Below are 91499 nucleotides of genomic sequence, written 5' to 3'. Positions count from 1 at the left end.
CCGCCACTGGCGGTTGAACTCGTGGGATTCGAACTCGATGTCCATCGCTCCCACAGTCTTGGCGACACGTTGGGCAAGTGACTCGGGGATGAGTTCCAGTCGCGGCAGGTTTACCGGCAACTCGGCGATGGTGACCTGGAAAACGTAGTGGGTGCTCTCGCCGCCCCGGCCATTCTCAACCTCGTAGTGGTGAGTGAACGTGGCGCACTCGAGTCCGCTCAACGTTCCACGCAGCACGTCGGTCTGGTGCGGTTTGATGCCCACCCCGAACGGCGTGCTGGTGAACCTGGAGTTGTAGTCGACACTCCGCGCGCCGTACTCCCAGCCGTGCAAGGCGGCGAACTCCGCGTACTCGCTGCGATGACGCTGGGCGCGGACGTAGTCCACCACCCAGAACACCACGGCGATGGCGCCCAGCACGAACAGCCAAAGGGGTGTGAAGCCGATGCGAAAGAGGAAGAAGCCGGCCACAAAGACGCCGGCGGCAAAGAAGGCCGCGGCGTTACGGAGACTCAGCGACTGGCGCATGCGCTCACCCTAGCGGCGCGAGGTCGTGCTGGGAAGAGTGATCTCCTGCCCCTGCGCGCTTGAAGGTCACGAGCGCCTAGGCGAGGCCCAGGTCTTCGAGGCCGTAGAGGTAGATGTACGGTAACCCGGCCTCCTCAATGCGCTCTCGCGAGCCGGTGTTGCGATCCACGATCACCGCAACCGCGACTACATCCGCGCCAGCCTCGCGTAGCGCGTCGACCGCCGTCAACACTGAACCGCCAGTGGTGGACGTGTCCTCGACCGCGACTACCTTGCGGCCCGCGACGTCGGGGCCCTCGATGCGACGCTGGAGACCGTGCGCCTTATTCTCCTTGCGCACCACGAACGAGTCCAGCTCGAGTCCACGCGAGGCGGCCGCGTGCATCAGCGCGGTGGCGACGGGGTCGGCACCCAGCGTCAGACCTCCCACGGCGTCCACGTCGGCGGGGCCAAAGCCCTCCTCCTCGAGGCGGTCCAGCAACAAGTGACCCACGAGCGGCGACGCACGGTGGTGCAGCGTGATGCGGCGCAGGTCCACGTAGTAGTCGGCTTCCTTACCGGAGGCGAGTGTGATGCGACCGTGCACGACGGCGAGGTCCTTGATGAGGTCGCGAAGCTCCTCGCGAGGGGTTGCTGAAGTCATGGCCCCAGCCTAGCGGCGCGCTAGGGCCCCACTGCCAACGGCATCGGCCGATGCCGTGGCGGGTTTAGAGGTTGCCGCCGCCACGGCGCGTGAGCGATTTGGGCACCAGGCGCAGCAGGCCCGCAGCCGCGAGATAGCGCGCGCTGGGCGTGACCACCACCTGCTTGCGACGCACGCCCGCGAGCGCCGCGGTCACCACCACGTCCGGCGTCAGCCAGGCGACGTCGGGGTAGTCGGTCTTCATGTGCGCGAGCGACTCGGCGTCGTGGAATTCGGTCCGGACCAGCCCGGGCACCACAACGGTCGCACTCACGCCGGTTCCCTTGAGCTGACCGGCGAGCGCCTCCGTGAAGTCCAGGATCCACCGCTTGTGTGCGGCATAGGTCGAGTTGGCCAGGTGTGCGGCGATCGAGGAAATGTTGACGATCGCCCCGTGCCCACGCGCCGACATCGCCTGCGCGGCGGCGTGCGAGAGCTGCAGCGTCGCGGTGACCATCACGTCGAGCACGGCGCGCTCGTCCTCCCAAGTGCTCGCGAGGAAGCCCTCGCCCAGCCCAAAGCCTGCGTTGTTCACCACCATGCTGACGGGGTGCGCATCGTCCAGGATGCGGGCCTCGACCACACCACGGCCGACCTCCGTGGACAGGTCCGCCACGAGCACCTCGGCTCCCACGCCCGTCGCGGATCGAATCACGTCCGCGAGCTCGCTGAGCCGGTCGCCCGAGCGCGCCACGAGCACCACGTCGTGACCAGCCGTCGCCAACTGCCACACGAATTCCTCGCCCAATCCGGCCGATGCGCCGGTCACCAATGCTGTTGCCATAGTTCGAGGCTACGGGACGCAACGGCGGCGCTGCGCTCCGGTAGCGTGGAGTCATGCGCCTCGCCACTTGGAATGTGAACTCGATCCGTGCCCGTCAGGAAAGGGTGATCGGCTGGCTCGAGCGCTCGCAGACCGACGTACTCGCCATGCAGGAGATCAAGTGCAAGCCGGAGCAGTTCCCGCTGCAGGCCTTCACCGACGCCGGCTACGAGGTCGCCATCCACGGCCTCAACCAGTGGAACGGCGTCGCGATCGCGTCCCGCGTGGGGCTGGAGGACGTACAGGACCACTTTCCGCAGCAACCCGGCTTCGGCAAACCCGACCAGGACGTGGTGGTCGAGGCCCGGGCCCTGGGCGCGACGTGTGGCGGCGTGCGCGTGTGGAGCCTTTACGTTCCCAACGGGCGCGGCCTAGCCGACCCTCACTATGCGTACAAGCTGGGCTTCCTAGAGGAGCTGCGTGCAGCATCGGCGACCTGGGCAGATGCGCCCACCGCCTTGGTTGGTGACTTCAACGTCGCGCCGCGCACCGAGGACATCTGGTCGGAGGCGGACAGCGACGCAGAGACTCACATCACGGCCGAGGCGCGCGAAGCCTTCCACGCGTTCGAGGGCGCCGGCTACGAGGAGCTATCACGACGCTTCAAGCCAGAGCCGAACACGTACACCTTCTGGGACTACAAGCAGCTGCGATTCCCCAAGGGCGAGGGAATGCGCATCGACTTCATGTACGCGTCGCAAGCCCTCGCCGCGCGTGCCGTCGATGTGCAGATCAACCGCAATGAACGCAAGGGCAAGGGCGCCTCCGACCACGTGCCCGTGGTGCTGGACATCGACGAGGCCGGCCCCGCACTATGAGTGAGGACGGTTCACCCACTCCGGGCGAAGCGGGCTTCGACTTCGCTCCGCCGCCACCACCCGGCGGCGGAGTCGGACCCTCCTCAACCGCCCCGACCGCGGCATCGGCCGGACGGTACACCTCAACCCTCGCGCCTACGGCACCTCACGCCGCGAGCAAGAAGACCCGCCGGCCGCGAAAGGCGAGGCGGGGAACCAATGGGCGTTGGGTGTTCGCGACAATGATCGCCGCTATCGCCCTCATCTTGGGCGGGATCGGCTGGGCCGGCATCCTGACCTATCGCTCCTCAGGAGTCAAGCCCGCAGCGCAGGGCGACACCGGCACACTCCACACCGGCCAGGTGATCACTGGGATGTGCATCAAGGAAGCGCCCAGTCCCACTGCCGCCCCCGGACCGGTCCAGGTGGTGAGTTGCGCGGATCCGCATCACGCCGAGGCCCTCGTCAGCTACACGTTTACGGCGACCGAGTGGCCCGGTACGCCCGCGGCACGCCAGGAGGTCATGACGTTCTGCGCCGCACAGGTCGACCCATCCCATGGCTATGTCGCGACCTCGCCTGGTGCTCCGGCCTACGAATGGCTGGCCTGGGTGCCGTCAGAGGACACGTGGCAGCTCGGCGACCGCACCGGGGTGTGCGTCATCACAACCGAGCGCCCCGTGGCTGGTTCCTACGGATCAGGCACCGCCCAGGACGCCACGGCCGATGCAGTGGTGAGCTAGTAGCGCGCCTGCGTGTCAGACGGCGGTGGGTGGATTAACGTGACGACCCCGCATCGACAGCGACGACCCCCGCGCAGCGATTGCGGCGGTGACCACTGGGTCGCCGGACTCCGCGAGCCAGTCGAGCACCGTCGCTGGAGTTGCTGGGTTGCCTGCGACCGCCGCCCGCAGCCCAGGGTAACCATAGGCAAGATCAGCGAGCACCGTCGCGTCTGTATGCGGGTTATGCGCTCGCGCTCGCGCCGCGGCGTCGTCGGCAGGGTGCTGGGTCCCACGCCCCGCTGACTGTGGAAGAATCTTGGCCACTCGACGCGGTATCGAGGTCACGGGATGGTCGACGCGGGGCTCACCCACCTCGATCGCCACCAACTCCGCCGCCTCGGCGGCGTCTTCCTCACGACTCAAGGCGTCACGCACCAGGATGACGATCTCGACCGCAGGAATAACGGGGAGTAGCCATAGCACCGGCGGGTACCAAGCGTCGTCGACGGTCGCGAGCAACACTCCCGCCGTCACACACACGGCAGCCGCCGCGGAGAACATTACGTAGGACATACGCGACAGCGAAACCGTGGGGGAGCGCCCCAACAGCAGGACGACGATGAACAACGCACCCGTGCCCATCAGCAGGTACTCCTCAGCTGACCAATGCACCTAACGCCCTCCCTTCATGCCGGCCTGGGCGACAGTGCGCAATGCCTCTTCTCGCGGCCGCTGCGTCGCCAGTTCCCAGAGTGGCACTCGATTGCCCCGCCGTAAAGCCCCCCAAAAGGGGGGCAGGGAGCACGTTTGTCCCCCGCTCCGACTACGCTATCCACCAGGGAGGTCACCACATGAGCATGGCAACGCCGACTATTGCGCTGGTCGAGGACCACGCGCTGATCGCGCTCGGATTCCGAGACCTGGTCAACGCCACCGATGACCTGCGCCTGGTGGGCATGGTCGAGACGGTCGCGGAGCTCGACGGTCTTGGCGAAAACGTCGACCTGGTGGTCTTGGACCTGCGCCTTGCCGACGGGTCACTCCCCGAGGACAACGTACGCGCCGTTCACTCCCGTGGTGCACACGTGCTGATCTACACCGGCGCTGAAGACCGGCGACTGATCCAGTCCGCCGCGCGGTCAGGCGCACTAGGGTTGATACGCAAATCCACCGACGCGGAGACTCTGCTTGACGCCATCCGCACGGCTGCTCGTGGACGCGAGGTCTTTGGAGTGGACTGGGCTGCAGCCATTGACTCCGATGCGCAACTGCCGGACGCGAGGCTCAGCGCTCGTGAGCAAGAGATTCTGTCGCTGTACGCCTCTGGCGAGACGGCAACCTCCGTGGCGACAATCACCAAGCTTTCCCGCGACACTGTCGCGGACTACGTCAGCCGGATTCGCAAGAAGTACGCGGAAGTCGGGCGACCAGCCACCACCCGCGTAGATCTCTACAAGCGTGCGCTTGAGGACGGCCTGCTCGAAGGTCCAGCGTGACAACCCAGGTAGCCCCGGACCAAGGGGAGCCCGCCGCCTCGGCAGCCTCAGCATCGGCCGGCATTCCTGTGGTGACCCACGACGCCCGCGACCGCATGCAACGCATGCTGTTCCTCGCGACGGGAATCGGGGCGATCGTTTTTGGCGCCCTGCTCGCGACCGGCGGTGGCGGGATCCTCGCCCAGATGAGCCAGTTGCGTCCCGCGTACGCATGGGGGGCGGTGGCAGTGGTGATCCTGTTGCCGGCGACCTTTGTGGTGCTGCCCTTCGTGATTTCCCTGCGCGCGATGTATGCGCTCGCTGCCACCGCGTCGGTCGGGTTCGTGGTGGCGGAGTTGCTGTGGGTGCCATCGATGACGGTGGACGTCCTGGCGAATGATGCGTCGCCGTGGCTCCAGGGGGTGACCGCGCTAGCCGCGACCATCACCGCGGTGCGTTGGCAAGGGCGTTGGGTATGGGCGTACGCGATCGCCACGGGGCCCATCGTTGCGGTCAATCAGATTCTGTCCCGGGCCGACTCCACTCTCGACGCCATCCTCGACGGGCTCGGCGGGATGGTCTTCTCGCTGATTCTCATGGGGGTCGCCACCGCTGTGGTGCACGCTGCGGAGCGCCAAGACCAGGTCGCCGCGAGAGCACGCGCGCAGGCATCGCTCGAGGCCTCGCGACGTACTCGCGACCGGGAGCAGACGCGCATCAACGCCATCGTGCACGACGACGTCATGTCGGTGCTACTGACCGCAGGACGCAAGGGCGCAGCCCCAGGGCTCGCGGAGCAGGCGCAACGCGCGCTGGCCGCCATCGCCGCGATCACCCAAGATGGCACCGGACGCACCACCTACAGTCCAGAGGAGTTCACCGCTGCACTGCGCGCCACCGTGACGGGCATCATTGCCGACGTTGACTTCTCCTACCGCTTGCAAACCACGGAATCGGCTCCGGCCAGCGTGGTCGCGGCGATGACCGAGGCCCTCGCCGAGGCGATCCGCAACAGTGCCCAGTACGCGGGCCACGGGGACGAGGCCGTGAGTCGCGAGGTACACATCGATGTCACGGAAACAGGAGCCGCCGTGCGAATCCGTGACTCTGGCCGCGGGTTCGCACCCAAGTCGGTAGGCCCGCGCAGGCTTGGTATCCGAGTAAGCATCATCGAGCGCATGAGGTCCATATCCGGCGGCGATGCTGCCGTCACGTCGAGACCCGGTGCGGGCACCACCGTCGACCTCTCCTGGAGGCGACCATGACCGAGAGAACCCTGCGCCATGACGGCTCCTCCAAGCCGGCGGATCTGGTCTCCACACCCACGGACGTCAGTGACCTGCTCTCGCTTAAGTCCGCGCCGGCACGCTTTATTCTCTACCTCTTCATCCTCTCCAACGTGGTGTTCACCCTCGCGACCCTGGACCGCATGCAGTCGGCCTGGCCGTCGTTTGTGGGGCTTGTGCTCATCAGTGCTGGCGCGCTGATCGTCACCCGCCCACACGCGGACCCCCTGCCCTGGCTGGACACCGTCGCGATTGTTGCCATCGTGTGTGTCACCGCGCTGGTCATGAACTGGCACTTCCCCCAGGCCGATGGCCTCGGCCGAGAGTCGTGGAACTTGGGCGCCGCAACCTGGCTGCTGTTCTTCCTGGCGTTGCGCAGGCGCGCGCGCATAGCGTGGCTCGGCATCGCGCTCCTCACGGCGATCACCATATGGTGGGCCGTCAGCGTTGGCCACAGCCCGCTGTTTGGGTTGACACTCATGCAGAACCACTGGGGGATCCTGCTCGTGGCCACCCTGTTCGCGTCGAGCCTGCGGCGCACTGCGCGCATCATCAACACGCTGACCAACCGTTCGGTAGATGCCGCCGCGGCGGCGGCCGCTGCGGACGCCAGCCTGGAAATTCGCCGACAGCGGGTGTCCGAGTTGGCCGCGCTCGCGGTGCCGCACCTGGAGCGAATTGCAATTGGCGCCCCCCTGACAGACGAGGACCGACGAGTGTTCCAGACTGTCGAGGCGGAGCTGCGCGACAGCGTCCGCGGCCGCTCGCTCACCCTACCCACCATCGCGGATGCAGCTCGTGACGCGCGATCACGGGGCGTGACGGTGAACCTGCTCGACGACCGCGGCGCGCCGCTGCCATCCGGCGACGCGATGCGGCGGCTAGGCAGAGTCGTGGTGAATGAACTTGAGCGCGCGCAGCACGGCACGGTGACCGCCCGCATGCTCCCCGAGGGTCGTGACACCGCCGTCACGGTGGTGTCCGGCGAGGGCGAGGATCGTCAGCGCGTCTCACTGGACGACGCCGGCGAGCGCATCGTCGGGTAACGCAAAAGGCGGGCGCTCCCCGAAGGGAACACCCGCCTTGGCGACGGCGAACCGTCTGGCGTGGAGCCTCGCTTAATTAAGCGAGGGCCTTTGCCTTGAGCTTGTCGAACTCGGCCTGGTTGATCGTGCCCGCGTCGAGGAGGTCCTGCGCTGCCTTGATGTCGGCCGCGGGGCCCGAGGCCTCGTTGACCAGCGAGCGGGTGTACTCGACCTGAGCGTTGTGCATTGCCTGCGCGTCCTTGACGTTGCGCTCTGCCATGCCCTTGCCGCGAGCGATCAGGTAGATCAGTGCGCCGATCAGCGGGAAGACGATGATCAGGAAGGTCCAGCCGGTCTTGCCCCAGCCGGAGAGGTCGTGGTCGCGGAAGATATCCATCAGGATACGAACCACGAGCATGATGACCGAGATGAAGATAAAGATCCAGAGCGTGAAGAGCAACACGTTCAGGAAGTCACCGAGAAAATCCATTACTACCCCTTTAGAAAAGTAAACAGACCGCCGCTTTTGACGGACCTACAAGTACCCTACCCGCACGTGCGCGCCTTTTCCTAGACTAGGAACAGGGCGCGGGCTAGTTGTTCGGGTTGTACTCAATACCCCAGGTCAACTCCCAGGTCTCACCCGGCGCCACGAGATGCAGATCCTCTCCGGAGGCGAGCGCGTTCGGCGCCGCCGTTGTGGGCTCAAGGGCGACCGCCCAGGTGGTCCCACCATCGGCCGGAAACTCATCCGTGTTGAAAACCTGCGCCTGGGTGAAGTTGCTGTCGCCCCAGACCGTGACGGAGCGCCCGTCCGGTGCGGTGGCAGTCAACGCGCGCGTGCCGTCGGGGCGCGGCGTAATGTCCGCGTACGCCGTATCCAGGTCAAAGTCCCCCACACGCTGGCCGGCGCGTAGGTCAAAGCGAGTGCCCTCGACGGCCTCGGTTCCCGTGGGGTTCAGACGCTCGTCCACCACGACGCGGGTGGCGGCATCGAGCGTCACCACCAGGTCCTCGGTCGGTACGTCGCCGATGCGGGGGAAGGGGTGCGAACCCACGGCCACTGGGGCAGGAGTCGCGGAGGCGTTCGTGATGCGGTGCGTGATCGCCACACCCGCCTCAGTCAGGACATACTCGGTGACGACGCTGAGCTCCCAGGGGTAGCCGTCGCTGGCCGCAATCGTGGTGTGAAGTAGCACCGACTCGGGGCTAGAGGCCATCACCTCGTGCGGCAAGGTCAGCAAGAAGCCGTGAATGGCATTGTTGCGGTCCGCCTCGTTAATGGGCAGCTGGAGAGCAGTACCCTCGTGCGACCATGCTCCGTCTCGCACCCGGTTGGGCCACGGGATCAGAATCTGCCCCGCGCAAAAGGCGACCTCGGCATCGGCCGGAAATCCTTGGATGATGTCGATGTCGCCCACCCGCAACACGCGCAGGCCGGCGCCGATGCTGGTGACAGTTGCGGTGACGGTCGAGTCCCCGACCTGGCGCTCGAGGTGGATCTGGTCGCCCGTGGGGCTAGCTGCGTTGGTCATGGGGATAACTGAACCACATCTGTCGCCTCTACCCCTATGCGACGCGTACGGGCACCGACGCGAAGCGTTCCAAGATGGTGTGCGCGTCGGCGCCTTCGCCATCAACCTCCCAGACAATCTCGGGCTCACCGTCGAACTCCCACGCCGGCCACGACTCGAGCAGGGTCTGCAGGAACGCCTTGGTCTCGTGCTCGGCAATATTCATCCCCATGCAGGAATGCTTGCCGAATCCGAACCCCAGGTGGGGCGTGCGCTTGCGGTGCAGATCCAGCGTCTCCGGGTCGGGAAACACCGAGTCGTCGTAGTTCGCGGAAACGTAGCTCATCAGCACATACTTCGATGCGTCCCGTTGGGCGTCCGGAACCTGGCGGTCCTCGGGTAGCACGCGCTCCATCTTGGACAGTGGCGACAGGTAGCGCACCATCTCCGCGAAGGCGCTGTTGAAGGCATCGGGCTCTCGCGTGAGGTAGTCGCGGTCCTCGGCGTTGCGCATCAGGTGCCACGCCATGCCGGTCACGACCTTGATGACCGTGTCGCGACCGCCCGCCAGCAGCACATTGGCGATGCCCTTCATCTCGTCACGGGTCAGGCGCTCGCCGTCGATCTCGAGCGCGACGATCTGGTCCCACACGTCGCGGTCCTCGGGTGCGACGTCCCCCTTGGCCTCCGCTGCGTCGAACACGCGCGCGAGGTAGTCGTCGAGCATCTTGCCGGAGCGCTGGCTGGGCTTGTCGAAGTCACGGTCACGCTGGGCGCGGATCGACTCCTCGGAGACCTCGCCCTTCGCGTAGGCCTCCGCGGTCCACACGTCGGGTCCCCACGACAGCCACTCCTCGTAATCCTGCGGGCGCTCGTAGACGATGGTGAGGCAGCCAATCACGTACGGCAGGGCGAGTTCCGTGGTCAGTTCGCCACCTCCGCGTGCCGTGATCCCATCAATAAGCTCACGTGCCAGCGCCTTGAAGCGCGGCGCCTTGGGTGCAATGGCGTCGCCCATGAAGAGCGGTTGGAGAGCCTGACGGTACTTCGTGTGTCGCGGCGGGTCCGCCTCCAGAGGCAATTGACGGTAGCTGCGCACGTCACGATCGCCCAGCAGGTCGCTCGAGTAGGTCTCGGTGTCTTTAAGCGCGGCACGCACGTTGGCGTGACCCCGGACCTCGCGTCGCCCCTGGTAAGTCTGGTGTGCCACGGCGCACTCCTCAATAAAATCGGTAATCGTCTAAATTCTTCGAGAAGATTACCATGGACGCATCCCTGAGTGGCGGCGACTACTCTCGTGGGACCAACACGACGCTCAGCGGATCCGCCAGGACCGGCTCGAACGCAAGCTGAGCCGCCCCCACCAGCACCGCGCTGGCGGTGTCCACCGACGTCCGCACCTCAAGGCCCGTGCCGATGCCGGGCAGGACCGAGGCCGCGAGCGCGGAATCGAATACCTCGGGCAGGCGCTGATAGAGCGAACCCGCGAATCCCCCCAGCACCAGGGCCTGCGGGTCGAAGACATTCGCCAGGCTTCCGAGCGCTCCCGCGAGCGCTTCGAGCTGGCGGGTGGCAATCGCGGTGAATTCTGGGCCCTGTGCGACGGAGATCCGCGCGTCCAACTCCAGATCGTCACCCGACGTCCCACCAAGTACATCCACGATCTCGTCACGACGCACGTGAGCCTCGAGCGTTCCCGTGAGCCCGCCAAAGTCAGCGACCGCATCGGCCGTCAACCGCACGTGCCCGATCTCGCCGGCCAGCCCATTCCTGCCGAGCAGCGGGCGGCCGCCGGAGAAGACGCCTCCGCCAATTCCGCCTGCGCCGGCGAAGACGTAGATGAAGTCACTACAGTCGCGTGCGACCCCGCGCAGATGCTCGGTGGCGGTCACCACACGGGCGTTATTGTCGATTGCGACGGGCATGCCGAGTCTGCCGTGAAGCATCTCGGCGAACGCCACGTCGTGCCAGCCAAGCCGGGGGGCATTCAGCACGAGCCCTGCCTCGCGTGCCACCTGTCCGGGGATGGCGGCGCCCGCGCCGACCACGGTTGCCCCAGTCGGCAACTCGTCACGCAACGCAGCCCACGCGCCGGCGGCAGCATCGGCTGCCTGTTCGGGCGTCATCGAACCCTGGGTGGGGATGCGCACGCTCCGGAGAAGCACGCCCCCAAGGGTGACCAGGCCCACGGTCAGCGCGTCGCTCTCGGGGTTGACGGCAAGTGAGACGATGCGGTCCGATGCACGCACCACCCGGCTGGGGCGGCCGGCGCCGGCCTCACGCGGAGAGTCGGCCTCCGTTACCAGGCCCAGCTCGGCAAGTTGCTGAGAGAGTTCCAGGACGGTGGTGCGCGATAGCCCGAGCGCGTTGGTGAGTTCCGAGCGCGACATCGCACCGGAGCGCTGCACGCGGGTCAGCATCACCGCCAGGTTGCGGCGGCGCATCTCCACCTTGCTGTGGCCTTTCGCCTCGCCCATGAGCCCCCCTTGTCGATGGACTCATCGTGCCATCTCGCCAATTTAGACACTTACCGACTATTTTATGTAATACTGGCCGCATCGCCAGCCACCTATCCCCGGAGGTCCCCCGTGATCAACGTCAAAGTCGACATGTCTCAGTGCCAGCACTACGGCCAGTGCGTCCTCGAGGCGCCCCACGTGTTCGAGCTCAACGCCAAGGATCGCCTCGAGTACGTCGCGCAGGTCGCGGACGACGATCGCGAGGCCATCGAGGACGCGATCGACATCTGCCCCATGCAGGCAATCTCGATGGCGCGCTAACATCATGACCACACTTCCCGTGATCGTCGTGGGCGCCTCGCTGGGCGGCCTACGTACCGCCGAGTCCCTGCGCCGCTCCGGCTACGACGGCCCCATTACCGTCATAGGCGACGAGTCACACCTGCCCTATCAGCGGCCACCCCTGTCCAAGGCCGCCCTTCATGGCGCGGATGACGCCCTTGAGAATCTCACCTTCGCCCACCGGCCCGCCATCTCGGACGTCACCTGGGTCACCGGGACTCGCGTCGTCAGTGCCGATCTCGGGGCCAACATCGTGACCGACGACCGAGGCGAGGTTCGCACGTTCAGCGCGCTCGTGGTGGCGACGGGCGTCCGTCCACGTCGTCTTCACGTGCCCGGCGGCGCCACCGAAGGCCGCTACGCGCTACGGACAATCGACGATGCCCGATCTTTGCGGGACGTACTGACCCCCGGCACACGGGTCGTGATCGCCGGGGCCGGGTTCATCGGCTGCGAAGTTGCCGCCACCGCCATCGGACTCGGGTGCGACGTCCACGTCGTAGGAACGACCGCCGTGCCCATGGAGGCCGCGCTGGGCCACGACCTGGGCGCCGCCATGCAAGTCCGCCACGAGGACCACGGCGTGGCATTCTCCATGGGCACGCGCATCACCGCAGCGCTGGGCCACCCCTACCTGGCTCACGTCGACCTCGCCGACGGGCGCACCCTTGCGTGCGACGTGCTGGTCGAGGCCGTCGGCTCCTCCCCCAACGTCGAATGGATTTCCAGCAATGACGTCGACGCCACCCGTGGGCTTCGCACGGACTCCGCCATGCGCGTGGTGCGTGCCGACGGCTCGCCTCACGACAACGTTTTTGCGGTGGGCGACGTCGCAAGCTACCCGCATCCGCACCACGGCATCGAGTCGGCATCGGTCGAGCACTGGAACATTCCCACGGAGACGGCGAAGCGCGCGGCCTCCGTCATGGCGCCGATGCTCGCCGGCGACCCCTCCCATCTCGATGTCGCCGCGACTCCCTTTGCGCCGCTGCCATCGTTCTGGACCGACCAATACGACGTCCACCTGCTCGCGTACGGCATGACGCGCCTCGCCGACCGCTCCACGCTGCTCGCCGGGGATCTCGCCGGCGAGTGCCTCGTGGGTTACTACCGCGACCACCGACTGGTGGGCGTATGCGGAATAGGGATGACCGGTCAGATGCTGACCTACCGCAAGGAACTCATGGCGCAGCCCCTCGCCGCGGGGACCGCCGCATGATCACGTGGGAATGGACCGACCTCTGGCCCGACAGCGCCGGAAGCGACGAGTGGGCCCACTCGGGCATCGAGGTACTTCCCGATGGCCGCGCTGTTTTCTGCGCCCCGGAAGGCGGACGGCTGATCGTCGCCGATGTCGAGGCCGGCACTGCCCGGTCGGTCGCCGTGGCGCTCCAGGAGGTTCACGGGATATCCCGGTGGCCCGGTTCGGAGACGATGCTGTGGCTAGCCGATCCTGGCGCTAAGGCTCGTCCGGGGCTGGGATACGACGAGAGTATCCACCCGGGGCGTGCCGTGCTCATTGACCTCGGCTCGCGCGACTATGACACGGCGAGCATCGTCGCGGAACTGTCCCAGCCCGAGTTGCCCGACTATGAGGACGCTCGTTGGCGCCCAACCTCGGTGGTGGAGGATGACTCGGGGGCAGTCTGGGTAGCTGACGGCTATGGAGAGTCGCTGGTGCATCGCTTTGATCCGGATGGCACGCTCACCCTGACCCTGAGGGGCGCTGAAGGCGTCCTCTTCGATTGCCCGCACGGCCTCGTGGTGGATCGCCGGCGGGATTCGCCGGAGATCCTGGTGGCGGACCGCGGCAACCGTCGCATCGTCGCCTTCGGGATCGACGGCAGCGTCTCGCGGGTCATTGCATCTGACATTCTCACTAGCCCGTCGTGCCTCGCCCAGCGCGGGACCACCGTGGTGGTCACCGACCTGCATGGTGGGCTGCTGGAGGTCGGGCCGGATGACGGGGTCTCGCGCCTCACCGATCCACCCGCGCCCACGACTCGTAGCGCGCCCTGGCCAAATGTCTTGGTCCACGGCGCTCTAGTACGGCCGACTCTCACGCCAGGCGTGCTCAATTCACCTCACGGCGTGGCCGTCGACGCGACCGGAGACATCTTCCTGACCGAGTGGCTCATCGGCGGCGCGCAATGGCGGCTACGGGAGCGCCCCTAAGAGTGCTTCTAGCGGCCGAGCTACCAGGTCCGGACAGTTGCGCGCATCGCATCGACGTACCGGTGAATCTCCGCGGCATCGGCGGTGGAGCGCATGACGACGTTGAGCCCCAGGAGGTACGCCGTAACAAGGTCAGTACGAGCTTCGGCCACCCCCGTCCCGTCGACCTCTCCGGACTGGAGGATCAGCAGGTGGATCTGCCCTCGCATCTGCTCGCGATAGTCCGCGGAGAAGTCGTAGCCAGGGAGTACGCCGCGGAGCTCGTTGGACGCCATCACCATGAGGCAACCGTCTCGACCACGCTCGGACACAGCATCGGCCTCAAACAAGTCGAGGAAGTTCTGGATCCCGGCGACTCCGGGTCCCGAGAGTTCGATCATCTGAGCAAACATCGCGATCCTCTCCGCGAGGTAGCGACGCAGGACTAAGGCGAACAACTCCTCCTTAGAGCCGAACGTTCGGTAGAGACTCGGCTTATGCACACCGCTCGCGTCGACGATGTCCGCCATGGAGGTCTGCCCGTAGCCCTGTCGCCAGAACAATGCCGTCAACTCGGCGAGCACGGCGTCCTCATCGAATAGCCGGGGGCGGCCGACGGTAGCCGACGTGTTGGTGTTCATCGATCCATATTACGACGCCTAGGTCCTATTTGAAACCCCTCGGTAGCAAAGTGCAATTTATTAATGTACCGTTTGGTACATAAGGCACGATCAAGGGCGCCAAGGCCTGGCAGCCCGCAATCGAAAAGGAGCACCCATGACTGACTTCCCAATACACGACCTGGACAGCGCCCCGGAGGCGAGCAAGGAACTACTCGCCGGCTCCAAGAAGAAGAACGGTCGCATCCCCGGCCTCCACGGCACCATGGCGGAAGCCCCTGGGCTTCTCGAGGGTTACCTTCACCTTCACCAACTCGTCCTTGACTCGAGCTTCGACAAGGACGAGGTGACGGTGCTTTGGCAGTCCGTCAACGTGGAGCACGAGTGCCACTACTGCGTGCCCGCACACACGGGTATCGCCAAGAGCATGCAGGTAGACGACCAGATCACCAACGCCTTGCGCGACGGCACCCCCTTACCTACCGCCCACCTCGAGGCGCTGCGTACCTTTACCCTCGCGGTGGTGCGCAACCGCGGGAACGTCGACGATGACGCGGTACAGACCTTCCTGGACGCCGGCTACACCAAGCGCCAGGTGCTCGAAGTGGTTCTTGGCGTGTCTCAGAAGGTGATGTCGAACTACACCAACCACTTGGCTAAGACCCCGGTCGACCCGCCCTTCGAGAAGTTCGCCTGGGACGGGATCCTTCCGACCGAGTAATCATGCGCGTCGCGTGGCGGCACGCCCCTCCCGTCAACGCACAGTGGCGGCTGCGGTAGATCCCCTGAGGGAGTCTCCAGCAGCCGCCACTGTCTGCGTGAACTACGGGGTGATGATGTTGAACGCGGGGTCGCCCTTGGTCAGCACGGCGAGCAGCTGCGGCAACACACCCGTGTCGCCGGTGAGCTCGACGCCCTCACTCGTGGTGTCGCCACCCGCAAGCGTGAGCAGGCGTGACTTGGTCAACGTCAGCGTGAGCTGAGCATCGTCGCGAGCCGGGCGCTCGATGTAGACCAGCACACCATTGCGCAGCGTCACCCGGTAGTTGGTCTCCAGGTCCGTCAGCGTGACGTCCATAGCCAGATCTAGGTCCCACGCTTTGGGGCCGTCAATACTGAGCGACAGCGAGTCGAACAGTTGCGCCGGGGTGAGTTGCGCCATGATCGTGGGCGAGTTGGTGGTGGTCGGCGTACCAAAGTTCTCGCCACGAAGCTCGGTGGCACCAGATAAGAAGAAGTTGCGCCACGTGCCGTTCTCCGCGCCGTAGCCCAACTGCTCGAGCGTGTCCGCGTAGAGGTCGCGCACTGACTGGTCATTCTCGTCCACAAAGATCGCGTGGTCGAGCAGGGTCGCAGCCCAACGGAAGTCGCCCTCGTCGAACGCCACCTGTGCGAGTTCGACAACACGGCCGATGCCGCCCATGGCGTCCACATACCGCGTCGCCTCAGCGGCCGGCGGGTGCGGCCACAGTCGTGCAGGGTTGCCGTCGAACCAGCCCATATAGCGCTGGTAAATGGCCTTGACGTTGTGGCTGACAGACCCGTAGTAGCCGCGGGCGTTCCATGCGTTCTCCAGCACTGGAGGCAGCGTGATCTCCTCCGCGATCTCAGCACCGGTCATGCCCTGGTTGAGCATGCGCAGCGTCTGGTCGTGCAAGTACGCGTAGAGGTCGCGCTGCGTCGACAGGAACTCGCGGATGTTGTCCGCACCCCACGTGGGCCAGTGGTGCGACGCGAAGGCCACGTCGGCCTTGCCGTCGAAGACCTCGATGGCCTCGGTGAGGTACTGGGACCATACGTGGGGGTCACGCACCACGGCGCCACGCAGCGTCAGCAGATTGTGCAGGGTGTGGGTGGCGTTCTCGGCCATGCACAGCGCGCGCAGGCTGGGGAAGTAGAAGTGCATCTCCGCCGGAGCCTCGGTGCCGGGCGCCATCTGGAACTCGATCTCGAGGCCGTCGAAGGTGTGGGTTTCGCCGGTAGTGGTGATGATGAGTGTCGGCTCGAGGATTCCGGCCTCGCCCTGCGAGGTGGACTGACCAAGACCGGCGCCCACCTGGCCACGCTCGCCACGAGCGAGCGCAGCGCCATACATGTAGCCCGCGCGACGACCCATGGCGACACCAGCGAAGACGTTCTCTTCGATTGAGTGCTCGAGGAAGCCCTCGGGGGCGACGATCTGCACGTCGCCGGCCTCGACCGCTTCGCGTGAGGTGATGCCAAAGATGCCACCAAAGTGGTCGATGTGGCTGTGGGTGTGAATGACGGCGACCAGTGGACGGTCGCCTCGGTGCTCCTTGTAGAGGTCGAACGCGGCAGAGGCCGTCTCCGCCGAGATCAGCGGATCGATCACGACCACGCCGGAGTTCGTCTCTACGAAGGTGATGTTCGATAGGTCAAACCCGCGAACCTGATACAGCCCCTCAGTGACCTCGTACAGGCCGTGCTTGGCGACCAGGCTGGACTGGCGCCACAGGCTGGGGTTCACAGACTCGGGGGCGTCGCCCTCAAGGAAGTCGTAGCTCTCGGCGTCCCACACCACGTTGCCGTCGGCATCCTTGATGATGTTGGGCTCGTGAGTGCCGAGGAAGCCTCGGTCCGCGGCATCGAAGTCGGCCGTGTCATCGAATGGCAGGGTCGCAAGGATTTTCGCGTGCGCCTGCTTGATCGCCTCGGTTGGTGCTTTGGGCTCAGCCATTGAGAACGTCTCCCTAAAGTTCGACGGTCCTGATGCGCGTCCGGCGGATGCACCTGATCAGGTCCCGGACTTCCGAGCATAGGGGGGCACAGGGGGCGTCACAACCCCTCGCCAACCCTGCCGCCCTCGCTCTTTGCGGATAGTGTCGAAACTTCACCCCCACTGAGGAGACTGTCATGGCGACAGATGAAATTCCCACTGGTTACAACACCCCTGTGCCGTCGAAGATTCTCACGCTCACGCGACCAATCCGCCCGCGATGGGGTTACACACCGCCGATGGCCAACTGTTCAACACCGTGTCGGGCAAAAGAAAATCCCGCCGGCCCAGTGGGCCGGCGGGATTCTTCTTGTCTGGTGCGCCCGGAGGGATTCGAACCCCCAACCTTCTGATCCGTAGTCAGATGCTCTATCCGTTGAGCTACGGGCGCGCCGGCCCAAAGGCCGAGTCACGAGTATACAGCCTTGCACACTCATGTTTTGCACTCGCGAACCCGAGGGTTCACAGTGGCGGAGACGGTGGGATTTGAACCCACGGACGGATTGCTCCGTCACATCCTTAGCAGGGATGCGCACTAGGCCGGACTATGCGACGTCTCCTAGCGAGATCACAGACTACCTGCCCATGGGCTCAGTTACCAAAGCGCGCATCCTCATCAGCCCTAGTTGAGTCTGTGGGCGGCGCTCGGCGAGCGAGACTCCGGGCCGACCCCGCGGCCCCTGCGCTTACATCTCGGCTCATTTGGCGGCTGATTTGCGCGCGGGTGTAAGCGCAAGGCGCATTACGCACGACACGGGCGACCGGAGCGGGCGGCTTGCCTCAAGTGAAAATGGCGGAGAGTGCGGGATTCGAACCCGCGGAGGCGGGTTACGCCTCAACAGTTTTCAAGACTGTCACCTTCGGCCGCTCGGTCAACTCTCCTAGCGTGCGCCGAAAGAACGGCACCGTGTGATTATGCCAGGCATACGCGAGTCTAGATAATCCGGGTAGTCCCAGCGGCCGTCTCATCGCGCGCCGTGCTCGTCGCGCGCCTAGCCTCGCGCGGTTCCGTTGTGCCAGCCGGGGTACAGCCCGGGCGTGATGATCTTCAATTCGTAGAGCTCCGCAACGCGGGCCAGGTCGCCGTCGTACGTGGCGATGGTGTCGATCGCACTGTGAGCCACGGCGGCACCAAGATGCAGCGCTGCGAAGGGCTTGAGTACCACGGAGGCGTGCGTGGAGACGGAGACGTTCTCGTCAGAGAACCGGATCACCGGCATCTTGGCGCGCACCTGCTCGACCACGTCGAATGCCTTGGATTTGGTCTCGCGTGGAAAGAGTTCGGCCGCCTGGCGTAACTCGGTCAGTCCCAGTTGCGTGGTGGCCAGCGCGTTGATGCGCGGCACCGCCCACTCGTTCCATTCGTCGAAGTACCGCACCCCGGGGAGGAAGCGGATCAGCGCAGTGCCATCGACATAAATCACACGTCACACACTATCCCGGTACGCGACGACGGGCGGCACGCCCTGAGGTGCGCCGCCCGCCATCAGTACAGATGTACTAGTCGTTCTTCAGTCGCTTCATGGCGAGTTGGACGACCGCGATCAGCGCCTGCTTGGTAGCGGCCTTCTCGCGCGCATCCGTGTACATAATGGGGGTCTCGGGCGACAGCCCGAGTGCCTCACGCACGTCCTCGAGCTGGTGACGAGCCACACCGTCAAAGCAGTTAACGCAGACGACGAAGGGAATGCCCTTGCCCTCAAAGTAGTCAACGGCGGGGAAGCACTGGTCGAGGCGTTCGGTGTCGACCAGCACGGCCGCGCCGATGGCGCCACGTACCAGGTCATCCCACATGAACAAGAAGCGGTCCTGGCCGGGCGTGCCGAACAGGTAAAGCCAAAGCGAACCAGGCAGAGCGATGCGACCAAAGTCCATCGCCACCGTCGTGGTGGTCTTGCGGTCAGTGACCCCACCGGCGTCGTCGACGCCCACCGAGTGCTCCGTCATGGCGGCTTCGGTGTTGAGGGGATCAATGTCAGAGATCGAGCCGATGAAGGTGGTCTTGCCCACGGCAAAACCACCAGCGATCACGATTTTGACAACGGTAGGGGCTGCAACGGGGGCGCTAACGGGCGCCGTCGGTGCGTCAGAGGGCTGCGATGCCATCGAGGACACTCTCCAAGAGACTCAGGGAAAGACCGCCGGACTCGTCGTGCGTCGTTGCATCGCTCGCCGTTCCGCCGGTATGAATTTTCAGATGATTTTGATCGGCAAGATCCGTGACGAGCACCCGGACCACACCCAGCGGAAGCCGGGTGTGAGCCGAAAGTTCAGCCACGGATTGGTACTGTCCTGCAGCAAGCTGCAGGATCTTCTTCTTTTCAGGGGTAAGCCCCCGCAAAGTCTGATAATCGGACAGCGCTTCGACGAGCGCCTCCATGGGAAGGCCAGTGCTCGCAGCACTCACGCGCCCGCCGGTGACGGCGTACGGGCGCACTGTGTAAGCCTCTTCGTCACCGTGTTCCGATGTCGCCATTGAATCGGTCATATCTACCTAGGCGCGCGTGGCGCCATCCGTGGGCAGGTTCTGACGCATCTCCGTGATGAGCTGAGGGGTGAGCGCGTTCTCCGTGCGCGACACCAGCAGCGTCATCTCGTAGCCCACGAGTCCCACATCACAGGTGGAGTCGGCGGCCACTGCCAGAACAGAGCCGTTGGACACACTCATGAGGAATAGGAACAGTTCGTCCATCTCAATGATTGACTGGCGAACTTCACCCGCCTGCAGTTGGCGTGCGGCGCCACGAGTCAGCGAAGCCATGCCGGATACAACGGCCGCAAGCGTGTCACCGCCGGTGCGATCGAGGTTCTTCGACATCGCCATGAGCAGGCCGTCAGCACTGACGACCAGGGTGTGGCGAGTGCCGGGCACGGTTTGGACAAAATTGTCCAGAAGCCATCCGAAGTTAGTGGCTTCAGTACTGAGCGCGGTCACTGCTCCTCCTTGAGGTTGCTGCTCCGGGTCCGGAGCGGTTGATCACTGATGTGGGTCATACTCTCATTCCTTCACGTCGCTAGTCGCCTGAGACCGCTCAAATTCGGCCGCATCAGAACGAGCACGCTCGGTGCCGGAATAGAAACTACTAAAACGTGAACGTACGGCATCGGCGTCGCGTTCGCGAGGCGCGACCACCACTTCTTCCTCGATGGGCGTGACCTGCACGGGAGGAGCGTCGGCCGAGCGTCGCTTCTGCAAACCTGCACGAGTCTTCTCCACCTTGGGTCGCTCGGCGGACAGCGAGCTGAACTCGCTGAACACGCTCGACAGGTCGGAACCGCCGTCGTGGTCGGAGTCAAGGTCCACCTTGGGGCTGTAGGACGTCTGAACGTCGGGCTCCGCGGCCTGCAGCGCGCTGGCTCCGGCTGCCTCCCAGCCCATGGGGCTCGCGAGTTCGTCGGGCGAGAACTGCGTCTGCTGTGGAGCATCCTCCGTGCGTGGCGAAAAGAAGCTTGCCACAGTTGGCGCGGGTGCCGGCGGAGCGGGCTCGGCCGGCTGGGCCGACTCGGATGACGGCGTCGGCTCTGCAGTCTGCTGCGGAGCGGGACTGGACTGCGTGTGCCACGGCGACTCGTCCTTTGCGGGCGCATCGTGCAGTGACACCGCCGGGGCGAACTGGCCCCAGGCGGGCTGAGCGTCGGGCTGAGCCACGGGCTCCGCTGCCGGCTCTTCCTGGCGACCTTGCGCGGGTTCGGGTGTCTCAATCGGAGAGAATCCGGTGGTTGGCGAGGCCGCAGGGGCTGGCGGGGTCGGCTGGGAAGGCGGCGTGATCGGCGCGAAAACGGGGGCCGCTGCGGGCGCCCTATTAACGGCCGGTGCCGGGGCGGGCTCCGGTGCATCGGTCGCCTTCTTGCCGCGGCCAAACAGTCGCGAGAAGAAGTTTGGCTTGTCGTCGTCCTCACCCGGATGCATGAGGTCATCCATGCTCGGGGTCGCGGTAAGCGCAGCCAGCGCAGCCGGGTCCATCTCGTGCGACGGCACCGCGGGCTGGGGCGTCTCCACTGGTGCTGCGTCAGCCACGGGGGCGTAAGGCACTGGGGTGTAAGGCGCGGGATCGTTGCCCTCTGAGAGCGGCGCTCCCGTGGGGGCGGGCGGTGCGGCGGCTGGCGCGCTCGGTGCGGGCTCAGAGAAGGTCGGTCCGGTTTCAAGTGACACCTGCTCGACACCGTAGGACGGCACGGGACGCTGGGGCATCTCACCGAATGCGGGGGAACTCTCGTGCTCAGGCACGTCCTCTGCCACGGGTGCGGCCTCGCTGGGCTCTTCGGCCACAGGCGTGACGTCCGCATACGGCGCCTCATCCTGTGTGGCTGCTGCTGCGGGTGGGGCACCCCACCGGCTTGCCGCGTGGAAGTCAGCGTCTCCGACCGCATGGTCGTCATCTTCCAACTGCGGAATAGCCCACACCTGGGGCTCGTCCGGAGTCTCCTGCGGCGCGACAGGCGCGTCGCCTTCCTCGGGTACGCGTGCGATGTCGTGAGCGTCGGAAGACTCGTTCTGCGTGTCACTGCCTCCCGCAATGCCCGCTGCCCCCAGGCCAGCTGCGCCTGCGGCGAACGCGCTGCCCGCGTCGTGCTGCGAGTCGAACTTAGGCATCGCGAACGTGGGCCGGTCGTCGGCCTCTGGCTTCTCGTCCTCGAGCTGGGGGATCTCCCAGCTGGGCTCCGCCGGGCTTTCAGGCTCTGCGCTGGTGGCCGCGGAAGCGACGGGAACCTCGGGCGCTACTGGCGCCTCTTCGACGGGTACTTCGAGCGCTTCCGGTGCGTCTGCAACGGGGGGCTCGGTGAACGCCCCGCGGCGTGCTGCCTGACCCATGGACTCTGCCTCGGGATCGACGGCGGCGGGCATCTCTTGCTCGGTGGCCTTGCGCGAACGGAAGCCTCGGAACATCGAGGCCCGCTCTTCTGCCGTTTGGGGCGCAATCTCGTCCGCAGAGACGCTCGGTGTAAAGCCTGCGGGAGCCTCCGCGTCGAGCGCACTGAGTTGGTCGGGTGTTGCACGTACGGGCAAGCCGATGATCTTGGCGCGCTCTTCATCGCTGGCCGCTTCCGCTCCAGCGCTAGTACGACGGCGGCGAGCAGGCAGCCCGGATGCGGTCAGGCCACCGGCGAGTGCGGCAGCGTCAACCGCGGTTGCCTCGGGCGCTACTGCCGCGTCGGCGGCGATCAAGTCGTCGACGGTGGGCTCGGAACTCTGATCAGCGGCGGGCTCCTCAGCCACGGCATCGTCCGTGCGACCCACAAGGCTCGCACCGGTTGCCACCGTTGCCGGCTGGTACGCGGGAGCACCGGGCCGCTTGGTTGCGTCGGGCTCTGAAGTTGTGTCCATGACCTCGTCGGCGGCGTTGTGGCCGACAAGGGCAGACGGCGCATTCATGGCCGGGTCCACCGCGTTCGTGGACACGTGGGCGACCGGCTCTTGCGAGCGCGTGTCGAACAGGGTGGGCGGCATGGTGACCGTCGCGACCGTACCTTCGCCTTCCTTGGAAGCGATGGACACGCGAGCTCCCACGCGGCGCGCAATACGACCAACTACGAAGAGTCCCAGTCGCTGCGCACCGAGGATTTCCGATGCGGCAGTTGAGGCGACACGGTTGTTGGCCTCGCGGAGCTCGTCCACGGTCATGCCGATTCCCGAGTCCTGGACCTCAACCATGAAGTTGCCATCGCGCTCGAATGTGCGGACCACCACGGGCGTGCCAGGGTCGGAGAAGACGGTGGCGTTCTCGAGTAGCTCCGCGAACAGGTGTGCAGCGGTAAGTGCGGAGTGGCCAACCATGGCGGGGTCGGCATCAAGCTCGAGCTGAACACGCTCGTAGAGCTCGATCTCGGACGATGCGGTGCGGATCACGTCGGCGAGCGGCATCGGGCGACGGAGACGGCGACCCGTGTCAATACCTGCGAGCACGAGCAGCGATTCAGAGTTACGGCGCATTCGCGTTGCAAGGTGGTCCAGCGCGAACAGTCGCGTCAGCGTGTCCGGGTCGTCCTCCGTGCGCTCCATCTCATCGATGGAGGACAGCTGACGGTTCAGGAGCACCTGGTCGCGGCGGGCGACGTTAACGAACATCTCAGAGATGGAACCACGCAGTGCGGCCTGCTCACCTGCGATGGCGAGCGTCGCCGCGTTAACGCCGTTGAACGCCTCGGCCAGACGGCCGATCTCGTCAGACGACTCCACGGGGATCTGCACCTCGGAAACGTCCACCGTCTCACCCGGTAGCGCGACGCGCTCCACCATGCGAGGCAGCTCCTGGCGGACGGCGGTTGCCGTCGTGGTCAGGCGGCGTAGCGGACCGATGATTCGGCGAGCAATCAAGAGTGCGATGAAGATGGTCGCTGCCACCACGAGCACGGCGCCAACGATGGTCAGAATCGTCTGGAGCACGGTGGACTGCAGAGCGTCCGCTGAGTTGGCCTGGGCGTCCTCCCACAGTGTGTCGCGAATCGGCTCCTGGACATCTAGCTCCTGGGAGACCTGCAGTGGCCAATCGTTGCCGCGCTCAGTGATTAGCGAGGCGGGAAGACCGGAAGCGATGTTGGTTCGAATTGACTCGAAGGACGAGGTATCACCATTGCTGGAGTCCGCAGAGGCGCCGAACGGCGGCACCTGCATGTCCGAATCGATGGGGTCGACGGTTGCCTGCGCGTTATCCAACGCGATGTCGGACAACGACACCAATGAGCGCTGGAACGTCGAGTCACCGGGGAGGAACTCACCTGCACGAAGCAGGTGGTCCGTGTAGACCTCTTCCGATCGGACTCGTTCAACGAGTACGTCCATGGCGTTGTAGGCACGGAGCTGGGCAGCAAGTTCGCGGTCTGAGACAACACTCGAGACGTCGGACGAGAGCTTGACAACGGGCTGGATGGTGTCGCCAAAATAACTGTTCAACACGGAAACGGAGATGCTTCGGTTGACGACCTGCGTGCGCACGTTGGGCAGCTGGGCGAGCTGCTCGCTCGCATCCGCGACTGTCAGCTCAACTGACTCGTTCTCCGAGCGGCTATCAATCTGCGCAGTCGAAGCGTCGTAGGCGTTCTCTGACGCGTCGGTGTCGGGAATGGCCGCGATGAGGAGTTCCTGGAGCACGGCGGGCTCAGTCAGGTACGTCTGCGTCGCTGCGCTTTCCGCGCCAATTGCGATTGAAAGGCTGGAAATGGGGCTCTTAACGCCGGCGGATGCGGGGGTCGCGTCACCGATGAGGTCGATCTGCGTGGTGATAGCGGTGTAGTTATCCACCGTCTCCTGCACTTCTTCCTCGCTCGGGAAGGTGGGCCATTCGCCAATCTCATTGTTGACGATATCTACAGAGCGCTCGTCCACCAAGAACACAGTGGGCTGCGTGAGGCCGATCGCCTTATCGATCTGAGAAAGGGCTGCTTCGCCCTCGGGAGTGGGGTTCTCTGCGACCTCGGCCTGCAAGGCTGCCACGGCGGCATCCGTTGCCTGCTCCGCATCGCTACGCTTGTTTGCCCCCACGGATACTGCGTCAACGTAGTTGACGGAGAGGTTGCGCTCGGTCTGAAGATCAGCTTCAAAGGAACGTGCGTCTCCGAGCACTTCAAGCAACTGCTCGACGTTGCGCGCGTTGTTAAGACTCTGGGTCGCGTTCAAGGTCACCACGCCGACGGCGAGCAACAGCACGAGAATAGGCACTGCTACTACGGCGAGGATCTTTCCTCGAATACTCAGCCTCTGGAGCATGGACCTCTCCCTTTTTGACGTCCGTGAGTTACGGTCGCCGCTTGCATTGCACGCAACGTTGGTTCCGATCCTCACTGTTATCGGCCACTAGGCGTCAAACATAAGCACCATCACTCGCTGTGGTTAGTGAGACGCTTGAGTTACGAGACTATGACGCGAGGAATGTGGGTGATTTTCGGTGAAGGTGGCAAGTTTGCCCCAGTTTGGGGCTCCTGAGGTATTCGCCCTGGTTAATATGCCTGTGCCGGTGGCGGGGGCGCACGAAGTTGTGATAAATGTCACTGCCGCAGGGATCAACCGGGCGGACGTTTTACAACGTCAAGGCCACTACCCTCCCCCGGCCGATGCGCCGGATTGGCCCGGCCTCGAGGTCTCGGGGCACGTGGCGTCGGTAGGCGCGGAGGTCACTCGGTGGTCTCCTGGCGACCCTGTCTGCGCACTGCTGGCTGGTGGCGGCTACGCGGAGGCTGTCGCCGTCGATCAGGACCTGGTCTTGCCCGCGCCACACGGGGTGGATCTCGTTGACGCCAGCGGCCTAGTCGAGTCGGCATGCACCGTGTGGTCAAACCTTGAGGCGGCGTCTGCACGTTCAGGCGAGACCCTGCTCGTGCACGGCGGAGCGGGCGGAATTGGAACCATGGCTATCCAGTGGGCGCGAGCCATCGGCATGCGGGTCATCGCCACTGCCGGCGGACCAGAGCGTTCGCAGTCATGTCTCGACATGGGTGCGCATTACGCGATCGACTACCGCTCACAAGATTTTGTCGCAGAAGTCAACGCTGTGGGTGGGGCGGACGTGATCCTCGACGTCGTTGGCGCGGCGTATCTCGAGCGAAATCTCGCGACGCTTCGCCCTGACGGCCGCCTCGTGATCATTGGCATGCAGAAGGGATCGGTGGGCGAGATCAATCTTGGCACCATGCTGGCCAAACGCCTCAGCCTGATCTCAACCAGTTTGCGTTCGCGTCCGCACGCCCAGAAGGCCGCAATAGTGCGTGGCGTGGCGCGCGAACTCTGGCCACGGATCCCAGCTGAGGTGCGCCCCGTCACCCACGCACGTTTCGCCCTCGAGGACGTGGTTGATGCCCACCGGGCAATGGACGAAGGCGGCGTGTTAGGGAAGCTGCTACTGCTCCCCTAGCGCCTACGCCCCGCCGTCCTCAGTGTCCCGCTGAGGTTCCTACTTGAGATTTCCTGCGGCTAGAGATGCGGCGATGGACGGGGTGGGTGGCAAACGGGGATACAGCGTTGCCTGCAGCGCGTGATAGACGTCGACCTTGCCCTCCCACACCGTGCACGCCCGTTGGTTCTGCGAATCGAGTTCGTGCCACCAAGAACCTCCCACCGCGTCGATGTGATTCTCACCCACAAAATCCCACCACCTCCGGTAATGATCCGCACAGTCCTCCGCGCGGGTACGCTGCCACAACGCTGCGGCGGCGGCAATCGCCTCGGCGCTCACCCAATGCATCCGCTCACGGACCACGGGCACGCCCTCAAAGTCAACCGTGTAGGTGAAGCCAGGCACTCCATCAGCAGCCCACCCCTGAGCGACTGCTGCGTCGAACAGAGCCTTCGAATCTGCCGCCATCCACTCGGGTGCGGCAAAGCCGCTCTGCTGTAGCGAGGCCGCCAACTGCATCGTGAGGCGTGACCACTCGAACCAGTGACCTATTGTCGCGCCGAATGGGCGGAAGGGGTGCGACGGGTTGTCCTTGTTGTAGTCAAGAATTGGCTCCCAGTCGGCAGTGAAATGCTCCGGCAGCCGCCAGTCATGATCGCGCGCCAGCGTGTGTACGGCACGCTCAGTGATGCGCAGCGCACGCTGGAGGAGGTCGCTTCCGGTAGTGGCGTCAGAGGCGGCGAGGTAAGCCTCGACGGTATGCATGTTGGAGTTCATGCCGCGGTAGTCCTCCTGAACGGTCCAATCGGAACTGAAGGACTCACGGCCCATACCTGCATCCTCGTCCCAGAAGTGCTCGTCATGGACGTTGAGTGCGTCGAGGAGCAATGCATTGGCGCCATCACGCCCAGCAGCCTTTGCGCTCGAAGCGGCGAGGATTACGAAGGCGTGACCGTAAGCCTCCTTGTCGCTGTTGGTAGGACCATCCGCATCCACCGCCGCGTACCACCCGCCGTGCTCATCGTCGTGGAGGCGGCCGCGCAGCGCATCCAAGCCGTGATCCACGAGTGCCGCGGCGCCGGGGCGTCCCATTAGCGCTGCGATCGCAAACACATGGGTCATGCGGCACGTGATCCACAGCTCCACGTCGCGCGTCTCGTCAAGCGTGCCGTCCGTACGCAGGAAACCAAAGCCTCCATCGGGATGCTTCGAAGCTTCCGCAAAGTCAATCAGGCGGTCAGACTCCGCCTCAAGCCAGCGGTGATGGGCGGGTGTAGTGAGCCAGTTCATGACCCAACCTTAGCCACACGGGCACCTTTGGACCGCCTGAAACTTCTGGGCACGAGAATCGTGCATTTAGGGACCGCTACAAGGCAAGAGACTGGTCTGGGGCGACCTGAGGGGCGGCCGGGCGCTTCACGATCAGCAGGACGAGAAGCGGAATGAGCAGGCCGATCCCCACCAGCGATAGTCCGCTGTATCCCACCCAGGCAAGCACGGCACCCGAGCCCGCACCTGCGGTCGCTCCAGCCAGACCCATGACCAGGTCCGAGGTGCCCTGCACGTCTGTGTGACTCACGCGACGGTCAGCCTCGTGCGCGCCCGTGGACAGCAGCGTTGAGCCGGCAATCATGCAGGCCGACCACCCCAGTCCGATCACCAACAGACCACCGGTAATCCACTGCTGCGCCGCGCCATGATCCATGCGGCCATCCGCGAAGCCAGCCATCATGGTCGCAAGTGCGCCCACACAAAGTAGAGCGGCGCCGAGCGAGATCACGCGAATGGCACCCCAGCGGTCCACCGCTACACCGAACAGTGGACTGAACGCGTACATACCAGCGACGTGAATGCTGATGACCAGGCCGATGAACGTGAAACTCGAACCGTGTCCGTGCAGATGGACGGCGCTCATCGCCATGATTCCCACCATGACGGCGTGACCGGTGCCCAACGAGACCAACCCAATCAGGCCATCACGGCGCGAGACCACGGCAGCCAGCGTGATGCGGATCGAGGCCGGTTCGCGGTTGCCACCCACCGGCTGCGAACCGCGCAGGCCGAACCCGAGGATCGCGACCGACACCAGGAGCGCCGCGACCGTGAGCACCCAGGGGCCCGCAAGGTCAGGGATGGTCAGCCTGTGAGCGACAGTCGCGCCCAACTCGATGAGATTGGGCCCCAGCACTGCGCCCGCCGTTGATGCCCACACCACAATGGACAGGCTGCGCCCACGATGGCGGGTGGGCACGTTGTCGGTCGCGGCGTAGCGCGCCTGGAGTCCTGCTGCGCTCCCGCCGCCCACGAGCAGGGCCCCGAGCAGCAAAATGGGGAACATGTTCTGGGCCGCGGCAAGGATGATGGTCGCGGAACCAACGGCTGCGATCACCAGTCCGGTGATCAGCGCATTACGCCGCCCCGAGCGCGAGGCAAACCGCGCCAACGGAACGGCGAGAATTGCTGCGCCGAGCACCATGGCGGTCGTCGGCAGGCCGCTGAGCGACGTGCGCCCGGTGATGTCCTCGGCAAGCAGGCTTCCCACCGCCAGGCCGGAGGCAACACCGACGGAGGTGAACAGTTGCGACGTGCCTAGGACCGAGGTGCGGCGCCGGCGGGTGTGGTCATCGATGTGCGACTCGGGGGAAACCCCCACCTCCGTCACAACACCGCGAGGCGCTTGGGGTCGATCATGGGCAGCAACACGTCGAGCACACCGTCGTCCTCGACGCTCGGCACGACGCGGTCCGCGGTCTCTCGCACGCGCTCGATCGCGTTGCCCATCGCGGCGGAGCGTCCCGCCCACTTCAGCATGTCGATGTCGTTGTTGCCATCACCCACCGCGACCGTGTGATCCGGGTAGACACCCAGCTGGCGGCGCAGCGCCTCGAGCGCCGACGCCTTACTCACCCCGGGGGGCGTGAGGTCGAGCCAGGCGCTGTATCCCACCGCGTAAGTGACGTCGTTGAGCCCCAGTCGCTGCACAAGTGCGTCGAAGTGGCTGACATCGCCACCGGGCGCCCGGATGACGACGCGAGTGCACTCCTCCTCGTAAAGCTCCTCGAAACTGTCCACCACGCGCTGGCGACCCACAAGCTCGCCCATGGGAAATTCCTGGCTGACTCGGAAGCCAACGCCCAGGTCCTCCACGGCAAAGAAAGCATCCGGCATCTCCTGGCGTATGAGCTCGAGCGCCGCGCGGGGGTTGAAGGTGACCTTCTCAACGATGTCGTAGCCGCCGGGCGTTCCAGGATTCAGGCGGATCGTGATGGCGCCGTTTGAGCAGACTGCCCAGCCGCGCCGAATGCCCAGTCTCTCCGCCACCGGCAGGGTCGCAATGATGTTGCGACCAGTCGCGAGGATCACGTGGTTGCGGCACATGCGAACCTTCTCCACCGCGTCGACTACTGCGGGCGAGATGTCGCCGCCCCAGTGCATGAGCGTGCCGTCAATGTCCAGTCCCAGCAGCTGCCAGGAGTTCTCGTCGAGCGGTGGATTCATGGCAAGTTCAGCGTCGGTCATGCCTCGACTTTACGACGCGGCCCTGACGCGCGGAAACACCACCACGTGACGCTTGGGTAAACACGCCTTAGGTCGAGCACGACTCACGAGCCGAACCTAGCGCCTCGAGCACAGCGTCTAGCACGGTCGCCACGCCGTCCTCGGCTATCGACCCGGTGACCACGTCCGCCTGAGCCTTCACGGCATCGTCCGCCTGGCCCATGGCCACCGAAGTGCCCGCCCACTCGAACATCGGGAAGTCGTTGACTCCGTCCCCCACTGCCACGGTGTTGACCGCTGGCACGCTGTACTTGAGCCGCAACGACTCGAGCGCGTACGCCTTGGTGACGCCGGGTGCGGCCACGTCCATCCAACCGACACCCAGTTCCGTGTAGGCGTGGGGCTGGATGTCCAGGTGCTCAACGGCGGATTGGAGATGCTTTCCCCGCGCCGATGCGCAGCTCACCATGAGCGCGGAGGCGTCGGCGGCATCGGCGTCCGTCAGCGGCCGATGGCTTCCGGACACTGAGCCCTCGGCGAACGGCGCACCGATCGCGTAGCCCACGCCAATGTCTTCCACGCCGTAGCAAATGTCGGGGTGCGCGGCGAGCAGAGCCGCGATCGTCGCACGGGCGTCGAATGACTCGCGCGCCACCACCTCGAAGTCCTGACCATCGGGTGATGTGCGTATGGTGACGGCCCCATTGGAGCAGACCATGTCCACCTCGCCCCAGCGCTCTTGGCGCGCGAGCTGCATCGCGGAGGTGACTTGGCGACCGGTGGCGAACACGACGTGTAGTCCGGCTGCGCGGGCACGCTCGAGCGCCGCGGCTACCACCGGGCTAACGGTGCCAGGCATCCGCAACTCTGCCGACGCGCACGTGTCGTCGATGTCGAGCGCGACCATGACCGGCCGCGAAGGATCGAGCGCTAAGGCAACTCCGAACGAGGTGCTAGTCACTTGACCGGGTCGAGCACCTCGAGGCCGCCAAGGTAGGGGCGAAGCACGGGCGGCACATAGACCGAGCCGTCCGCCCGCTGGTGGTTCTCCAGCAGCGCGACAATCCAGCGCGTGGTTCCGATCGTGCCGTTCACAGTGGCAACAGCCTCGGTTCCGTGCTCACCGCGTTCGCGGATTGCCAAACGACGCGCCTGGTAAGTAGTGCAGTTCGAGGTCGAGGTGACCTCCATCCAGCGCTCCTGGCTGGGTAGCCACGCCTCGCAGTCAAACTTGCGCGCCGCGCTCTGGCCCAGGTCACCCGCGGCCGTGTCAATCACGCGGTACGGAAGTTCGAGAGCCTGCAACATGGCCTCCTCGATGGCGAGGAAGCGCGCGTGCTCCGCCGCGGCATCGGCCGCCGTCACGTAGCTGAACATCTCGATCTTCTGGAACTGGTGCACGCGGATGATGCCGCGCGTGTCCCGTCCCGTGGACCCGGCCTCGCGGCGGTAGCAGGTGCTCCAGCCGGCGTAGCGTAGCGGCCCGTCCTCGAGGTCGAGGATCTCGTCCGAGTGGTAGCCCGCGAGCGCAACCTCGGACGTGCCCACCAGGTAGAGGTCGTCCTTTTCGAGGTAGTAGATCTCGTCGGCGTGGTTGCCCAGGAATCCTGTGCCGGCCATGGTCTCGGGGCGTACCAGCGTGGGCGTGATCATGGGGCTGAAGCCCGCGTCCTGAGCCGCCGCCATGGCAGCGTTGAGAATAGCGAGCTCGAGGCGCGCACCAATCCCGGTCAGGAAGTAGAATCGCGACCCGGAAACCTTGGCGCCGCGCTCCATGTCAATGGCCTTGAGACCCTCGCCAATGGCGAGGTGGTCCTGTACCTCGATGCCGTCCGCAGCAAAGTCACGTGGAGTACCCTCGTGACGCAACACGGTGAAGTTCTCCTCGCCACCGCTCGGCACGCCGTCCTCGGGAAGGTTGCCCAGCGACCTGGCGAGTTCGACCGCGCGGGCCGCCGCGGAATCGGCCGATGCCTGAAGTTCTTTAACCTCGCCGGCGAGCGCCTTCGCCTTCGCGAGCACGGCTTGCTTCTCTTCGCCCTTGGCCTGAGCCACGGCCTTGCCCAGTGACTTCTGCTCGGCGCGCTTAGCCTCGAAGGAGGCGAGCGAGGCGCGGTGCTCGGCGTCAGCGGCGAGCACCTGGTCCACCACCGCGGGGTCCTCCCCGCGAGAGACCTGGCTGGCACGCACGGTATCGGGGTCATTGCGGAGCAGTTTCAGGTCGATCATGCAGGTAAGTCTAACGTCGGGGCAATAGGCTGTAGGAATGCTTGCAATAGTCCTCAGTTCAGTTGCGCTGTTTGTGGGACTCTTGGCGCTGGTGATCGGAGTGACGACAACCCGCCATATTGGCCGGCGCGACCCCGTCGCGGTACCCAACATCTGGCGCAAACTGCTTCGCATCAAGTCGCGTCGTGGACACGAACTCGGGCGCGTGGGCGCTGCCTCTGGGCGCCGCGAGCGCATCGCCTTCATCGCAAACCCCACCAAGGACGGCATCTCCGAACTGCGCGAACTGTCGATGCGTGCGTGCTCGATCCGCTATATGCCGGAACCCTTGTGGTACTTCACCACGGTGGAGGATCCCGGCGAGGGTCAGGCGCGTGAGGCAATTGAGTCCGGCGCCGATGTCGTGGTCGCCGTGGGCGGAGACGGCACCGTGCGAGCTGTCGCGGCAGCCGTGGCGGGGACCGACACGGCGATGGGCATCCTGCCCATGGGTACTGGCAATCTGTTCGCGCGCAACCTTGAGCTCCCCCTTGGAGACTCCCCCGCGCTCCTGCGCGCAATTCTTGATGGCGAGGAGACAGCGATCGATGTGGTGTGGCTGCACGTGGAACGCGCCCACCGCGGTCACACTGACCGCGATAAGCACATCTGCCTGGTGATCGCCGGCGCCGGATTTGACGCGGAGATGGTCGCCGGCGCGGACGACAAGATGAAGCGCAAGTTGGGTTGGTTCGCGTACTTCCTTGCCGCCATCCGTCATGTAGGCGAGAAGCGCATGGAGGCCTCAGTTTCCGTCGACGGCTCCCCCGCCGTCACAAGTCACATGCGCACCGTGTTGGTCGCGAACGTGGGTAGCCTCCCCGGTGGCATCCGCCTCATCCCGGACGCGTCAGTTACCGACGGTACGCTCGACGTCGCAACCCTCGACGCCCGTGCTGGCGTGGTGGGCTGGACGGACCTGTTTGGCACCGTCATGGCGCAAGGTGCCGGCCTCAAGCAGCCCGACGCGATGAAGGCTTGGCGCACGTCGCGCATTGACCACGTGCGCGGCAAGTCAGTAGAGATTCAGATGAAGCATCCTCAGAAGATTCAGGTGGATGGGGAGACACTTGGCCGCGCCACCGGCATTCACGCGGAGGTAGCGCGAGGCGCCCTCAAGATGCGCGTGCCCATGGGCGACAAGGTGTCGGACGGTGCCGGCGACGCCGTCTTGGCGGACACCGAAGACGTCAATGCCGCGGCCATTGCCAGCGCCGATGCCGTGCTCGCCACAGATCCCGGCGTGCCGCTGCCGGCGGTGCCCGCGCCGGAAGAGGCTGCTACTTCAGCCGCAAAGGACGACTAGCAACATTTGAGTGAGCGCGGGGCCTAGTCGGCCGACCGTAGGCCCCGCACCCAGTCGCGGGCGGACTCAAAGTCGGCATTCGACGTGCCCGGAACTATGGGCGTCTGCGGCGAGTTGACGGCGGGGTACGACCCCAGGAACACCACGTGCGGACACGTGCGCTTGAGGCCGATCAGCACCTCCGCCATGCGCGCCTCAGCCACGTGACCGAGCGCATCAATCGAGAACGAGTACTCACCTGGGCGGTCGCCTATGGGTCGCGATTCGATGCGAGAAAGGTTCACGCCACGGGCGGCAAACTGCTCAAGCATCTCAAGCAATGCCCCCGCGCGTTCCGTCGGCAGATGCACCACGAGCGTGGTCTTGTCCGCTCCAGTGGGCTCGGGTACCGCCCCAGGCCGGCCCACCCGCACAAAGCGAGTCGCGGCGTGCGGATTGTCAGCGACGTGTTCCGCGAGCAACTCGAGGCCAAAAAGTTCGGCAGAGCCGGGAGGAGCGAGTGCGGCCTCGAAGCCCACGTCCTCGAGCGAGAGGGCGGGGTCCGCGAGGAGCGTCGGCCCCGCGGCATTGGACGACGCGGCGACGAGGCTCACGTCTGGCAGCTCGGCATGCGCCCATCTACGGCACTGAGCCCACGCGTGTGAGTGGCAGCCGATTCGCGTGATGTCGCTCAGGCCGGTCCCTTGGCGTGCAACCAACTCGAACTCGACGGGCAGCACCACCTCACCGAGGATCACCAGCGACGATCCGGCCGCGAGGGTGTCCAGCGTTGCAGTCACGCCGCCCTCTACCGTGTTCTCAATCGCGACCACCGCAAAGTCGGCGCTGCCGTCTCGCACCGAGCCGAGCGCCGTGAGCACGTCCACGCACGGCACATCCTCGACCGGGCTGTCGCCAACGATCCGGCGAAGCGCGAGTTCGGTGAAGGTCCCCGCGGGGCCCAGGTACGCGTATCGGGGCAGAGCGGTCACTTGGAGTCCTTTGAGGCAGCGGGCGGCTTCTTCGTTGCGGCAGCCTTGGTCCCGCCCACTGGCGTGGAAGTCGCGCGCTTCTTCTTGGGGGCGACCCTCTTTGGTGCGGGCTTGCCGGCCGATGCGGGGGCGGCAGGCTCGGCTGGCATCGCGTTCAAGGCGGGATCGTTCGACTCAGCGGGCTCCTTGGCTTCCGCGGAGCGGGTCGGTATCTCGGTGGAGCCACCGAAGGGCAGCGCGTTGACGACGGCCCCGGTAGTGGTCGACACCATCGCGCGCGCACGTCGCGCGCCGATCGCCATCTGCACGTCGCGCAGTCGTTTGAGGCGTTGGGTGGGGGTTCGCTTTGCCTTGCGAATGGGCTTGTGCCGGATCTCGCACTCCACCTCGGAAACCAGGAGCCCTGCGTGCAGGACGTCCAACGTCATCCCGACTTCGAGACCGTCGCCACGAGCCAGCGGCAAGGCGGCCTCGAGTGCCTCACGGGTCATACAGCGGATGCGGCTCAGCGGCTGACGCGGTACCCAGTGTGAGGCCCGTTCGATCGCCTTACGTGCGGCGGCCGAGGAAACCCCTGCTGCCGTGTTCCCCCCCACGGTCAATCCAATCGCGAGGTCCGCGACGGACTCGGTGACCGCTGGAACCAGCTGCGCGGCCCCAATCGCGTAGTTCCCGAGCGCGCCGTCCAACAGCAAGATGGCACGGGGTGGGGCACCGGGCTCGTCGCGCATGGCGATGACTGATGCCCCCGTCTGCGCCGCCTCGGCACGTCCGCGATGATGCGAGTGGCGCACCACCACGGCACCGGCCTTGCGTGCGAGGTCCTGGGTGTTATCTGTCGAGCCATCGTCTACGACGAGGACTAGGTCGACTCCGGGAATTGCCCGGGCGGCGCGGACCGTGGCCGCGATGCGTCGGGCCTGGTCATGGGCAATAATCAATGCCGCGACAAGAGTCTCAGGCGGTGCGGTGGCGGACTTGGCCTGAGCATTCGTGTTCCTGCGGCGGCGCTTAGCCGCAGCGCTCGGAGCCGCGCCGTCGACGGCACCAAGGGGAGCATCGGGCTCGACGGATTCTTCCACGTGCTCAGCCTAGCGAGCGCCGATGCCAGGTCAACTCCGATTTTGCCTCTTCCTTGCACTTTCGTGACCTTTTTTCAGGCGCGGTGTAACCAAAGTGCCCGTGCCATTGCCGCAGTGGGCGCTGAGGTGGAAGAGTAGAGCCATGCACCCACGCGCCGGAACAGTTGCCCTCCCCGAAGATCTCATCGATACCGACGACCTGATCGGTCAGTACTACGACTTGGTTCCCGATCCCCGCATCGCGACCCAGCGCGTGGTCTTCGGCACCTCCGGACACCGAGGTAGCGCGTTCGACACCGCCTTCAACGAGGCGCACATTGTCGCCACCACCGCGGCGATTGTGGAGTACCGGCGCGGTCAAGGAATCGACGGACCGCTGTACATCGGCAAGGACACCCATGCGCTGTCCGGTCCCGCCCAGGAAACCGCGCTTGAGGTGCTCGCTGCTGCCGGTGTGCGCGTGCGCATCGACAGCCGCGGCGGCTTTACGCCTACGCCCGCGGTTTCCCTCGCGATCCTGGTGGCGAACGGCTCGGTCGACGAGGCGGGCCTGCGCACGTCCGGAAAGGGTCTAGCCGACGGAATCGTCGTGACGCCCTCGCACAACCCGCCGCGCGACGGCGGCTTCAAGTACAACCCCCCTCACGGCGGCCCTGCGGACACGGATGCAACCCAGTGGATCGCCAACCGCGCGAACGAGATCCTTGCGGGAGAATGGCGCCAGGTTCCGCGCATGCAATACGCGAAGGCGCGGGCTGCGGACACGACCGAGGGCTTCGACTTCCTCAAGCTCTATCTCGACCACCTACCGTCGGTGATCGACCTCGACGCCATCCGCAATGCGGACGTTCGCATTGGAGCGGATCCCTTAGGCGGCGCGGCCGTGGATTATTGGGGAGCCATCGGCGAGGAGCACAAGCTCAACCTCACCGTGGTGAACCCCACGGTAGACCCCCGCTGGGCGTTCATGACCCTCGACTGGGACGGCAAGATCCGCATGGATTGCTCCTCGCCCTACGCGATGGCCTCGCTGCGCGAGAAGATGGCGACAGGCGACGCCCCGTACGACATCGCTACCGGGAACGACGCGGACAGCGACCGCCACGGCATCGTTACCCGCGACGGCGGCCTCATGAACCCGAACCACTTCCTGGCCGCATCCATCGCCTACCTGTACGGCGGCGCTCGGCCCCAGTGGCCCGCCGGAGCCAAGATCGGCAAGACCCTGGTGTCCTCGAGCCTGATCGACCGGGTGGGCCGCAGCATCGGCCGCACCGTGGTTGAGGTACCTGTGGGCTTCAAGTGGTTCGTGCCCGGCCTGCTGTCCGGCGAAGTCGCTTTTGGCGGCGAGGAGTCCGCCGGCGCCAGCTTCCTGCGTCGCGACGGCCGCGTGTGGACCACTGACAAGGATGGCCTGATCCTGGCGCTGCTGGCCTCCGAGATCACCGCGACCACCGGCTCGTCCCCGTCGACCCTGCACCGCTCACTCACCAACGAGCTGGGCGAGAGTTGGTACGCACGCGTGGACGCCCCGGCTACTCCCGCTCAAAAGGACACGCTCAAGAAGTTGTCGCCGGCACAGGTGGGTGCCACCACCCTGGCCGGGCACCGCATCGAGGACAAACTCACCAGCGCGCCGGGCAACGGAGCCGCGATCGGTGGGCTCAAGGTGACGACCAAGGACTCGTGGTTCGCCGCGCGCCCCTCCGGCACCGAGGACGTCTACAAGATCTACGCCGAGAGTTTTGTGAGCGAGTCTCACCTCGCCGAGGTTCAGGCCGAGGCCAAAGACGTCGTCAGCGAGGCGCTCGAGGGCTAACTGCCCCAAATCTCCATCGCTTGCTGCTCGGTGAGGGTCGCGTCCGCCTGGACGTGACCCTCACCTACGCAGTCACTGGTCGCGATGCTCCGGCGTGCGCTTGCGGCGGACCACCAGTAGCACACCGCCGATGAGTACGAGTGCACCGCCCAGCCACGCAAAGCCCCAGTTGTCGAAGCCGGTCCCCGCCAGGTCGCCGCCTCCGTTGTCCGGCCCGGGAGTCGGCGGTAGGTCAAACTGGTTGACCGCTGTCACCGTGACTGTGGCATCGGCATCAATCTGCACCATCGCGCCCTCGTCCGCGTCACCGCCGCCAGGTTGGAATGTGGTCTGATCCGCACCGGCAGCATCCGTCTCCGTGACGGTGCACTCGGAGCCCGCAACGATGCCATCGATCGTCGTCGACAGCGGCTGGTCGCCCCCCAGAGTGATGTCCGCCGTGTAGGTGGTGGCGTCCGCAAGCACATCGCGCTCCAACACACACTCAATGTGGAAACTGAAGGGGCCATCGCCCAACGACTCCGCACCGTCACCGGTCACCTGCTTGATGATCTCAAGCGATCCCGCAGCGTAGGCGTTGACGAACTCCACTGTGTTGGTGACGTCTGGGTCATCGGGTGTCAGAACCACAGCAGCCGTCGCGCCCTCCGTCGTGTCTGGACCGACGTCCGCCGTTGTCACTGTGGTCGTGGTACCGACCGCGCCGCCGTTGGAAAGTTCCGTCACCGTGCAGTCGGACGTCGCGGGCAGTCCTTCAAAGAGCACAGTCTCGCCGGGCGAGAGCGCCACATCCATGGGACGTAGTTGACTGTAGCCCTCGGCGTAGACAGTCTTCTTGTGCAGCGTCCCGTCCCCGTACACGCACTGCACGCGAACCGGGAACGGCCCCAGATTCGGCGAGGACCCATCTGCCAACTGCACGTTGTCCGCGACCGTCTTGGTTACCTCTAAAGAGGCGAGTTGCTCGAAGTAGTTCGTGGCCGTCACCGTCACCACGGCATCCGCGCCAATGATCACGTGTGCCTCGGTGGGATCCCCTTGCGAGTTCGTGAACTCGACATAGTCCGCGCCCCCCACATCGGTCTCAGTGATGGCGCAGAGCGAACCGGCGACGATTCCGTCAATTGTCTGCGTCCACGGTTCTTCGGTGAGCGTTATGTCGCCCGAATACGTCGATCGAACCGGCAACGGCGTCAACAGGCTGCACTCGATGTGGAAGGTGAACGGACCCGCACCAAGGTCCTCAACGCCGGGACCGTCCCTGAGCTTCCGTAGCGTGAGTGAGCCCACGTCAAAGCTGTTTTCAAAGATGAAGTGGTTGGTCGTCCCGCCCAGAGGACCGTTCTCGGTCAAGGTGACCGATGCCACGGTGGCGTCGGTCGTGACGGTTTCATTGGCGTTAGTTGCGGTCGTCGTCGTGCTGTCCGCTCCCTTGGTGTCGGTCTCTGTCGCCGTGCAGGTACTCCCGCTCGGTAGACCCTCAAGGGTCCAAACTTCCTGGTTGGCGAGTTCCTTACGCATGGGGCTTGAGGTGTAACCCGTCGCCAGGACTTCCTTCACATACGGAGTGTTCTCACGGTAGATGCACTCCACCTCAACGGGGAACGTACCAAGGTCGGGAACGTTGCCGTCTGCGTCCTGCGCCGCCGGGTCCACGATTTTCTTCACGTCAAGAGAGACGAGGTCTTCGAAGTAGTTCAGCGCGTTGATGGTGATATTGGGATCCGGGTCGCCGATCGTCACCTCTACCTCAGTCTGCGCGTCGACACCATTGAGATACCAGGTGTCCGCTCCCCCGGCGTCAATTTCGGAGACCGTGCAAACGGAGCCAGTGACGATTCCGCTGATGCTGGTCGACAGCGGGTCACTGCCGCCTACACTCACCGTGCCGTCGTATGTGACGATGTCGGTAAGGGGGAAGGGTCGGTCGTACACGCAGTGTACAGAGAAGACGAACGGGCCGGCACCAAACTTCGTGGCTCCAGGGCCGGCAATAGTCTTGTCAATGGTAAGAGTGCCGAGCGCGTACTGATTGATGATCTCGACCGTATTAGTGGTGCCTGGGTCGTCGGGCGTCAGCGATATCGGCGTGGTTTGGCCGTCCTGTGTCGAGGAACCGTCTGCGGTGGTGGCAACCACCGTGGTGCTGTCTGCCCCTTGAGCCGTAATCTCAGTCACCGTACAGTCAGCGCCTGCGGGAAGGTTCTCTAGCGAGAGGACGTCGCTATCGCGTAGCAAGGCAGTCATAGGAACCGATGCACTGTAGCCGTCCGCGAAGACGGCCTCGCCGAGGTACTGGCATTGAACGAACACCAAGAATGGCCCCGCGTCCGCCGGGTCGGTCCAAGACGCGCCTCCGTCGCCGACCACGCTCTTAGACACGTCCAAAGACGCGTACTCGTAGTCATTGTCGAGTGTGACTTCACCGACAGGATCGGTGTCCCTGCCCACGATCGCCGTCTGGCTGGTGGAGCTCCACTGCCCGTTGTCGCCCTCTTCGATCTCGCACTCGGCGCCCCAAGGCAAATCGTTCACCGTCACTGGGGTGTTTGCCGTCAGCGTGTAATCCTCGCGGTAGACCTCGTCGCCCGCCGACGTGCATACCAACTGAACGTCGAATGTGGTCGGTGCGTACTGACCTGCGGCATCCCCGCTCACAGTCTTCTCAATGCTGATGGGTCCCGTGGCCAGGGCGACACCTACCTTGTTGCCCTCGGTGGGAAGTAGTTCGGTGTCTCCCTGAGCGACGCCCCCAGTTGCCACGCTGTTCCACGCAATTGTGTCGGGACCATCTGTGGGAGAAATAGCCGGCGCCACCGTACGAATATCGACCGTGACATACTCACCAGGCTCGAGAGGCGTCGACTGCGCGAACGTCACTTCAAGTTTGAGTCCGGTCAGCCCCACCAGGTCGGAACTCAGCTCTAGCTCAGTCCAGGAACCCGCCGGGCACGAGGAACTCAACGGAGTCAGGTCATCGGTGCACGGCTGCGCGTCGGTCGTTCCGTAGAGGGCGTACGTGCCCCCAGGACCCGCAACAGTCGGCAACTCATTCAGTAGCTCGGGAGTCCATGCGGAACCACGCTGGACGGGGTTGATCGCTCCGGTATCGCCCGGCGTCGGGAGTGTGTCTACCGCGACCAACTGCGTAATGTTGACGGTGCCCGTGTTCTCAAGGGCGAGGCGCCAGGTATCCGTGCCGCCAGGCTTAGTGATCGGCACACACGGCGGAGCGTAGAAGCCGTCAGGTCCTGGTACGCACGTGTAGTCGGCAACCGTCGACATTACGCCAAGTTCATCGTCATCAGACTTCACGAGCTTGCCGGAGCGGATTGCCGTGCCCGGGCTCAAGTTAATTGTCGTGTCATTGCTGCAGGAGTCCGCGGGAGGGTCCTGGGTTGCACCGCTGCACTCATCGAAAGGGCGGTCGCCTTCGACGGTTGCGGTGTTAGTGATGTCTCGGTCTGCTGGGAAGCCCGGTCGAACGATGAGGTTCATCGTGATCGTGTACGCCTGCCCTGGAGCCAACGCCGTATCCCCAGCAAACGAGAACTCGATCGTGGGCGGCATGTCATCGATGGCCTCGACCACCGTCACATCGGCGGGGTCGGTGGGTAGCGGTGCTCCCTCAGCAGGATCCGGGTCGGTGCCGGTCAAGGTGTAGCCGTAGGGGCTGACGCCGAGCGCAATGTCGTTGGGGTTGATCAGCAGGATCGAGCCATCGGCGTCGTACGGCAATGTGTCGGTGAAGACCGGGTTATAGATGGGAGTGGGGCCATCATTAGTGAACGTCATCGAATATGGGATGACGGAGCCGGGGCTCTGGGCTCCAGAGGGCGACTTTTCTACGGTGACCGATGTAGGAGAGTGCGCGTACAACACGGAGGCATCAACGGGATCTGAGTCCGCAGTGAGGGGAGTTCCTCCCACCTCCAGGAAAGAGGTAACCGTGCCGTCGATCGTGTTGACCGACACACCCGCATCTGCCTCATCCGGGGCGGCAAGATTCCCAGGCAAGTCAGTGGGCGGCTCGTCGCCCGTCAGCATGACATCCCGACGCTTCACAATTATCGGAATCGACTGATGGGGCTCCTCCGAGTTCTCCCATTGGGCTCCGTCGTCACGCGTATACGTGAGAACCAAACCCTGAACATCGGCGGCTTCTACTCCAGTCGGTAGTGCTGGGGCGGTATCAGCCACTCCAGGAATGGTGTCTTGGTTGGTGACAGTCAGAGCTCCCCCAAGGTCGCCCACAAAGGTGCCGTCCACGACCGCATCAACTTTGATGCGATCAATCGGCTGAGCAAAGTCAAAACTGGGATCGAAGCCCACGAACTCGTAAACATTCCAGAACGTTGGGTCTACGTCACGTATCTCCATCTGCGTGGCGCGAGCACCCTCGACGGGGAACCCGGTGAGCGTCATGACGAATTCGTCATTCGTGGGCTCGGTCTGCACGAATCCTGTGGGGTCCGGGGTGTCACTCGCGATGGGGGCAAAGCCCTTTTCGACCGTCATCCCGATCACAAATTCTGTGAGCCTCACAGCCGCGGACGCAGTATCGAAGGGAAGATCTGCCTGGCTCATCCCGTCATCATCAAGGTTCGCGCCTGCGAGGTTTGTCTCAATGTGGTCGATGTCATCATCGTCTACCGGCTCCGTCGTGCCACGCACCTCGGTACGCAGCTGCAGGTCAAAGACCACGGTGCCGGTACTGGCCGGCTCAATACGCCCGTCATACGTCACCTCGACGCCGATCGCATTGGCTAGATCCGACTTGGTCCACGCCAAGGCCGTGGCGATATCGCCCGTCAGTGGGATGGTGCCGCTTCGGAACACGGTCACTAGGGTCGTCGCGTCACCCACGCCGTCCACCGGTATGTCCAGGTCGGCAGAGTCGGGGGGCGTGATAGAAACAAAACCCGTGAGATTGAAATAGTCAAAAGGCGAACCGTTGGCGTCTGCACCCGTGCTGGTTTCGTCGAAGAAGGCTGCGGGATCCGCGATACGCATCGTGTCGGCGTACGCCAATGAGTCGTTCGTGGCCTCGAGCGTCACTCGGGTGCTGGGGTAGTCCTCCTCGTCCGTTCCGGTCGGCGGGATTCCCACGGGACCGCCCTGCCACGTCTTTGTTGCGGAGACATCGAACGGCACGTAGGTGATGACGATGTCGTCGAACTCGTACTGGCTAATGTCGTCACGGTCGGTGAAATCCGCGGTGGCATTCACCGTGTTGCGTACATCACCCGTTTCGTCGACCACGTTATAAACCTCGTCGGCGGTGACCGCGGTGGTGGGGTCTGAGCGCCGATAGTCACGAATCTGGAACGTGAGGTCTACCGGGCGGGTGTTGTCGATTGACCGTGCCACCCCAGAGCCGACGGGGGGTGAGAGCGGATCGGTATCGTCGACGCGGTTCGGACTCTCGATAAAGACAAGCCTGACCGCGAGAGTCGAGTCCTGCTCAGCCGCTGTGAGGGCGATCTCGGGCAGTTGCCCAGCGCACGCTGCCGGGGTCGTGCCACACGGACTATTCGAGGCCTCGACCCACGAAGTGCCGTTGAACAGTTGCACCGACTGAACCGCGTCATACGCGATGTACTGATCCGTGGCGGGGGTGATGGCGTTGACTCTCACCAGGTCAAACGCGTCATAGACGGAATCGGTGGTGTCTGAAGTCGGATTGGGGATGTCGGTAAGGGTGACCGAGTCCGCGTTGGAGTAGCCGCCGGTTGACCACAGAATGCGCGCGGTTGCCTCGTCGCGCGTTCGCGCACCAATGGTCTGGTCCTGCCACTGTTTGTCGACGATGTCTCCCACGCCGGGGCCGTCGGGATCGTCGGGGTCTACCACCAGTACCGAGTCACAGGCCTCGGCTCCGGGTGAGACTGCGGCACCGAGTGCGGACACGCTCGCACCGGAGCAATTCTCGATGGTTGCGGGGAACGCCACATTGGCAGTGGGATCAAAGTCCATGACGATGTTCGGCTGCACCGTGTCCCCGGGCTGGAAGCCGTTGGGCGCGGGGTTCGTAAAGACAAACTGCAGGCCACCGATGTCCTCAGGTGCGGGCGGAGCCTCGCCGGCGATGTCGTAGGACCAGGTCGTGGCGCCGTCAATGGGCCCGGCGAGCGGAACCCAGGCGTCGCCGTCCCAATAGTTCACCTGCAGGCTCGAGTCGGCCGGCACTACGGTGTCGCTAATCTCGGTGGGGTTGAACGCATCCCAGAAGTCACTTTGCTGAGGGGTGTCGTCAGTGTCACTTTGGGGCAGCGGGTCTTGGACCACGATGGTGTTCGCGTTCGATGTGGAGTAGGGCGACACAGGATTGTTGGGATCGCTGGGGAGCGGGGCAGGCCCCGAGGGCAGCTGTAGCACCACCCACTCGCCCGAGTAGCCCAGAATGGTGTTTGGGGTGATGGTCTTGTCCGTCACCGGGTCCACATGCGGAAGATATGCAAGGAAGCTGTCGGAAGCATCGTCCGTGCCTGTCGCGCCCGATGGCGCCGTGGCCGTACCGGTCACGGTATTGACTATCTCAGTCACCGCCGCCGGGTCGTCGGGGTCCGTACCCAGCGTGGGGACCACCGTGGCCTCTGCGCCGGGATCAATATCACCCGTGAAGTCGACGCTGAAGCGCACCACGGTGCCCGTGCCCGTTGGGTCGGGTGGCAGGTCTCCCTCGGCGAAGGAGTCCGTCTCGTCAGTGCCGTCAGCGTAGTAATAGGTAATGCTTGCGCCCGTGGCGCCGGCGGGCCACACCGGGGCAGAGGCAAACCCTTCGAAGGTCATCGCATCGGAAAACCCCGGGTCATACACACTCGCGCCGGACGCGACTGCGGGCTCCACCACTGATAGGTCCGTCACGGAATCGGTCCAGGTGTTCTGCGCCGTAATCGTGGCATCGGAGGTGCCGCCGTGCGCGACGTACTGCGGATCAAAAGTTTTGGTCGCGTCGACATCGGGCACGTTGCCGAGGATCGTGTACGTCGCGTCACCTGTATCTGACGCCATCATGCCGTCGCGCGAGACGTCGGACTGCACTGTGTTCGGCACCGTGATGTCGCCGTCGATGGTTCCCTGGTCGCGCTGCGTGACGTCGATGCTGACGATTGCCTCGCCGTCAGGGTCCGGACTAATTGTCCCAGTCGAGCTGGTAAAGGTGACGCGCACTCCGCGGACGTCATCGGGGTCTACCCCACCCGGAATCACCGCCGCGGGGCCGGGCGTGCCATTCACCCACCCTCCAGCGGTGTAGACGTCGACCTGCACCGTGTCTGCGCCAGCGGGAAACTGACTAATGGTAAGGGAGTCAAACGCCAAAGTATCGAAGGGATTCGGGGTGGCAGTCGGGTCCGCCGGCTCAGTCACGACCAACGAGTCGACGCCCGCATCGGAGGTGTTCAGCGCCGAGATGTCGATTGTGGTGGGCTCGCCCGCCGACGCGATCCCTGACTCTGGGCGGAAGGCCTTGGTGACGTCAGTATCCAGTGTGAGCGGCACGGTGGGGACCACTGTCGCGGTATCCGACGCAGGCGGGGTATTCGGATTGTCCGCGCTGAAGGTCGCGGTGTTCTCGATGTCCTGCGCGTCATCTTCGTAGCTGAGGTTGTCCGCAATCACATTGATAGTGACGGTTGCAGTCGAGCCGCCAATCATGCCTATTCCATCCACCGGATCCAAGAACGCACTGGTGAAGACCACGCTTACGTCGTTACCTGCCGGCTCGTAGAGGTAGTCGGAGTAATTGGTGACGAGCACGCTCGTGACCGAAAACTGGGCGGGCACCACATCGCTGACGGTGGCGTTGACACAACCGGATGGGGTAATCGATCCCGAATAGATGCAGCTGACCTGGATGGTGTACGAGAACGCGTCGCCTGGCTCGACAGTGTCCACCGACGCCGACTTGGTAATGAGCAGGCCTGCCTGCTCCTCCGCGGCGGCCGGTCCGGCGACTATGGCCAACCCGGTCATCGTCAACGCGGCGATAGCCGCTGCGCTCACCCATCGTCGAAACTTCGTCAACCGTGACCACGACCGCATCGACCGAACTCCCTTAGATTCTCGGCACCATTCTCGATGCCTGCTCGGATTTTACGCTATCTCGGGCAGGCCTAAAAGGAGTCGCAATCTGCCACACTGTTGGAATGAATCAGACTCTCCGTGTCCTCGTTCTCTCCGTCGTGAGCGTCGCCGCGCTCTCCGGGTGCATGCGCATGGAGATGAGCCTCGAACTCAGCGATCACGACACCGCGAGCGGCAGTTACGTGATGGCCATCAAGGAGGGCGCTGGCGAGCAGCTCGGCGCCACCAGTGACCAGGAGGCGGCGGACCAACTCTTTGGCGACTTGGGGGAGGGCATAGAAGGAGCCTCCGTCACCGAGTACAACGAGGACGGCTACATCGGCACCAAGGCGACCTTCGAAGACCAGAGCTTCGCGGCCCTGAACCTCGATTCCGATGACATGCGCATCAGCCGCGAAGGTGACGAATACGTGGTCGCTGGGACGTACGGCTCGAACGAGTCCGCGGACCTCGGCGAGCTTCCAGACGATGCTGTGGCCACCCTGGCCATCACGTTCCCCGGCAAGGTGGTGGAGACAAACGGCACCGTCGAGGGAAACACCGTGACGTGGGACCTGAAGCAGGACTCCGATGACCTCTACGCACGCGGCGCGGCTAGCCCCGACTCGGGCGTTCCGATCTGGCTGTGGCTCGCCATCGGGTTTGTCGCCCTGGTAGTCATCGCAGGTGTCGTCGTGCTCATTCTTGGATCACGCCGATCTCCCGGGTCCGCCGCATCTGCCCCGACGGCTGCACCGCTACCCCAGGGTCAGTCATTCCACCCGGAGGATCGCAGGCTCGATTAAGCCGGCCACCAGCATCGTCGGTTTGCGAGTGAGGCATACCCTCAACCCGCCGTATCCCAGCGTGTGTTCCGTCAGAATCCGCCGTCACCGTGTCACCCTTGGCGCGTGAAGATGCCCCTGCGCCTCGCGCTGGTCGCCGTCATAGGTGCGGCCACGCTAAGCGGCTGCATGCGCTTCACCGCCGATCTGCGACTAGAGCCGGACAACACCGTGGACGGCACCTACGTGGTGGCCGTGGAGAACGGTACGGGTAACGCCCTGGGAATCAGCGACGCTGAGGCGGCGCAGAACATGTACGACGATTCTGGCCTGGCCTCGCAATTGGCTCACTCGATGCAGCGCGTCTACAGGGACGACGGCTTTACCGGTGTGCAGGTCGAGTTTCGCGGTGAGAACCTGGCGAGATTCGCACCCACGGACGACCGTTTTGGGGTGATCCGTGAGGGTGACGAGTTCGTGGTGAGTGGCCCGTCCTCAGAGGTGTCCGAGGATGACGCCGAGTCCCTCAAGGGCGCCGACTTGCGTGTCTCGATCGAGTTCCCTGGGCCGGTGACCGAGTCGAACGGCACCGTGGAAGGCAACACAGTCACGTGGAACCTCGTGGGTGGGCCCGACGTTCTCACCGCCCGTGGCTCCGCGGTCCGCTCAAGTTCTCCCCTCGGTGCGATCCTCATGACCGTTCTGGTGCTGGGGTCCGCCGGCGCCGTGCTGCGGTCGCGGTTCCTCGCCACGAACGGGCCACACCGCAAGCAACCCGCCCGCCCCCGCCCCACAAGTGCAAGTCCTCAGCGCCCACCAAGTACGCCGGGCAAACAACGCAGGCCAGCTGCGGCGTCGGCTCCCCACCAGCCCCGTCCCGCTCCACCGCGCAAGTGAACGCGCCGCAACCCTGAGAGAACGGCCCATATGGGACAGTGGGGGCATGAAGACTTCGTTCCGGATCGCCGCGATCGCCACCTTGGTGGCGGCCGCGCTCACCGGATGTGTCCGGGTCCAGATCGACCTCACGCTCACGCCTGAGGACACGGTGGACGGCACCATGGTGCTCGCGCTTCAAGAGGGCATCGGCGAACTGCTAGACACGACCGATGCCGAGGCCGCGGAACAGCTCTTTGGCGAGACCACGGCCAGCTTTGACGGTGCCGTGGTGAACAAGTACGAGCAGGATGGCTATGTGGGCCAAAAGGTGAGTTTTGACGGGCAGCCAATAGGAAACTTCGCGCTCGACGCGGGTGACTTCACGATCTCGCGCGACGGCGAGAACTACGTCGTCAACGGGCCGGTTGACCCCAATATCGCGGCGGGCGGTGCCGACATCCCCGACTCCGCGCAGATGTGGCTCAGCGTGACGTTCCCCGGCGAGGTGACCGAGCACAACGGTTCCCGCGAGGGCCACACCGTGACGTGGGACCTCACCAATGCACCTGCAGAACTCCATGCGGTGGGCGGCGCGGAAGCGACGACGGACACCCCCAGTTGGCTCTTCACCGCGATCGGCATCGCACTGCTGCTCGGGGTCGCGATCGTATTGTTCTTCGCCATGCGCAACCGTGGGGCCGCAACCGCGCCCACCCGTGTCACGGTCTCGCAGCCCAAGCCCGTCGGGCCGCAGCCTTCAATCTCCACGCCTCCTGAGGAATCGAAAATTAAATGACGAGCACCCCAGCCAAGTTCCTCGCGATTGGTGTCCTCGCGGTCGTCACGCTCGCCGGGTGCGTGCGCATCGACTCCGACACCAGCATCGGATCGGACGACACGTTCTCGCAGCACGTGGTTGTCGCGTTTACCGACTCCGTTGCCACCCAAGTGAGTCAGCAGGCCGGCATCAATGTCCGCGAGCTCACCGGCAGCCTCGGAGATAGCGCGGAGCTCAAGGACCTCCAGGCAAGGTACCCGGATCAGGTGACTCTAGAAGACTACGAGGACGAGGACCTGCGCGGGGTCGAACTCACCATGACCGACCTGCCGCTCAGCGAGTTCAATGAGGCGGCCTCTCAGGTCACGGCAGGCTTTGGCGCGACCGCGAGCATCTCTCACGAGGGCGACTCCTTTGTGGTGCTGATGGCGGGGCCCGATCCGGCCGATGCTGAGGCGTCGCCTTCTCCTGGAGCTGGCGATGGCCCCTTGGGCGGCGTCGACCTCGGCTCCTTAGGACTCAGCGGTGGGAACATCGCCGCGCTGGGAAGCGCGATCGACTTCGAGGTCAGCTACACCTTTCCCGGGCTGGTGCGCGAGGCTAGTGCGGGCGACATTGACGGCAACACTGTCACCCTCGGCGCCGCAGACGTGCTCTCCGGTCGCGACATTCGCCTCGTGGGTGGTGACTCCACTCAGATTGACTGGTGGCCTTTCATTAAGTGGGCGCTGATCCTCACCGCGTTCACCTCGGTGATTGGCGGCGCTGCCCTCCTGGTTCGCCAAGACAAGCGGCGTCAGCGCTCCACTTCGCTTCCTCCGCCAGTCATGGGCGCCTCAGGTGACCGACCTCACGCCGAGGGCGACCCCACACCACGGTCCCCGCAGCAATAAAGGTGAGAGCATAAGTAGGTGCTGTCAACCTACTCCGAAATCCTGAAGATTCCAGGCGCGAAGGCCTTCGCCCTTGCGGGCCTACTCGCACGGCTGCCGATCTCGATGTTCAACATTTCGGTCATTCTGATGGTGCAAATTCAGTACGACAGCTACGAGATGGCCGGGCGCGTGGCCGCAATCGGCGTCCTGGTCTGGGCACTGCAGACCATCCCTACCGCACGACTTACGGACCGCTTTGGCCAGGCGGCCGTGATGTGGCCGCTGACTATCCTGCACGTCACCGGTGCCATCCTCGCGATCTGGACCGCGATGACTCACGGCCCCGAGTGGGCGTTGTGGATCGCGGTGGTGCTCGCCTCCCTTTCCGGCCCGCTCGGCTCGCTGACCCGTGCACGCTGGTCGCACATTCTGGAGTCCGATGACGACATTCACACGGCCTTCGCGCTCGAGGGCGTCCTGGACGAGATCCTGTTTATTGGTGGCCCAGCTGTGGCGACTATTCTCGCGACAGCGATCTACCCGCCGCTTGGCATCATCATCTCCGCCACTGCAATGGTGATCGGCATCGCCATTCTGCTGCCGCAACGTAGCACCCAGCCCCCTACGCGCAAGGAGACAGGCGGCGTGGGCCTGGGGTGGCGCGTCCCGCCGGCGATCATCGCTGTCACGCTGATCGCACTTGGCATCGGCACCATGTTTGGTTCCTTCGACATCTCTACGGTGGCGTTCTCCGACGAGCAGGGCCACAAGGCCTGGGCGGGGGTGCTGCTCGGCATCGTCTCCGCCGGATCGTTCGTGGGCGGCCTGTTCTACGGCTCCCGCCGATGGAAGACTCCGCTATGGAAGCGCACCGTGATTGGTGCACTCTTCCTCGGGCTCGGCTTCACCGCCATCAGCCTCTCGCCCAACCTGGTGGTCTTCGCCATCATCGGCTTCCTCGCGGGCGCGACAATCGCCCCCTCCCTCACCAATGCGGACACCGTGGTGCAACGCGTCGTCAAGCGCGACCAAATCACGGAGGGCATGGCCTGGGTGCGGATCGGAATGGGCGCCGGTGTCGCGCTCGGCGCGTGGATTGCCGGGGTATTGATTGAGCGAGGGGGAGCTCACGCGGGGCTCTACACCTCGGCGGGCGCGGGTCTCGCGGCGTTCGGCATCGCCGTCCTGACCATCCCCATGTTGCGCAACGGCACTGAGCGTCTCGACAACGATCCCAAGGCGGAGGACGCCCCCGCGCCCAACGAGGTGCACGAGCTCGACGAGTACGTCGAGCAGCCTCCCTTGGGCCCCAAGCTGTAGATAATCCCGTCAGCACCTCCCCGCCCAGACGAACGTCCCGGATCCGGGCGCGGCCGCGTCCCTCAGCAATACCGTAGCCGGGTTCGGATATCGGGCACCGGCACCAAAGAAGTCACGCCGCTAGCCTAGGCTCGGCTACATGGATCAGTACCGCGTCAACGCGCTTGTCACAGTGTTTGCCACCGGCGCACTCATCCCCCTCGCGATGCTGCCGATCCTCGCGCGCGTGGTGCGACGCTACGGACGCCTGCGCGGATGGCCCATGATTTCCGCACTGGGACTGCTGGGTTCGGCGGTCGCGCTGGGTGCCTTCACGGTGTTCCCGATGCCACGGCCGAGTTCCGTCGAGTGCCCCTCGCCCAACCTGCGCGACTACTGGCAGACGGACCTGTTCGCCTCGATCAAGCCCATCGCCAGCCAGGCGGCGGTGATCGGCTGGGAGGCCACCAGCACCTCCGCAATATTCCTCCAAGTCGCGTTCAACGTGCTGCTCTTTGTCCCGTTCGCCTTTTTCCTGCATCAGGTCACCCGGTGGAACGGGTTCGGCGTCATCTTCGCCGCGTTCCTGGCCTCGGGGCTCATCGAGGCGACTCAGGGCACGGGGTTCTGGGGAATCTACCCCTGCCCGTACCGCCTGCTCGACGTCGACGATGTCGTGGCCAACACCATCGGCGGCGTGGTGGGCGTGGTCATCTCATATATCGCCATCAGCATCCTGCCGTTCACCACGCCTAGGAAGGTCCCGGACCTGGCCCCGCCGTCACTGGGACGACGAACCCTGGCCGGGTTCATCGACCTCGCGCTGATCGCGGTGCTCGCAGTGGCCGCGCAGGGCGTCCAGGCTTTCTTCGTCGCACTGAACGACGGGCGCGAGGCGGCGGAGGACCTGCTCGCCTCCGGCAAGATCCCCCTCGTCATTGTGCTGGTCGCGGCGCTCGCGATCGCGTGGTTGTTCCCGGCACTGCGCCGCGACAGGGCCACACCAGGCCAGGTCACCGTCAACATCGCGCCCGCGCGACTCAACTCACCCCGACGCCATGCCGCGCTGTGGCAGGTCACCGTGAGATTTGCGGTGCGATGGCTGCCGATGGCGCTCCTGCCGTTTATCTACGTCTTCGTAGTGCCCATGATCGAGTTCGCGTGCGCGGTGGTGCGACGCGACAACCGGACCGTGTCCGAGCTAGCCTCGGTCACCCTCACCCGCACCCGGCCCGCAATCCGGGCGGACCAGCACATGGCCGCGTCCGAAACCCAGGTGCTGCCTCGCATCGAGTAACGGGCATGTGGGGGCCATGACATGAGCGAGCACGAGGTTGAGCTGACTGGCGGCAACGTCAACGGTGCAGTGGTGCGCGTGGGCGATACCGTGCGCCGCGCGGCCAGCCCGCAGAGCGCCACCGTACAGCGACTGTTGACTCACGTCCGCGAGCGCGGCGTGACCTGGGTGCCCGAGCCACTCGGATTCGACGGCCGGGGCCGCGAGGTGCTGGGCTTCATCGAGGGCGAGGTTGCCGGCGGCGAGGCCGACTTCCGGGGCGATGCCGCGGTCCTCACCTCCGTCGCGCGGGCCCTGCGGCAATGGCACGATGCCACAGCCAGCTTTCCGCGCAGGGCCACCGATGTATGGATCGAGCACGATCCCGTACCCGCCGCCACGTTCATGGCTGCGTATGGAGAGGTCCCGCTGACCTCCGTCCTACACGTGACTGGTGCACGGCTCGAATCCATGGCCCGCTGGTGCACACACCAGGACTCACCTGACCACCAGGCATGGGGACACATGTACACAGCGCACGCTCGCTGGATGGGTACCATCGCGACCCCCAATGCCCCATAGGCTGGCGGCATGACTGCTCGCATCGCTCTCGTGACCACCGTCGACCTGCCCGTTCCCGATGCCGACGAGACCATGCTGCTTCCCCACCTTCCCGAGGCGGAACTGGTGTGCTGGGACGACCCGGAGGTGGACTGGGCCGCGTATGACGCCGTCATCCTGCGCTCGACATGGAATTATCACGACAACCTAGACGCGTTCCTGCTGTGGGCAGAGCGCGTCTCTCGAGTTTCCACGTTGCACAACCCGCTCCAGACCATCCAGTGGAACACGGATAAGCGCTACCTTGCGGACCTCGCGGCACGCGGATTCCCGGTAGTCCCCACGACCTTCGTAGACCCGGGCCAGGCGATTCCCGATGACGTGGTGGTGCCCCTCGACGGCCACCTAGTGGTCAAGCCGTCTGTGGGGGCCGGTTCCAACGGGGCCAAGCTCTTTGACGGGGACGAGGCCGCGGCCCGCGCACACATTGACGCGCTTCATGCCAGCGGCAAGACGGCCATGATCCAGCCGTACCTCGCCCAGATCGACGAGGTGGGCGAGACGGCATTGATGTACGTGGGTGGTGAGTTCTCTCACGCCGCGCGCAAGGCGGCAATCCTGTCGCGAGACATGTCGTGGGAGACCGGAATCTATGCCGACGAGAAGGTGGTGGGTACGCACGCCTCAACCGCCGAACGCGAACTCGGGGACGCCATCGTCGCGTCGCTGCCAGCGCTCGCCTACACGCGAGTCGACCTGTTGCCAACCCCGGACGGCCCGGTAGTGCTCGAACTCGAGCTGACCGAGCCCAGCTTGTTCTTGGGGCTGAGCGAGGGTGCTCCGGAGCGCGCCGCCGCGGCCTTCCGCGCGTTGCTTTCCTAGTCGATCAGGCGGAAGTCCACCCGCGTCTGGTGGATCAGGTGGCCGTCCATGATCTCCTTGCGCTGCACCGCGGAGCGCGTCCACCCCTGGCGCTGGAAGAACGTGAAGGCGGGCTCGTTGCCGTCGACGACCCAGGCCCGAACCTCGTCGCACTCGTTAGCCAGTAGCCGCTTGATGGCGACTCGCATGAGTTTGCGCCCAATCCCCTCGCGCCAATGCAACGACGACACATACAACACTGCCAACTCGCCGATGCGCCGAGGGCCGGGCCCCTCGGCGTCGACCTCTCCGTCGGGACCTACTCCGTCGGAAACAACCGCGGCGGGCGCGGCGATGGCCCGGCGAGCCCCGGCATCGGCGGCTGGCTTGTTGTCTTTCGGCACGCCCGCGTTGGCGAAGCCAACGATGACGCCCTGAAACTCGGCGACTAGCCGTACGGCTCCTGGTGGGGTGGGAGCGGAGAGGGCGGCGGCGAGCTGCTTGTGCCGCTCGCCCACGGAGATCCCTGCAAGGAGCTCGGCCGGCATAAGGTCCTCGTACGCGGCCAGCCACGAGTCGACCAACACCTCGGCAATCCCCCGAGCATCGGCCGCCGAGGCGTCGCGTATGACCACTCTGGGGCGTCTAAACAAGTTCATAGTCCCAGGGTACGGCGCGGTTGCTTGACCGGCACGGCGCCGTGCCAGCACTCTAGGAGGTACACGGACTCAGCCGTGTGGATCGCCGACTGTTGCGTCAAGTGCGACACAAGCCAAGGGACCGACATGATCCACCTCAACATCGAGGTATCCGAGGAGCCTCCGCAGATCGTCATGGTCGAGCGCATCTCCTACCCGCTGGACAAAGTGTGGCTGGCTCACACAGAGGCCCTCTACCTCAAGGAATGGTGGGCACCCACCGGCTATGAGAACACTTGGGTGGACACCAACCCTGAGGCGGGCGGCACCTGGCGTGTGGTGCAGCGGGACCCTGAGGGCAACGAGTTCAGCTTCTACGGTCACTACACCGAGGTCGAGCGCCATGAACTCATTGTGCAGTCGCGCACCTCGGAGATCTTTCCCGATGCGGGGATACAAATCCGGCTTGAGTTCTCCGAGATCCCCGGTGGCACGCAGGTCGTCACCACCCAAGATTTCTTAACCAATCGCAACTTACAGGGCTACTTGCAGTTGGGTGGCCTCGAGCGCGAACGGGAGGCCAGCGCGGGCCTCGACGCGCTACTCCGCCAGATGATGCCTCGCGACGAACGCAAGTAGCCAGGCGCAACCGAGGTAGGGTCAGCGCATGAACGAGACCACCCGCGCGAGCGAGTACGTAGGCATCTACGATGCCGACGGCGGCGTGCGTGGAGAACTCACCTACGTGGTGGGCCACCTCATCGGAACCAAGCACTGTGCGCTGTGCGACATCACTCACTCGCCCATTCGCCGCAAGCCGGAGTGGAAGGCGATGGTCGCACGCTTGGGCGTGCCGTTCCGCCTGCTTCACCGCAACGAGATGCCTCCTGACGTCGCGGCTGCGGCCTCCGGGCGTGAACTCGCATTGGTTCTTGCCAAGGTTGACGGCACATGGGTCGAGGCTTTGACGTCGCGGGACCTGGACGCCGTCTATGGGGACATTCCAGCGCTGGAGGCCGCGCTTCGTGCGAGAATAGGCCCCGCTGTTTGATCGCTGGCAACGGGACCTAGTGCCCACCGCCGCCGTGTCATCGCTTGTAGAATTGATCAGTACCCCGGCACATCCGCCGAATACCTGCGCGCACCGCTACCCGCGACTAGCCCGCAACTTCCCCCAGCCGCGCAACCCGCGTCACTGGCCAGAGAGGCTCGCTCAATGAAGTCGCACGACCCCGCGTCCGATTCCGGCTTCCCCGCCATCTTGCCCCGCCATCGCGTCGAGACTCCCGAGGCGTACGAGACCTGGCGCGAATATGCGTTCTCTGTGGAACCGGAGGCAGAAGAGCACGGCCTCCGCAATTAAAGATGCGGAGTGAGCCGGGCCCGACGCTCTAGCGAACCGACACTGGAGCCGTCTCAACCCGAGTGCCAAAGCCCAGAATCACCGGCTTGGCTGCGGCTATCGCTTCCTTGACGTGGTCAAGCTCCAATGACGCCGCGTGCGCCTCCTTGGTCTCCCACACTTCGGTGACCCAGACCAGACTCGGGTCCTCGGCATCGGCCGCGACGACGTAGCTCAGGCACCCCGGAAGGTCCGCCGACGCGTCCGCGAGCGCGCTGAGGAGCACGCCCCTGTTTTCCGGCAGTACCAACATGCTTCCCACTAGCCCGTACATGAATGCCTCCGTCGTAGATGTGAAACGCTGCCTCCACGATAGCGAGCGCTGGAACTGGGGTTGGCCGCGCGCCGCAGCCAAGTGCCACACTGGAGGTATGACTGTGCCTGCCTCGCCCCGACCCAATCCGCTCACCGTTCCCACGCTGGACGCGTTGAAGGCGCGCACCAGCGCCAAGTGGGGGCGCTTTGAGCCGGACGTGCTGCCGCTCTACGTGGCGGAAATGGACGTCGAGTTCGCGCCCCCCGTTCGCGACGCCCTCGCTAGGGCCGTCGCCACCGGGGACGTGGGCTACCGCACCGGCACCGCGTACGAGGAGTCACTCGTGAGCTTCGCCGCCGAGCGCTGGGACTGGCCCACGCTGGCGGTCGAACACATCGTCGCTGTGCCGGACGTCATCACCGGCTACACGGACGCCATCACGCTGGTGACCGACCCGGGCGACGCTGTAATCATCAACCCGCCCGCGTACCCGCCGTTCTTCTCGTTCGTCAAGGGTGCCGGTCGCCGCATCGAGGAGTCCCGGCTGGGCGCGGACTTCCGGATCGACCTCGAGTCGCTGGAGGCCGCCTTTCAGCGCGCCACCACCGGCGGGCGTCCGGCCGCCTACTTGCTGTGCAACCCGCACAACCCCACGGGCACACTGCACACGCGCGCGGAGCTCGAGGCCGTCGCAGCTCTCGCGGCTCGCTACGGCGTGCGGGTGGTCGCCGACGAGATCCACGCACCGTTGGTCTACACCGACGCTTCCTATACGCCGTACTTGTCCGTTGCCGGCGAGCGGGCCGATGCCTTCTCGCTGATGTCCGCCTCCAAGGCCTGGAACCTCGCGGGGGTGCCGGCTGCACTGCTGATCGCAGGCACCGACTCGACCGCGGACCTAGCTCGCTACACGTCGGTCCCGCGCCACGGTCCCAGCCAGCTGGGCGCGCTCGCCCAGACCGCGGCCTACACGCAAGGCGGGCAGTGGCTCGACGACCTGGTCGCGGGACTGGACGCGAACCGCCACCTCCTTGGCGCGCTGCTCGCGGAGAAGCTTCCCAAGGCGGGTTACACGTGGCCGGAGGCGACCTACCTTTCTTGGGTCGACCTCAGCGCTTACGACCTAGGCGGGGAGGACCCGTCGGAGTTCCTGCATCGCGAGGCCCGCGTCATGCTCAACTCTGGGCCTACGTTCGGCACGGGGGGTGAGGGCCACGTGCGCATCAACTTCGCGACGTCGCCGGCCATCCTGACCGAGGCAATCAACCGCATCGCTCACGTCATGGGGTAGGAGACGCTGCCTACCGACGCCGCTTGGTGCGTCCCTTCACGCGCCTCAGGGCGGCGTTGATGCGCAGAGGCGCCGTCGTCAAGATTGCGAGAGTGGCGCGCTCGCACGCGTCTCGCTGATGGTCGTACGCCTCGCGCAGGTCCTCTACGTCATCGTCCGCGAGCGCAGGAGCGATCGAGTAGCCGTCCTCCCACAGGTCGACTAGGCGAGGGTCGACGTACGAGGCGCGCGCCACCGCCGGCGTGTTGCCCAGTACCTCGGAGACCCGACGCATGACGGAGGCGACCTCACGCGTGCGCTTGGTGGCGCTCAGGTCCGCGGCGGCGGGTAGTTCCGCGAGTGCTGTCGCGGCCAGCACAGTCCCATGCCAGGTCCGGAAGTCCTTGGCTGACATGTGCCCGCCCACCACCTCCTGCACGTACTCGTTGATGTCGCCGCTGGTGATGTCCCTCCACGTGGCGGGAGACGTGGACTCACGCCACGCGAGGAGCTCGGGGTCGTCGTCGCCGCGGCGTTTGAGAGTCGAGATTGCCTCGGCACACGCATCGTCGCGGAGTACCAGGGTGCGCTGCTTGCCGGACTTCGCGACGTAGTCGAACGTGATCCCGTCGCCACCCACGGTGACGTGATCCCGTCGCAGGGTCGCAAGGCCGTAGGAGCCGTTGTCCAGCGCGTAGGTCTCACCTCCTACTCGGAAGAGCCCAATGTCCAGGAGCCGGAACGCCACGGCCAAGACATGCCGACGCGACATATCAGCGAGTGTGAGGTCGTGACTCACCGCGTCGCGGGCGGCCGGCAGGGCGTGCGCCGTCTCAAGAACGCGCTGATGCTTCTCACGATCGCGGGCCTCACGCCATGCGGGGTGATAAAGGTACTGACGCCGTCCCGCGTCATCGGTCCCCATGGCCTGCAGGTGACCGTTGGGCCACGGGCAGATCCATACATCTGTCCACGCGGGAGGAATCACTAGCTCCCTGCAGCGAGCGATCACCGTCGCATCGGAAATCCGCGAACCCGTTTCATCGAGGAAAACCCAACCACGGCCTGCACGACGACGCGCCAGACCAGGAGACGAGGGGCGCGAGCGCCGTAAGCGTGCCATAACTCATTTGTACCCCGCGTACCCTTTTGGGGTGGGCCATCTTCAGATAAGCGACGTTTCTTTTTCCCTCGACGACGGACGCATGCTGCTGCGCGACGTCACCTTCAAGGTGGGCGAGGGCGACGTGGTCGCGCTCGTGGGCCCCAACGGAACCGGCAAGACCACCCTGACGCGCATCGCCCGCTCCGACCTCGCGCCGCACGAAGGCACCGTCGCCGTGACCGGAAACCTGGGGGTGATGACGCAGTTCATCGGCTCCGTGCGCGACAACTCAACCGTCGCGGACCTGCTGCTGTCTGTCGCCCCACCCAAGTTGCGCGCGCTCGCCGAGCGAGCCACGGCGTCGGAAGCCCGCATGTACGAGACGGGCACTGAGAAGGATCAGATGGCGTACGCAGATGCTGTGATTGCCTGGGGTGATGCCGGCGGCTACGAACTCGAGACGCTGTGGGACGTGTGCACCGTCTCCGCGATGGGGATCTCCTTCGACAAGGCCCGAGACCGCGAGGTGTCAACGCTGTCTGGCGGCGAGCAAAAGCGCCTAGTGCTTGAGGCGCTGCTGCGCGACGACCACGACGTGCTGATCCTGGACGAGCCGGACAACTACCTGGACGTGCCGGGAAAGCTGTGGCTCGAGGAGCAGCTGGTGGCGTCGCGCAAGGCGATCCTGCTGGTGAGCCACGACCGCGAGCTGCTGAACCGCGCCGCCACCAAGGTCGCGACCCTCGAACGCAATAGCCACGGCAACACGCTGTGGATCCACCCCTCCGGCTGGTCGACGTACCGCGAGGGCCGCGAGGCTCGCATCGCGCGCATGGAAGAGGACCTGCGCCGCTGGGACGAGGAGCACGCACGCATCAAGGACTTGGTGAGGACGATGCAGGCGCGAGCGGCCAGCAGCCCCGACATGGCCAACCGCTACGCCGCAGCAAAGACCAAGCTGCGCAAGTTCGAAGAGGCCGGCAAGCCAGAGCCCATTCCGCTGCCGCAGTCGGTCAACATGAAGCTGCGTGGCGGACGCACTGCTAAGCGCGCCGTCGTGATCGAGGAACTAGAGCTGACCGGATTGATGAAGCCGTTCAGCACGGAGATCTGGTACGGCGACCGCGTGGCACTGCTGGGCGCCAACGGCTCTGGCAAGTCGCACTTTCTGCGGCTGCTCGCAGCGGGTGGATCCGACCCGGACGTGGAGCACCAGCCGGTGGGTGACGTGGCTCCGAAGCCTGTCAACCACACTGGACACGTGGCGCTCGGACCACGCGTGCGCTCCGGCTGGTTCGCGCAGACCCATTCGCATCCCGAGTGGCAGGGTAAGACTCTGCTCGACCTGCTGCACCGCGGGGACGCTCACCGCAAGGGGTTGGACCGTTCGGCAGCCGAGAGCGTGTTGGACCGTTACGGTCTCGGGGCGTCGTCGGAGCAGAAGTTCGAGAGCCTGTCCGGAGGCCAGCAGGCACGTTTCCAGGTGCTGTTGCTAGAGCTCGCCGGGGCGACCATGCTGCTGTTGGACGAGCCCACCGACAACCTGGATCTAGAGTCCGCCGAGTCACTCGAGAGTGCTCTCATGTCCTTTGAGGGTGCGGTCATCGCCGTGACGCACGACCGCTGGTTCGCGGCCAACTTTGAGCGGTTCTTGGTTTTTGGCGAAGACGGCAATGTCACCGAGAGCTCAGAGCCCGTGTGGGACGTCGGCCGCGTCGACCGCGAGCGCTGACCACGCCGCCCGACCGGCGCGTGCCAGGCGCGTCGTACCGTGTCGCGGCATACTGGGGATATGGCATTCTCACCTCTCACGACCGGCAGGCTCACCCTTCGCGCGATGGTGCCAGGAGACGCCGAGGATCTAGCCGAGCGTCGTAGCGACCCCGCGACCGCGCGCTACCAGGCCTGGGTGGTGCCCTATCCGGTCGAGAGCGCACAGGACCTGATTGACGCCATGGTGGATCGCGGCGATGTGACCCCTGGCGAGTGGTTCCTGCTCGCGGTCGAGCGCACCAAGGATGGGCGCATCGTGGGTGACGTCGGCATCCGGCTATCCGAGGACAGCCACACCGCAGAGATCGGCTACACCCTGCACCCCTGGGCGCGGGGCCACTACTTCAGCACCGAGGCCACCGGGGCCGTGTGTGAATACGTCGTCAATGTGCTGGGCGTGCACCGCATCGAGGCCACCACCGATCCAGGAAACCTACCGTCCGTGCGGGTGCTAGACCGCCTGGGCTTTATCCACGAGGGAACCAAGCGGGAGTCCTACTGGGTGGGCGACCGGATCACCGATGACGCGATGTACGGACTACTGGCGCGCGAGTGGAAACAACGACAGTAAGTTGGCTGACTACCTGACCGGGTAGTCGGCCGCGCTTGGCACGATCCCGCCATAGGCGCCCTCGACCAATACCGTGCGCGCGCTACGGCACGCGTCGTAAATGCTCTCCTGCACTGCTTTCGCGGCGGCGTGCCCAATCAGGTCCACCTGCAGGTGAATGTCAGTCGCGGACTCTTTGAAGTACTGCGCGGTGGAGTTCAGCGGATCCGTCACCCGCGCGGTGGAGAACACGAAGACCGTGTCGCCATCCCCTGCCGTGTGTACGGGGTTAATGGCCCGCACCTGGCCATGGGTCGCAAAGTGCGCGACCTTCTCGTAGTGCTCGAGCGATCCTAGGTCGACGTTGATGCCCACCACGGTGATGGTGGTGTTGTGCTCGCTGCTGCCAGCATCCGCGCGCGTGAGGAACTCCGCAAGCTCCTCGTAGCTGGAGAAGCCACCGTTCTCGTCACGGTTGCCTGCCAAGATCTGACCGTTGGGGAGCACCACGTTGCCCACGGCGTTCACCACCGACATCGCGCAGACGGTGATGCCGCCGCCGGGGTTCGCGCCTGCGATATCCACGCGCGCGTTGCCCACGCCGCCTTTCATGGCGGGGTTCGATGCCCCCAAGTCCAGCCAGCGGTATTTGCCCACTGAAGCGCCGGTGCCGGCGCCCACGTTGCCGCTTGCCACCGCATCGGCCGTCGCGTTGGCGTAGGCCTCCCAGCCATAGTCAGCGCTGAACGACGCGACCTCCATGCCAAGGTCGTAGATCGCCGCGCCGGATACGGAGGGGTTCGTGATGCTTCCGTCCGGTCCGGACTTTGCTCCGACGCCATCGGCGCGCATGGCCTCCATGAGGCCCGCGCCCGTCAGCAGGCCGGTGCTCGAGCCGCCGGATACAAAGATCCCGCCGATGCCGTAGTCGGTGTGGCCGCCGCGCAGTCCCTCGAGGTTGAACCCCCCGGCGCCGCCGCCGTATGCCTTCACGGCGGCAGACAGTGGGCGGTCGAACACCACGGCCGTGCAGCCGGTTAGCGCGTCCACGTGCGTGGCATGACCCACCCGCACGCCGTCCAACGCGGTCAGCGTGTTGTTACGGACACGTGGCATGGCGGCGCTCACCGTCACGCTTCCGGCTTGGACCACGTCAGCGTGTAGCGGTACAGCAAGTGGTTCTTAATCTCGCAGCCGGGAAGAATCTCGACAGCGGCATCGCGCACCTCGTCGAACGTGTGCGGGGGCGGCCACGCACTGGGTGTTCCGTGGTCCCACCAGCCGCGCCACAGTCGCTGAGCCTTGTCAGCGAACGACGCGCCAATCTCCTTAGGCATGGTCTTCATGGTGCCCTTGCTCGCGCCCACCACGAGCACCACGCCTCCCGGAGCGACGAGCGCCTTGAGGCGCTCCAGCCCGACCGCGATATCGACGTGATGCAACACGGCGATGGCGCTCACCACGTCGTAGCCCTCAAGAGTGAGGTCGTGCGTGAGGAAGTCTCCTTCGAGGTAGTCGATGCCGGTCGTGTCCTGGGCCAGCGCCCGCTCAAGGGTGGGGCCGTCCTCATCAATGGCCGTCACAGCCAGGTGACGGGAGGCGAGTTCACGGGCGAACATTCCCTCTCCACAACCCACATCAATCGCAGTACGCGCGCTCTCCGGAATCAGATCCACGACCCGGCGCTGGTAGTGAATCGAGTAGTTCCAGCGGCGATCGTCGTCGACCACCTTCTTGGGGGCATCGGCCTTCTCTAGTTCCTCGCTCATGCGTCCATTGTCGCGCACACCACGCCACTCGCCTACAGAACCAGCCTGCGCTCGCGCATAATAGGAGGGTCCGATACCAAGGAGGCAACCGTGCGCCGTCGCATCGTCCGCTGGATCATCATCGCCATCGCTGTGCCCATCATCGCGAATGTCCTGCGAAAGTCGGGTGAGCACGTGGAGAGAACTCGCGGTCCAGAGTCGAAGGCCGCGAAGGGCCTGAAGGTTGCCGGCAGCGCCGTACGGTACGTCAAGTAGCGGCGGTTCTTTGTAGGGCGCGATGGTCCGAGCGCCCCTCCATGTAGGACTAGCCTAAAACCATGCCCGATGCCGCGCACCCGCTGGAAAGCGAGCCCCTCTACCTGCCCGATGAGCAGTTGAGACTGCTCATCGACGAGCAGTTTCCGCACCTTGCCGAACGCGAGCTTGGCCGTCGCTACACTCTTGAAGACCACTTCGCGATACGCATTGGGGACGACTACGGTGCGCTTTTTCCGCGCTACGCCGACCGGGACTACCTGTACGAGCGCGCTCCCGAATTGATACGCCCCCAGGCGCGTGCCTGGACCTTTCCCGCCAGCTTTCCCATCGCGGGTGGCGAACCGGGCCACGGCTACCCGTGCCACTGGACACTCGTCGAGTGGGTGTCCGCGTCGACTGCCGGCTTTGTGCCTCTTCACGCGGATTCCGCGGCGCCCTTTGGTTCCGCGATCCGTCAGATTCACACGAAGGCCCCGGCCGATGCCGCTACCAACCCCCACACGAGCGTCTCCCTTTCGCGGTTGGCACGCCGATTTGAGGAGCTTCTGAGCCGGGCCGCCGCTTCCGGCGCACCAGAACAGCGGGAAATTGACGCCGATGCCACACGCACCGTCTTCGAGCGCGGCATTGCGGCGCCCATGGACGTGGATCCCACCTGGACGCACGGCCGGCTCGAGCCCCGAGCTGTGCTTTCGGACCGCGGTCAGTTTGCCGGCGTCCTGCAATGGCACAACTACGGTAGCGGTGACCCGGCCGCGGACCTCGGCTACGCAACTAACCTTCTGCCCCGCACCGATCACCAGGCGCTCTACGACGCTTACGGCGCTATCAGCGCGGCCACCCATGCGCGCATCGGCGCCTTCCAGGTGTTTGCCGCCTTGCGGCACGTCTCGTTCGAGGACCCCTTTGTGATGCGTCTGGCGTGGGAGCGACTGCTGGAAATGGACCTCGCGGCCGAGGCGTAACGCGTCGCAGGCCCAGGCATGGAACAGTAGTCCCATGGAACTCTTCGAGACACCGCTGCCCGGCGTGGGCGTGCGCTACGAATTCACGGCTGAAGGCGGTGACCACGTGGGAGTGGTGGTCCGTCGCGACGGCAAGCGCGACATCGCGTTGTACGACCGCGAGGACCCGGATTCGTGCCGCGGCACCATAGAACTGACCGAGGGTGATGCGAGCAAGGTGGCGGAACTGCTGGGCGGCACCAACATCACCGCGCGCCTCGAGGAGCTCAAGCATAACGTCGAGGGCCTCGCGATCGAGTGGGTCACCATGCCGGACGGCGGCGGCCTGTCAGGAAAGACCATCGGCGACGGACGGATCCGAACCGAGACCTCCGCGTCCGTCGTGGCTGTCATCCGTGGCGAGGCTGCCATCCCCGGCCCGGAGCCCACGTTCTCCCTTGCCCCTGGCGACACTGTGCTCGTGATGGGCAGTGCCACGGCAGTGCGCCAGGCGACACAGATCCTGACCGGCTAGAGCCGTGACGTCCTGGGCCGCGCCGACTCTGGGGATGCCCCTGCCCATGGCTGCGGCGGGCGACACCGGGGACGTGCTGATCGAGCTTGGCGTCATCCTGGTGGTGCTCGCGCTGCTGGGGCGCCTTGCCGCGCGCATCGGCATCCCCTCCATCCCGCTTTATCTCCTGGCCGGCCTACTCATGGGCGACGGGGGCATCATCCCCATCTCCGCGGGCGAGGAGTTCCTCGAGATCGGCGCTCAGATAGGGGTGGTGCTGCTACTCCTGCTGCTGGGGCTTGAGTACTCGCCGCAGGACCTGCGCGACGGAATGAAGTCCAACTGGCGCGCTGGACTACTGGACCTGGTGGCGAACGGGGTACCCGGATTTGCGGTGGGGCTAATCCTGGGGTGGTCCATCACCGCCTCGCTGCTGCTGGGCGGCGTCACCTACATCTCGTCATCCGGAATCATCGCGCGGCTGCTCGACGACTTTGACCGCATGGCCAACCGCGAGACCCCCGTGATCCTGAGCCTGCTGGTGATGGAAGACATCGTGATGGCGATCTTCCTGCCGCTCATGGCTGTGCTGCTGGTGGGTGCGACGTTGGCTCAAGGAGCAATCGCGGCCGCGGTCGCGATTGGGCTGGTCGCCATTGCGTTCCTGGTGTCGATGCGATTCTCGACTCACGTCAACAAGATGGTGCACTCACACTCGCGCGAGTTGTTGCTGCTCGGAGTGCTGGGGCTAACGTTCCTGGTGGCCGGGCTGGCCGAGGCGGTGCAGGTCTCCGCCGCTGTGGGCGCCTTCCTCTTAGGGCTGACCCTGTCCGGCCAGGTCGCGGACGATGTGCGTGGCCTGCTGCCACCATTGCGCGATGTGTTCGGCGGGCTGTTCTTTGTCTTCTTTGGCATCGGCATCGACCCCCGCGACCTGCTGCCGGTACTGCTACCCGCCATCGGCCTCGCGGTAGTTACCGCGGTGACCAAGATCTCTACTGGAATCTGGGCGGCCTCCCGCGCCGGCATCGGCCCCAAGGGTCAATGGAGAACTGGGCTCTCGCTGGTCCCCCGTGGCGAGTTCTCGATCGTCATCGCCGGCCTAGGCGTGGCCGCTGGTGCGCAGGTGCAGTTGGGCCCGCTCGCCGCGGCCTACGTGCTGATCCTGGCGTTTGCGGGGTCCATCGCGATGAGGTTCGCGGACCGGATTCCATCGCCACTCAAGGCTGCCCGGCCTGTCAAGCAGGTGGGTCGCGAGCCAGGCTCCTAACGCGTTCCCATAAGGACCATTTCGTCAGGATCCTTGCCAGCGGGGCGAGTAGTCCGTAGGTTTGACGCATGCCCGACCACATCGACGATGCTCGCACGTCCGCACAGCGCTCGTTTGGCGGTGGGTTTCCGCAGTCGTTAGTTGCCACCCTAGGCACACGCGCACTCGCTTTGGCGGCGGTCCTCGCGTTGATTGCCGTCACGGTTTCGCCGAGCTCGGCATTCGCCGTCGCGGGCGGTGTTCCCCACACCGTTACTGCGACTATTCCGGCAGGAATCAAACCCCACAGCGTGGCATTTAGCCCCGATGGTTCGACCGCATACGTCACCAATGCGGGCACGGGCACTCCCAATACTTCCGGCGTGTCAGTGATAGACACCACTGACAACACGGTGTCCGCAACGATTCCCCTCAGTGGGTCCGTCGCTGGAGTCACAGTTAGTCCTGATGGATCCACTGTGTATGTTGCGAACTTCGTCGATAGTGTTCACGTCATTGACACGGCCACCAATACCCTCACGACTACAATCCAATCGGTATGTAGTTTGCCCTTCGCAGTCGCCGCCAGCCCGGACGGCAATGCGGTCTACGTGGCGTGCCGAACCGGCGACTCCCTGGCGGTCATCGATGCCGGCACCAATACCGTGACCGACACCATTCCCGCCGGTTCATCCCCCACCAGCATCGCGGTGAGCGCCGACAGTTCCACGGTCTACCTCAATAGCCCAGTTGAGGGGGAGGTTGAGGTTATCGACACAACGGACGGGTCCTTTACCTCGATCGACGTGGGCATTCGCGCCTGGAGGCTTGCCTTGAGTCCGGACGGCGGCAGCCTCTACGTCGCAACTTCGGATGCCACAGGAGGCAACCCTGGCCTCGCGATAGTCGCGACAGCCAGCAACGTCGTCACCTATAGCTCCCCGGCAACGAACATGCTCGGCCCATTTGCATTCAGCCTTGGCGGTCAACTGCTTTACACAACCAGCGATGACACCAACACCGTAATCGTCTACGACACGTCGAGCAACGATGTGGTTCACACCATCCCCGTGGGGGCGAGCCCCGCAGGTATTGCGGTCAGCCCCGACGGGACCCAGGCACTCGTCACCAACTACGGGGGCGATTCCGTATCGGTCATCTCCCTTGAACCCGTGAGCCCTGTGCCGAACGCACCCACTGGTGTGACTGCGAAGGCCGGCGAGTCCTCCATCGTCGTCACCTGGGACCCCCCCACAGACATTGGCGGAAGTAGTATCACGGGCTACGCCGTGACGGTATTTGACAGTGCGGGCGCCGTCGGAATCTACCCAGCCGGAGGTACGACGACTGGCCGCAGTATTGGGAACCTCGCCAACGGCACCGAATACACCGTCAGTGTCACCGCCAGCAACGACACGTTCAGCAGCGCTGCCTCCGAGTCCGCAACCGCCACCCCGACCGATGCGCGCACTCCCAACACGGTGACCGGCTCCATCGACGTGGGACAGAGCCCGTTCGGTGTCGCGGTCAGCCCCGAAGGCACGACCGCCTACGTCACCAACGGGGGCGAAAACACGGTCAGTGTGATCGAAACCACCACTAACACGATCACCGACACCATCACCGTGGGCAACGGCCCATGGGGTGTAGCAGTCAGCCCCGACGGCACCACCACCTACGTCACCAACGTGGAGGATCGCACGGTCAGCGTGATCGACACCACCACCAACGACGTCACCGACACCATCACCGTGGGCGAGAGCCCTTGGGATGTAGCCGTCAGCCCCGACGGCACCACCGCCTACGTCACCAACACTTTCGGTAACTCGGTCAGCGTGATCGACACCACCACCAACGACGTCACCGACACCATCACCGTGGGACGCCGCCCGTGGGGTGTAGCAGTCAGCCCCGACGGCACCACCGCCTACGTCACCAACGCGGGCGACGACGCGGTCAGCGTGATCGACACCACCACCAACGACGTCACCGACACCATCACCGTGGGTGAAAGCCCACAAGCTGTGGCGGTACGCCCGGACGGAACCACCGCCTACGTCACCAACTTTGACGACGACACGGTCAGCGTGATCGACACCACCACCAACGACGTCACCGACACCATCACCGTGGGACGCCGCCCGTGGGGTGCGGCGGTCAGCCCCGACGGCACCACCGCCTACGTCACCAACGTGGAGGATCGCACGGTCAGCGTGATCGACGCCACCACCAACGACGTCACCGACACCATCACCGTGGGTGACAGCCCGGTGGATGTAGCCGTCAGCCCCGACGGCACCACCGCCTACACCACCAACTTTGACGAGGGCTCGGTTAGCGTGATCGAGTTCCGTTCGGTCCCCGATGCTCCGGAGAACCTTGGCGCCACAGCGAGAGACAGTGAGGCATCACTCACCTGGGAGGCGCCAGGCTTCGACGGCATGTCACCCATCACCGACTTCGTGGTCGAGTACCGCGAAGCCGGTGGCACGTGGATGACATTTGCGGACGGCGCCTCGACCGCCACCGAGGCAACTGTCACCGGCCTGACCAACGGCACCGAGTACGAGTTCCAGGTCTCTGCCGTCAACTCCAAGGGCACCGGCACGGCTGCAACCGCCACCGCAACGCCCGTCACGACGCCCGATGCACCCACCGCCCTGACCGCGACTCCCGGCGATAGACAGGTCACCCTCAACTGGGTGGCACCAGCGTCCGATGGCGGCTCCCCCGTCACCGGCTACACCATCGAATACCGTGAACCTGGCGCGAGCTGGGTGCCGTATCTCCGCGATGGCAGCGGATCCGGGGGCGCAGGCACCGTCACCGCGATACTTCGCCTCGCACTGGGCACCGCCACCACCGCAACTGTCACGGGCCTGGCCGACGCCACCACCTACGAGTTCCGCGTCAGCGCCATCACCGACACCGGCCCGGGAACCGCCTCCAACGTCGCCACGGCGACCACCAACGCGGCAGTGGTTCCACCCATCCCCACTCCGACACCTACCCCCACGCCCACGCCCACGCCCACGCCCACGCCCACGCCCACGCCCACGCCCACGCCCACGCCCACGCCCACGCCTACGCCTACGCCTACCGCTACATCGGACTCCGGCGGCGGACTCAGCGGAACCGGCTTCGACGCCGCACCACTGGGCGGCCTCGCGGCACTCCTCGCCCTGGTCGGCATCGGCCTCTTCCTCGCGTCGCGCCGCACCCGTCGCCACGGCTAGCGGGACACCGTCCGCGGCGACGGTCAGCCGGCGCAGTTCGCGTTATAACTTGCGCTAATCGACTCCTGTTCGGTGATGATTTGCGAGGCGCCGCCAGTGGCCTTCTCGTAGGCGGTGAACTCCGCCTCGGGCACAGGGGTGTCGTAAGCGAGCAGGTTCTCCGCCTCAGTGTTGACCTCCGCGTAGTAGTCGAGAGACGAGGTCGGGTCGCCGTACGGGTCAACGCCGTGGCCCTCGAGCGTGCGCAGAGCCGCCACGGCATCGGCAAAAGCCTCGGTGCTGAAGGCGATGCTTCCCTCGTTGACGCCGTCGACCGTGGGTTGATTGTTCAGCTGCGAGAGGGTCTGAACTCCATAGCCAAAGGTCAGCAGCTGCTGCTGTGAGATGGAACCGCAGTCCACCTCGCCCGCCGGCACCCCTGCACCGTTGTCGTCCGGCGCCGAGTCGATGGGGCTCTGGTCCGCGAACGGGTCGCCACCGAGCCCGGGACCGCGCGATTCCGGGGTCGACGAGCATGCCGTCAGCAGCAGGGGCACAGCAATCAGCAGCGCGACAATTCTTCGCATGATTCAACGGTAGCGCGCGCACAGCCGTAGCGGAACTCTGGTGGACAATGGATCCCATGATTCGCAACGCCACCCCGGCCGATGCAGCTGCCATCGCCGAGCTGTACGCCTATTACGTCGACGAGACGGTCATTACTTTTGAGATAGATCCCGTGCCCGCCGAGGAACTGGCCCGTCGCATCGGCGTGGTCCAGGACTCGGGACTGCCCTGGCTGGTCACGGAGGAGGACGGCGAAGTGGTGGGCTTCGCGTACGCCGCCCCGTATCGCCCCCGCGCGGCCTACCTGCATTCGGTGGAAGTCTCCATCTATCTGAGACACGGTATCCAGGGCCGTGGCGTCGGTGGCGCGCTGTATCGCGAGCTGCTCGCGCGACTTCGCGAGCTACCCGTCCACCTAGCGTTGTCGCTGATCGCGCTTCCCAACGACGCGTCCGTCGCTCTTCACGAACGGCTGGGCTTCACTCACGCCGGCACCTTCACGGAGGTGGGCCGCAAGTTCGACCGCTGGATCGACGTCGGGCACTGGCAGTTACTGCTCGAGGGCTAGCCCAGCCTCGCCGCCAAAGTGGCTATTATCCGGCCATCAGCCCCGCGACTCCCGTACGGCTGCATGCGTCGAGCACCAGATCATCGCCACTTTGGCAACGGGCGCCCAGACGCAGAAGCGGCCCGGCTCCCCCTGAAGGGAACCGGGCCGCCGCGTTAAGCGAAGAAGTGCGAGTTACGCGGAGCGCACTGCCTTGGTCGCCTCGAGCATGTGCTCGAGCGACTCATTGGTCTCGGCGTAGCCACGGGTCTTCAGACCGCAGTCAGGGTTGACCCACAGCTGCTTGCCAGGGATCGAGTCCTTGGCCAGCTGCAGCAGCTCGGTGACTTCCTGCGTGGACGGCACGCGAGGCGAGTGAATGTCCCACACGCCGGGGCCGATCTGGCGCTCGTAGCCGTGCTGCTTGATGGCCGGGAGGACCTCCATGCGCGAACGGGCAGCCTCGATCGAGGTCACGTCGGCGTCGAGGCCGTCGATCGCGTCGATGATCTCGCCGAACTCCGAGTAGCACAGGTGCGTGTGGACCTGCGTGTCGTCCTTCGCGCCGGCCGTGGACAGGCGGAACGAGTTCACGGACCAGTCCAGGTACGAGCGCTGGTCGGCCTTCTTCAGGGGAAGCAGCTCGCGCAGGGCGGGCTCGTCCACCTGGATGATGCCGATTCCGGCAGCCTCGAGGTCGGCGATCTCCTGGCGAAGCGCGAGGCCCACCTGGTTGGCGGTGGTGCCCAGCGGCTGGTCGTCGCGAACGAACGACCACGCAAGGATGGTCACGGGACCCGTGAGCATGCCCTTGACCGGCTTGTCCGACAGCGACTGCGCGTACTCGGCCCAGCGCACCGTCATGGCCTCGGGGCGAGCAACGTCTCCCCAGAGGATGGACGGACGCGTGCAGCGCGAGCCATAGGACTGAACCCAGCCGTTCTTGGTGACGTCGAAGCCGTCGAGGAGCTCGGCGAAGTACTGCACCATGTCGTTGCGCTCGGCCTCACCGTGCACCAGGACGTCGAGTCCCAGGTCTTCCTGCAGCTTCACGACGGAGGCAATCTCCGCCTTCATCGCGGCCTCGTAGCCGGCGTCGTCCAGCTCACCCTTGGCCCACGCGGCACGTGCCTTGCGGATGTCGGGGGTCTGGGGGAACGAGCCGATGGTGGTGGTGGCGAGTTCCGGCAGGTTGAAGCGGTCGGCCTGTGCTGCCTCGCGCACCGAGTAGGCGCTGCGCTGGAAGTCCGCGGGCGAGATGCCAGCGAGTCCGTCGCGCACGTCGGCACGGTTGGTGCCCGGGTGAGCGGCACGCGATGCGAGGGCGGTGCGAGCCTCGGACAGGGCGCCGGCGACGGCACCCTCACCCTCGCTGCGGGCTTTAGACAGCGTGACGATCTCCGCGACCTTCTCGTCCGCGAACGCGAGCCACGAGATCAGCTCTGCACCCAGGTGCTCCTCACCCTGCAGGGTGTGAGGCACGTGGAACAGCGACGTCGAGGTCGCGACGGTGACGGTACCACCCAGCGACTCGAGCGCGTCGGCCTTGGCAAGCGCCTCGTCGAGGTTGGTGCGCCAGATGTTGTGACCGTCCACGACACCAGCAACCACGGTCTTGCCGCGCAGGTCGACGCTTGCGGGAACGGAGCCACGGACCAGGTCCAGGCCGATGGCCTCGACGCCGGTGGCCGCGAGCACGGGCAGTGCGTCGTCGAGCGAGGCGTACGGAGCGGCAACGAACAGCGCGGGGCGGTTGGTGGCCGCGGACAGTGCGTCGTAGACCTTGGTCGCGTTGGCGAGGACCTCGGTGCGGTCGTTGTCGGTGTCGGCGACCAGGATGGGCTCGTCGATCTGAACCCACTCGGCTCCGGCTTCCTTGAACGCTGCGAGGAGCTCAAGGTAGATGGCGAGCAGGTCGCCCAGGCGCTCGATGGGCTGGTAGCCGCTCGGAGCATCGTCCGATGCCTTGGCGAGGTACAGGAACGTGAGCGGGCCCGTGATGACGGGGCGCGTGACGAAGCCGGCTTCCTTGGCCTCGATGAACTCGTCAACCCAGCGGGTCGAGTTCAGCTGGAACTCGGTCTCGGGGCCGATCTCGGGAACCAGGTAGTGGTAGTTGGTGTCGAACCACTTGGTCATCTCGAGCGGCGCCTTGTTGCCCACGCCACGCGCGATGGTGGAGTAGCCGGCCAGGTCAACCGAGCCATCGGCTGCACGGAGGTCGTTGAAACGAGTGGGGACGGCGCCAAAGGTCACGCAGGCGTCGAGCACGTGGTCGTAGAAGCTGAAGTTCGACGGGATCGACGAGTTGGTGCGGCCCAGGCCGAGCGCGGCGAGGCGGTCGCGGTTCTCGGTGCGCAACGAGGCGGCGGTTGCCTCCAGATCGGCAGCGGTCGAGGCGCCCTTCCAGAACGACTCGAGCGCCTTCTTCAGTTCACGCATTCGGCCGATGCGGGGGTAACCAAGAATGGTTCCGCCGGGGAAGGCGGTCGCAGGGGCAGAGGCGTTATTGAGTTCAGACATATTTCCTCGAAAGGTGTGGGGTGCGCGGCGGGCTCGCCATTGCGCTTGGTCGACGCTTACGTTGCGCCGATGCTGTGGTCGCGATTCTAGCGTGTCGAGCCCCTAGGAGCCAATGGCGGCGTGCTAGCTCGCGGACTCCGCACCGCGTAGCGCGGACTGCAGGTCACGCGCGGTGCGATCCAGGTGCTGCTTCATAGCTCGCTCCGCGCCCTTAGAGTCCCCTGCCACTACCAGGTCGTAGATGTGGCGATGCTCCGCGACGGCGTCAAAGATGTCACCACCGCTCGCCATGAACCCGGTAAAACTCTGAGAGAAGCTGTGGTGCAGGGCTTCGGCAAGACTCTCCAGCAGCAGCGAGAGCATCTGATTGCCGCTGGCAAGCGCGAGGGCCTCGTGGAATCCCACGTCAGCTGAGTTGTAGCGCGTCACGCTTTCCGGGGTGCCGTCGATCGACTCAGCGGCTCGCTGCATTTCATCCAACGCGCTACTCATGGCCGCGAGCGCCGCACGATTGGTGCGCTTAGCAGCCTCGGACGCGGACAACACCTCGAGCGAACGGCGAATGCCGAGCAATTCGAGCACGGCACGCGAGTCTCGGCGGATCGCGATGGTCAGGAAGCGCGACATCACCGTGCTGTCCGGGTGGCGCACGGTGGGGCGGCGGCCGCGGCTCAGCTCGACCAAACCCTGGCCCGCGAGGACCTTGAGCCCTTCGCGAATCGTCAGCCTGCTGACCCCTAGTGACTCCGCCAGTGTGGTCTCGGCGGGCAACTGGTCGCCCGCCTCGTGCTGGCCAACGATCAGTTCCTCGAGTTCGCGCAACACATACGCGAGCGCGGTCTCACCCTCACGGGCACCCGCGGCGGCAACTGCGGATCCGTCTCCAGAGGCGGAGGCGGGTGGTCCGTCAGTAGTCGTGACTTTTGTGGCCATGTCACGGAGCCTATCTGATTAGTTCGGGCTCGGGCGAGCGGTTTTCGGCGATTTGAGGCCTGAGCCTCCCCTCAAATGTCTCGAAAGATAACGAATAGTCTGAAGAACTTGACATACCACCTTGTTGTCAATGATGATCAAGTTGCGCGAATAGCACTGGCACTCACACGGAGATGCGCGTGGCAGGGGCGCTATCCAAACAGCACAGCCGTACAAAGTTGTATGACATCCCGAACTGAACTACTCAAAGGAGAGTGGAATGACCATCACCAACCGTTTCCAACGCGTCGGGGCCATCGGTGCCGCTGCAGTTCTCGTGTTCTCGCTTGCTGCCTGCAGCTCTGGTCAGGAAGAGGCGACCGACGCCTCCACCGATACCACCAACGCCGCTCCTGCCGAGGCTGACGAGGTTCTCAAAATCACCTATATCCAGAAGCAGGGTGACCAGCAATACTTCGTCGACGAGGCCGAAGGGGCCAAGGCGCAGGCCGACGAACTCGGCAACGTCGAGGTGACCATGGTCGACGTAGGAACCGACTCGAATGCCGCCATCACGGCCGTCAACACCGCAGTTGCCCAGGGTGCAGATGGCGTCGCCATCGTCGTGCCCGACGCCAAGATCGGACCTCAGGTCGCGCAGATCCTCGACAAGGCCGGCATCCCCTACGTGGCCTCCGACGACCCGTTCGAACTGGCAGACGGCACGCCCGCCCCCTGGGTGAGCATCGACTCGCTCACGATGGGTCAGCAGGTGGGCGAGAAGGCTGGCGAGCTTTATGTGGCAGCCGGCTGGTCGGCGGACGACACCCGCATCATCAGCGTCAAGCAGGAGGACCTGGGTGTGTGCCAGGACCGTGAGACCGGTCAACTTGAGATGTTCACCGAGGTCGCAGGCGAGACTCCCGACGTCGTGATGGTCGGTACCGACAACTCCACTCCTGCAGCGCTCAGCAAGACCGGAGCGGCCATCACCGCGAACCAGGGCGTCAAGCACTGGGTCGTCGTCGGATGCAACGACGAGGGCGTGACCGGCTCGGTCAAGGCCCTTGAGAACAGCGGCGTCGCCGCAGACGACGTCATCGGCGTCGGCCTGGGTGCCTACCTCGCGTGCAAGGACTGGAAGGCCGGCGTTGAGTCGGGCAACAAGGCAGCGCTGTACATCGACGGACGCGTCGACGGTGCCGCATCGGTCAAGGTCCTCGTGGACCACCTGCGCACGGGGGACCCCATCCCCGCGGAGACCCTCGGTAAGGCAGTCATGGTTGACGCCGACACCTGGGAAGACTCCGGGATGCTCTGCGGCTAACGCAGCACACCCTCTCCTTGGGGCGCACCGGGCAACCGGTGCGCCCCTCCCCCAACACTTAGGAGCGCTGATGAACTCGACGCAAAATCATGACGCGGAGCAGCCGCTGCACGACACGAATGGCGATGCACCGCCCGTGCTGCAGATGCGTGGCATCACCAAGTCGTTCGGCCCCATCCGTGCACTCAGCGGCGTGGATCTCGACGTGCGTGCTGGTGAAGTCCTCGCGGTCATGGGCGAGAACGGAGCAGGCAAGTCCACGATCTTGAAGATCCTCAGCGGTGAACACGCACCCTCGAGCGGATCAATCAACTTGGCAGGTGCAGACCGCACTTTCTCCTCCCCCTTTGAGGCCAAGGCGGCCGGCATCCGCGTGATCTACCAAGAGCCCGAGATCCTGGACGACGTCTCTGTGGCCGAGAACGTCTTCATTGGATCCATCCCGCGCCACGCACGCTTCGTTAGCCGTCACGAGGTCATCGCAGAAACCCAGGCCGTCATTGACCGTCTGGGATTCTCCTCTGCTATCAGCCCGACGACCCTGGGGTCTCGCCTCTCACCCGCACAGCGCCAGCTGGTAGAAATCCTCCGCGCGCTCAAGGACGACTCGGTCGCAGTCATTGCCTTCGACGAGCCCACCTCTTCACTGTCCGAGCACGAGGTAGAGGCGCTGTTCGCGTTCATCGCGCGCCTGCGCGCCTCCGGAACGGCCGTCATCTACGTCTCACACCGTATGAAGGAGATTGCCGAGATCGCCGACCGTGTCGCCGTGTTGCGCGACGGCCAGTCCGTCTTCGCCTCGCTGATGTCCGACACCGACGAGTCCGAGATGGTGCGAAACATGGTGGGCCGTGACGTCTTCGGCGCCTTCGATCGCGACCACACCGAGGCGGGCGAGATCGTGCTCGAGGTTAAGGAGCTCACTACGGCAGACGTCTCCAACATCTCGTTTCACGTGCGGGCCGGCGAAGTAGTCGCGTTTTCCGGCCTTGTGGGTGCGGGGCGCACCGAGCTTGCCAAGGCACTCGCAGGCGATGCCGAGATCCTCAGCGGCACCATCGCCATCTCCGGCGAGGTGCAGAAACTTCGTTCGCCGATCGACGCTGTGCGTGCAGGAATCGGTCTCGCTCCCGAGGAGCGCAAGACCGAGGCGCTCGTTATGACGCGTTCTATCAAGGAAAACATCTCCCTCGTCGTCCTCAACTCACTCACCCGCGCACGCTTTGTGCGGCGCGGGTTGGAGAGCGGGCTGGTCGCCGACTATATGAAGCGACTGCGCGTGCGCGCAGGGTCCATGGACCAGGAGGTAAAGACCCTGTCCGGCGGCAACCAGCAAAAGGTCGTCGTTGCACGCTGGCTGGCACGCAAGCCTAAGGTGCTCATCCTCGACGAACCCACCCGCGGAGTTGACGTTGGCGCAAAGGCCGACATCTACCGGATCATCGGCGAACTCGCAGCTGAAGGCATCGCCGTGGTCGTGATCTCGAATGAACTCATCGAGGTCATTGGCCTGGCCGACCGCATCCTCGTGATGCGTGGCGGAGAAATCGTGGGCGAAGTCGCCCGCGCCGACGCGACCGAACAAAACGTACTGACCTTGGCGATCTCGGACTCCCTTGATCAACCGACAAACTCGGGCAACGTCGCCCTGGAAGGAACATCATGACCATCTCAACAGGGAGCGCCTCTCCCACGCAGATCGCTCCGCCTGAGGACAAGCCCGGCGCAAAGCGCGAGCTCAGCTTCGCCGCGAAGTTCGTGGCCCGCGTCGGCGCGCAAAATCTGAGCCTCATCGTCGCGCTCATCGTGCTCGCGGCGGCCATCGGCTCTCAGAACGCCAACTTCTTCAGCCTGCCTAACATGCAGGTCATCGGCGAGGGTGTCGCCATCCTGGGTGTACTCGCCGTGGGACAGACCGTGATCATGCTGCTCGGCGGCCTGGACATCTCGGTCGGCTCGCAAGCGGGACTCGCCTCCGTGATCAGTGCCATGGTGTTCACCTCCAGCGGCAGCGCCATCTTCGGCATGGCTGTAGCAATCGTGGTCGGCGCGGTCGCCGGTCTGGTCAACGCGCTCATCATTGTGTACGGGCGCGTGAACGCGGTCATCGCCACCCTCGCAACGTTCGCGGCCTACCGCGGAGTCGTGAACCTCGTCTCCAACGGCTCTGCCCAGGGCTACACCGGTGGCGACGACGTCTTCACCTTCCTGTCGCTCGGCAAGATCGCGGGCATCCCTGTGCTCATCCTGGTCTTCCTCGTGATCGCCGCGCTGGTCTACACAATGCTCACGTTCACCGACATCGGCCGCAACATCTATGCGATCGGTGGCAACAAGGTCGCCGCCCGCTTATCCGGCCTGCGCATCAACAAGTACGTGATCGGCGCCTACATGCTGATGGGTGTGATCGCGGCAATAGCAGGAATCTTGCTGACAGCACGCACGGGCTCCGGTCAGCCCACGTCAGGTAGCCAGGGACTCGAGCTTCAGGTCATCACAGCCGTTGCGCTCGGTGGTTGTGCGCTCCAAGGAGGCAAGGGCTCAATCATCGGCACCGTGCTCGCCGTCATCCTGTTGGGCGTGCTGACCAACGGTTTGCAGATTCTTGGAGTCAACTCCTTCTGGCAGGACATCGCGCAGGGCACCATGCTCGTGATCGCCGTGGTGATTCAGCAGCGCCGTCGCGGAACCCGCGCAGTGGGCCTACCTGACTAACCGTTACCCCCCGCATAAGAAGAGCCGGCGCCCTGCACTACCAGGGCGCCGGCTCTTTGCGTTGCCCAGGCGGCGACGAGGGACACGCCACCCAGCCCAGCCCATGCTGCGCCGGACCAGGCGAGGCCAGTTTCAACTTCGGCCGTCGCCCCCGCCCTAGCATCGGCGCAAACAGAAAGGGCCCCCGCGTCACTCGAATGCGAGTAACGGGGGGGCCCATTCATGCCACCTCAGAAGTGATCACCATTCAGCGAGACTGCCGTCAGGGTGACGCCAGACGGGAGCGTGCCAGTTGTGGCCACGCTTGTCGGCCTCTCGAACAGCCGCATCGTCGATCTCCACGCCGAGCCCGGGGGCGGTGAGTCGCTCAATCGAGCCGTCAACGACGTCGAACACGGATGAGTCGAGGACGTAGTCCAGCACATCCCACGAGTCGTTGTAGTGGATGCCGCGGCTCTGCTCCTGAATCAGGAAGTTGGGAGCGGTGAAGTCGACCTGGAGGCAGGACGCGAGCGCGAGTGGCCCCAGCGGGCAGTGAGGCGCAAGAGAGACTCCATGAGTTTCTGCCTGGGCGGCGATGCGCCTCATCTCGGAGATGCCGCCACAGTGCGATACGTCCGGCTGGGCCACGGCGATCCCCGCGCTCAACAGCGGAACAAAGTCCCACCGCGAGTAGGCGCGTTCCCCCGTGGCGATTGGAACGGTCGTCCCAGAGGTGATGCGCGCGAGGTGCTCCGCGGCCAACTCGGGAACCACCGGCTCCTCCACAAAAAGCGGGTTGAGCCCCTCAAGGAGGGGCAGGGTGCGCCGCGCCATGGCGGGAGAGAACCGGCCGTGGAAGTCAAGAGCGAAGTCCGCATCACCGATGGCGTTCCGCACTGCCTGTGCGCGCTCCACGACGGCGTGTAGCTCGCTTTGTGACGCGATGACGCTGAGCTCGGCCGACCCGTTCATCTTGACGCAGTCGAAGCCCTGCTCGAGCCGGAGCTGGGCCTCCTCGGCGATGTCGCCCGGGCGGTCACCTGCGATCCAGCCGTAGACACGCGCACGGTCGCGAACGGCGCCGCCGAGCAACTCGTGAACGGGCACTCCCAGGCGCTTGCCAGCGATGTCCCAGAGTGCCTGGTCGATCCCTGCGATGGCACTTGAGAACACAGGGCCGCCGCGGTAGAAGCCGGACTTGGTGAGTTCCTGCCAGATGTCTTCGATCCGGCTTGGGTCCCGCCCAATGAGGTTCTCGGAGAACTCCTGGACTGCGGCGCGCACAGTTGCCGCGCGGCCCTCCACGACCGGCTCACCCCAACCGACCAGGCCGTCGTCGGTCTCGATCCGCACGAATAGCCACCGTGGGGGGACCATGAACGTCTCAATCCGGTCGATCTTCATCAAAACCTCCTTGTTTGGAAGTAAACATATCAGATAGATATGGGTGGCCTCTAGAGGGAATATGCGAATTGGTGCCATTGCACCGGCAACACCTATCTGATAACTTTGCCTTCAAGAGCGAGCTCGACGTTCGCGCGATAATCGAGGAGAAGAAAACAATGAAGTTCCTTCGCATAGGTGAGCCCGGCCACGAAATCGAGGTCGCCAGCATCGACGGCCTCACGGGTGTGGACGTCCGTCCCGCCATCGCCGCGGGCGCTGACCCCACCACCATCGACGGCATGCGCCTTATCAAGGCGTCCGCCGCTGCCGGCGACGCGACGATCGACCTCTCGACCGTGCGCATCGGCTCACCTATTGCCTGGCCCGGCAAGGTGATTTGCGTGGGGCTGAACTACCGCCAGCACGCGGCCGAAGCCAAGATGGCCATCCCCGAAGAGCCCATCCTGTTCATGAAGACCCCGTACACGGTGCAGGGCGCATACGACGATGTCGTAATCCCTCCGGGCAGCCTGAAGACCGACTACGAGGTGGAGCTCGCGATCGTCATCGGCCGCAAGGCTGAGTACCTGGCCTCGGTGGAGGAGTCACGCGACTACATCCTTGGCTACGCGATCTCGGACGACGTGTCCGAGCGCGCCTTCCAGCTCGAACGGGGCGGCCAGTGGGACAAGGGCAAGAACTGCGCAACCTTCAATCCGCTCGGTCCGTGGATAGTGACGGCGGACGAGGTCTCCGACCCGAACGCCCTCGACCTCAAGCTGACCGTCAACGGCGAGGTGCGCCAAAACTCCTCCACCGCGGACATGATCTTCGACGTCGACTACCTGGTCTGGTACATCAGCCAGTTCATGACCCTCATGCCCGGCGACGTTATCAACACGGGAACCCCTCAGGGCGTCGGCTCCGGGTTCACCCCCGGCAAGTTCCTGTCCGCCGGCGACGTGGTCGAGGTCTCGATCAGCGGCCTCGGCTCCCAGCGCCATGCGTTCATTGACTACAGCGCGGACGGCGCCAAGTGAGCGCCGCCGCTCCTGCGCAGTTCCCGGCGGGAACGGCCGCCATCGTCATCGGCGGCGGCAACGGGATCGGCGAGGCAACGTGCCTGCTCCTAGGCGCGCGCGGCGTCACCGTCACCGTTGTTGACCGCAACGGCGAGGCGGCCGATGCTGTGGCCGGGGCCATCACGGCGGCCGGCGGTTCCGCGTACGGCGCAGCAGCCGACGTGACCGACGAGGCAGCGCTGCAGGTCGTGTTCGACGGCGCGGTGGAGCGCGACGGCACCGTTCACGCGGTGATCAACTCCGCCGGTATCCAGGGTCCCCTTGGGCGCCGCAGCCACGAGGTGGAGGTCGAGGAGTTCGAACGCACCCTCGCCGTCAACCTCACGCCCGGCTTGATCATTGCGCGCGTCGCCATCCCGCACTTCCTCGCTCGCGGCTACGGGCGCATCGTCCACGTCGCGTCGATCGCCGGCAAGGAGGGCAACCCCAACATGATTGGGTACTCCGCCAGCAAGGCCGGACTCATTGGCCTGGTGAAGTCGCAGGGCAAGGAGTACGCACAGGATGGCATCACGGTCAACGCCGTGGCCCCTGCCGTCATCCGCACCCCGTTCCTGGATAGCCAGCCGCAGGAGGTTGTCGACTACATGTTGGCGAAGATTCCGATGGGGCGCACCGGCGAGCTCACCGAGGTCGCAGAGATGCTCGCCTTCATCGCATCGCCCGCTGCCGGCTTCACCACCGGCTTCACGTTCGACCTGAGCGGCGGGCGGGCAACGTATTGAGCGCCGACGACCCCCTACTCGATGAGCACACCGTCGTGCCCTACCTGGGTGCGCGGGGAATCGTCGACCCGACTCGTGCCACCGCCCGCTTTCTGGGTGGCGGCGTGAGCAATGTGGTCCTCGCAGTCGACGACAACGACCTTCACCTGGTTCTCAAGCAGGCCCGTGGCAAACTGCAGGTCGCTGACGATTGGTTCGCGCCGCGCGAGCGAGTACTGCGCGAGGCAGAGGGCCTGAGGGTGTTGGCGAACATCGATTCCGAGGCCGCACCCTTCACCGTTGACCTGGACCCCGAGGCACTCACTCTGACCATCGAGCGCGCCCCGGACGATTGGACGGACTGGAAGGAACGTCTGGTCGCTGGCGACATCGACGTGAGCGTCGCCGCGAGCCTGGGTCGCACGCTGAGCACTATGCAGCGCGCTACGCAGAACGGCGCGGGCCTCAGTGGGGACCTCGTGGGCGACACCGACATGTTCGATGCTCTGCGTCTGCAGCCGTATCACCGCACCGCGGCCGAACGTAACCCAGACCTCGCAAGCCAGATCCACGCTGTGATCGACAAGATGGCCGCGACACGCACCTGCCTGGTGCACGGCGACTTCTCTCCCAAGAACTTCCTGGTGGGCAACTCCGGCACCTGGGTGATCGATTTTGAGGTCGCCCATCTGGGGGACCCCACGTTCGATCCCGCCTTCCTGACCAGCCACCTGCTCATGAAGGCAATCCATCTGCCGCAGTGGGAGGACCAGTTCGCCGCCGCATCGGCCGCCTTCTTCGCCGCGTACCTGCCCGGCGCCCCTGCCGTGGATGCCGTTCATCTGTCCCAACAGATTGGCTGCCTCCTGCTCGCGCGGGTAGACGGCCGCTCCCCCGCCGAGTACCTCGACGATGCGCAGCGACGCCGCACCTACGCGCTAGGCGCCAACCTTCTCACCCAGCCGGTCGATGCGATCGGTGACCCCTGGAACCGCCTCAAGGAGACACCCCGATGACCCACGACGCCATCGCCCACACCCACGCCTGGGAAGCCCTCGATTCTCGGGGACGGCCCACCGTCGCCTGCCGTGTCACGCTGCACAACGGCACGCAGGGCCGGGCCATCGCACCCTCGGGCGCGTCCACCGGTCGGCACGAGGCCCTCGAGAAGCGCGACGGCGGCGAACGTTACGGCGGCTGGGGCGTCAGCGGAGCGGTGCGTGCCGTCAACGAGGAGTACGCGCCACTGATCGCCGGCAGGTCCGTCAGCGAACGTATCGCCATCGATGACGCGCTAGAGGCCCACGACGGCACCGACAACCTGGGCCGCCTGGGCGCCAACGCCGCACTCGCGGTCTCGCTTGCCGTCACCGTCGCGCACGCAGCCTCGGAGAACGCGCCCCTGTGGTCGACTCTCACTGGCCCACGTGAAGCAAGCATCCCGATGCCGATGGTCAACATCCTGTCCGGCGGCGCCCACGCCGGGCGCGCGGTAGACATTCAGGACTTCCTGGCGGTCCCAGTGGGCGCCGAATCATTCACCGAGGCGATCGAGCAGGTCGCCAGGGTGCGAGCAGCCTGCGCCAAGCTGCTTGACGCGCGCGGCGGCTGGTCTGCGCTGGTCGCTGACGAGGGTGGCCTCGCTGCTCGCCTCGACAGCAATGAGGCGGTGCTCGCACTGCTCTCCGACGGCATAGACGCGGCTGGCTTTACGGCCGACGAGATGGGCATCGCCCTCGACGTCGCCGCCACGCAGCTCGTGGACGGCGACGCGATCGTGCTCGCGGGTCAGGGTGACCGGCTGAGTGTGGCCGAGTGGCTCGACCTCGTCGCGTCCTGGGTGGAGCGCTACCCGATCGTGTCGATCGAGGACATCGTGGGCGAGGACGATTGGGAGGGCTCGCGCGCCGCCACCTCAATGCTGCGCCACGTGCAGATGCTTGGCGACGACACCTTCGCCACCAACCTGGGTCGCGTGCGCCGTGGAATCGAGGAGGATTCCGCGAACTCGGTGCTCGTCAAGGTCAATCAGGCCGGCACCGTATCGCGCGCAGAGCGCGTGGTGTTCGAGGCCATTGGTGCGGGCTTCGAGACCGTCGTCAGTGCGCGCTCCGGCGACACGGAGGACAGCTGGCTCGCCGACCTCGCCGTGGGGTGGGGCGCGAGGCAGATCAAGGTCGGCTCGACCATGCGTAGCGAGCGCACGGCCAAGTGGAACCGACTCCTCGAACTCGAAAGTGACGGCACCCTGCCGTTCGCTGGCCGCGCCGCGCTTGCGGGTCAGCCTCGCAATCCGGCACTGTGAACTAAGCAAAAGACAAGGAAGTCACCGATGAACCAGGTCGAGCCAGTTGGCGCGGGCGTCTCCGGACGCCTGTGGCAGGACAAGGTCGCGATTGTCACCGGCGGGTCTCAGGGCATCGGCGCGGCCATCGCCGCGCAAGGCGTCGCCGACGGCGCACGCATGTGGATCTTTGACATCGCCGACCAGGAGGGCCAGCAGACCGCCGAGCGCATCGGCGACCAATGCCGTTACCTGCACGTCGATGTCACCGACGAGCAAGCCATCGCCGATGCCGTAGCTGAGGTGGTCGCGGAGGCCGGGCGGGTGGACATCCTGATCAACAACGCGAGCGGCGACGGAGACGATGACGCGCTCACGATGACCGTCGCGAACTGGGATTCGCACATGCGCCTCAACCTCACGTCAGCCTGGCTCATGGCACGTGCTGTGCTGCCGTCCATGATCGAGTCGGGCGGCGGAAGCATTGTGAACATCGGCTCCCTGCACTCTCGCATGACCATCGAAGGGGCCTTCCCCTATGCCGCCGGTAAGGCGGGACTGGGCGGGCTCACCAGAACGCTTGCACTGGACTACGGACCCCACGGAGTGCGGGTCAACATGGTCTGCCCCGGATGGACCCGTAGCGAGCGCATCGACGCGTACTTCGAGGAGATCGGCGAGGAGGCCGTGGCGGCCATCGTGGCGACTCACGCCCTGCGACGTGTCGCGACGCCCCAGGACATCGCGCCAGTCGTGTCGTTCATCGCCTCGGACCACGCGAGTTTCATCACGGCCGCGACATTGGACGTTGACGGCGGACTGAGCGCGCGCTTTGCCTGAGCCCCGCCGCCTGACCGCGGCCGCACGCGTAGGTACAACCACGGACGTTTTGGGAGAGGGCCCAGTGTGGGACGACCGCGAACAGTGCGTGTATTACGTGGACATCACATCCCACCGCGTCTACCGGCGCGAAGGTGCTGACCTCGCCCAACGCACCGTGGTTCACGAGGCGGATCGCGCCGTGACCTGCGTCCTGCTCGCTCAGGACGGGGGGCTGCTCATCGTCGAGCGCGATCGTCTGGTCACCCGCTCGATCGATGGCGTGGTGCGATCCGGACCCCCACTGCCAGCCGATGCCCTGGAGGCCGACCCACAGCGCCGCTTCAACGACGGCACGATAGACCCGCAGGGCCGGCTCCTCATTGGCACCCTGCACGAGGGCGACGTCGAGAACCAGGAACGACTGCTACGCATCGACTCCGCTGGACACGTCGAGACACTCGCGCGGTCGCTGACGCTCTCCAACGGGTTGGGCTTTGACCCCTCGGGGCTCCGGCTGTATCACGCGGACACCCTGCGAAATCGAGTGAACGTCTACGACTACGCGACGCCGACGCCCGTCCCGGTACGTTCCTTTGTGGTGGAGCCTGGGTACCCGGACGGGCTCACTGTCGACGCCGAGGGCTTCATCTGGGTCGCGGTGTGGGGCGGCAGCGAAGTGCGCCGCTACACCCCCACCGGGATGCTCGACGCTCAGCTTCCGGTACCCGCGCGTCACGTGACCGCGGCCGCATTCATGGGGGACGAGCTCGTCATCACCACGGCAAGCGAAGGGGTCGACGATCCCCTGCCGGTCGACGGTGGCGTATACAGCGCCCACGTGGGGGTGCGGGGCGCGACTAGCTACCGCTGGGCGGGGCGGACCGAAGCCTAGCCCCGCCCGCGAGTGGCTATGCCTGGCGGAACTCGACCGGAGTGCCGGCTTCGACCGTGCGCGAGACTGTGCAGGTCTTCTCCTGAGCACTCTTCAGGGCTGCTCCGATGCGGGCGCGAGCCTTATCTCCGTCCTCACCCTCGGGGAACAGCAGGTCCCACTCGATGGCGATGTTCTCCAGGAGGGAACCGCCGTCAACGACTGCCTTGTCAGCAGTAGCAGTCACGTCGAAGCGCTCGGGCTGTACGCGGCGCGAGGTCATCGCGTCCAAGTCGATGCTTGAGCACCCGGCGATAGCCGCCAGCAGCAGTTCGACTGGAGACATCAAGCCCTCGCCCTGTCCAAACGTCATGGTGACGCCGGCCGAGTTGGTGGCGACGTAGACGCCCTCCGACTCGCGGGTCATGGTCACTTTGCGTGAATTCTCGTTTGTCATAGATCAATCATCGCACGCACTCCCCGTTCAAACTGGGGAGTTCTCCCCATTGTTGCCGCCGCGCGATTCCTCTACGGTAAAAATACGACGTGAAATGGGGGTGGCGAAGTGCTGGACGAAGGCTTTAATCCGTACGAGGCGAATGCCGACTCTGGTACCTCCCAGTACGTGGGGCGCCTCACCGCGGTTCGAAGCGCCGCAGTCCGTCACCCCTCCCCACAGTTCACCCCGGCGGCAACGGCGGCGCCGGGGTCGATCAAAGCTCCTACGACATCGGCCGGTATCCGCGATTTTGACTTCGCGGCCGCGATGTTCAACGATGACAACGCGTGGCGAGAGATGGCAAAGGCCATCGCGAGCGACGCTGCTTAGGCCCTCAGCACCCAAGCTCCCGCCGCCCACGACAAAACCGCACGCCGTGGCCAGTACGCGAACCACCTCAACGCGTGAATCACGAGTTCGCCCCTCGCGAGAACTCAAATCCCACCGCTAAGTACGTGGCGTTACACCTAGCCTACGACTCCCTTGATGCTACGTCTTGCGCAGGAAAGAAATCGCCTCGTCGAGTCATCGACCTAACGACAGGCGCTCCACCAGGGCAAGGGCAGCCTCATGCTTGTTGAACGTATAGACGTGGATGCCCGGGGCTCCAGACTCAAGGAGTTCATTCGCCAGGTCTGCCGCTGCCGCGACCCCGACCACTCGGGCAGCCTCAGCATCGGCCGCCGTGTCTAGTGCCGTCACCAATGAGGTGGGAGCTGCCACACCAGTCAACTGCTCCAGGCGATTCGCTCGCGAGGCGTTCAGCAGCGGGATGATGCCGGGCAGGATCGGCAGCCCGATGCCCTCGGCCCTGGCGTCCCGATCGAGCGCGCGCCACTGTTCGGCATCGTAGAAAACCTGTGTGACCGCGAAATCCGCGCCCGCGTCCTGCTTGGCCTTGAGGACGTCGAGTCCCTGCTGACGCCACTGCTCGGCCGCGTGTGCCGCGGGGAAGGCGGTCACACCCACGGACACGTTGTCGATGCCGTGGGTGGAGGCGACCTCGCGGATCAGTTCCACCAGTTGGTACGCGTAGAGAAGCCCGTCGGGATGCGGCCGCCAGTCGGGCTGGCCCGCGGGCGGGTCGCCGCGCAACGCGAGGAAGTCGCGCACGCCCTCACCCATAAACTCTTCGATCACCGCGGTGACCTCCGCGCGCGACTGATCCACACACGTGAGGTGCGCGAGCGGCGAGATCGTGTGTTCGTCGGCCAGTCGTTGCACCACGCCGCGGCTCGAATGCCGCGTGGCTCCCGAGGCGCCGTACGTGATGGACGCGAAGTCGGGATTGGTCTCTGCGAGCAGCGCGATGGTCTCCCATAACGTCTCAGCGGCGGCCTCGGAGCGCGGCGGAAAGAGCTCGTAGCTGAGCGTGGGCGCCGGGGCGTTGAGGATGTCGCGAATCGTCATAGCGAGGCAAGACTACTGGGGGCAGGCGTGCTGATGCCAACCCGCCAACTGATGCCCACAAGGCCCCGCCGATTCACACCTTCCCCACATCGGTGAGTTCGGCGCGAAAAGTGTCGGTCGCGCACGACACACTAGATTCATGATCACCGAGACGAACGACCTCATTCGCTGTTTTGGATCCGGCGACAGTGACTACGAGGAGTACCACGACCACGAGTGGGGCCACGAGGTTCGCGGGGATGGTCCGATGCTGGAACGGATGGTGCTGGAGGGCTTCCAGTCGGGGCTGTCGTGGTCGACTATTCTGCGCAAACGTGACAACTTCCGCGCAGCGTTCGCCGGGTTCGACCCAGACGCCGTGGCCGCCTTTGGCGACGACGATGTGGAAAGGCTGATGGCGGACGCCGGGATCGTCCGCAACCGGCGAAAGATCGAGGCGGCCATCTCCAACGCCAGAGCCACGGTGGCCCTGCGTGATCGCGGTGGCTCACTCAGTGACCTGGTCTGGTCACACTCCCCCGCTCCGCGCTCTGAGCCCCCGGCGTCATGGGAGGACGTGCCCGCGGCCACCGACGAGTCCAAAGCACTTGCCAAGGAGCTCAAGGCGGAGGGGTTCGTGTTCGTGGGTCCCACCACGATGTACGCGCTCATGCAGGCCGTGGGCATGGTCGACGATCACATCGCCGGGTGCATCTCGCGAAAGGGCTAGCAATACGCGCGGCGGTGACGCGCTTTGGCGTCCTCGAGGAAGGCATTCACGATGCGCTCGTCCGCGGGTATCCACGCCACGTCGTGCCAGCCGCCGGGTTCTAGCCAGCGCAGGTCGTCGTGATCCTCGAGCGGCTGCGGCTCGGCCCGGTGTCCGTCCGGGCCCGGAACGATAGTCGCCCACCAGACGCGCATTACCAAGCGTGAGCCGCGCGCGTCGTCGGCGGGCCGGATCATCCATACGGGTCGTTCGCAGTGTTCCGCCAGACCAGCCCCGTCGTCTGGGCCCAGTACCTCGTCGCCGAGCTCTACCTCAACGCCGAGCTCTTCGCGAAGTTCGCGACGCAACGCCTCTTCGGGGCTTTCCCCTGGCTCCACCTTGCCGCCCGGGAACTCCCACAGACCCGCGTACTCCGGAGGGGACGTTCGCCGCGCGGCGAAGAGCAACCGGGGAATACCCAGATCGTCCGTGATCGCGGCGGCGACCACTAACTTGGCGGCCGGAATGGTCGTCATGGGGGCGGCTGTGTCTCAGAGCCGCGTCAGGCGGTGAGCGCGGAGTACGCCTCGGGTGTCAGCAAGTCCTGCGGAGCCGCGGTCAGTTCGACCTTGAATATCCAACCTGCGCCGTAGGCGTCGGTGTTGATGGATTCCGGGGCGGCCTCGAGCGCCTCGTTGGTCTCCGTCACCTTGCCGGTCACCGGCGAATAGAGCTCACTCACCGCCTTGGTCGACTCGAGCTCACCACAGACCTCACCAGCCGTGACCGTGTCACCCACCGCGGGCGGCTCTGCGTACACAATGTCGCCCAACGCGTCAGCGGCGTGCGCCGTGATGCCCACCGTGACGACGGCGCCGACGGCTGGATCGCCGTCCACCCATTCGTGCTCGGCGGAGTACTTCAGTTCAGCGGGGATGTTGGCCATGGCTGCGGGACCTTTCGGGTGTCGCGTTGAACTACGGGTGAATGGAGCGGATCAAAATTAATCGCGAGCGCCGGTTGGCGCCACTACTTCTCTCGCTTGTAAAACGGTAGCGCGGTCACAGTCATTTCTTCGCGTCGACCACGTACATCAATTCCCACGACGGTCCCGGGCTCGGCCATCGACACGGGCACGTATGCCATCGCAATGGGCTGCCCGAGCGTTGGCGACGGTACGCCTGAGGTCACGACGCCCACCTGGTTGCCGGCCTCGTCTGTCACGGCGTATCCCGTACGCGCGGAGCGTCGTCCCTCTCCGACCAGGCCCACCAGCTGCTTGGCGACACCGGACTCCTTGACCTTCGCCAGCGCCTCCCGTCCCATAAAGTCGCCTCGCGGGTTCGCCTCAGTGCCAAACGCGATGATGCGCCCCAGCCCGGCCTCGAACGGAGTGGTCGACTCGTCGAGTTCCTGGCCATACAACGGCATCCCCGCCTCCAGCCGCAGGGAGTCCCGCGATGAAAGTCCGGCGGGAATCATTCCTAGTGGCGTGCCGTACTTGAGCGCGAGTTGCCACACTTCGCGTGCCTCGTCTGCTCCCACAAATAGTTCAAAGCCATCCTCACCGGTATAGCCGGTGCGGGCCACAAAGGCGTGGATTCCGCCTTCAAGCAACACATTCGCTCCGGAGTAGTACTTCATCGCCGCGATGTCGTCCTCGCCCAGCTCGCACATAGCGCCCGTGATCTGGGCAGAAAGCGGACCCTGCACCGCGATGAGCGCGATCTCCGCGGACACGTCCTCAACGGTGGCCTCATAGGCGCCGATGCGGTCGCGCAGTTCGGTCACCACGCGGTCCTTATTTGAAGCGTTCGCGACAATGAAGAAGTGGTCCCAGTCGCGACGGTAGATGACCAGGTCATCAATGACACCGCCCGCCTCGTTGCACAGCATTGTGTACTTGGCGCCCCACAGCTTGACCGCGCTGACGCGGCCCGCGAGGGCAAAGTCCAGGAAGTCCGCGGCCCCGGCGCCGCGAACGGACAGTTCGCCCATGTGGGACAGGTCGAATAGCCCAGCGCCAGTGCGCACGGCCTGGTGTTCGGCGATGTCGCCGGAATACCTCACGGGCATCTGCCAGCCGGCAAAGTCCACCAGGGTCGCGTCAAGCGCGACGTGTTCGTCATGAAGGGGGGAGCGCAGTGTGGTCACAGTCCAAACCTACGGGACGGGAGCAGTCGCGGCGACACGGGCGCTTCTATGGTGCCGAGGAGTCGCCGATGCGGTCCAACAACACGAGGTCGCTCGCAGACACCAGCCTCGCGAGAAGTGCGTATTCCACCAGGCGCGACTTGCGCAGCGAAGCCAGGTTTCCTGCGCCACCCCGCAGTCCGTCCACTCCGCCACGATCGAGCTTCTCGCACACGGCGTCGAGCTTGCGATTGAACGTGGTGACCGGCCACCCTAAGCGTTCCGCCGCCACAGCGGAGGTCGGGACCGTTGTCAGTCCATGACCGGGGTTAAGCAGCATCGGCTCCGCGAGAGCGAGGACCAGCAATTTCTGGCTCTCGGTGAGCGCGAGCGGAACCCGAGTCGCGTCCCCGGCCACGGCATCGGACGGATCAGCGGGGCTCAGCAGGGAGCCGTGGCACGTAATGGCCACTTCGTATGTGTTGGGGCCTGCGGTGAACATGACGCGCAGACGCGGAAACACGATCGGCAGCCGCGCTCCGGGACCCAGCAGCGCCTGGAACTCACCTTGGTCTGTCGCAACGGACACCGGGATACTCTGCCCGATATTCGCCAACCACCACACACCGGAGTCTGCCGACACCTGCAGCAGGCGTCGGTGCAGGTACGGGTTGTCGTCCACCACGAGGTCCGCGGCACGGCCCAGCGTGACGGATTCATCCCCGTTGAGGTCGTACACCACGTCACCAAACTCAATGGTGACCTCGGCGGTCATCACAGCAGCCCTCGCACCAGTAGCACGATGCCAATGACCGCAGCGGAGCCCAGGACCAGGGCGGCGATGCCCATCGCGACCACTTTGGTCATTGATGCCCGATGCGCGGACTCGCGCCTCTTTTGGGCATCAACCGGCGCCAGCACGGGATCGCGGTGTTCATGAGACGGCGACGTCGGTGGCATGGCCGGAAGATTGAATTCCGAGGCGGGGGCCTCACGCGGGCGGTATGCCTCAGTGCTGGTACCAAAACCACCCGGGCGGACATGCATGCCAAGGGGAACATCCCCGGGGGGAAGTGCCGAAGCAGTCCGAGCTGAAGGACCAGCGCTCGGGGCCGCCAACCGGGTCTGGACCGACTCGGTGGGAGGTGGCACGGTCGCCGTCTCACGCACCGAGAGCCGCGTACTTTCGTCCTCGGCCGGCAGCGTGGGGTTCGCGTTGCGTCGGGTCGCCAATTGGGTGGAATCGTCGGGTTCGGCCACCGATCGCCGCATAGCCAACTGCGTGGAGTCATCCGGCTCAGGATCGGGTTCGCTCGCAACTCGGCGCGTGGTGAGTTGGGTGGAGTCGTCGAGCTCTTGCTCACGCGCGGCACGCCGGCTACGCCGGGAGGCGAGCTGAGTTGAGTCGTCGGACTCCGCGACTGGTTGTTGCAGGCGTGACGCCAGGCGGGTGCTGTCGTCCACCTCGGACTCCCCCGCGAAGTCCTCCGGCTGCACGGTCACGGTGCTACCTTGCGGCGGCTGGCCTGCGTGGTGTCGTCCTCAAAGTCGTCACCGACCGGCCAACGCTGCCAGGGGCTCGCATTGGCGTGTGGTGACGTGGTGGCGTGCAGGGTGTCGGCCACCACCACGGTCACGTTGTCCTGCGCACCGGCCTCAACTGCTGCATCCACCAACCGGCGAGCCGTGTCCTCGGGAGTTCCTGCGAGGCTGGCAATACTGGCTATTTGAGCGTCACTCAGCGGCTTCATCAGCCCATCACTCGCGACGATGAGTCGCATGCCAGGTCGCGCGGGCACGAGCCAGGCGTCGCAACCGGGGATCTCGTCTCCGATCGCGCGCGTGATGATGTTTCGTTCTGGATGGACCAGCGACTGCTCCACCGTGATGCGGCCGGAGTCGACCAGTTCCTGCACGCGCGAGTGGTCCACAGTGATCTGCGCCATCACCCCGCCGTCGAGCGAGTACACGCGCGAGTCCCCCACGTTGATCACAAACCACCACGGCTGGCCGTCGTGTGTCACCGCGACAGCACCCGTCAGCGTTGCGCCGGACTCGCCGCCCGCGCGCGCCGACACCTCCGCGACTCCAAAGCGAGCGCGATGCACCGCATCGGTCACCTGCTCGGGCACTACAGCGTGATCATCGACCAGCACGGCAAAGGCGTCGACAACCGCGGCACTGGCTGCCGCGCCCGCGTAGTGGCCACCCATGCCGTCGGACACGATGTAGACCGGAGCCTGTGCCAGGAACGCGTCCTCGTTGGCCTTGCGCTGTCCAGTGTCAGTGGCCCCAGAGCCCACATGCCAGACCGGGCCGCCTCGCTCGCTCATGCGCGGCCGCTGCCCTGGTTGACCACCAGCGCCTCGAGGTCGCCAAGGAGCAGCGTCCCATCGAGCACGATTTCGCTGCCCGGGGCCACTTCCACTTCGCGACCATCCACGCCGCGGACAAAGGTGCCGTTTGTCGACCCGAGGTCGCTGACCTTCCATACGCCGTCTACCAAGCGCAACTTTGCATGCCGCTTCGACATGGTGCGCGTCGCGTCATTGACGCCAACGTGCGAGCCATCGGGCGAGCCGGGAGCAGCGCGACCAATACTCACGTCGTCCTCGAGAAGTGGGTAACTGTCGCCGCCCTCAACCTGAAGGACCCAGACGTCACGCCGGCGTTGGGCGATCACCGTGTGGTCGTCGGCATCGTCCACGTCCGGCGCTGGTTCCATCTGCTCGGGGGAGGAGTCAGCGGCGGCCGTGACTGCGGCGGCAGCGGCGCCAGGGGCGGCCCACACGCCGTTGGGCACGGGGCGTGCGGGAGGCGGGGTTGCCGCGAGCGGCGTAGCGGCCTCCGGTTCGGTGGCGGCCGGCGTCGGCTCCGGTTCGGTGGCGGCCGGCGTCGGCTCCGGTTCGGTGGCGGCCGGCGTCGGCTCCGGTTCGGTGGCGGCCGGCGTCGGCTCTGGTTCCCGCTCAGGCACAAGTACAGGCTCCGGGGCGGAAGAGGGCTCCGGTTCTGGTTCTGGCGCGCCGGCGAGGGGAGCCGGCGTCGCATAGGGACTTACCGGGGTGGGAGAGGTGGCCGCGGGAGTCTGAGTATCAACAACACTCTCCCCGGCGTCGCCTGGCCACCCGGGAGGCAGCATCGACAAGTTGGGGACCGCAGCTTGCGTCGCGGGCGCCTCGGGCGTCGGGCTTGGCACCTCGAGGCTCTCGATCACCGTCTCGTCGTCTTCGAGTTCGGGCACTACAAATGACTCTTCCGGGACGACCAGTTCGGGCTCAAAGTTCATCGCGTCGGTGATACCGGCATTGTGCTGTGGCGCAGCGGCAGTGATGTAGGGCGAGACGGGGCGAGACGGGTCTAGCGGCGGCTGCTGATCGAAGGTGGGCTTGTCCAGCGTGCTGGCATCGTCAGGGGCGGGAGCCGATGCGTACGACGACGTAGGTGCGGGTTCTTGCAGGTCTGCAGGGACTGCGGGCATCACCAGATCGGAATGGTCGTCCGGCACCTCAACGCGGGTCGCCTCCACGGAAGCCTCCGGCTTGGGCGTGTCTGCGACGGGTGCGTAAGAACGCGGCGCATCGGCGACAAACTGCGACGCGCGCAAGGTGGGCTCAGCCTGACTGGTGAGCATCTCATCGGGACCAGACTCGTCCGCCTCCGGCATTGCCACTGAGGGGAAGTGGCTCGCGAGCGGGCCAGGCTCTGGGATCGCGGCCGGTGCCGCATCATCGAGGGGCTTGTTGGCAAAGGGAGTGGTGTCGAACGGGTTGGTGTCGAGCCCGCG

General features: G+C 65.3%; 84 protein-coding genes and 3 tRNA genes (1 of these 87 cut by a window edge). 43 read left to right on the top strand and 44 right to left on the bottom strand.

Annotated features, from left to right (window positions below):
- From AOP77_RS12355 to AOP77_RS06040, 3 genes are all read right to left on the bottom strand, one after another.
- Positions 1–528: hypothetical protein (locus AOP77_RS12355; protein ID WP_201774092.1), on the bottom strand; the 528-nt coding region annotated here is incomplete at its 3' end.
- A 76-nt stretch (positions 529–604) separates the two neighbouring features.
- Complete coding sequence (gene pyrE / locus AOP77_RS06045) at positions 605–1171, bottom strand: orotate phosphoribosyltransferase (RefSeq protein ID WP_062210642.1); 567 nt, start codon at positions 1169–1171, stop codon at positions 605–607.
- 64 nt (positions 1172–1235) lie between these two features.
- Complete coding sequence (locus AOP77_RS06040; RefSeq protein ID WP_062210639.1) at positions 1236–1994, bottom strand: SDR family NAD(P)-dependent oxidoreductase; 759 nt, start codon at positions 1992–1994, stop codon at positions 1236–1238.
- A gap of 53 nt (positions 1995–2047) precedes the next feature.
- On the opposite strand from AOP77_RS06040, the gene AOP77_RS06035 reads away from it, so the two are divergent.
- Both AOP77_RS06035 and AOP77_RS06030 read left to right on the top strand, forming a co-directional pair.
- Positions 2048–2851 (top strand): exodeoxyribonuclease III, encoded by an 804-nt coding sequence (locus tag AOP77_RS06035; RefSeq protein ID WP_062210636.1) that lies wholly within the window; start codon positions 2048–2050, stop codon positions 2849–2851.
- On the top strand, positions 2848–3573 hold the full coding sequence (locus tag AOP77_RS06030; RefSeq protein WP_152649789.1) for a hypothetical protein: 726 nt from the start codon (positions 2848–2850) through the stop codon (positions 3571–3573). Before AOP77_RS06035 ends, AOP77_RS06030 begins: the two co-directional genes overlap by 4 nt.
- A gap of 15 nt (positions 3574–3588) precedes the next feature.
- Here AOP77_RS06030 and AOP77_RS06025 read toward each other — a convergent pair whose 3' ends face one another.
- Complete coding sequence (locus tag AOP77_RS06025) at positions 3589–4227, bottom strand: variant leucine-rich repeat-containing protein (RefSeq protein WP_152649788.1); 639 nt, start codon at positions 4225–4227, stop codon at positions 3589–3591.
- A gap of 179 nt (positions 4228–4406) precedes the next feature.
- Here AOP77_RS06025 and AOP77_RS06020 point away from each other — a divergent pair, with 179 nt between their 5' ends.
- The 3 genes from AOP77_RS06020 to AOP77_RS06010 are packed head-to-tail and all read left to right on the top strand — an operon-like array spanning position 4407 to position 7362.
- Entirely contained in the window at positions 4407–5051 is a 645-nt protein-coding gene (locus tag AOP77_RS06020; RefSeq protein ID WP_152649787.1) for a response regulator transcription factor, read from the top strand.
- Entirely contained in the window at positions 5048–6295 is a 1248-nt protein-coding gene (locus tag AOP77_RS06015) for a sensor histidine kinase (RefSeq protein ID WP_062210629.1), read from the top strand. Before AOP77_RS06020 ends, AOP77_RS06015 begins: the two co-directional genes overlap by 4 nt.
- Entirely contained in the window at positions 6292–7362 is a 1071-nt protein-coding gene (locus AOP77_RS06010; protein WP_062210626.1) for a DUF8320 family protein, read from the top strand. The genes AOP77_RS06015 and AOP77_RS06010 overlap by 4 nt, the downstream gene beginning before the upstream one ends.
- 76 nt (positions 7363–7438) lie before the next feature.
- On the opposite strand, the gene AOP77_RS06005 is transcribed toward AOP77_RS06010, so the two are convergent.
- From AOP77_RS06005 to AOP77_RS05990, 4 genes are all read right to left on the bottom strand, one after another.
- Entirely contained in the window at positions 7439–7831 is a 393-nt protein-coding gene (locus tag AOP77_RS06005) for a PLDc N-terminal domain-containing protein (RefSeq protein ID WP_062210623.1), read from the bottom strand.
- A 103-nt stretch (positions 7832–7934) separates the two neighbouring features.
- Positions 7935–8876 (bottom strand): aldose 1-epimerase family protein, encoded by a 942-nt coding sequence (locus AOP77_RS06000; RefSeq protein WP_062210620.1) that lies wholly within the window; start codon positions 8874–8876, stop codon positions 7935–7937.
- 34 nt (positions 8877–8910) lie between these two features.
- Positions 8911–10065 carry a cytochrome P450 gene (locus tag AOP77_RS05995; RefSeq protein WP_062210618.1) on the bottom strand — a complete coding sequence of 385 codons (1155 nt, stop codon included), beginning with the start codon at positions 10063–10065 and terminating at the stop codon, positions 8911–8913.
- Between the two features lie 79 nt (positions 10066–10144).
- Entirely contained in the window at positions 10145–11332 is a 1188-nt protein-coding gene (locus AOP77_RS05990; protein ID WP_062210612.1) for an ROK family transcriptional regulator, read from the bottom strand.
- Positions 11333–11443: 111 nt separating this feature from the next.
- Between AOP77_RS05990 and AOP77_RS05985 the strand changes: the two genes are divergently transcribed.
- The 3 genes from AOP77_RS05985 to AOP77_RS05975 are packed head-to-tail and all read left to right on the top strand — an operon-like array spanning position 11444 to position 13831.
- Positions 11444–11635, top strand: coding sequence for a ferredoxin (locus AOP77_RS05985; protein ID WP_062210609.1), 192 nt, complete (start codon positions 11444–11446; stop codon positions 11633–11635).
- A gap of 4 nt (positions 11636–11639) precedes the next feature.
- Entirely contained in the window at positions 11640–12875 is a 1236-nt protein-coding gene (locus AOP77_RS05980; protein WP_062210606.1) for an NAD(P)/FAD-dependent oxidoreductase, read from the top strand.
- Positions 12872–13831, top strand: coding sequence for an NHL repeat-containing protein (locus AOP77_RS05975; protein WP_062210603.1), 960 nt, complete (start codon positions 12872–12874; stop codon positions 13829–13831). Before AOP77_RS05980 ends, AOP77_RS05975 begins: the two co-directional genes overlap by 4 nt.
- A 20-nt stretch (positions 13832–13851) precedes the next feature.
- Here AOP77_RS05975 and AOP77_RS05970 read toward each other — a convergent pair whose 3' ends face one another.
- Complete coding sequence (locus tag AOP77_RS05970; RefSeq protein WP_062210601.1) at positions 13852–14451, bottom strand: TetR/AcrR family transcriptional regulator; 600 nt, start codon at positions 14449–14451, stop codon at positions 13852–13854.
- Positions 14452–14587: 136 nt separating this feature from the next.
- Here AOP77_RS05970 and AOP77_RS05965 point away from each other — a divergent pair, with 136 nt between their 5' ends.
- The gene (locus tag AOP77_RS05965; protein WP_062210598.1) at positions 14588–15151 is read left to right on the top strand and encodes a carboxymuconolactone decarboxylase family protein; all 564 of its coding nucleotides are present in this window, start codon (positions 14588–14590) and stop codon (positions 15149–15151) included.
- A 102-nt stretch (positions 15152–15253) separates the two neighbouring features.
- Here the strand turns inward: AOP77_RS05965 and AOP77_RS05960 are convergent, their stop codons facing one another.
- From AOP77_RS05960 to AOP77_RS05920, 9 genes are all read right to left on the bottom strand, one after another.
- Positions 15254–17128, bottom strand: a complete 1875-nt coding sequence (locus AOP77_RS05960; protein WP_062210595.1) for an alkyl/aryl-sulfatase — start codon at positions 17126–17128, stop codon at positions 15254–15256.
- A gap of 354 nt (positions 17129–17482) precedes the next feature.
- Positions 17483–17558 (bottom strand) — tRNA-Arg (locus tag AOP77_RS05955).
- 77 nt (positions 17559–17635) lie between these two features.
- Positions 17636–17727, bottom strand: a tRNA-Ser gene (locus tag AOP77_RS05950).
- A 231-nt stretch (positions 17728–17958) separates the two neighbouring features.
- Positions 17959–18049: transfer RNA gene (locus AOP77_RS05945), tRNA-Ser, on the bottom strand.
- A gap of 110 nt (positions 18050–18159) precedes the next feature.
- Complete coding sequence (locus AOP77_RS05940; RefSeq protein ID WP_061963127.1) at positions 18160–18591, bottom strand: PIN domain-containing protein; 432 nt, start codon at positions 18589–18591, stop codon at positions 18160–18162.
- Between the two features lie 76 nt (positions 18592–18667).
- Positions 18668–19273 (bottom strand): GTP-binding protein, encoded by a 606-nt coding sequence (locus AOP77_RS05935; RefSeq protein WP_061963128.1) that lies wholly within the window; start codon positions 19271–19273, stop codon positions 18668–18670.
- The gene (locus tag AOP77_RS05930) at positions 19254–19655 is read right to left on the bottom strand and encodes a DUF742 domain-containing protein (protein WP_084622354.1); all 402 of its coding nucleotides are present in this window, start codon (positions 19653–19655) and stop codon (positions 19254–19256) included. Before AOP77_RS05930 ends, AOP77_RS05935 begins: the two co-directional genes overlap by 20 nt.
- 6 nt (positions 19656–19661) lie before the next feature.
- Complete coding sequence (locus AOP77_RS05925) at positions 19662–20102, bottom strand: roadblock/LC7 domain-containing protein (RefSeq protein ID WP_061963129.1); 441 nt, start codon at positions 20100–20102, stop codon at positions 19662–19664.
- Positions 20103–20165: 63 nt separating this feature from the next.
- Complete coding sequence (locus AOP77_RS05920; protein WP_062210593.1) at positions 20166–24872, bottom strand: nitrate- and nitrite sensing domain-containing protein; 4707 nt, start codon at positions 24870–24872, stop codon at positions 20166–20168.
- A 178-nt stretch (positions 24873–25050) separates the two neighbouring features.
- Here AOP77_RS05920 and AOP77_RS05915 point away from each other — a divergent pair, with 178 nt between their 5' ends.
- Positions 25051–26013 (top strand): NAD(P)H-quinone oxidoreductase, encoded by a 963-nt coding sequence (locus AOP77_RS05915; RefSeq protein ID WP_084622353.1) that lies wholly within the window; start codon positions 25051–25053, stop codon positions 26011–26013.
- Between the two features lie 39 nt (positions 26014–26052).
- Here the strand turns inward: AOP77_RS05915 and AOP77_RS05910 are convergent, their stop codons facing one another.
- The 5 genes from AOP77_RS05910 to serS form a co-directional block, all read right to left on the bottom strand.
- Positions 26053–27285, bottom strand: coding sequence for an AGE family epimerase/isomerase (locus tag AOP77_RS05910; protein ID WP_062210586.1), 1233 nt, complete (start codon positions 27283–27285; stop codon positions 26053–26055).
- 76 nt (positions 27286–27361) lie between these two features.
- Positions 27362–28657 carry an MFS transporter gene (locus AOP77_RS05905; protein ID WP_062210584.1) on the bottom strand — a complete coding sequence of 432 codons (1296 nt, stop codon included), beginning with the start codon at positions 28655–28657 and terminating at the stop codon, positions 27362–27364.
- Positions 28654–29514: an HAD family hydrolase gene (locus AOP77_RS05900; RefSeq protein ID WP_236685761.1), complete on the bottom strand. Its 861-nt coding sequence runs from the start codon at positions 29512–29514 to the stop codon at positions 28654–28656. Before AOP77_RS05900 ends, AOP77_RS05905 begins: the two co-directional genes overlap by 4 nt.
- 67 nt (positions 29515–29581) lie before the next feature.
- On the bottom strand, positions 29582–30454 hold the full coding sequence (locus AOP77_RS05895; RefSeq protein ID WP_152649786.1) for an HAD family hydrolase: 873 nt from the start codon (positions 30452–30454) through the stop codon (positions 29582–29584).
- Positions 30451–31722, bottom strand: a complete 1272-nt coding sequence (serS, locus tag AOP77_RS05890; protein WP_062210579.1) for a serine--tRNA ligase — start codon at positions 31720–31722, stop codon at positions 30451–30453. The genes AOP77_RS05895 and serS overlap by 4 nt, the downstream gene beginning before the upstream one ends.
- Before the next feature lie 37 nt (positions 31723–31759).
- Between serS and AOP77_RS05885 the strand changes: the two genes are divergently transcribed.
- Complete coding sequence (locus tag AOP77_RS05885; RefSeq protein ID WP_062210577.1) at positions 31760–33067, top strand: diacylglycerol/lipid kinase family protein; 1308 nt, start codon at positions 31760–31762, stop codon at positions 33065–33067.
- Between the two features lie 23 nt (positions 33068–33090).
- On the opposite strand, the gene pheA is transcribed toward AOP77_RS05885, so the two are convergent.
- Both pheA and AOP77_RS05875 read right to left on the bottom strand, forming a co-directional pair.
- The gene (gene pheA, locus AOP77_RS05880; protein ID WP_062210575.1) at positions 33091–34038 is read right to left on the bottom strand and encodes a prephenate dehydratase; all 948 of its coding nucleotides are present in this window, start codon (positions 34036–34038) and stop codon (positions 33091–33093) included.
- Entirely contained in the window at positions 34035–35120 is a 1086-nt protein-coding gene (locus tag AOP77_RS05875) for a glycosyltransferase family 2 protein (RefSeq protein ID WP_084622352.1), read from the bottom strand. The genes pheA and AOP77_RS05875 overlap by 4 nt, the downstream gene beginning before the upstream one ends.
- 142 nt (positions 35121–35262) lie before the next feature.
- Here AOP77_RS05875 and pgm point away from each other — a divergent pair, with 142 nt between their 5' ends.
- Positions 35263–36939: a phosphoglucomutase (alpha-D-glucose-1,6-bisphosphate-dependent) gene (pgm, locus tag AOP77_RS05870; protein WP_062210573.1), complete on the top strand. Its 1677-nt coding sequence runs from the start codon at positions 35263–35265 to the stop codon at positions 36937–36939.
- A gap of 72 nt (positions 36940–37011) precedes the next feature.
- Here the strand turns inward: pgm and AOP77_RS05865 are convergent, their stop codons facing one another.
- Positions 37012–44946, bottom strand: a complete 7935-nt coding sequence (locus AOP77_RS05865) for a DUF5979 domain-containing protein (RefSeq protein WP_160300056.1) — start codon at positions 44944–44946, stop codon at positions 37012–37014.
- 143 nt (positions 44947–45089) lie between these two features.
- Between AOP77_RS05865 and AOP77_RS05860 the strand changes: the two genes are divergently transcribed.
- The 8 genes from AOP77_RS05860 to AOP77_RS05825 all read left to right on the top strand — a co-directional run bounded on the left by AOP77_RS05860 (position 45090) and on the right by AOP77_RS05825 (position 52341).
- Positions 45090–45812 (top strand): LppM family (lipo)protein, encoded by a 723-nt coding sequence (locus tag AOP77_RS05860; protein WP_062210568.1) that lies wholly within the window; start codon positions 45090–45092, stop codon positions 45810–45812.
- Between the two features lie 111 nt (positions 45813–45923).
- Positions 45924–46688 (top strand): LppM family (lipo)protein, encoded by a 765-nt coding sequence (locus tag AOP77_RS05855; RefSeq protein ID WP_062210564.1) that lies wholly within the window; start codon positions 45924–45926, stop codon positions 46686–46688.
- A gap of 46 nt (positions 46689–46734) precedes the next feature.
- Positions 46735–47466, top strand: coding sequence for an LppM family (lipo)protein (locus tag AOP77_RS05850; RefSeq protein WP_062210562.1), 732 nt, complete (start codon positions 46735–46737; stop codon positions 47464–47466).
- A complete protein-coding gene (locus AOP77_RS05845; RefSeq protein WP_062210559.1) occupies positions 47463–48341 on the top strand; it encodes an LppM family (lipo)protein in 879 nt (292 codons plus the stop codon). The genes AOP77_RS05850 and AOP77_RS05845 overlap by 4 nt, the downstream gene beginning before the upstream one ends.
- 18 nt (positions 48342–48359) lie before the next feature.
- Positions 48360–49643 (top strand): MFS transporter, encoded by a 1284-nt coding sequence (locus AOP77_RS05840; RefSeq protein WP_062210554.1) that lies wholly within the window; start codon positions 48360–48362, stop codon positions 49641–49643.
- A gap of 139 nt (positions 49644–49782) precedes the next feature.
- On the top strand, positions 49783–50919 hold the full coding sequence (locus tag AOP77_RS05835) for a VanZ family protein (protein WP_062210551.1): 1137 nt from the start codon (positions 49783–49785) through the stop codon (positions 50917–50919).
- A gap of 21 nt (positions 50920–50940) precedes the next feature.
- Positions 50941–51480: a phosphotransferase gene (locus AOP77_RS05830; RefSeq protein WP_062210548.1), complete on the top strand. Its 540-nt coding sequence runs from the start codon at positions 50941–50943 to the stop codon at positions 51478–51480.
- Between the two features lie 9 nt (positions 51481–51489).
- Entirely contained in the window at positions 51490–52341 is an 852-nt protein-coding gene (locus AOP77_RS05825; RefSeq protein ID WP_062210545.1) for an ATP-grasp domain-containing protein, read from the top strand.
- Here AOP77_RS05825 and AOP77_RS05820 read toward each other — a convergent pair.
- The gene (locus AOP77_RS05820) at positions 52338–52979 is read right to left on the bottom strand and encodes a GNAT family N-acetyltransferase (RefSeq protein WP_084622351.1); all 642 of its coding nucleotides are present in this window, start codon (positions 52977–52979) and stop codon (positions 52338–52340) included. The genes AOP77_RS05825 and AOP77_RS05820 overlap by 4 nt on opposite strands.
- A gap of 126 nt (positions 52980–53105) precedes the next feature.
- On the opposite strand from AOP77_RS05820, the gene AOP77_RS05815 reads away from it, so the two are divergent.
- The 3 genes from AOP77_RS05815 to AOP77_RS12350 all read left to right on the top strand — a co-directional run bounded on the left by AOP77_RS05815 (position 53106) and on the right by AOP77_RS12350 (position 54321).
- Entirely contained in the window at positions 53106–53597 is a 492-nt protein-coding gene (locus tag AOP77_RS05815; RefSeq protein ID WP_062210540.1) for an SRPBCC family protein, read from the top strand.
- A 28-nt stretch (positions 53598–53625) separates the two neighbouring features.
- Positions 53626–54009, top strand: coding sequence for a hypothetical protein (locus AOP77_RS05810; RefSeq protein WP_062210537.1), 384 nt, complete (start codon positions 53626–53628; stop codon positions 54007–54009).
- Positions 54010–54174: 165 nt separating this feature from the next.
- Positions 54175–54321 carry a hypothetical protein gene (locus AOP77_RS12350; RefSeq protein WP_160300055.1) on the top strand — a complete coding sequence of 49 codons (147 nt, stop codon included), beginning with the start codon at positions 54175–54177 and terminating at the stop codon, positions 54319–54321.
- 28 nt (positions 54322–54349) lie between these two features.
- On the opposite strand, the gene AOP77_RS05805 is transcribed toward AOP77_RS12350, so the two are convergent.
- Entirely contained in the window at positions 54350–54634 is a 285-nt protein-coding gene (locus tag AOP77_RS05805) for a putative quinol monooxygenase (protein WP_062210534.1), read from the bottom strand.
- Between the two features lie 97 nt (positions 54635–54731).
- Between AOP77_RS05805 and AOP77_RS05800 the strand changes: the two genes are divergently transcribed.
- Positions 54732–55907, top strand: coding sequence for a MalY/PatB family protein (locus tag AOP77_RS05800; RefSeq protein ID WP_062210531.1), 1176 nt, complete (start codon positions 54732–54734; stop codon positions 55905–55907).
- Positions 55908–55917: 10 nt separating this feature from the next.
- Here AOP77_RS05800 and AOP77_RS05795 read toward each other — a convergent pair whose 3' ends face one another.
- Complete coding sequence (locus tag AOP77_RS05795) at positions 55918–57009, bottom strand: DNA topoisomerase IB (protein WP_062210529.1); 1092 nt, start codon at positions 57007–57009, stop codon at positions 55918–55920.
- Positions 57010–57040: 31 nt separating this feature from the next.
- Here AOP77_RS05795 and AOP77_RS05790 point away from each other — a divergent pair, with 31 nt between their 5' ends.
- The gene (locus AOP77_RS05790; protein ID WP_062210527.1) at positions 57041–58723 is read left to right on the top strand and encodes an ABC-F family ATP-binding cassette domain-containing protein; all 1683 of its coding nucleotides are present in this window, start codon (positions 57041–57043) and stop codon (positions 58721–58723) included.
- Positions 58724–58783: 60 nt separating this feature from the next.
- Complete coding sequence (locus AOP77_RS05785; RefSeq protein WP_062210522.1) at positions 58784–59335, top strand: GNAT family N-acetyltransferase; 552 nt, start codon at positions 58784–58786, stop codon at positions 59333–59335.
- A gap of 9 nt (positions 59336–59344) precedes the next feature.
- Here the strand turns inward: AOP77_RS05785 and AOP77_RS05780 are convergent, their stop codons facing one another.
- Both AOP77_RS05780 and AOP77_RS05775 read right to left on the bottom strand, forming a co-directional pair.
- Complete coding sequence (locus tag AOP77_RS05780) at positions 59345–60430, bottom strand: P1 family peptidase (RefSeq protein ID WP_152649784.1); 1086 nt, start codon at positions 60428–60430, stop codon at positions 59345–59347.
- A gap of 14 nt (positions 60431–60444) precedes the next feature.
- Positions 60445–61083, bottom strand: a complete 639-nt coding sequence (locus tag AOP77_RS05775) for a class I SAM-dependent methyltransferase (RefSeq protein ID WP_062210517.1) — start codon at positions 61081–61083, stop codon at positions 60445–60447.
- Between the two features lie 90 nt (positions 61084–61173).
- On the opposite strand from AOP77_RS05775, the gene AOP77_RS12345 reads away from it, so the two are divergent.
- From AOP77_RS12345 to AOP77_RS05755, 5 genes are all read left to right on the top strand, one after another.
- Complete coding sequence (locus AOP77_RS12345) at positions 61174–61338, top strand: hypothetical protein (protein WP_160300054.1); 165 nt, start codon at positions 61174–61176, stop codon at positions 61336–61338.
- A gap of 62 nt (positions 61339–61400) precedes the next feature.
- Positions 61401–62306, top strand: a complete 906-nt coding sequence (locus AOP77_RS05770) for a phosphotransferase (RefSeq protein WP_062210515.1) — start codon at positions 61401–61403, stop codon at positions 62304–62306.
- A 34-nt stretch (positions 62307–62340) separates the two neighbouring features.
- The gene (locus tag AOP77_RS05765; RefSeq protein ID WP_062210513.1) at positions 62341–62820 is read left to right on the top strand and encodes a cation:proton antiporter regulatory subunit; all 480 of its coding nucleotides are present in this window, start codon (positions 62341–62343) and stop codon (positions 62818–62820) included.
- A 34-nt stretch (positions 62821–62854) separates the two neighbouring features.
- Positions 62855–64069: a cation:proton antiporter gene (locus AOP77_RS05760; protein ID WP_236685760.1), complete on the top strand. Its 1215-nt coding sequence runs from the start codon at positions 62855–62857 to the stop codon at positions 64067–64069.
- A gap of 68 nt (positions 64070–64137) precedes the next feature.
- On the top strand, positions 64138–67284 hold the full coding sequence (locus AOP77_RS05755; RefSeq protein WP_062210508.1) for a fibronectin type III domain-containing protein: 3147 nt from the start codon (positions 64138–64140) through the stop codon (positions 67282–67284).
- Positions 67285–67307: 23 nt separating this feature from the next.
- On the opposite strand, the gene AOP77_RS05750 is transcribed toward AOP77_RS05755, so the two are convergent.
- A complete protein-coding gene (locus AOP77_RS05750) occupies positions 67308–67850 on the bottom strand; it encodes a putative periplasmic lipoprotein (protein WP_062210505.1) in 543 nt (180 codons plus the stop codon).
- A 56-nt stretch (positions 67851–67906) separates the two neighbouring features.
- On the opposite strand from AOP77_RS05750, the gene AOP77_RS05745 reads away from it, so the two are divergent.
- Positions 67907–68398, top strand: a complete 492-nt coding sequence (locus AOP77_RS05745; RefSeq protein ID WP_062211530.1) for a GNAT family N-acetyltransferase — start codon at positions 67907–67909, stop codon at positions 68396–68398.
- A gap of 174 nt (positions 68399–68572) precedes the next feature.
- On the opposite strand, the gene metE is transcribed toward AOP77_RS05745, so the two are convergent.
- Positions 68573–70900, bottom strand: coding sequence for a 5-methyltetrahydropteroyltriglutamate--homocysteine S-methyltransferase (metE, locus tag AOP77_RS05740; protein WP_061963176.1), 2328 nt, complete (start codon positions 70898–70900; stop codon positions 68573–68575).
- Between the two features lie 123 nt (positions 70901–71023).
- Positions 71024–71833, bottom strand: coding sequence for a FadR/GntR family transcriptional regulator (locus AOP77_RS05735; protein WP_062210502.1), 810 nt, complete (start codon positions 71831–71833; stop codon positions 71024–71026).
- A gap of 259 nt (positions 71834–72092) precedes the next feature.
- Here AOP77_RS05735 and AOP77_RS05730 point away from each other — a divergent pair, with 259 nt between their 5' ends.
- From AOP77_RS05730 to AOP77_RS05720, 3 genes are all read left to right on the top strand, one after another.
- Positions 72093–73139, top strand: a complete 1047-nt coding sequence (locus AOP77_RS05730; protein WP_084622350.1) for a substrate-binding domain-containing protein — start codon at positions 72093–72095, stop codon at positions 73137–73139.
- Positions 73140–73209: 70 nt separating this feature from the next.
- On the top strand, positions 73210–74805 hold the full coding sequence (locus tag AOP77_RS05725) for a sugar ABC transporter ATP-binding protein (RefSeq protein ID WP_201774091.1): 1596 nt from the start codon (positions 73210–73212) through the stop codon (positions 74803–74805).
- Entirely contained in the window at positions 74802–75854 is a 1053-nt protein-coding gene (locus AOP77_RS05720) for an ABC transporter permease (protein WP_062210499.1), read from the top strand. Before AOP77_RS05725 ends, AOP77_RS05720 begins: the two co-directional genes overlap by 4 nt.
- A gap of 240 nt (positions 75855–76094) precedes the next feature.
- On the opposite strand, the gene dgoD is transcribed toward AOP77_RS05720, so the two are convergent.
- Positions 76095–77240: a galactonate dehydratase gene (dgoD, locus tag AOP77_RS05715; protein WP_062210497.1), complete on the bottom strand. Its 1146-nt coding sequence runs from the start codon at positions 77238–77240 to the stop codon at positions 76095–76097.
- Between the two features lie 158 nt (positions 77241–77398).
- On the opposite strand from dgoD, the gene AOP77_RS05710 reads away from it, so the two are divergent.
- Genes AOP77_RS05710 through AOP77_RS05685 form a run of 6 tightly spaced genes read left to right on the top strand, consistent with a single transcriptional unit; the run spans position 77399 to position 83006 of the window.
- Positions 77399–78262 carry a fumarylacetoacetate hydrolase family protein gene (locus AOP77_RS05710; RefSeq protein WP_062210494.1) on the top strand — a complete coding sequence of 288 codons (864 nt, stop codon included), beginning with the start codon at positions 77399–77401 and terminating at the stop codon, positions 78260–78262.
- A complete protein-coding gene (locus AOP77_RS05705) occupies positions 78259–79029 on the top strand; it encodes an SDR family NAD(P)-dependent oxidoreductase (protein ID WP_062210491.1) in 771 nt (256 codons plus the stop codon). Before AOP77_RS05710 ends, AOP77_RS05705 begins: the two co-directional genes overlap by 4 nt.
- Complete coding sequence (locus AOP77_RS05700) at positions 79026–80024, top strand: phosphotransferase family protein (RefSeq protein ID WP_062210487.1); 999 nt, start codon at positions 79026–79028, stop codon at positions 80022–80024. Before AOP77_RS05705 ends, AOP77_RS05700 begins: the two co-directional genes overlap by 4 nt.
- Positions 80021–81313 carry a phosphopyruvate hydratase gene (gene eno, locus AOP77_RS05695; RefSeq protein WP_062210484.1) on the top strand — a complete coding sequence of 431 codons (1293 nt, stop codon included), beginning with the start codon at positions 80021–80023 and terminating at the stop codon, positions 81311–81313. The genes AOP77_RS05700 and eno overlap by 4 nt, the downstream gene beginning before the upstream one ends.
- 27 nt (positions 81314–81340) lie before the next feature.
- A complete protein-coding gene (locus AOP77_RS05690; RefSeq protein ID WP_062210481.1) occupies positions 81341–82132 on the top strand; it encodes an SDR family NAD(P)-dependent oxidoreductase in 792 nt (263 codons plus the stop codon).
- Positions 82125–83006, top strand: a complete 882-nt coding sequence (locus tag AOP77_RS05685; protein ID WP_084622348.1) for an SMP-30/gluconolactonase/LRE family protein — start codon at positions 82125–82127, stop codon at positions 83004–83006. Before AOP77_RS05690 ends, AOP77_RS05685 begins: the two co-directional genes overlap by 8 nt.
- Positions 83007–83022: 16 nt before the next feature.
- Here the strand turns inward: AOP77_RS05685 and AOP77_RS05680 are convergent, their stop codons facing one another.
- A complete protein-coding gene (locus tag AOP77_RS05680) occupies positions 83023–83442 on the bottom strand; it encodes an OsmC family protein (protein ID WP_062210475.1) in 420 nt (139 codons plus the stop codon).
- A gap of 108 nt (positions 83443–83550) precedes the next feature.
- On the opposite strand from AOP77_RS05680, the gene AOP77_RS05675 reads away from it, so the two are divergent.
- Positions 83551–83814, top strand: coding sequence for a hypothetical protein (locus tag AOP77_RS05675; RefSeq protein ID WP_062210472.1), 264 nt, complete (start codon positions 83551–83553; stop codon positions 83812–83814).
- 195 nt (positions 83815–84009) lie between these two features.
- Here the strand turns inward: AOP77_RS05675 and AOP77_RS05670 are convergent, their stop codons facing one another.
- Positions 84010–84894 (bottom strand): methylenetetrahydrofolate reductase, encoded by an 885-nt coding sequence (locus AOP77_RS05670; RefSeq protein ID WP_062210469.1) that lies wholly within the window; start codon positions 84892–84894, stop codon positions 84010–84012.
- Positions 84895–85033: 139 nt separating this feature from the next.
- On the opposite strand from AOP77_RS05670, the gene AOP77_RS05665 reads away from it, so the two are divergent.
- Positions 85034–85603 carry a DNA-3-methyladenine glycosylase I gene (locus tag AOP77_RS05665; RefSeq protein WP_062210466.1) on the top strand — a complete coding sequence of 190 codons (570 nt, stop codon included), beginning with the start codon at positions 85034–85036 and terminating at the stop codon, positions 85601–85603.
- Here AOP77_RS05665 and AOP77_RS05660 read toward each other — a convergent pair.
- The 7 genes from AOP77_RS05660 to AOP77_RS05630 form a co-directional block, all read right to left on the bottom strand.
- Positions 85600–86118, bottom strand: a complete 519-nt coding sequence (locus tag AOP77_RS05660) for a (deoxy)nucleoside triphosphate pyrophosphohydrolase (RefSeq protein ID WP_062210463.1) — start codon at positions 86116–86118, stop codon at positions 85600–85602. The genes AOP77_RS05665 and AOP77_RS05660 overlap by 4 nt on opposite strands.
- 26 nt (positions 86119–86144) lie before the next feature.
- Positions 86145–86528: a glycine cleavage system protein GcvH gene (gene gcvH / locus AOP77_RS05655; RefSeq protein ID WP_062210460.1), complete on the bottom strand. Its 384-nt coding sequence runs from the start codon at positions 86526–86528 to the stop codon at positions 86145–86147.
- Positions 86529–86611: 83 nt separating this feature from the next.
- Positions 86612–87736: a glycine cleavage system aminomethyltransferase GcvT gene (gcvT, locus tag AOP77_RS05650; protein WP_084622347.1), complete on the bottom strand. Its 1125-nt coding sequence runs from the start codon at positions 87734–87736 to the stop codon at positions 86612–86614.
- A gap of 46 nt (positions 87737–87782) precedes the next feature.
- Positions 87783–88490: a hypothetical protein gene (locus AOP77_RS05645; RefSeq protein ID WP_062210457.1), complete on the bottom strand. Its 708-nt coding sequence runs from the start codon at positions 88488–88490 to the stop codon at positions 87783–87785.
- Positions 88490–89218, bottom strand: a complete 729-nt coding sequence (locus tag AOP77_RS05640) for a hypothetical protein (protein WP_062210454.1) — start codon at positions 89216–89218, stop codon at positions 88490–88492. The genes AOP77_RS05645 and AOP77_RS05640 overlap by 1 nt, the downstream gene beginning before the upstream one ends.
- Positions 89215–90048: a PP2C family protein-serine/threonine phosphatase gene (locus AOP77_RS05635; protein ID WP_160300053.1), complete on the bottom strand. Its 834-nt coding sequence runs from the start codon at positions 90046–90048 to the stop codon at positions 89215–89217. The genes AOP77_RS05640 and AOP77_RS05635 overlap by 4 nt, the downstream gene beginning before the upstream one ends.
- A protein-coding gene (locus AOP77_RS05630) for an FHA domain-containing protein (RefSeq protein WP_062210448.1) crosses the window boundary here: on the bottom strand, positions 90045–91499 show its 3' portion. 600 nt of this gene lie beyond the right edge of the window; only the last 1455 of its 2055 coding nucleotides appear in the window; the start codon falls outside the window, past its right edge; the stop codon is at positions 90045–90047. The genes AOP77_RS05635 and AOP77_RS05630 overlap by 4 nt, the downstream gene beginning before the upstream one ends.

Source organism: Demequina oxidasica, from assembly GCF_000975115.1.
Lineage (GTDB): Bacteria > Actinomycetota > Actinomycetes > Actinomycetales > Demequinaceae > Demequina > Demequina oxidasica.
Note: the sequence above shows the minus strand (reverse complement) of the source record. Positions and strands in the feature narration are given on the sequence as shown.

Excerpts from the sequence above, each read along its gene's own strand:
- pyrE (WP_062210642.1), bottom strand. The coding sequence starts at position 1,171 with ATGACTTCAGCAACCCCTCGCGAGGAGCTTCGCGACCTCATCAAGGAC.
- AOP77_RS06040 (WP_062210639.1), bottom strand. The coding sequence starts at position 1,994 with ATGGCAACAGCATTGGTGACCGGCGCATCGGCCGGATTGGGCGAGGAA.
- AOP77_RS06035 (WP_062210636.1), top strand. The coding sequence starts at position 2,048 with ATGCGCCTCGCCACTTGGAATGTGAACTCGATCCGTGCCCGTCAGGAA.
- AOP77_RS06030 (WP_152649789.1), top strand. The coding sequence starts at position 2,848 with ATGAGTGAGGACGGTTCACCCACTCCGGGCGAAGCGGGCTTCGACTTC.
- AOP77_RS06020 (WP_152649787.1), top strand. The coding sequence starts at position 4,407 with ATGAGCATGGCAACGCCGACTATTGCGCTGGTCGAGGACCACGCGCTG.
- AOP77_RS06010 (WP_062210626.1), top strand. The coding sequence starts at position 6,292 with ATGACCGAGAGAACCCTGCGCCATGACGGCTCCTCCAAGCCGGCGGAT.
- AOP77_RS06005 (WP_062210623.1), bottom strand. The coding sequence starts at position 7,831 with ATGGATTTTCTCGGTGACTTCCTGAACGTGTTGCTCTTCACGCTCTGG.
- AOP77_RS06000 (WP_062210620.1), bottom strand. The coding sequence starts at position 8,876 with ATGACCAACGCAGCTAGCCCCACGGGCGACCAGATCCACCTCGAGCGC.
- AOP77_RS05990 (WP_062210612.1), bottom strand. The coding sequence starts at position 11,332 with ATGGGCGAGGCGAAAGGCCACAGCAAGGTGGAGATGCGCCGCCGCAAC.
- AOP77_RS05980 (WP_062210606.1), top strand. The coding sequence starts at position 11,640 with ATGACCACACTTCCCGTGATCGTCGTGGGCGCCTCGCTGGGCGGCCTA.
- AOP77_RS05975 (WP_062210603.1), top strand. The coding sequence starts at position 12,872 with ATGATCACGTGGGAATGGACCGACCTCTGGCCCGACAGCGCCGGAAGC.
- AOP77_RS05970 (WP_062210601.1), bottom strand. The coding sequence starts at position 14,451 with ATGAACACCAACACGTCGGCTACCGTCGGCCGCCCCCGGCTATTCGAT.
- AOP77_RS05965 (WP_062210598.1), top strand. The coding sequence starts at position 14,588 with ATGACTGACTTCCCAATACACGACCTGGACAGCGCCCCGGAGGCGAGC.
- AOP77_RS05960 (WP_062210595.1), bottom strand. The coding sequence starts at position 17,128 with ATGGCTGAGCCCAAAGCACCAACCGAGGCGATCAAGCAGGCGCACGCG.
- AOP77_RS05935 (WP_061963128.1), bottom strand. The coding sequence starts at position 19,273 with ATGGCATCGCAGCCCTCTGACGCACCGACGGCGCCCGTTAGCGCCCCC.
- AOP77_RS05930 (WP_084622354.1), bottom strand. The coding sequence starts at position 19,655 with ATGACCGATTCAATGGCGACATCGGAACACGGTGACGAAGAGGCTTAC.
- AOP77_RS05920 (WP_062210593.1), bottom strand. The coding sequence starts at position 24,872 with ATGCTCCAGAGGCTGAGTATTCGAGGAAAGATCCTCGCCGTAGTAGCA.
- AOP77_RS05910 (WP_062210586.1), bottom strand. The coding sequence starts at position 27,285 with ATGAACTGGCTCACTACACCCGCCCATCACCGCTGGCTTGAGGCGGAG.
- AOP77_RS05900 (WP_236685761.1), bottom strand. The coding sequence starts at position 29,514 with ATGACCGACGCTGAACTTGCCATGAATCCACCGCTCGACGAGAACTCC.
- serS (WP_062210579.1), bottom strand. The coding sequence starts at position 31,722 with ATGATCGACCTGAAACTGCTCCGCAATGACCCCGATACCGTGCGTGCC.
- AOP77_RS05885 (WP_062210577.1), top strand. The coding sequence starts at position 31,760 with ATGCTTGCAATAGTCCTCAGTTCAGTTGCGCTGTTTGTGGGACTCTTG.
- pgm (WP_062210573.1), top strand. The coding sequence starts at position 35,263 with ATGCACCCACGCGCCGGAACAGTTGCCCTCCCCGAAGATCTCATCGAT.
- AOP77_RS05860 (WP_062210568.1), top strand. The coding sequence starts at position 45,090 with ATGAATCAGACTCTCCGTGTCCTCGTTCTCTCCGTCGTGAGCGTCGCC.
- AOP77_RS05855 (WP_062210564.1), top strand. The coding sequence starts at position 45,924 with ATGCCCCTGCGCCTCGCGCTGGTCGCCGTCATAGGTGCGGCCACGCTA.
- AOP77_RS05850 (WP_062210562.1), top strand. The coding sequence starts at position 46,735 with ATGAAGACTTCGTTCCGGATCGCCGCGATCGCCACCTTGGTGGCGGCC.
- AOP77_RS05845 (WP_062210559.1), top strand. The coding sequence starts at position 47,463 with ATGACGAGCACCCCAGCCAAGTTCCTCGCGATTGGTGTCCTCGCGGTC.
- AOP77_RS05835 (WP_062210551.1), top strand. The coding sequence starts at position 49,783 with ATGGATCAGTACCGCGTCAACGCGCTTGTCACAGTGTTTGCCACCGGC.
- AOP77_RS05830 (WP_062210548.1), top strand. The coding sequence starts at position 50,941 with ATGAGCGAGCACGAGGTTGAGCTGACTGGCGGCAACGTCAACGGTGCA.
- AOP77_RS05825 (WP_062210545.1), top strand. The coding sequence starts at position 51,490 with ATGACTGCTCGCATCGCTCTCGTGACCACCGTCGACCTGCCCGTTCCC.
- AOP77_RS05820 (WP_084622351.1), bottom strand. The coding sequence starts at position 52,979 with ATGAACTTGTTTAGACGCCCCAGAGTGGTCATACGCGACGCCTCGGCG.
- AOP77_RS05815 (WP_062210540.1), top strand. The coding sequence starts at position 53,106 with ATGATCCACCTCAACATCGAGGTATCCGAGGAGCCTCCGCAGATCGTC.
- AOP77_RS05810 (WP_062210537.1), top strand. The coding sequence starts at position 53,626 with ATGAACGAGACCACCCGCGCGAGCGAGTACGTAGGCATCTACGATGCC.
- AOP77_RS12350 (WP_160300055.1), top strand. The coding sequence starts at position 54,175 with ATGAAGTCGCACGACCCCGCGTCCGATTCCGGCTTCCCCGCCATCTTG.
- AOP77_RS05805 (WP_062210534.1), bottom strand. The coding sequence starts at position 54,634 with ATGTACGGGCTAGTGGGAAGCATGTTGGTACTGCCGGAAAACAGGGGC.
- AOP77_RS05800 (WP_062210531.1), top strand. The coding sequence starts at position 54,732 with ATGACTGTGCCTGCCTCGCCCCGACCCAATCCGCTCACCGTTCCCACG.
- AOP77_RS05795 (WP_062210529.1), bottom strand. The coding sequence starts at position 57,009 with ATGGCACGCTTACGGCGCTCGCGCCCCTCGTCTCCTGGTCTGGCGCGT.
- AOP77_RS05785 (WP_062210522.1), top strand. The coding sequence starts at position 58,784 with ATGGCATTCTCACCTCTCACGACCGGCAGGCTCACCCTTCGCGCGATG.
- AOP77_RS05780 (WP_152649784.1), bottom strand. The coding sequence starts at position 60,430 with ATGCCACGTGTCCGTAACAACACGCTGACCGCGTTGGACGGCGTGCGG.
- AOP77_RS05775 (WP_062210517.1), bottom strand. The coding sequence starts at position 61,083 with ATGAGCGAGGAACTAGAGAAGGCCGATGCCCCCAAGAAGGTGGTCGAC.
- AOP77_RS05770 (WP_062210515.1), top strand. The coding sequence starts at position 61,401 with ATGCCCGATGCCGCGCACCCGCTGGAAAGCGAGCCCCTCTACCTGCCC.
- AOP77_RS05765 (WP_062210513.1), top strand. The coding sequence starts at position 62,341 with ATGGAACTCTTCGAGACACCGCTGCCCGGCGTGGGCGTGCGCTACGAA.
- AOP77_RS05760 (WP_236685760.1), top strand. The coding sequence starts at position 62,855 with ATGCCCCTGCCCATGGCTGCGGCGGGCGACACCGGGGACGTGCTGATC.
- AOP77_RS05755 (WP_062210508.1), top strand. The coding sequence starts at position 64,138 with ATGCCCGACCACATCGACGATGCTCGCACGTCCGCACAGCGCTCGTTT.
- AOP77_RS05750 (WP_062210505.1), bottom strand. The coding sequence starts at position 67,850 with ATGCGAAGAATTGTCGCGCTGCTGATTGCTGTGCCCCTGCTGCTGACG.
- AOP77_RS05745 (WP_062211530.1), top strand. The coding sequence starts at position 67,907 with ATGATTCGCAACGCCACCCCGGCCGATGCAGCTGCCATCGCCGAGCTG.
- metE (WP_061963176.1), bottom strand. The coding sequence starts at position 70,900 with ATGTCTGAACTCAATAACGCCTCTGCCCCTGCGACCGCCTTCCCCGGC.
- AOP77_RS05735 (WP_062210502.1), bottom strand. The coding sequence starts at position 71,833 with ATGGCCACAAAAGTCACGACTACTGACGGACCACCCGCCTCCGCCTCT.
- AOP77_RS05730 (WP_084622350.1), top strand. The coding sequence starts at position 72,093 with ATGACCATCACCAACCGTTTCCAACGCGTCGGGGCCATCGGTGCCGCT.
- AOP77_RS05725 (WP_201774091.1), top strand. The coding sequence starts at position 73,210 with ATGAACTCGACGCAAAATCATGACGCGGAGCAGCCGCTGCACGACACG.
- AOP77_RS05720 (WP_062210499.1), top strand. The coding sequence starts at position 74,802 with ATGACCATCTCAACAGGGAGCGCCTCTCCCACGCAGATCGCTCCGCCT.
- dgoD (WP_062210497.1), bottom strand. The coding sequence starts at position 77,240 with ATGAAGATCGACCGGATTGAGACGTTCATGGTCCCCCCACGGTGGCTA.
- AOP77_RS05710 (WP_062210494.1), top strand. The coding sequence starts at position 77,399 with ATGAAGTTCCTTCGCATAGGTGAGCCCGGCCACGAAATCGAGGTCGCC.
- eno (WP_062210484.1), top strand. The coding sequence starts at position 80,021 with ATGACCCACGACGCCATCGCCCACACCCACGCCTGGGAAGCCCTCGAT.
- AOP77_RS05690 (WP_062210481.1), top strand. The coding sequence starts at position 81,341 with ATGAACCAGGTCGAGCCAGTTGGCGCGGGCGTCTCCGGACGCCTGTGG.
- AOP77_RS05680 (WP_062210475.1), bottom strand. The coding sequence starts at position 83,442 with ATGACAAACGAGAATTCACGCAAAGTGACCATGACCCGCGAGTCGGAG.
- AOP77_RS05670 (WP_062210469.1), bottom strand. The coding sequence starts at position 84,894 with ATGACGATTCGCGACATCCTCAACGCCCCGGCGCCCACGCTCAGCTAC.
- AOP77_RS05665 (WP_062210466.1), top strand. The coding sequence starts at position 85,034 with ATGATCACCGAGACGAACGACCTCATTCGCTGTTTTGGATCCGGCGAC.
- AOP77_RS05660 (WP_062210463.1), bottom strand. The coding sequence starts at position 86,118 with ATGACGACCATTCCGGCCGCCAAGTTAGTGGTCGCCGCCGCGATCACG.
- gcvH (WP_062210460.1), bottom strand. The coding sequence starts at position 86,528 with ATGGCCAACATCCCCGCTGAACTGAAGTACTCCGCCGAGCACGAATGG.
- AOP77_RS05645 (WP_062210457.1), bottom strand. The coding sequence starts at position 88,490 with ATGACCGCCGAGGTCACCATTGAGTTTGGTGACGTGGTGTACGACCTC.
- AOP77_RS05635 (WP_160300053.1), bottom strand. The coding sequence starts at position 90,048 with ATGAGCGAGCGAGGCGGCCCGGTCTGGCATGTGGGCTCTGGGGCCACT.